The sequence below is a fragment of the Pseudomonas fluvialis genome, assembly GCF_002234375.1.
In the GTDB taxonomy this organism is placed as follows: Bacteria; Pseudomonadota; Gammaproteobacteria; order Pseudomonadales; family Pseudomonadaceae; genus Aquipseudomonas; species Aquipseudomonas fluvialis.
On sequence record NZ_NMQV01000024.1, the window covers coordinates 1 to 112,349 of the forward strand.

Below are 112,349 nucleotides of genomic sequence, written 5' to 3' on the forward strand. Positions count from 1 at the left end.
CTCAAGAGTTGAGGCCTCCACGAAACCCGGGGCGATTCACTTTCTCGGAATTTTCCGAGAAAGAATCAGGTAGCCATGGGGCAGTGACTAGTTTTAACAGCGCTTGGATATCCCCTATTGGCCGGAAACCACCAGATACGACGGACCGCTTTGGGTCGCTTACTGCCGGTCACGGCAGGCGGAAGCCGGCCAATAGAGTTCATCTGTCGATTTTGAAACCAATAGCAATTTATGCCCTTACGCTGGCGTCAACCATAGTCGGGAGCCGGGGTAGCTCGATGTGAAAACCTGTGAGGCCCTCTACCGAAGTACACCAGATGCGGCCTTTGTGGGCCTCGATGATCGAGCGGGTGATGGCCAGGCCCAGGCCGGCATTGCTCGGGCTGCCCTCGCGTCGAGCGGGGTCGACCCGGTAAAAGCGATCGAAGAGCTTCGCCAGGTGCTCCGGGGCAATTGTGCCGCCCGGGTTCTCGATGCTGAGGTTGGCGGTGTCGGCTGTCTGGTGGATTCGTAGCGCAATCGTCTGTCCTGGCGGCGTATAGCGCAGGGCATTGGACAGCAGGTTGGAAATTGCGCGGTAGAGCATCAGCCGGTCGCCCTGCGCTCGGCCCGTTCCCGTTACGGCGATTCGGATGTCGCGCTCTTCGGCCAGCAGGCGGTAGTAATCGGCCAGCTTGACGGCAACGTCCGCCAGTTCGATGTCGGTTCGCTCCGGGACGATCAGGCCGTTATCGGCCTTGGCCAGGAACAGCATGTCGTCGATCATCCGGGACATGCGCTTCAGGTCTTCCAGGTTGGCGTAGAGGTTCTCCTCGTAGGCCTCGGTATCGCGCTTTTGACTGAGCACCACCTCGGTGTGGGTCATCAGGTTGCTGAGCGGAGTGCGCAGCTCGTGGGCGATGTCGGCGGAGAAATTGGAAAGCCGGACGAAGGAATCTTCCAGCCGGGCCAGCATCGCGTTGAAGGATAGAACCAGTTGCTGCAGCTCCTGCGGTACCGGTCCCAGGGGAATGCGCTCCTGCAGAGAGCGGGCAGACATCGCGGTGGCTACCTGGGTGACCTGGCGCAGGGGGCCAAGGCCACTGCGTGCCACTGCCCAGCCCAGCGCGGCGCTGACCAGGGCGCTGAGGGTCAGGCCGATCCAGAACCAGCGCTGCAGGTTGTCGAGAAAGTGTGCGTGACTGGTGACGTCGAGGGCGAGTATCGCGGTGAGCGGCTGGGGCTGCCCCGTGACCTGGATTTTTGCGGTCACGCCCTGATATGTGTGCTCACCGTCTTGCCAGTCCCACATCCCGGCTTCGGCTCGCTTGGCAATGTCGGGAATCTTGACGGCTGCGGGCGCGGAAAACAGCACGGTGCCATCGCCGGAGAGGATGGTCGCCAGCAGATCCTGATGAGCGCCCAGCAGGGCCCGCAGTTGCGGTAATTCGGCGGCCAGGTTCGCGCCCTTGGCATTGTCGAGGATGTAGCGGGTGGATTCGAGTTTCTCGCTCAGTGCCTGCTGATCGAGCATCTTGAAGTGGTGCTGGCTGAGCATGTTGAAGCCCAGCCCCGCTGCGGCCAGGACGGCAATCACCACGGACATGAACATCAGACTCATGCGCGCGGTCAGCGACAGGTGACTGAACCTCACTCCGGCGCATCCATCATGTAGCCCATGCCACGGGCGGTATGGATCAGCTTGAGCTCGAAATCGTCGTCGATCTTGGCGCGCAGCCGGCGCACGGCAACCTCGATGACGTTGGTATCGCTGTCGAAGTTCATGTCCCAGACCTGGGAGGCGATCAACGACTTGGGGAGCACTTCGCCGCGTCGGCGTAGTAACAACTCCAACAATGAAAACTCCTTAGCTGTCAGGTCAATTCTTTTACCACCGCGGACAGCGCGTCGCTTCATCAGGTCGACTTCCAGGTTGGCTATCTTCATTGTGGTCTGTGACGTAGATGCAACACCCCGGCGCAACAGCGTTCTGACCCTGGCTAGCAGCTCTGAGAAAGCAAATGGCTTGATTAGATAGTCGTCCGCGCCAAGCTCCAGGCCCTTGACGCGATCCTCCACGCCGTCGCGAGCGGTCAGGAACAATACGGGAACATCCTTGCCTGCGGCGCGCACTCTGCGCAGCACCTCCCAGCCGTCCAGCCCCGGCATCATTACATCCAGTATTAGCAGGTCATAAGAGTCATTCAGCGCATGCTGAAGAGCATCTGTGCCTGTCATAACTCGGTCGACGTTAAAACCAGCCTCGGTGAGGCCTTGCTGCAGGTACGTGCCGGTTTTGGGCTCGTCTTCAGCAATCAGTAGTTTCATGCGCGAACACTCCTAGGGTCATGGGCCTTGAAGTTTGCAGGCAGTAAGTGGTGGTAACCAGAAGCTTACGAAAATGTAATTCTGGCTTCAGCTCGCTGACAGGGTGGCTTGTCTAAGGTGCAAGCATGAGCACTAGGTTGTGCTCTCGGCCCTCGACAGACCAAAAGCAGAGGTGCCGGCCATAGTTTGCACTGATGGAGACTGTCCCATGAAATCGCTGAAACCTTTGCTTCTGGTTGGTTCGCTACTGCTGTCTTCTATGGCTTGGGCCGAAGGGGGCAGCGACCGTGTATTCGAGCGCATCCAGCAGATGCGCGACAAAGCAGAAGTCGTGCTGAACCAGGCGGAGAAGGCCCCGGTCGGCGAGCGGCATGTGCACATGAAGGCGCATATGAACATGCTCGAAGACATCATGAGCCAGCTGCACAACGAGCATCCCGCGCCGAACATGTCTGCCGAAGAGCATCTGGCCTGGATGGAAAAGCATGACAAGTTGGTAGACGACGTGCTGGGTCAAATGATTCGAGAGCACAAGTTGATGATGGCCGATAAGGAATGCCATCAGTAAAGATTTCCCCCATCTTCCAGGTCTTTCGTGATTGCTCCTTTGGCCTAGCGGCGCCTTTATGGCGCCGTGTTTTTTCCCAGCTGACGCGATTGTAGTTTTGGGGTCAGCGGCCTGGCAGCAAGCGGGGAATAGCATGAGATTTCCAACACCCATCGCGAGGTCTCATCATGAAGCGCATACCCCTTAAGCTGTTGATCGGCACTCTGTTCATCAGCACCACTTTTCCGGCATTTGCCGAGGCCGGCGGCAGTAGCAATGGCATTGGGCAGCAGGCCCAGGCGACGCCGGCGACTCGTACCATCCTGATAAAGATGGACGACCTCAACTACAGCCAGAAAACGATCGATGTGAAACCGGGTGAAACCGTGCGCTTCGTTCTGAAGAACGAGGGCGCGTTGATGCATGAGTTCAACATCGGGCAGGCAGCTTCCCAGCTGGAACACCAGCGCAAGATGGCGTCCTTGTTCAAGGACGGCACATTGACCCCGACCGGCATGGCCGAACGCATTGTCTGGCATGAGCGTTATGGCACTGGTGATGCCAACCCGCCTGGGTATCCGGAAGTCATCAAAGCCAAGCATGACGATCCGAACGCGGTTCTCGTCGAGCCCGGCACAACCAAAGAGTTCGTGTGGACCTTCCCTCAGGCGGGCAGTTTGAGCTTCGCCTGTACATTGCCCGGACATTACCAGGCGGGAATGGTCGGTGAGTTTGCTCTGCGTTAGTCCGGCACCGGTGCTACCCGTTGGCCGTGGGCTGGGTAGCACCGATCTGACGAACCTTACTGAGATGTATTTTTCACGTCAGCGTACTGCCAGCTGCGCCTCCTTAGTATCGGGACTCATCCCTTCACAGCACCTCAGAGGCAAACCATGCAACTCAGACCCGCTTTCATAATCGCCACCCTTGGTTTGCTGCTCAATGCTGCCAATGTGCAGGCCAGTCCGAGCCACAAGAGCGACAGCATCGGCCAGCCGGGAGACAGTCAGGCCGTAGATCGCACCATCGAAGTGCGGATGGGGGATATCTTCTTCAAGCCCAAAGCAATGGAGATCAAAGCAGGCGAGACGATTCGCTTCGTCCTGAAAAACGACGGCGCACTGCTACACGAATTCAATCTTGGCAAAGCGGCATCCCATGCCGCACACCAGAAAGAAATGGCCGCGATGTTTCAGAACGGCACTCTGCCTCCAGCCGGTGCACATGACATGAGCAATATGGGCCATGCCATGGGTGGCATGAAAATGGCCGGCATGGAGCACGATGCCTCCAACAGTGTTCTTGTCGGACCTGGTGCTCGCGAAGAGTTGATCTGGACCTTCTCCGCTGCCACCGAACTGGAGTTCGCCTGCAATATTCCAAGACATTATCAGTCAGGAATGGTCGGTAAGGTAATCGTCCGTTGACGTCTACCGATACTCGTCAACTCCGCCCAGTCTGGGACACCTATGCTGATCCAGGCGCCATTGAAACGAGGCTATTGTCATGGACCATACCCATCACACCAGAACCACTGAGTCACCTTTTTGGAAGAGCAAGATTGGCATTGCGCTGATCATGCTGGCCGTAATCGGCATCTTCTATGTGGCACGCGAGCATTACGGTCATATCTCGCAGGCCCTGCCATACCTCATCCTGCTGTTATGCCCGCTTATGCACCTGTTTGGCCACAATCATGGCGGGCAATCCCACGCCAGCGGTGCCGCGGTTTCCAAGGACGAAGATAGGAAATAAATCGCATGCGAAACTCTTCATGCCACGATCACGGACACGCCCACAACTCGGACGATCAAACGGAAAGGCAACGCGACCCTGTGTGTGGCATGGAGGTGAAACCTGATAGCCCATACCGCGAGAGCGTTGAAGGGAAGACCTACCGCTTCTGCAGTGCCAAATGCCTGCAGAAGTTTCAAGTTGATCCCCTCTCGTACATGGGCCACTCGTCTCACGCAGCACATCCGCATGCGAGTCAGCCTCCGATATCGGCATCAGCAGGCGCCGAATACACCTGTCCGATGCATCCTGAAATTCGCCAGCCAATCCCAGGCAACTGCCCGATTTGTGGCATGACGCTGGAGCCGGTCATCCCGGAGCTGGAAGAGGAAGAGAACCCTGAGCTGAAGGACTTTTCCCGACGGTTCTGGTGGACTCTACCGCTGACAGTGATCGTCACCCTGCTGGCGATGGCTGGCCACTCCCTGCAGCTGATGCACGGCACGCAGCAGAACTGGGTCGAGCTGGCGCTGGCCACCCCGGTGACGCTATGGGGCGGCTGGGTGTTCTTTACCCGTGGCATCGACTCGATACTCCGCCGCAGCCCGAACATGTGGACGCTGATCGGTCTGGGCACCGCCGCCGCCTACTTCTACAGCGTGGCCGCCACTCTGGTGCCGCAGTGGTTCCCGGCGGCCTTCCTCCAGGACGGGCGCATCGGCGTCTATTTCGAGGCGGCCGCGGTGATCATCTCGCTCACCCTGCTGGGGCAGATGCTCGAACTCAAGGCCCGCTCGCAGACCTCGGCGGCGATCAAGTCGCTGCTGGGGCTGGCACCGAAGACGGCGCGGCGCATCGGGGCCGATGGCCGCGAGGAGGACATCCCGCTGACCCATGTCCACCAGGGCGATCATCTGCGGGTCCGCCCGGGCGAGAAGGTGCCGGTGGACGGCACGGTGCTGGAGGGGGAGAGTGCGGTCGACGAGTCGATGCTCACCGGCGAGCCGGTGCCGGTCACCAAGCGGGTCGGCGATGCGCTGATCGGCGCCACCCTGAACACCCACGGCAGCCTGGTGATGCAGGCGCAGAAGGTCGGCGCCGAAACCATGCTGTCGCAGATCGTGCAGATGGTGGCCCGGGCCCAGCGCTCCAAGGCGCCGATGCAGCGCATGGCCGATGCCGTGGCGGGGTATTTCGTGGTCGGGGTGATCCTGGTCGCGGTGCTGACCTTCCTCGGCTGGGGGCTGTTCGGGCCGGAGTCAGGCTGGGTGTTCGGCCTGATCAACGCGGTGGCGGTGCTGATCATCGCCTGTCCCTGCGCCCTGGGCCTGGCCACGCCGATGTCGGTGATGGTCGCGACGGGCAAGGCCGCCGGCAGCGGCGTGCTGTTCCGCGATGCCGGCGCCATCGAGAACCTGTGCAAGATCGACACCCTGATCGTCGACAAGACCGGCACCCTGACCGAAGGGCGCCCGGTATTCCACAGCGCGGAAGGCACCGGCGCCTTCGACTCCGGCGAGGTACTGCGCCTCGCCGCGAGCCTCGACCAGGGCAGTGAGCATCCGCTGGCGCATGCCATCGTCGATCACGCCCGCAGCAAAGGGCTCGTCCTGGCCAAGCCGGAGACCTTCGAATCGGGCTCCGGAATCGGGGTCCGCGGGCGCGTCGAGGGGCGCTCGCTGCAGCTGGGTAACACGGCGCTGATGGATGAGGCGGGCGTCGACATCGACCCGCTGCGCAATCGTGCCGAACAACTGCGCCTGGAGGGCATCAGCATCATCTACCTGGCGGTCGACGGCCGCCTGGCGGGCCTGCTGGCTGTTTCCGACCCGATCAAACCCACCTCCCAGCAGGCGGTCTCCAGACTGCAAGGCGAGGATGTGAAAGTCATCATGGCCACCGGCGATGGCCTGACCACGGCCAGGGCGGTCGCCCGGCAGCTGGGCATCGAGGAGGTGCACGGCGAGGTCAAGCCGCAGGACAAGGAGCAACTGGCCGCCGCCCTGCAGGGCCAGGGCCGGCGTGTCGCCATGGCCGGTGATGGGATCAACGATGCACCGGCCCTGGCCAGGGCCGACGTGGGCATCGCCATGGGCACAGGCACCGACGTGGCCATGAACAGCGCCCAGGTGACTCTGGTCAAGGGCGACCTCATGGGCATCCTGCGCGCGCGCACCCTGTCGCTGGCCACGGTGCGCAACATGCGCCAGAACCTGGTCTTTGCCTTCCTCTACAACGCCATGGGCATCCCGCTGGCGGCCGGCTTGCTGTACCCGTTGACGGGTCATCTGCTGTCACCGCTGGTCGCTGCCCTGGCGATGAGCGTCAGTTCGGCGTCGGTGGTCTTCAATGCGCTGCGCCTGCGGCAGACCCGGATCGACTAGTCGGGCAACGGCCCGGCGCTGATCTGCATTTATTCCTCACAGGCTGCTTGACCTTGCCAATGTGTCAAGGTTGAAGCTGAAGGTACGGCAACGGGTGCCGTTCCTGAGATGAGGTGATTTATGGTCGTTTTGCAGGTGACTGGAATGAGCTGTGGCGGCTGCGTGAGCAAGATCACGAGGGCGATCCAAGCCCTGGATCAGCAGGCACGGATCGAGGCAGACCTGGCCACTGGCAGGGTGGTGGTCGAGACTAGCGAAAACGCGGCAAGCCTGCGTGAGCTGGTGCAGCGGTTGGGCTTTGGCGCCGAGATTGGCGCATAGGCAAGACTGCGATCTTGGCGAGGCCGGTGGCCATCACGCCCCGGCCTTGAGACGCACCAGCAGCCCATCACTGACCCACTGGCGCAACCAGACGGCTGCCTGCAGCGGCGCCTGTTCGCCATGATGGGGGAGCAGCGCCGCGCAGAGCCCGGAGAAGGACTCGCCGCCTACGAACGAGCGCAGGGCCGTCGCTTCGTCTGGCTCCAGGCTGCGATAGCGGCAGAGCAGATCATGCCGCCATACCAGGCAACTGCAGGCGTCGGGCAGGCGGATGAGTTCCGGGAGCGGTTCGCCGTCCTTGGCAGCCTTCCATAGCGCCAGCGTGTTGTACTGCAGCTGCAGCCAGTTGACCGAGGGTGCCAGCGACGACCGGAGAGAGACCCAGTCTTCGGCCGGGAGGCAGGCCATGTCTGCTGCCGAGAGCACCTCGGCATCCGCGGCATCGAACGCCAGGGTAAAGGCCCACTCCAGCGTGGCGAGCTCGCGCAGCGGCGACAGCTGCGGCTCCGCGACATAGCCGGCGATGAACTCGGGGAGCTTCTCGCCCAGCCAACGCAGGCTGAAGTGTCGCGGCGGCCAGGCGGCGAGATAGGCCAGCGCCAGTTGCTCGAAGGACTCCGTGCCCAGCCATTGCTGCAGCGCCGGGAAGTCCTCGCGCAGCACCGCCAGCAGGCGTGCGCGGTAGGCGTTGTGATAGATCCGCAGGCCGTCGGCGGCGCCCAGTGCGGCGCTGCCCTGCAGCTGCTCCAGCAGTTCGGCCGGGGGGCGATCGGATGCGCCGGCCAGATAGGCCTGCAGGGCTTGCTGCAGTGCACTCAGCTGCATGGTTCGGCGCTCAGGGCCTGATCGGCAAGTGTGCGGGCCTGCTCCAATTCGGCCAGCAGCTCGTCGAGGGGCGGGAAATGATCGTCGCGTTCAATCAAGGTGGCGGTCGGCCCGAGATGGGACAGGGCCTTGCCGTAAAGCGCCCAGACCGGATCGGCGATGGGCGCATCGTGGGTGTCGATAAGGTACTGGCCGTAGTCGCTGTGCCCCGCCAGGTGAATCTGGCGGATGCGTTCGCGCGGCAGCTCCAGGATGAACTGCCAGGGATCGAAGCCCTGGTTGCGCGAGCTGACATAGACATTGTTCACATCGAGCAGCAGCTCGCAGCCGGTCATCTGGCTCAGTCGCGCGAGGAACTGCGATTCGCTCATGCAGGAGCTTTTCCACTGCAGGTAGGCGGAGACGTTCTCCAGCACCAGGGGGCGCTCCAGGATGTCCTGCACCACATGCACCCGCTCGGCGACATGCCGCAGGCTTTCCTCGGTGAAGGGCAGGGGCAGCAGGTCATGCAGCTGATGGGCACTGTCCCGACTCCAGCACAGGTGGTCGGAGACCCACTGAGGCCTGACCCGGTCGGCCAGCTTACGCAGCCGGCGCAGGTAATCGAGATCCAGGGCATGGGCGCCGCCGATCGACAGCGAAACCCCGTGCATGACCAAGGGATAGTGTTCCTTGATCGCGTCGAGAAAGTAGAGGGCCTTACCGCCGTCCACCAAGTAGTTCTCGGAGATGACCTCGAACCAGTCGACCGCTGGGCGCTGCTCCAGGATCTGCTGGTAATACTCGCTGCGTAGGCCAAGGCCGAAACCCAGCGTAGTGCGCATGCTCATTCACTGCTCCAGCATGGGGAGTGGCGGGCACTCCCCGGGGCGGCATCACTCGCTGGTCTTGCCACCGGCTTCGTCGCACTGGGCTTGGGTCATCAGTTTGAAGCCCTGGCCCTTGCACTCGCCCTGGCCTTTGCAGGAGTTCTTGGCGGTCATGCAGTCGTTCTGGCCCTTGCAGCCATTGACGCCGAAACACTTCACTTCTCCCGTTTGGGCATCTTGCATCGCCTGTGCCGGCAGGGTGTTGAAGAGGCTGGCTGCCATAAGGGCCAGGGCGGCACCGGTGACGGTGCTGGATTTTGTCGACATGGTGATGATCTCTCTTGGTCATATCGGGGCAGGCCGTGCGTGGCCCGTTCAGGGGAAGCATAGGCATAGCTGCCGAGCCTGCCTTTCCAGGCGACCCGCAAGGCATCGGAAAGGCATAGACAGACACTACCGAGCGGGCGGGATGCTCGACAAGCAGGAAATGGCTACCTGACAGAACTGTAATTTCCGGCTCAGGCTTCTGACAGGGCGCCCTGGCTAAGGTGACGACGAACCCGATGCTCGGCCTCGGTTGCAAGAGGCTTACCCAACCCAAGAGGAACTCTAGATGAAAACGCTCAAAGTACTGTTCGCTGTGACCGCTCTCAGTGTTTCCGGCCTGGCCATGGCCGAGGGCGGTGCGGATCGGACGTTTGCGCGCATGGAGCAGGCCCGCCAGGCATCCATGGAAACCTATCAGGTCGCTCAGCAGCAAAAGGACGAGGCACCGGTCGCCAGTGAGCACGACAAGCAGCCTGGGCATGCCAACTGCTGAGCCAAGCTGACAGAAATGTAATCACCCTGAGGGGTGAGATATGGCAGTTTCATACTGCTCGTCGCCACAGTGTCCTGCGCACTGGCGAGCGAGCAAGTATCGAGGGGAAACCCGCTGCAACTGATGTCGAAAAAAATCCGACGCCGGTCCTGATAGTTCCGGCTCACCTGACTGGACGCAATGGCATGCAAAGCAAAACCACAAGACGAACCTTCGTCAAAGGCCTGGCCGCCACCGGTATTCTGGGCGGACTGGACATGTGGCGCACGCCGGTCTGGGCCGTGACCAGCCCCGGCCAGCCCAACGTGCTGAGTGGCACGGATTTCGATCTGTTTATCGGGGAAACCCCGGTAAACATCACGGGGGCGGCGCGTACCGCCATGACCATCAATGGCTCGCTGCCCGGACCGATCTTGCGCTGGCGGGAGGGCGACACGGTCACCCTGCGCGTGCGCAACCGGCTCAGGGAGGATACCTCCATCCATTGGCACGGCATGATCCTGCCCGCCAACATGGACGGCGTGCCCGGCCTGAGCTTCCATGGCATCGCTCCCGACGGGATGTACGAGTACCGCTTCAAGGTCAACCAGAACGGTACCTACTGGTACCACAGCCACTCCGGCCTGCAGGAGCAGGTGGGGGTCTACGGCGCCCTGGTGATCGACGCGAAAGAGCCTGAGCCGTTCAGCTACGACCGCGACTACGTGGTGTTGCTGAGCGACTGGACCGATGAGAACCCCGCTCGTGTCCTGGCCAAGCTGAAGAAGCAGTCGGACTACTACAACCAGCACAAGCGCACCGTCGGCGACTTCATCGATGACGTGAGCGAGATGGGCTGGTCGGCCGCGGTCGCCGATCGCAAGATGTGGGCCGAGATGAAGATGAGCCCCACCGACCTCGCCGACGTCAGTGCCTACACCTATACCTACCTGATGAACGGCCAGGCGCCGGACGGCAACTGGACCGGCCTCTTCAAGCCGGGCGAGAAGCTCCGCCTGCGCTTCATCAATGCCTCGGCCATGACCTACTTCGACGTGCGCATCCCGGGCCTGAAGATGACGGTAGTGGCGGCCGACGGGCAGTACGTCAAACCGGTCAGCGTCGACGAGTTCCGTATCGCCGTGGCCGAAACTTACGATGTCATAGTCGAGCCCGAGAGCGAGCAGGCCTACACCCTCTTCGCGCAATCCATGGACCGTACCGGCTATGCCCGCGGCACCCTGGCGGTGCGCGAGGGCCTGAGCGCGCCGGTACCGTCGCCTGACCCGCGTCCGCTGATCTCTATGGCGGACATGGGCATGGATCACGGCAGCATGGGTGGCATGGATCATGGCGCCACGCAGGGCGGTATGGACCATAGCCAGATGAGCGGCATGGACCATGGCAGCATGGCCGGTATGGATCACAGCCAGATGGCCGGCATGGATCATTCCGCAATGGCCGGCATGGGCGGCGCGATGCAGTCGCACCCGGCCTCCGAGACCGACAATCCGCTGGTCGACATGCAGACCATGACGCCGGTGCCCAAGCTGAGCGACCCGGGCATCGGCCTGCGCGACAACGGGCGGCGGGTCCTGACCTACGCGGATTTGCGCAGCACCTTCCCCGACCCCGATGGCCGCGAACCGGGGCGCACCATCGAACTGCACCTCACCGGGCACATGGAGAAGTTCTCCTGGTCGTTCGACGGCATCAAGTTCTCCGATGCCGAACCGCTGCGCCTCAAGTATGGCGAGCGGCTGCGTATCACCCTGGTCAACGACACCATGATGACCCACCCCATCCATCTGCATGGCATGTGGAGCGACCTGGAAGACGAAAACGGCAACTTCCTGGTGCGCAAGCACACCATCGACATGCCGCCGGGCTCGAAGCGCAGCTACCGCGTGACGGCCGATGCCCTGGGTCGCTGGGCCTACCACTGCCACCTGCTGCTGCACATGGAAATGGGCATGCTCCGTGAAGTGCGGGTGGACGAGTAAAGGAGATAACCGATGAACAATTTACCCAAGCGCCGCGCCCTGCTCGCGCTGGCCGTGTCGCTGGGCGCCCTGGGCAGCGGCGCCGCCCTGGCGGCGGAAATGGATCATGCGGCCATGGGCCACGGCAGCATGCCGATGGATCACAGCCAGATGAACCATGGCGCTGCCCAGGCACCGATGAAGGGCATGGACCACAGCCAAATGAACCACGGCGCCATGGATCATTCCCAGATGAACCATGGTCCTGCTCAGGCCCCGATGAAGGACATGGACCACGGCCAGATGAACCATGGCGCCATGCCGGGGCAGATGAAAGGGATGGATCATGGAGGCATGGATCACTCCCAGATGAACCATGGTTCTGCCGAGGCGCCGCGAACCACCAGCCGTACGCCCATTCCGGTGCTGACCGACGCCGACCGTCAGGCGGCGTTTCCGCCGTTACCCGGCCATTCGGTGCATGACAGTGGCCTGAACAGCTTCTTCCTGCTCGATCAGCTCGAATACCAGGATGCCGATGAGGGCAGCACCCTGGCCTGGGCAGCCTCCGGCTGGGTGGGTGGCGACATCGACCGGCTCTGGTTCCGTTCAGAAGGTGAACGCACCAACGGCGTCACCGAGGATGCTGAGCTGCAGCTACTGTATGGGCACTCGATCGGACCCTGGTGGGATGTTGTCGCTGGTGTCCGCCAGGACTTCAAGCCCGAATCACCGCAGACCTGGGCGGCCTTCGGCGTGCAGGGCATGGCGCTCTATGCCTTCGAGACCGAGGCCACCGCCTTCGTCGGCGAGAACGGCCAGACCGCGGCTCGCCTGGAGGGTGAGTACGACATTCTGCTGACCAACCGGCTGATTCTGCAGCCCACCGCCGAAGTGAATTTCTATGGCAAGAACGACCCCGAGCGGGGCGTCGGTTCGGGGCTGGCCAACACCGAGCTGGGCTTGCGCCTGCGCTACGAAATCGTCCGTCAGTTCGCGCCCTATATCGGCGTGTCCTGGAACCGTGTCTATGGCAACACCTCAGATATGGCGCGTGACGAAGGTGGAGACAAGGAAGAGGCGCGTCTGGTCGCCGGTGTTCGGATGTGGTTTTGAGAGCCTGATATGAAAAGAACAATTGTGACCCTGGTGGCGGCAGGAGCGGTCGGTAGCGTTGCGCTACTGGCTGGGGCCTATTCCGGCCTGGTCAACGTCGGCGCCGACGATCCCCATTTCCCGGCCGTGCACGCCTTCCTCACGATGGCGCGTGATCGCTCCATAGAAGTCCGCTCGCGGAACATCGAGGTGCCCAAACTGGACGACGAGGCGCTGATCCGTGCGGGTGCCGGCAACTACAACGCTATGTGCATCGGTTGTCATCTGGCGCCGGGCGTGGCCAAGACTGAGCTGAGCCAGGCGCTCTATCCGGCGCCCCCCAATCTGTCCGAGGTCGGTATCGATGGCAGTCCGGCCGCCACCTTCTGGGTCATCAAGCACGGCATCAAGGCCAGTGGCATGCCGGCCTGGGGCACCAGCATGGGTGACGAGTACATCTGGGGCATGGTCGCCTTCATCAACCAGATGCCCGGGATGGACGCCGCGCAATACCAGGCCCTGGTGGCATCCAGCAGCGGTCACCAGCATGGCGGTGGCGAAAGCCGGATGCACAACCATGAAGGGCAGCATGGCGACAACAAGCCGGGCCATCATGACGGTGCAGCTGCAGGCGAGGGTCACCATGGTTCTGGGGCTGCAGAAGCAGCACCTGGACACCATGATGCGGCTGCAGATCACCATGGTGGTGCGGCCTCCGGCACCGATCCTCACGCAGAGAATGCTTCCACTGAGGATACGGGCGGCTCCGGTGCTCATCATGCGGAGCAACCCCCGAAAACCGCCCCCAAGACCCACACTCACAGTGATGGCAAGGAGCACGTACATGAAGGTTAAAAGCAAAGCCGTGCGCCTGGCGGCCCTGACCGCCTTGTTCAGCATCACTGCCGTACAGGCCGCCGAGTCCATGACTATCGATGTGCACCGGGATGCCAATTGCGGCTGCTGCAAGAAGTGGATCTCGCATCTGGAAGCGAACGGCTTCACGGTTGTCGACCACGTTGAAAGCGACATGGCCTCGGTGAAGCAGAAGCTGGGAGTCGCTCCTCGACTGGCGTCGTGCCATACCGCGGTGATTGACGGCAAGTTCGTCGAAGGTCATGTGCCGGCCGCTCAGGTAGTCGAGCTCTCCAAGCGCAATGACTTGGTCGGTATCGCCGTTCCCGGGATGCCGGCGGGCTCTCCAGGAATGGAGGTCGGTAGCGTGCAGCATGCCTACCAAGTCATCGGTCTGACCAATGCGGGCACTGACCAGATCGTTGCTGAGTATCCCGGTCAGTAGTACTCCGCGAGGCCAGTCACCGGATAGCCGGGAGCCTTTATCCCGGCGCGGTAGAGGGTGAGTCGGTTGCTGGAGCTATGATTTCTAAAGAAAGCCATGGCGCATGGCTAAGGGAGAAGACGATGTCACGTAATGCACTGATCGGAATCTGCATGGTTGCGGTGTCTCTCGGCGCCATCGCCCAAGATGATGCTGAGGACCACTCGGCCCACCATCCGGCCGATGCGCCAGCACCGCTGTTTCCTCTGCCTTACTCAGGTTCTTATCCATGGGCTGCCTCGCTATCACCGGGTTCAAGAGATTTCGCTTTCATCCAGGCAATCACTCTTCCGATGATGATGCTGGCCACTGCGGCTAGAGCAAACGGCATCACTCTGGTAATCAGCACAAGAGCAAGCGCGCCGGCAGTGCCGCCACCAGCGACAGCTCCAAGCACAGGGGCTCTGCGATACGCAGCGATGAGGCAACAAATGCAGTCAACCAAGAGCAGCAGCGCGCCGAGGTATAGCACTTCGAGTTCGGTTTTGATCACGACTTGCTGGCCTGTTGGCGATACTTGTAGAGGGTGCTTCGGCTGATCTTCAGCGCCTTGCAGATCTCGTCGGGCGTACGATTCTGATCACCTGCCAGGGCTTGTATCGCGGCAATCGTTTCTGGCGGCACACCAGGCCGCCCGCCTTGCCGCCCTCTGGCACGTGCCGCTTCGAGGCCGGCAAAGGTGCGTTCTCGAATCAGGTTTCTCTCGAACTCCGCCATCGCAGCGAAAACATGGAAAACCAGGCGGCCGGCAGCGCTGGTGGTGTCGATCTGTTCCTTCAGGCTTTCAAGGCCCACGCCAGTGGATTCGAGGTTGGCAGTGAGGCGCAGCAACTCGGACATCGAGCGGCCGAGGCGGTCAAGCCGCCAGACAACCAGAACATCGCCAGGTCTTGCAAATGCCAGCGCTTCATCAAGACCGGGGCGCGATGCTTTGGCACCACTCATCTTGTCGCTGAAGATCCGCTCGCAACCGGCAGCGGTCAGCGCGTCATGCTGAAGATCGAGCTGCTGATCATCCCGTGATACTCGCGCGTACCCAATCTTCATTGTCCGAATTCTCGTCAGCATGGAATGTTTACGTATTTTGATTTAAAGACGAGTTTAAATCAATCGTAAGCGCTGACTATTGGGCGTCGGGAGAGGTAGCTGTACGTGTCCGTAAAACAACCGTTTTGGAGATTGAGCCTTGAGTGTGGTTGCCCTGCGCGCTTCGTAACCATAAGCACCAGAGAGCTACCCAGAGGTGCCAGTAAGTCTAGGCAGCACCGGCCGATAGCGATTGACCTCAATAGTCCGCTTCCGGCCAAAAGCGGCCATTGATCATCAGCAAAATCAGGGGCTATTCACTTCTCTTAGAAATGACTTTCTGGTTACCAATTGATATTGGCTTAATGGTTGGTGATTCACCCTATGCACGCTGAACAGCGCCATCGATAATCAGTCTTGTAACTTTGCCGAGTGGGGTGTCGACATGCGCTGGCTTGTTGGTTTGCTAATGCTTGGAGTGTGCAGCGCGGCTTCTGCTCAAGATGCGGATGAGGCGGCGCTGTTGGCTGCCGTCAATAGCTACCGCAGTGAGCCTCGCCTGTGTGCGCAGCAGGTGTTTGAGGCGTTGCCGCCGTTGTTCGCTGAGCAGCGTTTGCGTTTGGGGTTGCAGCCTGCAGGGGACTTGCAGGCGGAAGTGGCAGCCAAAGGCTATCCAATGGCCAGTGTGCAGGCGATCAGCCTCTCCGGGCCGCGCGATGTGCAGGGCGCCATGCAGGCACTGCGTGACAGTTTTTGCTCGCTGCTACTTAGTCCGGAGTTTGTCGATTTTGCTTTGAGTCGTGAGGGGCGGGAGTGGCGTATTGTCTTGGCTCGCCCTCTATTGGCTAGCCGGTTGGATGCACCTCGTGTTGAAGGGGAGGCACTGTTGGTGCTGCTCAATAGCGCACGCAGCCAGGCACGCCAGTGTGGCGGGCAAGCGTTTGCCGCCGCCCCAGCGCTGCGCTGGAGTGCCGTGCTGGCAGGGGTGGCTGAGGGACATAGCCGGGCTATGGCCAATCGCAACTTCTTTGCGCATCGTGGTGAGGATGGCAGTATTCCCGGCGATCGCGTGGAGTTGGCTGGTTACAGTGCCAGTCTGGTGGGTGAAAACCTGGCGGCTGCCCTGGATAGCCCGCAGCGCGTGCTGCAAGCCTGGCTGGACAGCCCGGCACATTGCGCCAACCTGATGAATGCGCGTTTCCGCGAGGCTGGCATTGCCTATGCGGTCGATCCGAAAAGCGCGGCGGGTATCTATTGGACCGCGCTCTTTGCTGCGCCCTAGTGCTGTGTAGAGCGGGCGCTTACTGGCTGGCAGCCGGCCAAGTGGGGCCGGCAGACCAGAGTCGGTAGCGGATCTCGACATCCTGCGGGGCAAAGATGACCAGCGGTAGCTTGCTGTTGTAGCGCAGCATCACTGGTTCGCCAGCGACCTGTACGAACGCTTCTTGTGGTTCCTGCTCGGGGCAGGCCATCAGCGTGCTGATGCCTGGGCCTACGTTCTGCAGCACATAGTAGTCATAGCCCCAGCCCTGTACCGTCTGCTGCTGCCACTGGCCGCTCAAACGCTGCTGATTACAGTCAATCTGTAGGGTTTTGCCGGCGATCAGCTCCACTTGGTAATCGCTTTCGGTGTCTTTGGCAGGTAGATCAATGACATGGCGTTGTAGCCCGGGGAGTGTGCTCGGATAGACGCTAAGCGTTTCGGCTGTCGTTGCGCAGGCGCTCAGTGGCAGGCAGCACGCCATAATGAGTAGAGGCAGTGGTCGATTGAGCATGGCGTATCCTTGGTCAGCGAGCTGACACGGCGTATCCGTTGAGGTGAACGAGTCGTGTCATGTGACCGGGCAAAGCCCCGCGGGGTTCCCTAATCAGTGCATGGTGGGGGGATTGCCGGGGTGTTCAGCCATGTTCAGGGCTTGGCGAGTCAGTTGGTCGAGCAGGCGGTTACGTTGCCGCTCAGCTTGTCGCATGGCCTGGCTGCCATGTTGTTTTAGCAGGTAGGTATGAATCTGCCGTACTTCACGCGACTGGAAGATGGGCTGCAAGTCTTGTACGGCCACCCAGCCATCGGCGGCCTGTGCCTGACTGTTCATCAATACTTGAGGCCCGCGCGCGCCCAGTACCTGAAAGCCTAGCTGGCGGAACATGGCAACCTGGTTGGGTACGCAGGCCAGCGCAAGATGGGGATGGAGCAGGCGTAACTGCTTCAGCAAGGCGCGTCCGATGCCCTGGCGACGTTGTGCGCTGTTGACGGCCAGGTAAAGCAGGGTGGCCGCCTGGGGATCGCCGATGCAGGGTAGATACAGCGCAAAGCCCAGCACGTGCAGAGGATCCTCGTCTGCCAGGGCGAGCAGCAGACGAGCGCTGGCGTTGGCATCGCTACCCATGTCTTGCAGGTATAGGTGTACTTCGTACCCCAGAACGTACTGGTACAGTGCATAAAGCGGGTTGCTGGGTTGCAACGGGAGTGGGCTGAGGTCGCTGAAATAGTCCACGACCATCTGCAGCAACTGGCTCTTCAGCGACTCCGCAGGCGGCGTATTAAGGTGCAGTAAGGTGAACATCGGGACGGGTCGTTTCGGCTAAGGCGGGTGAGGGTAGTTTAATCGTTCGCGATACAGGGCTGCGCAGTACACATCACGCCGACTAAAATGCCTCGATCACAGTCTGTACCTAGAGGAGTTCTATGCATGCCAACCTATGACTATCGCTGTGAGGCCAATGGCCAGGTCTATGAAGTACGGCATGGCATGACGTTGCAGCCGCGTACCTGGGGCGAGTTGCGGAGTGCGGGTGGCTTGCCGGCTGATCCGGCGATTGCCGATGAGACGCCGGTAACCCGTCTATTGAGTGCGGCGGGTGTGGTCAACAGCCGGGTGCTGAAAAATCCCGAAGCACCTGCCTGTGCCCGCAACGGCTGCGCGGGCAATTGCCGTTAGGCGCAATGCGCTTCCGACAGGGGGAAGCGCATTGCCGGTGCAGGTCTGATCAGTCCCAGCTCAGCGCGCCCCCGGTCTGATACTCGATCACGCGGGTCTCGAAGAAGTTCTTCTCTTTCTTTAGATCCATGATTTCGCTCATCCACGGGAAGGGATTGGTGGTGCCCGGGTACTCTTCCTTCAGGCCAATCTGGGTCAGGCGGCGGTTGGCAATGAATTTGAGGTAGTCCTCCATCATCGCGGCGTTCATGCCCAACACGCCGCGCGGCATGGTGTCGCGTGCGTATTCGATTTCCAGCTGGGTGCCCTGCAGGATCATCTGCGTCGCTTCGTCCTTCATGGCGGCATCCCACAGGTGCGGGTTCTCGATCTTGATCTGGTTGATCATGTCGATGCCGAAATTCAGGTGCATGGATTCATCACGCAGGATGTACTGGAACTGTTCGGCGGTGCCGGTCATCTTGTTGCGGCGGCCCATCGAGAGGATCTGGGTGAAGCCGCAGTAGAAGAAGATGCCTTCCAGTACGCAGTAGTAGGCGATCAGGTTCTTGAGAAACTGTCGATCGGTTTCTGGGGTGCCCGTCTGGAAGGTGGGGTCGGAGATCGAGCGGGTGTACTTGAGGCCCCAGCTGGCCTTTTTCGCGACGCTGGGGATCTCGTGGTACATGTTGAAAATCTCGCCCTCGTCCATGCCCAGCGATTCGATGCAGTACTGGTAGGCGTGGGTGTGGATCGCTTCCTCGAAGGCCTGACGGAGGATGTACTGGCGGCATTCGGGGTTGGTGATCAGGCGGTAGACGGCCAGCACCAGGTTGTTCGCGACCAGGCTGTCGGCGGTGGAGAAGAAGCCAAGGTTACGTTTGACGATGCGCCGCTCATCTTCGGAGAGGCCGTCGGCACTTTTCCACAGGGCGATGTCGGCGGTCATGTTGACCTCCTGCGGCATCCAGTGGTTAGCGCAACCGTCCAGGTATTTTTGCCAGGCCCAATCGTATTTGAAGGGCACCAGCTGGTTGAGGTCGGCGCGACAGTTGATCATGCGTTTTTCGTCGACGCGTACGCGCGCACCGGCGCCTTCCAGGTCATCCAGGCCTTCCTGGATATCCAGTTCATTGAGCGCAGCTTTGGCGCGAGCCACGGCGGCTGAGTCATCGGCACTGACGGCACGGGCCTGGCTGACGCTGGCATCGCTGTGGCTGTCTGGCGTATTGACCGGCAGGGCGGCTTGCAAGGGGGCGGCCTGGTCTTCGGGTTTGGTGAATTCGTCCCAGCTCAGCATGTGAGTAGCTCCTTGTGGGGACCGGCGGGCCGGTCGGCTGTTGGTTGCTGTTGCGTGGCTGCACAACAGCGCAATGTGTTGGGGCCTGCGTTATCTCCGCGGACAACGCAGGCTGCCGCTTGCCTCACTGGCAGGCTTCGCAGTCCGGGTTGTCAATGCTGCAGGCCTTGGGCACCGGTGCCGGCCCGGCGGCCTGTAGCGATGCTTCGCCACCGCTGGATACGGCATTGAGCGCGCCGGTGGTAATGGTCGATTTCTCGGTACTGGTCGCCGCCAGGGCGCGGAGGTAGTAGGTGGTCTTCAGGCCTCGGTACCAGGCCATGCGATAGGTGACGTCGAGCTTCTTGCCTGATGCACCGGCGATATACAGGTTCAGCGACTGTGCCTGGTCGAGCCACTTCTGGCGGCGGCTGGCGGCGTCGACTATCCAGCGCGGTTCGACTTCGAAGGCGGTGGCGTAGCGTTCCTTGAGATCCTGAGGAATGCGCTCGATCTGCTGCAGGGAGCCGTCGAAGTACTTGAGGTCGTTAACCATGACCGCATCCCAGAGGCCGCGTGCCTTGAGATCACGTACCAGGTAGGGGTTGATCACGGTGAACTCGCCAGAGAGGTTCGACTTCACATAGAGGTTCTGATAGGTCGGCTCGATCGACTGCGAGACGCCGACGATGTTGGAGATGGTCGCGGTCGGCGCGATGGCCATGATGTTGGAGTTGCGGATACCTTTCTTCACACGCTCGCGCAACGGTGCCCAGTCCAGCGACTCGGAGAGGTCGACCTCGATGTACTTCTGGCCGCGTTGCTCGATGAGGATCTGCTGCGAGTCCAGCGGCAGGATGCCCTGGCTCCACAAGGAACCCTCGAAGGTTGCATAGCTGCCGCGCTCCTCGGCCAGCTCGCAGGAGGCCTGGATGGCGAAGTAGCTGATGGCTTCCATCGAGCGGTCGGCGAACTCCACGGCAGCCTGCGAGCCGTAGGCCAGCTGCTGCAGGTACAGGGCATCCTGGAAGCCCATCAGGCCGAGGCCGACCGGACGGTGCTTGAGGTTGGAGTTGCGTGCCTGGGGTACCGAGTAATAGTTGATGTCGATGACGTTATCCAGCATGCGCACGGCAGTGCTGACGGTGCGGCGCAGTTTCTCCAGGTCGAGCTTGCCGTCGACGATGTGCTGCGGCAGGTTCACCGAGCCCAGGTTGCATACGGCGATCTCGTCGGGCGAGGTGTTCAGGGTGATCTCGGTGCACAGGTTGGAGCTGTGCACCACGCCCACATGTTGTTGCGGGCTGCGCAGGTTGCACGGGTCCTTGAAGGTGATCCACGGGTGGCCAGTCTCGAACAGCATCGAGAGCATCTTGCGCCACAGGTCCTTGGCGGCGATGGTCTTGTGCAGCTTGAGCTTGCCGTAGCCGGCCATGGCTTCGTAGTACTCGTAGCGCTCTTCGAAGGCCTTGCCGGTCAGGTCGTGCAAATCGGGCACATCGGAGGGGCTGAACAGGGTCCAGGGGCCGTCGTCGAACACGCGCTTCATGAACAGGTCGGGAATCCAGTTGGCGGTGTTCATGTCGTGGGTACGACGACGGTCGTCACCGGTGTTCTTGCGCAGTTCGAGGAATTCTTCGATATCCAGGTGCCAGGTCTCCAGGTAGGCGCAGACCGCGCCCTTGCGCTTGCCGCCCTGGTTGACCGCCACCGCGGTGTCGTTGACCACCTTGAGGAAGGGCACCACGCCCTGGCTCTTGCCGTTGGTGCCCTTGATGTAGGCGCCCAGGGCGCGCACCGGGGTCCAGTCGTTGCCCAGGCCGCCGGCGAATTTGCTCAGCAGGGCGTTGTCGCGCAGGGCGCTGTAGATGCCGCCCAGGTCGTCCGGCACGGTGGTCAGGTAGCAGCTGGAGAGCTGCGGACGCAGGGTGCCGGCGTTGAACAGGGTGGGCGTGGAGGCCATGTAGTCGAACGAGGAGAGCAGGTTGTAGAACTCGATGGCGCGCTCTTCCTTCTGCGGCTCCTCGATAGCCAGGCCCATGGCGACGCGCATGAAGAAGATCTGCGGCAGCTCGAAGCGCACGTCATCCTTGTGCAGGAAGTAACGGTCGTAAAGGGTCTGCAGGCCAAGGTAGGCAAACTGCTGATCACGCTGGTGGTCGAGTGCCTTGGCCAGTCGCTGCAGATCGAAGCTGGCCAGGCGTGGATCGAGCAGTTCCAGCTCCACCCCCTTGGAGACGTAGGCTGGCAGGGCTTCTGCGTAGCGGCTGGCCATTTCCTGATGGGTGGCGCTGCCGGCAATGCCGAGGAAGCTCAGTGCTTCGCCGCGCAGGGTATCGAGCAGCAGGCGCGCCGTGACATAGCTGTAGTTGGGCTCACGCTCGACCAGGGTTCGTGCGGTCATGACCAGAGCGGTATTGACGTCTTTCTCGGCGACACCGTCGTAGAGGTTCTTCAGGCTCTCACGCTCAATCAGCCCGGCATCCACTTCGCTGAGGCCTTCGCAGGCTTCGCTGATGATGGTGTGCAGGCGGCCCAGATCCAGGGGGCTCTGGCTGCCATCGGGATGGCTGACCCGAATGCTTGGGTGTGCCTGGCTGATGTTGGCCTGGCGGCTCTTGCGGGCCTGTGCATGGGCTTCACGGTACAGAACGTAGTCGCGGGCAACCTTGTGCTCGCCGGCGCGCATCAGGGCCAGTTCTACCTGGTCCTGGATATCTTCGATATGCAGGGTGCCCCCGGAGGGCAGGCGACGCCGGAAGGTGGCGGTGACCTGTGCGGTCAGGCGTGCCACGGTGTCGTGGATACGCGAAGAGGCGGCGGCAGTACCGCCTTCCACGGCGAGGAATGCCTTGCTGATGGCCACGCTGATCTTGTCGTCGGTGTATGGCACCACGCTGCCATTGCGCTTGATCACGCGCAGTTGGCCGGGTGCATTGACGCGCAGCTCGTCGCTGGCGGGCAGGTCGGCAAAGGGGGCCGCGGCGCTGCCGGAAGGCTGCTGGTTGTCAGTGTGCATGGGGTTCTCCATGGGCAAGGTGAGAGCAATGGGCAAAGGGCCGCTTGCCGACGCAGGACATGCCTGGTGCGGTGAATCAGGACGAAAGGGGGAGGCGTTGCCTGAGCCTTCCGTGGCCTGCGCATGGCCCGGCAAGCCATGCGGTGCATGTCTGCAAGGTGCCTGACAGGTGCGGATGCGTGCACTGTCGTCAAGCGACTTGCTGAGTGCTGAACACAATATCTAGTGAGTTTTGCTTTGCGAGGCACAAGATAGTGTTGGCACGGCAATGATGCAAGTCATGAACTGATAAAAATATCTGTGGATAAGGTGTGGATTTGTTGTGCGTGGCGTGGGGATGGATGGCGCGAGCGCAGGGCTGCTGCGGCGTGTAGCAAGGGCCGCAAGGATGGCGAAAAAACTCCTGTGCAGGCGCCGCACCTGTCGTTGTGTGGCGTTGTTACAATGGCGCATTCCGCTCCTGGAGGAAGCAAGGCATGACCCATGCAGTACAGGCCGGTCGTATCCTGATTGTCGAGGATGACCTGCGCCTCGCCGAGTTGACCCGCGATTACCTGCAGGGTAATGGCCTGGACGTGGCCATCGAGGGCGATGGCGCGCGCGCGGTGCAGCGCATTCTTGCGGAACAGCCTGACCTGGTGGTGCTGGATCTCATGCTGCCTGGCGAGGATGGCCTGAGCATCTGCCGCAAGCTGCGCCCGGCCTATACGGGGGCGATTCTCATGCTGACCGCGCGAACCGATGACCTTGACCAGGTGCTGGGCCTGGAGCTGGGCGCCGATGACTATGTGTGCAAGCCGGTACGCCCGCGCGTGCTGCTGGCGCGCATTCGTGCCCTGTTGCGGCGTAGCGAGCAGCAGGGCGCCAGTCTCGACGTGTCTGGCGAGCCGCAGCGCCGCCTGCAGTTCGGTGCGCTGCAGATCGACCAAGGCATGCGGGAGGCTTGGCTGGCCGGGCAGAGTATCGAGCTGACCAGTGCCGAGTTCGATCTGCTCTGGCTGCTGGCGGCCAATGCCGGGCGCATCCTGTCGCGCGAGGAAATCTTCAACGCCCTGCGCGGTATCGAGTACGACGGCCAGGATCGCTCCATCGATGTGCGTATCTCGCGCATCCGCCCGAAGATCGGCGATGACCCCATGCATCCGCGGCTGATCAAGACCGTGCGCAGCAAGGGCTATCTGTTCGTGGCCGAGGCGCAATGAACTCGATCTTCCTGCGTGTCTACGGGGGGCTGCTGGCGGTACTGGTGCTGGTTGCGCTGCTGGGCTTTGCCACCTTGCAGCTGGTCAACCAGGTGCGCGTCGACAATTACCGGGAAAACCTCGCCAACGGCACCTTTCGCCTGATGGCCGACAACCTGCGTGAGCTGACCCCGGTGGAGCGGCGGCGTGCCCTGGCGCTTTGGTCGCGTCTGTTGGGTGTGCCCCTGCAATTGGAACGTATCGATCGGCTGACCCTCGATAACAGCCAGCGTAAGCAACTGCAGCGAGGGCGCGTGCTGGTCGAGCCCACCGGCGCGCATGGTGTGTTGATCCACAGCCTGTTGCCGACTGATGAGCGCCTGGTGCTGAGTGCCGATGTGCAGCAAATCAGCGAACAGCTGGCACGGGCCACCCTGTATCTGCTGATCGATGAATTGCGCCGGCATCCTGCCGAGGAGCAGCCGCAACGCCTGCGCCAGTTGCATGATGACAAGGGCTTTGGCTACGAGCTGCGCCTGGTCGAGTTGGCCGACCTGGATGTAGATGATGATCAGCGCCGGCGCATCGATGAAGGTGACACGGTGATGACCCTCAACAAGGGCGCCGATGGCATGCGCGTGCTGGCGGGTATCGTCGAGACGCCCTGGGTATTGGAAGCCGGGCCGATCTATCAGATGAATCCCTATCCCACCCATCTGTTGTTGCTGATTGGTGCGATTGGCCTGACCCTGATCGGGGTGATCACCTACCTGCTGGTGCGCCAGCTGGAGCGTCGTCTGCAGGGCCTGGCGGCGGCAGCCGCGCAGATTGCCAGTGGCCGCCTGGAGGCGCGGGTTGCTGCGGATGACAGCGATGCGGTGGGTCGCCTGGCCGGTGCCTTCAACGACATGGCCGAGCAGCTACAGCGCCTGCTGTCCATCCAGCGCGAGCTGGTGCGTGCGGTTTCCCATGAGCTACGTACACCTGTAGCGCGCTTGCGTTTCGGCCTGGAGATGATTGCCGACGCCAGCAATGATCAACAGCGACGCAGCTATCTGGATGGCATGGACGGTGATATTCAGGAGCTGGACAAGCTGGTTGACGAGATGCTGGTCTATGCGCGCCTGGAGCAGGGTACCCCGGCGTTGCATTTCAGTCGTTTGAACCTTCGCGAGCTGATCGAACAGGTGCTTGATGAGTTGGCACCACTGCGTGCCAGTGTCCACTTGCAGCTCGGCACCTGTGGCGACGCCCCCGAGCAGGGTGCCTGGGTCGAGGCGGAGCCGCGTTATCTGCGCCGCGCCCTGCAGAATCTGGTCAGCAATGCCATGCGCCATGCGGAAACCTGCGTGCAGGTGAGCTATCAGATTGGCCCACGGCGCTGCCGTATCGATGTGGAGGATGACGGTCCGGGTGTGCCGGAAAGCGACTGGCAGCGCCTGTTCACCCCGTTCATTCGCCTGGATGACAGCCGCACGCGGGCCTCCGGTGGCCACGGCCTGGGCCTGTCGATTGTCCGGCGGATTATCTATTGGCACGCTGGGCGCGCCCTGGTGGGCGCCAGCCAGGGGTTGGGCGGAGCGCGTTTCAGCCTGATCTGGCCACGTTGCCAGGCGGCTGAACAGACGCCGGACTGACCACCAGGGTGACCAGGCTGTCTTCCAGCGCCCAGTAATAACCTTGCAGCTCCCGCCCGTGCAGCCAGTCGTCGTGCAGGTCGCGCAGCAGGCGCAGGCGCAATTGACCATCAGCTGCCGCCACTAGCTCGGCGTCCTGAAAGAAGAACGACACGCCGCACAGCGGGTGCAGGGCCTTGTACAGACTTTCCTTGGCGGAAAAACTCAATGTGATCTGCCTGGCGCGGTGTTCGGGGTGTGCGGGCAGACGGCTGATTTCCGCCGGGGTAAGCAGTTGGCGCAGCAGGCGCTCGCTGCGCTGTGTCGATAGGCAGCGCTCCACATCAAGACCAATGGCTTGCCAGTGTGTTTGCCGGGCCGCCACGGCCAGTGCCCAGCCCTGGCCATGGCTGATGCTGGCAATCCTGCCGGTTGGCCAGGCGGGAGCGCCGCTGGCCTGTTGCGGGGCATCCCAGCCCGGGCAGCCCAGTGCGGCGAGTGCCGCGCGTGCGCAACAGCGTCCCGCCAGGTATTCCGCCTGGCGCTTGCTGGACGCCTGCGCCAGGCGCGTGGGTAGGTGGATTGCGCAGTCGGCGAAGTCCTGCAGTGGCAGGACCGGCGGATAGCGGCAGGCCTGCAGCGCCAGGCTGCCCAGTTCGGTCGGCAGGTGCCAGGGCAGAGGGCAGGGCAGGCAATGGGAAGGATAGGGCAGAGACATCGGTGGATTGTCACCTGTCGAGCGCGTATCGGCCAGTGCGTGGCTACTTACATTTCTTTGCAATCGGTCAACAAAGCGCAACGGACATACCCGGGTGGGTTTGCCATGCTGGATGGGCGTTTTTAGCAAACGCAGGTGAGGTTGAAGCGGCTGCGGCCGCTTTGCATTGCGGGAATCCAACGATGGATTCCCGTTTTTTTTGGCCTATTCGAGGGGCAGCAGCAGGCTGGCCAGCAATCCGCCTTGTGCATGGTTGCTCAGCACCAGGCTGCCGCCCAGGCGTTCCGCTGCTCGCCGGGCGATGGCCAGGCCCAGTCCGTGGCCCGTACTGCTTTGTCCAGGGGCGCGGAAGAACGGCTCGCCGAGACGTGCCAGGTGCTCTGCGGCCACTCCGGGACCATGGTCGCGGATATCCAGGCGACAGCAGTTACCCTGGCGCAGCAGGTGGATTTCCACCGGCTGCTGGGGTGGGTTGAAGCGCAGTGCATTGCGCAGCAGGTTGTCGATGGCTCGTTCGAGCATGTCCGGCCAACCCTGTACCTGCAGTGCCTGCAAATGCAGCTCAAGGTGTTGCTCGGGCCACTGCAGGCGGGCGTCATCGGCCAGCTTGTGCAGCAGGGCCGGCAGGTCGACGGCCTGCTTGCCGCCAGGCTCGGCATCCAGGCGGGCCAGGGTAAGAATCTCGCTGATCAGTGCTTCCAGGCGATTGCACTCCTGGTCGAGGCGCGGCCACAACGCGCGGCGCTGTGCTTCGTCGGCTCGCTCGGCAAGGGCCAGGGCAATCTTCAGGCGGGCCAGGGGTGAGCGCAGCTCATGGGATACATCGCGCAGCAGTTGGCGCTGGCTGGCGATCAGGCCCTGCAGGCGCTGGCCCATCTGGTTGAAGTCCTCGGCGAGCAAGCCGAACTCGTCACGCCGGGTCGCCAGCCGGGCCAGGCTTTGTTGCTGATAGGCGGTGCGCCCGAGGTCATGCACGGCGCCCCGCAAGCTCTGCAGCGGGCGGGTGATGGACAGGGTCAGGCGCAGGCTAAGCAGCGTCAGGACCAACAACGCCGCCAACAGCGCACCCAGCGGCAGAAGCAGGCTGCCGCGTTGCCATTCGTGCAGGCTGGAATGGGGAATCCGATAGATGAACAGGTAAGCGCTGCCAGTAGGGCTTTCGTATTGTTCGGTGAGGCGCCGCCAGGGGAGGCGGTGTGGCTTGGCACGTGCCTCGAAGGCGGCCGCGCGGGAAAACAGCGTGCCTTCGCTGAGCGGCTGGCCCTCTTCGTTGAGTACCTGGACGTCCAGTTGCTGGTGACGTTTGCGTTGTTCCAGCAGGCGCCTGGCCGCTGGGAAGTCACCCGCTTCGTAATAGGCTACCCAGCGCTCCGGGAGCTGTTTGAGTGCCGGATGGGTGGCGAGGATCAGCGCATCCTGATTCAGGGCGCGGCCGAGCAGCACGGAAAAACCGGCAACCAGAACGATTGCCAGCCAGAAACTGGCGAAAATGCGCCAGAACATGCTGCCCATGGATTACCTCGCGAAATACATGCTGCGCCCGGCGGGTGCCGGGCGCAGTCAGGGTTACTCAGCCTGGTTCTTTTGCGCTTTCCAGGCTTCGAACTCGGCACGCTCGGCGCGACGGGCTTCCATGGCCTTGAGGTGCTCGTCGAACTGGGCCTGCTGCTCAGGCTTGAGCTGGTCGCGGATGGCCTTGTGGTGCGCATCGCGCTTGGCCTGGAGTTCATCCTGCATGGCCTGCTTGTCGGCGGCCGGCAGTTTGTCGAGGTAGCGCTGGTGGATTTGCGCGGCGCTGCCCATCTGTTCGCGCATCAGTTGGTTGATCTGCTGGCGCTGCTCCTTGCTCAGGTCGAGCGCCTTGAACAGGCTGTGCGGGCCGGTGTGTTTCATGCCTTTGTGCATGCCCATTTCACACTGGCCGGCACGCCCCGGTTCGCCCATCGGCATGGCCTGTACGGCCAGCGGCAGGCTCAGGGCGAAAAGCGCGGCAATCATGGATTTTTTCATCGGGATATCTCCTTGAGTGGGCCGGCTGCTTGGCTGTGCCGGATGCCTGCAGTGTACGGCTGGCCGTGTGTGGTGGCGGTCAGGGCAAGGTAAAAGCTGTGTAAAGGACCGGTTCAGGGGGCGTAGTAGTAGCCGCGCCCACGCAGGCCGATGATGCGTGGCTGGCCGTTGGCATGCTGGCCCAGTTTGCGACGCAGGTTGCTGACGTGCATGTCCAGGCTGCGGTCGTAAAGGGTCAGGGGGCGACCCAGGGCGGCCTGGGCGAGGGTTTGCTTGTCCACCGGCTCGCCGGGCTGGCGCAGCAGGGTTTCCAGGATACGCCCCTCGGAGAGCGTCAGCGGGATCTCCTCACCGCGGATGCACGCCACGCCGCGCCCCGGGCTGTAGTCCAGATCATTCAGGCTGATCTGGCTGGGGCTGGCCGGCGCACCGCTACGCCGCAATACCGCACGCAGGCGGGCAGTCAGCTCGCGGGGGTCGCAAGGCTTGGCCAGGTAGTCGTCGGCCCCCAGTTCCAGGCCGAGAATGCGGTCGAGTGGCTCGCCGCGTGCCGAGAGCATCAGCACGGGTAGCTCAGGGTAGTGGCTGCGCAGTTGCTTGAGCAGCTCTAGACCACTGCCGTCAGGCAGCATGACATCGAGGATTACCGCTTCCGGGCTGTGCAGGGCGAGGTTTTCGCGGGCCTGCTGGCCATCATGGCAAGCGCGCACCTGGAAACCTTCCTGAGTGAGCCAGTGACTGAGCAGTTCACAAAGCTCGATGTCGTCATCGATCAGTAATACGTCATGCATGACAGTCAGTTCAGCCAGTGTTTGCTGCGTGAACGACTCAGCAGCAGGCGATTGAGCAACAGGGTCAGCAGTACCAGCGCGGCGCCCAGGGCAAACCAGCGTTGCTGCTCGTTGAGTAGTGCGGCGGGTTGTTGGCTTTGCAGGGTTTGCAGCTTGAGCTTGAGACGTTGGTTGTCCTGGCGCAGGCGTTGCAGTTGTACCTGTGCAGCATCCAGCTCATTGCGGGCTAGCTGCAGGGCTTTTTGCAGTTCGTCATGCTCGGCCTGGCCCACTTGCAGTTGCTGGCGAACGGCGACCAGCTGCTCTTGAAGCTGCGATTCAGCCAGGCTGCTCTGAGCCACCGTGGCAGGTAGGCTGAGTGGCTCGGCCTGTAGCTCAGGGGCGATCAACGACAGGCACAACAGCAGAGAACGAACTGGCGACATGGCAGCTCCGGGCGACTGGATAGTTGGCAGGCCTGGGCTTAGCCCTGGCTGGGGAAGACCTGTTTAAAAGGTTTTACCTGAACGGCGGCGTACACCCCGGCAGCCTGGTAGGGGTCGGCAGCTGCCCAGGCCTGGGCCTGCTCCAGCGAATCGAATTCGGCCACCACCAGGCTGCCGGTGAAACCGGCCTGGCCAGGGTCGTTGCTGTCGATGGCCGGGTGCGGCCCGGCGAGTACCAGCCGCCCCTGATCCTGCAGTGCCTGCAGGCGCTGCAGGTGGGCCGGGCGGGCTTCCAGGCGTTTGGCGAGGCTGGCAGGGTGGTCGGTGGCAATGATCGCGTACAACATGAGAGGGTCCTGAATAAAGGGGCTGGGGCGATAGTAAAAGCCAGGAACAGGCAATTGGCGCAGCCAGCGACTATTTGTCACGGCATAATAGTTGAAAGCGCCGTGCAAACGGCAATAGCCCGCAAGCCCGGAAATACCATGCCAATCGACATCGACCTGCACTGCCACAGTACCGCATCCGATGGTGCCCTGAGCCCGACTGCGCTGGTGCAGCATGCTCACGCACGGGGTGTGCGGGTGTTGGCGCTGACCGATCACGACACCTTGGAAGGGCTGCTTGAGGCCCGTCAGGCCGCCGCAGCGCTGGGCATGCAGCTGGTCAATGGGGTCGAGCTGTCCTGTACTTGGGGCGGGGCGACCATTCATGTGCTGGGCTACGACTTTGCCGAAGCGGCGCCGGCTCTGCAGCAGGCCCTTGGCGATGTGCATCGCGGGCGCTGGGCGCGGGCCGAGGAGATCGGCGAGCGCCTGGCGCAGAAGGGCATGCCGGGTGCCTTTGCCGGTGCGCGCGCGTTGCAGCAGGCGCTGGGGGATAGCGACAATGCTCCGGCACGCCCGCATTTTGCCGATTTTCTGGTACAGGCCGGGTATGTGCGTGACCGGGCCGAGGCGTTTCGCAAGTGGTTGGGGGCTGGCAAGCTGGGGGACGTCAAACAGCACTGGCCCAGTCTGCAACAGGCGGTTGCCTGTCTGCGCGCCGCCGGCGCCTGGGTGAGCTTGGCGCATCCAATGCACTACGAGATGACCCGCAGCAAGCGACGACGTCTGGTCAGCGAGTTCATCGCTGCCGGCGGCCAGGGCCTGGAAGTCAGCAATGGCCTGCAGCCTGCTGAACAGGTGGGTAGCCTGGCCATCCTGGCCCGTGAGTTCGGTTTGCTGGCCAGTGCCGGGAGCGACTTCCACGCGCAAACAGCCTGGTCAGAGCCCGGCTGGTATCGACCGTTGCCGGATGATTTGCCGCTGCTCAGCGATCGCTTCGCCTCGTTGCGGCAGGTCGCCTGACCCCCACAAGGCGCTGGGTCTGCCAGTGGCGGGCTGTGTACACTGTCAGGCATGGTGGTGCCTGCGGCGCCATGCGCCGGCACAAGGAGCATTACAGTGAGTCAGTTTTTCCAGATCCATGCGGAGAACCCCCAGCCACGCCTGGTCAAGCAGGCAGCGGAAATCATTCGTCAGGGCGGTGTGGTGATCTACCCGACCGACTCCTCCTACGCGCTGGGTTGCCAGATGGGCGACAAGGCCGCGTTGGAACGCATTCGCCGGCTACGCCAGCTGGATGACAAGCACAACTTCACCCTGGTATGCAGCGACCTTTCCCAGTTGGGGCTGTTTGCCAAAGTCGATACGGCGGCTTTCCGCCTGCTCAAGGCGCACACTCCCGGCCCCTATACCTTCATCCTGGCCGCCACGCGTGAAGTGCCGCGCATGTTGCTGCATGCCAAGCGGCGCACCATTGGCCTGCGCGTACCGGCCCATCCGATTGCGCTGGCGCTGGCCGAGGAGCTGGGCGAGCCGCTGATGAGCGTGAGCCTGGTGATGCCGGGAGATAGCTTGCCGCTGTCCGACCCTTACGAAATGCGTGACCGCCTGGAAAAGCAGGTTGACCTGATCATCGACGGTGGCTACGGCGGCCTGGAGGCGTCCACGGTGATCAACCTGGCGGATGGCCAGCCCGAAGTGCTGCGTGTGGGCTGTGGTGACCCGTCGCCCTTTGAGGAACTGCCGTGAGCGCACCGGAGCAGCTGGCCCTGGTGTACGGTCAGGCGGTGACCGAGTTACCGCAGGATCTGTATATCCCGCCGGATGCCCTGGAGGTGTTTCTCGAGGCTTTCGAGGGGCCGCTGGATCTGTTGCTGTACCTGATCCGCAAACAGAACATCGACATTCTCGATATCCCGGTGGCCGAGATCACCCATCAGTACATGAGCTATGTCGAGCTGATGAAAAGCGTACGCCTGGAGCTGGCCGCCGAATATCTGCTGATGGCGGCCATGCTGGCGGAGATCAAGTCGCGCATGTTGCTGCCACGTTCTGCCGAGGTCGAGGATGAGGAAGATGACCCGCGGGCCGAGCTGATCCGTCGCCTGCAGGAGTACGAACGCTTCAAGGCCGCTGCCGAAGGGCTTGATGAGCTACCGCGAGTGGGCCGCGAACTGCAGGTGCCACGTCTGGACGCGCCAGAGGCGCGCGCCCGCAAGCTGCTGCCGGAGGTGGCGCTGGAAGACGTGCTGCTGGCCATGGCCGAGGTGCTGCGACGTGCCGATATGTTCGAGAGCCACCAGATCACCCGGGAAACCCTGTCTACCCGCGAGCGTATGAGCGAGGTGCTGGAGCGCTTGCGTGGCGGCGCCTTCCTGCCCTTTGTTGCCCTGTTCAGCCCGGAAGAAGGGCGCCTGGGTGTGGTGGTGACCTTCATGGCCGTGCTGGAACTGGTCAAGGAAGCCTTGCTTGAACTGGTGCAGAATGAACCTTTTGCGCCCATCCATGTGCGCGCCCGCAGTCACTGATTTCCTCTACAGGTCCGAGTTTGCATGAACCCCGCCGATCCCAAACACCTGGCGCCCGTTCTCGAAGCCTTGTTGCTGGCCAGTGGCAAGCCGCTGTCGCTGGAGCGGCTGGCTGAACTCTTCGAGGAGCACGAGCGGCCCACCCCGGCCCAGCTCAAGAAGGCACTGGCCCTGCTGGATAAACGCTGTGCGGAGAGCGCCATGCAGCTGCGTGAAGTGGCCAGCGGCTATCGACTGCAGGTGCGTGCGGAGTATGCCAACTGGGTAGGCCGGCTCTGGGAAGAGCGTCCGCAGCGGTATTCGCGGGCGCTGCTGGAAACCCTTGCGCTGATTGCCTACCGGCAGCCCATTACGCGTGGTGAGATCGAGGACGTGCGCGGCGTGGCAGTCAATAGCCAGATCATCAAGACCCTGCTGGAACGTGAGTGGGTGCGTGTCGTCGGACATCGTGACGTGCCCGGCCGACCGGCCATGTTCGCCACCACGCGGGCTTTTCTGGATCACTTCAACCTGAAGAACCTTGATGAGTTGCCACCCCTGGCCGTGCTGCGTGACCTGGTCGGTGAGCCAGCAGTGCAAGACGAGGATGAGGTGCCGGCAGCCTTGCAGGCCCTGGCCGATGCCAGCCTGGATGAGGAAGCGCCGCAGCCCGCTGCGGCTCCTGTCGAGGAAACCAGTTTTCGCAGCCTGCTGGTCGAACTGGATCAGATGGAGCAGGGGCTCAAGACTGACTTCGACGATCTGCGTGACAGTCTTGAAGAACAGCCTGACCCTGTCTGAAGGCCGTCGGTCCCGGCAACGTGCGTTACGCCGGGCAAGTGCGTATGATGCGCCACCGCGTCGTGCAGCCTGCCGGCGCGGCGGATGACGCTTTGATACACCGGGAGGTGCCCAGCATGAACGAATCCAACGAAACAACCGTCAGCCCGGCGGGTGAAAAACTGCAAAAGGTCCTCGCCCGCATGGGTCTTGGTTCGCGTCGCGATATCGAGGCCTGGATCAGCGCCGGACGGGTCAAGGTGGATGGCCAGTTGGCCAGCCTGGGCCAGCGGGTTACCCGCCATAGCGCGATCAGTGTCGATGGTCGTCTGCTCAAGCGCGATGAAGGCAGCGAAGAAAGCCGCCGCGTGCTGATCTATAACAAGCCGGAAGGCGAAGTCTGCACCCGTGACGATCCGGAAGGTCGCCCTACGGTATTCGATCGCCTGCCGCGCCTGCGCCACGGCCGCTGGATCAACATCGGTCGCCTGGACATCAACACCACGGGCCTGCTGCTGTTCACCACCGATGGTGAGCTGGCCAACCGGCTGATGCACCCATCCTACGAGATGGACCGCGAATACGCCGTGCGCGTGCGTGGTGAAGTCGACGAGGAAATGCTCGAACGTCTGAAAACCGGGGTCATGCTCGAAGACGGTCCGGCGCGCTTCAGCGACATTCAGCAGGCACCGGGTGGTGAAGGCTTCAATCGCTGGTTCCATTGCGTGGTCATGGAAGGGCGCAACCGCGAGGTACGCCGCCTTTGGGAGTCCCAGGGACTGGTGGTCAGCCGACTCAAGCGTGTGCGTTTCGGGCCGGTGTTCCTGACTTCGGAATTGAGTGTTGGCCGTTGGCGTGAAATGAGTCAGCGTGAAGTGGACGTGCTCAGTGCTGAAGTCGGCCTGACTCCGGTAGCGCTGCCGGAACTCAAGGAAAAGCAGCGTGAGAAGCTGGTACGCCAGCAGCGCAAGCTGATCAAGCCGGTGGACAAGCGCGCCAAGTCACGTGCCGATTTCGACGACAACAAGCGTCCGGCGCGCAGTCCTGCAGCCTCCAAGCCGCAGGCCGGGCGCCCGGCACGCCAGGAAGCTGACAAACCCACGCGTGTCCGTACGCCGCGTCCGCCGCTGGATAGCGAGCCGGCAACCGCTCAGCGTCCGGCCGGTCGTCGTGCTCCGGCAGCCCAGGACGGTCAACGCCCTGGGTTTGGCCGCAAGCGCTAACAGGCCCGGCTCACTGCGCCTGCTCTGAGCGAAGGCTCATTGCAGGCGCAGGTTGGGCATCTGCGCGAACTGCTGCATTTGTCGTATGTAGAAAGCGATGCTGCGTTCGGCATCGACCCGGGTGTAGAACGGACCTTCGAGGGTGCCTTCGCGGGTAGCGAAAAAATACTCGCCATTCACCGAGCAAAGCCGGTCACTGCGATAGTGGGCGCTGGGCGTGGAGTCTAGTGCGCGCTTGCCGTACATCTGCCAATCCTCCTGACGGGTTTTCGACAGTTTCAGAATAATCCGTCGAATAAGCGCCGCACGTACAGCCGACCAAAGGTCAGCCAGTACAGTTGTCTCGGACAAAGTGCTGAAACTGTCTCTGTGGTCAGTCTCACGCAACCTCTAGAATGCCGCTTTGCAAGCGTCGATCCAGGTCCTGCCTGCGCTTGCCTGACAAGGCGAATACCTCATGCATACATCCTCCGGTCGCTGGCTCTATGGTCTGTTGCTGTCGCTATTGACCGCGTTGCTGTGGGGCATCCTGCCGATCAAGTTGAAAACCGTACTGCAGGTCATGGACCCGGTCACCGTGACCTGGTATCGCCTGCTGGTAGCGGGGTTGTTACTGCTGGCCTGGTTGGCGGCGCGGCGCCAGCTGCCGGCCTTCAGCCGTTTGGGGCGTAACGGTCGCTGGCTGGTGGTATTGGCCATAGCCGGGTTGACCAGCAACTACGTGCTCTATCTGGTTGGCTTGAACATGCTCAGTCCCGGCACTACGCAGCTGGTCATCCAGGTGGCCCCCATCCTGCTGTTGCTGGGCAGTTTGTGGGTGTTCAAGGAAAGCTTCAGTCTCCTGCAGGGGGTGGGCTTGCTGGTGTTGTTGCTGGGCTTTGCACTGTTCTTCAACCAGCGTCTGGATGACTTGTTCGGCGGCCTGGGGCAGTACAGCCTGGGTGTGCTCACGGTGCTGCTGGCGGCTTTGCTGTGGGCGTTCTATGGACTGGCCCAGAAACAGTTGCTGACCCGTTGGAATTCCGTGCAGATCATGATGGTCATCTACCTGGCCTGCGCCGCGCTGCTTACGCCCTGGGCGCATCCCTGGCAGGCGTTGCAGCTCAGCCCGCTGCAGGGCTGGTTGTTGCTGGCTTGCTGCCTGAATACCCTGGTGGCCTATGGCGCTTTTGCCGAAGCACTGGCGCACTGGGAGGCGTCACGGGTCAGCGCCGCGCTGGCGGTGACGCCATTGGTGACCTTCGCTGCGGTGGCCGCTGCCGCTGCGCTGTGGCCGGAGCGAGTGCCGGCAGAAGATGCCAACCTGTTGGCCTACCTGGGCGCCTTGCTGGTGGTGCTGGGGTCGGCGGCTACCGCACTGGCACCGAGCCTGGTGCGTAGCTATCGCGGGCGACGGCAACGCCGCCAGGCGCTCTCGGCGACTTGAGCCGGGGCGGTGATGGGCGCAGAATGCAGGGCCTTTATCGCCCAGCGGAACGCCTGATGAAACCCTTTGCTACCTGTTTTGTTGCCTTGGGCCTGACCCTTTGCAGCGCCCTGGCGCAGGCCGATGTTGCGCAGCATGCCGCCGATGCCGAACGCTTTCTCAAGCTGGCGCGTGCCGATCGACTGACCCTGCCGGTGTACGCCCAGGTGCAGCAAATGTTCGCCCAGCGCTTTGCCGAGGCTGGCGCGCCGGCTGAGCAGCAGGCACTTCTGGAGCGCTACCAGGCCCAGGCCAATGCCGAGCTGGACCGGGTAATCGGCTGGGAGCAGCTCAAGGGTGAGCTGATCGCTGTGTATACCGATACTTTCAGCGAGGAGGAGTTGCGCCAGCTGCTGGCCTTCTACCAATCGCCAGTAGGCCAGAAAGTGCTGCAGAACATGCCGCAACTGACGGCCGAGTCGGCGCGCCTGACCCAGCAGCGCCTGGAAGCGGCGGTTCCCAAGGTCAATCAGCTGCTGAGTGAGCTTGGCAGCGAACTGGATAAGCGGAAGAAACCCTGATGATGAACAAGCAAGCCCAGATCGAAGCGCAACTCAGCGCGCAGCTCCAGCCAGAATGGCTACAGGTGCTGGATGAGAGCCACATGCACAGCCGTGGCCGCGAGACCCATTACAAAGTCATCATGGTCAGCCCCCGATTTGCTGGTTTGAGCAAGGTGCGTCGTCACCAGTTGGTGTACGCGGCGCTCGGTGAGCTGATGGGGCAGATCCATGCCCTGGCGATTCATCCCTACACCGCCGAGGAATGGCAGGCCGAAGGCCAACAGGCGCCTTTGTCGCCCAAATGCAGCGGTGGCAGTAAGCACGCCTGACGGGGCCCTGCACCTTCTTCTTGCTGATCCGTGGGGATGACTGCCCGATGTCGGATGCTCGCCTTATCTACGTAATGGACCCGTTGTGCTCCTGGTGCTGGGGCTTTGCCCCGGTACTTGGGGCGCTGGTTGAACAGGCCGCCACCCTTGGCGTGGGGGTGGAGTTGCGGGTCGGTGGCCTGCGGCGTGAGCAAGCCAGCCTGACCCCGGCCCAGCGGGTGCGCATTCTCGGCTACTGGCAAGCAGTAAATGCTGCCAGCGGGCAGCTCTTCGACTTCCAGCGAGGCCTGCCGCCCGGTTTCGTCTACGACACCGAGCCGGCCTGTCGTGCCCTGCTCACTGCGAGACGGCTCGATGAGCGGCGAGTCTGGGCCTTGTTGCAGGCAATTCAACAGGCTTTCTACCAGCAGGGCGAGGATCTGACCCAGACACGCGTGCTGCTGGCGCTGGCCGAGCAGGTCGGTTTCTCGCGGCGGGCCTTTGCCGAACATTTCGACAGCCCGGCACTGCACCAGGCGACCGAGGCGGATTTCGCCTGGGTGCGTGACCTGGGCATCAGTGGCTTTCCGACCTTGCTGGGTGCCGGTGCCTCCGGCTATGCCCTGCTGACCAATGGCTACCAGCCGCTTGAACAATTGCAGCCGCTGTTGCAGCGCTGGCTGGCACATGGTGCCGTGCATGCCTGAGCAGATCGACTGGCAACAGATCCGCCAGCTGGCGCTGCGCCACCGCAAGGCCTTGTGGCTGGCCAACCTGACCGCCGTGCTGGCCACCCTGTGCAGCGTGCCGATTCCTTTGCTGTTGCCGCTGCTGGTCGATGAGGTCCTGCTGGGGGAGGGGGATGCCGCGCTGCGCCTGATGGATCACCTGCTGCCGGATGCCTGGCAGCAGGCTGCCGGCTATATCGGCTTGATGCTCCTGCTGACCTTGCTGATGCGCAGCATGGCCTTGCTGCTCAATGTATTGCAGGCGCGCCTGTTTGCCCGACTGTCCAAGGATGTGGTGTATCGTCTGCGCCTGCGCCTGATCGAGCGGCTCAAGCGGATTTCCCTGGGCGAATATGAAAACCTCGGTGGCGGCACCGTGAGTGCTCACCTGGTCACCGACCTGGACACCCTGGACAAGTTTGTCGGCGAGACGCTCAGTCGCTTCCTGGTGGCGGTGCTGACCTTGCTGGGTACCTCGCTGATCCTACTGTGGATGCATTGGCAGCTGGCGGTACTGATCCTGTTGTTCAACCCGCTGGTGATCTACGCCACGGTGCAACTGGGCAAGCGGGTCAAGCATCTGAAGAAGCTGGAAAACGACAGCACCGCGCGCTTCACCCAGGCCTTGACCGAGACGCTGGAGGCTATTCAGGAAATCCGTGCGGGGAACCGCCAGGGCTTTTTCCTCGGTCGCCTAGGCCAGCGCGCCCGTGAGGTACGCGACCGGGCCGTGGCCTCGCAATGGAAAAGCGATGCCTCGGGGCGTGCCAGCGGCCTGTTGTTTCAATTCGGTATTGACCTGTTCCGCGCCGCCGCCATGCTGACCGTGCTGTTGTCCGACCTGTCGATCGGACAGATGCTCGCGGTATTCAGCTACCTGTGGTTCATGATCGGTCCTGTCGAACAACTGCTGGGCTTGCAGTACGCCTATTACGGTGCGGGTGCTGCGCTGCAGCGCATCAACGAGCTGTTGGCGCGGGCCGACGAACCGGCCTATGTGGGGCGCCATGATCCCTTCGCCGGTCAGCAGAGCGTGTCCATTGAAGTCAGCGGGCTGCGCTTTGCCTACCGCGACGAGCCCGTGCTGGATGGTTTGAGCCTGCACATTGCGGCCGGCGAGAAGGTGGCCCTGGTGGGCGCTTCAGGCGGCGGTAAAAGTACCCTGGTGCAGCTGTTGCTGGGGCTTTATCAGGCGCAGGACGGGCGGATCGCTTACGGTGGCGTGGCTATCGAGGAGATTGGCCTGGAGCAGGTGCGTGATGCCGTGGCCGTGGTGCTCCAGCATCCGGCACTGTTCAACGACACGGTGCGGGCCAACCTGTGCATGGGGCGCGAACGCTCCGATCAACAATGCTGGCAGGCCCTGCAGATTGCCCAGTTGCGTGAGACCATTGCCGCCTTGCCGGATGGCCTGGACAGCATCGTGGGACGGGCCGGCGTGCGGCTTTCTGGCGGGCAACGCCAGCGCCTGGCGATTGCCCGCATGGTGTTGGCCGATCCCAAGGTGGTGATTCTCGACGAGGCCACATCAGCACTGGATGCCGCTACCGAGTATGCCCTGCACCAGGCACTCGACAGCTTCCTGGCTGGTCGCACCACACTGATCATTGCCCATCGGCTGTCGGCGGTTAAACAGGCTGACCGGGTCCTGGTGTTCGATGGCGGGCGGATTGCCGAACAGGGTGAGCACCAGGCCCTGATCGCCGAAGGCGGACTGTATGCCAAGCTGTATGGCCACCTGCAGCATTAACAGCCCGTTGTACATCGACTGAGCTTTGCAACGATTTCGGCTAATTCAGCCACAGGCCGAGGTTTGGCAGTACCAGTAGCATCAGTACCACGGTCAGTATCAGGCTGGCCTGGCGCCATTTGGCGTCGCTAGGCTTTGCAGGGTGTTTGAACATGACGGCGTGCCTTGTTGTTCTTGTGAGTGGAGGCGCACACAGCTCGTCGAGCACCGTCCCGGTAGATCCCGGGCAGCACCGGGAGTCCTTGTTCTGTTCACCCTAGATGGCTTGCTGTGAACGGGTTAGAACGCTTTGCCACAAGACATTGCCGGCTTGTAATGGCTGGCTATTCCGCTGAGCTCTAGGCGTCGCTGTAGTAGGCACGGCAGAGCCTTTGGCCGGTTTTTTAGGCTATGTCCAGGCCGGTTGACCATTCGTCTGAGCCGAGCGGTCAATCGGCCTGAGCATTTCGGTCATTGAGTGGGCTTGCCGTGCGCGTAAGGTAGGGAACCACGCAACCGCCTGCCGGTGTGCTCCAAGAACAACGTCAAGACGAGAGAACGCCATGACCGAAGCTTATATTTTCGATGCCGTGCGCACGCCGCGCGGCAAGGGCAAGAAGGACGGCGCGCTGTACAGCGTCAAGCCGGTCGATCTGCTGGCCGGACTGCTCAAGGCCCTGGAGAAGCGCAACGCGCTGGATACCAGCCAGGTCGACGATATCGTTCTCGGCTGCGTGACCCCGGTGGGCGACCAGGGTGCCGATATCGCCAAGACCGCCGCGCTGGTGGCTGACTGGGATGAAACCGTGTCGGGCGTGCAGCTCAACCGTTTCTGCGCCTCGGGTCTGGAGGCAGTGAACCTCGGCGCCATGAAGGTGCGTTCGGGCTTCGAGGACCTGGTGGTGGTCGGCGGCGTGGAATCCATGTCGCGCATCCCCATGGGCTCCGATGGTGGCGCCTGGGCGATGGACCCGGCGACCAACATGCACACCAATTTCGTGCCACAGGGCGTGGGCGCGGATCTGATCGCCACCCTCGAAGGCTTCTCGCGCCAAGACGTCGACGGCTTTGCCCTGCGCTCGCAGCAGAAGGCCGCCCGCGCCAGCGCCGATGGTTCCTTCCAGAAATCCCTGGTGCCGGTGCTGGATCAGAACGGCATCGTCATCCTCGACCGCGACGAATTTATCCGTGGTGACAGCACGCTGGAGGGCTTGGGCAAGCTCAAGCCCAGCTTCGAGATGATGGGGCAGATGGGCTTCGACGCCACGGCCCTGCGCAAGTACTCCCACGTTGAGTGCATCAACCACGTGCACACGCCGGGCAACAGCTCGGGCATCGTCGATGGTGCGGCGCTGATGCTGATCGGCTCCGAAGCCAAGGGCAAGGAGCTGGGTCTGAAACCCCGTGCGCGCATCGTCGCCACCGCCGTCACCAGTACCGACCCGACCATCATGCTCACCGGCCCGGCGCCGGCCACGCGCAAGGCGCTGGCCAAGGCCGGGCTGTCGGTGGAAGACATTGACCTGTTCGAGGTCAACGAAGCGTTTGCCTCCGTCGTCATGAAGTTCATGAAGGACATGGGCGTGAGTGAGGACAAGGTCAACGTCAACGGCGGCTCCATCGCCATGGGCCACCCGCTGGGCGCCACCGGTTGCGCCATCCTCGGCACCCTGCTCGACGAGCTGGAGAAGCGCGAGCTGCGCTACGGCCTGGCCACGCTGTGTGTCGGCGGCGGTATGGGCATCGCGACGATCATTGAAAGAGTTTGAGGCGGAGAGAAGAAAAATGACTGACGCCATCCGTTACGAAAAGGGCCAGGACAATATCGTCGTCCTGACCATGGACATGCCAGGCCAGAGCGCCAACACCATGAACGCGGTGTACCGCGAGGCCATGGGCAAGATTGTCGAGCGCCTGGAAGCCGAGAAGGATTCCATCGCCGGGGTCATCCTCACCTCCGCCAAGAAGACCTTCTTCGCCGGCGGCGACCTGAACGAGCTGATCAAGGTCACCAAGGCCGATGCCAAGCCGTTCTACGAGATGATCCTCAACATCAAGGGCCAGCTGCGCCGCCTGGAAACCCTGGGCAAGCCGGTGGTGGCCGCGATCAATGGCGCGGCCCTCGGCGGCGGCTGGGAAATCGCCCTGGCCTGCCACCACCGCATCGCTCTGAACGATGCGAGCATCCAGATCGGCCTGCCAGAAGTGACCCTCGGTCTGCTGCCGGGCGGTGGCGGCGTGGTGCGCATGGTGCGCCTCCTCGGTCTGGAGAAGGCCCTGCCGTACCTGGCCGAAGGCAAGAAGGTACGCCCGGACGCCGCGCTCAAGGCCGGCCTGATCCATGATCTGGCCGATAACGCCGACGAGATGCTGACCAAGGCCCGCGCCTGGATTGCCGCGAACCCCGCTGCCGTGCAGCCGTGGGACGTGAAGGGCTACAAGATTCCCGGCGGCACCCCGAGCACCCCGGCTGTGGCACAGATGCTGGCCATCGCCCCGAGCGTGCTGCGCGACAAGACCAAGGGCTGCTTTCCGGCGCCGGAGAAGATCATGTGCGCCGCCGTGGAAGGCGCGCAGGTGGACTTCGACACCGCGCAGCTGATCGAAGCGCGCTACTTCACCGAGCTGACCACCGGCCAGGTCGCCAAGAACATGATTGGCACCTTCTGGTTCCAGTTGAACGACATCAACGCCGGTAGTTCGCGCCCGCAGGGTTATCCCAAGTACCAGACCAAGAAGGTCGGCGTGCTCGGTGCCGGCATGATGGGCGCCGGTATCGCCTATGTGTCGGCCGCGGCCGGCATCGAGGTGGTGCTCAAGGACGTGTCCGTCGAAGCGGCGGAGAAGGGCAAGAGCTACTCGGCCAAGCTGCTGGATAAAAAGGTCAGCAAGGGCCATATGACGGCGGAGAAGCGCGACGCCTTCCTGGCCCGCATCAAGGCGACCGACAGCGAAGCCGACTTCGAGGGTTGCGACCTGATCATCGAAGCGGTGTTCGAGGACCGTAACCTCAAGGCCAAGGTCACTGCCGCCGCCGAGCGCGCCGCGCTGGCCGATGCCGTGATTGCTTCCAATACCTCGACCCTGCCAATCACCGGTCTGGCGACTGCCGTGGCCAAGCCAGAGAAATTCATCGGTCTGCACTTCTTCAGCCCGGTCGACAAGATGCCGCTGGTGGAAATCATCAAGGGCGAGAAGACCAGCGATGAGACCCTGGCGCGCGGCTTCGACTACGTGCTGCAGATCAAGAAGACCCCGATCGTCGTCAACGACAGCCGCGGCTTCTTCACCTCCCGCGTGTTCGGCACCTTCACCAACGAAGGTATCGCCATGCTCGGCGAGGGCGTGAGCGCGGCGATGATCGAAAACGAAGCGCGCAAGGCCGGCATGCCGGTGGGCCCGCTGGCGATCAGCGACGAAGTGTCGATGAGCCTGATGGATCACATTCGCAGGCAGACCGTGGCTGACCTCGCCGCCGAAGGCAAGGCCATCCCCGAGCACCCGGCCTTCGCCGTGATCGACCTGATGCTGCAGGAGTACAAGCGTCCGGGCAAAGCCGCCGGCGGTGGCTTCTACGACTACCCGGCCGGTGGCAAGAAGCACCTGTGGCCGGAGCTCAAGGCGCGCTTCGAGAAAGCCGATGCGCAGATCTCCCAGGAGGACGTGCGTGACCGCATCCTGTTTATCCAGGCGATTGAAACGGTGAGATGCGTCGAAGAGGGCGTTTTGCTGTCGACCGCCGATGCCAATATCGGCTCGATCTTCGGCATCGGCTTTGCCGCGTGGACCGGTGGGGCGCTGCAGTTCATCAACCAGTATGGGGTGAAGGACTTCGTCGCCCGCGCCCAGTACCTGGCCGAGCAGTACGGCGAGCGCTTCCTGCCGCCTGCTCTGTTACTCGACAAAGCGGCGCGCAACGAGCTGTTCTGATCCGGGGAGCCGCCGACCTTGCCGGTCGGCGGTTACCGGTCGTGGTCTTCCTGCTGCAGGCAGCGTAATTCATCCCGCCATGGCTTGGGCAGTTCATGCCAGGCCAGCAACTGGCATTGCTGGCTGTCCGGGTCATAGAGAATGGCTGCCTCGGCCTTTGCCAACGCCTGGCGTACCCGTGCCACGCGTACCGGCAAGGGCGTTTCGTCACCGTGATCGGTGCCGTCACGGGTGACAAAATCCTCAATCAGGCGCGTCAGGGTGTCGTCAGCCAGTTGGTGATGGGGAATCAGCATGGTGTGGCTCGCTGCAAGGCCGGCGCGGGCATCAGGTGTACTTGGTAAAGATGGCCCGTACCTGTGCCAGGGTTGCTGTGCTGTCCAGTTCAGGGTTGAGCACGGCTTCCTCAAGCAGGCAGGCAAGCATCTGCTGATAAGCCTTGTCCAGCGCCTTGCGGGAGGCGGCGAACTGTTGTGCGATGGCCTCGCAGTTGTCACCGCGGCGGATCATCGCCTGAATGCCACGAATCTGCCCTTCGATGCGCGCCAGGCGTTTGAGCATGGCGTCCTGATGGGCGGCGGCAATATTGTCGGTCATGGGGTGTTCTCCACGGTTCGGCGCAGGCTGAAGGCGCCACGCAATTCACCCGCCTGGAAGCCGCGGGCCTGGTCGTCGGGGTAACGCTGGTCGATCAGGGTGGCTAGTTCTGCCTTGATTTCGCTGCCGTGGCAGGCCAGGCAGGGTTCACCGGTCGGGATGGCTTTCATGAAGCGAAACTCGCCATCCAGGGTAGTGCTTGCGGTCATTTGGCTGAGGTCTTCGCCCGCCGCTGCCCGTTGCTGGAAGTCCAGCAGGGTTTGTAACTCCCAGGCGTCAGGGCGATTCGCCGGATTACGCACGCGCAGCGCTGTGCGAGCGACCTGCCAGCCCTGCTGGCTGTGCTCTGCGGCGATGCGTGGCGCCAGGGTCTGGCATGCCTGCACGGCCTGTGCCGGACCACCCTGTTCTACGGCCTGTTTGACGGTGGCTAGCAGTTGCTGTTGAAACGCCGGGATCAACTGCGCGGCCTGCTGCGCAAGGTGGCTATCGTCAGTGGTGGGCTGGGCCAGCGTCAGGCTGGGCAGGGCGGCAAGCAATAGGGCTAAACGCATCGGCTTATCTCCGTCTCAGGATACTGCCGTGAGTATGTTTGCATTGCTACTTCCTGGCAATCGGCAATGGCCAGGCGCGGCATCACGACTGTCCCCTGATCAGTTTGCGCAGCATGAAACGGTTGGGGTGACAGGCTTCGGCGACGGCGCGTGGCACGGGCAGCGGTTCCTGGTTGATCCAGCCCGCCAATAGTTCGCCAGCCATGGGGGCACTGAGCAGTCCTCGCGAACCATGAGCAGTGCTCAGGTACAACCCCTCCAGCCAGGGGCAGGGTGCATCCGGTTGCAGACGTGCATCACGTGCCAGTGCTTGGTAAGTCTGCTTGAAGCTATCGCTAGCAGCCAGCGGGCCGACCAGTGGCAGGTAATCGGGACTGGTGCAGCGGAATCCGGCGCGGCCGTCCAGGTGGCGGACGTCCAGCTCATCCAGGCAAAGGCGTTCGGCCAGGTCAGGCGAGGTTTCCTGCAGCTGGCGCAGGTTGTCTTGATGTTCTTCTGGGCTCAGGGCCAGGTTTTCGCTGTGGAACCTGAAGCTGGCGCCCAGGGTGTGCACGTCTCCCATGGGCGGAGCCACATAGCCTTCAGCGCAGACCACCGTACGCAGAGCACGACTGGCCGGGGTGACGGGGACGCAGGTTACCTGGCCGCGAATTCGTTTGAGTGGCAGCTCGGCCTCGGGTAGCAGACGGTCGGCTTCGGCTGAGCTGGCCAGTACCAGTACCGGTGCGCTGGCCAGGACGTCGTTGCCTTGCCAGGCTTGCCACTGGCCATCGACGCGTTGCAGTCGACTGACTTCGCAGCCCAGGCGGACACGGATATTCGGGTGTTCAGCCAGTTGCCGGCACAGGCTGGGGGGATTGGCCCAGCCGGCTTGCGGATAGAACAGCCCACCCCAGGGCAGGGCCACGCCGGCCAGCGTCTCGGCTTCTGTCTGGCTGACCGGGTGCAGCAGGTCAGCAGGAAAAGCCTTGGCCAATTGCGCCTGGCGCTCGCGCTCCTTGTCGTCGTAGGCCAGTTGCAGCAACCCGCAGGCTGACCAAGTGGTGCCCTCGGGAAGCTGCTGAAGCAGCCGACGGCTGTAGCCGAAGGCGCTGAGAATGTAGCGGGAGAGCGGCGTGTGATGCGCCGACAGCTTCATGTACAACATGCCCTGCGGGTTGCCGGAGGTTTCTCCGGCGAGCTGGTCGCGGCGTTCCAGTATCGTTACTTGCCAGCCGCGCCGGGCCAGGCTGGCTGCTGCCGAACAACCCGCCAAACCGGCACCGATGACCAGCGCCTGACGCTGCTCGCCAGACTGCGGTGGCCGTGCATACCAGGGCGCATGGGGATTTTGTGCCGGCCCACGGTAGTGGCCCGCGAGCATTTCGCGCTTGTGTCCGAAGCCCTTGACGCGGGCCACCGAGAAGCCGGCTTCCTGCAGTCCGCGCCGCACGAAGCCAGCGCTGGTGAAGGTGGCCAGTGTCGCGTCAGGTGCCGACAGACGGGCCAGTTCGGCGAACAGTTCGGCGCTCCACATTTGCGGATTCTTGGCTGGAGCAAAGCCGTCGAGGAACCAGGCATCCACCTGGGCATCCAGTTCGCGCAGGCTGTCCAGCGCATCGCCCAGCAGCAGGGTCAGGATGACTCGGCCCTTGGCTAGATGCAGGCGCTGGAAGCCGGGGTGAATGGCAATGTAATGGTTGAGCAGCTCGCTGCTGTAGTCAGCCAGTTCCGGCCAGAGCGCCAGGGCGCGACGCAAGTCATCCCGGCGCAGCGGGTATTTTTCCGTGCTGATGAAATGCAGTTGGCAGCCGTTAGGTGCATGCTGTTCGAACAATTGCCAGGCACACAGCAGATTCAGCCCGGTACCGAAACCGGTTTCGCCGATGATCAGATGACTGCCGGGACTGAGTTGGGCAAAGCGCTCTGCCAGTTGGTTGTGTTGCAGGAATACATGGCGGGTTTCTTCCAGGCCGCTGGCTCGGGAGAAGTACACATCATCGAATTCGCTGGATAACGGCTGGCCTTGTTCATCCCAGTCGAGTCTGGCGCACTGAAAATCTGACATCACTGACCTATGAAACAGCAGGCGTCGCGAAACTGGACGCCAATTGAAAGAGTGGCAAGGATGCCCATGCTGCCGATAAATCGCCACCGTGACATTGACCACAGGCAAGTTGCCTGACGAGCAGTTGCAGTGCCAAGCCAGGCGAAACGTGTAGAATGCCGTCTGTCTCGTGCCCTGTGCACGACTGTGTCTCTTTGTTCGGCCGTGCGGCTGTGGGTGAGGTGATCGGTGATCCGTCTGATGGTGGTAGACGACCATGACCTGGTGCGCAGAGGCATCACCCAGCTGCTCAAGGAGGTCGATGGCCTGCAGGTGATTGCCGAGGCCCGCTCGGGGGAGGAGGCGCTGCAGCTGGCGCGCACCCACAAGCCGGATGTGGTGCTGATGGATGTGCGCATGCCGGGTATCGGCGGCCTGGAAGCGACCCGCAAGATGGCGGTCAGCCTGCCGCAGTGCCGGGTCATTGCGGTGACCGTCTGTGAAGAGGATCCGTTTCCCTCACGCCTGTTGCAGGCAGGCGCCAGTGGCTACCTGACCAAGGGCGCCTCGCAGGAAGAAATGGTTAGCGCTATTCGCCAGGTATTTGCCGGGCGTACCTATCTGACACCCAGCGTGGCTCAGGATCTGGCGATCAAGGCCTTGCGTCCGCAGGCGGGTAGCTCACCGTTCGAGACACTCTCCGAGCGAGAAATGCAGATTGCCCTCATGGTGGTCAATTGCCACAAGGTGCAGGACATTTCCGACAAGTTGTGCCTCTCGCCGAAGACGGTCAATACCTACCGCTATCGCATCTACGAGAAACTGGGTGTCACCAGTGATGTGGAACTGACCCTGCTGGCGGTGCGCCACGGCATGGTCGATACCGCGGGCTGATCCATGAGCGATACGTTTGATGCGGCGGCCTTCCTGGCAACCTGCAGCAGCCATCCGGGTGTTTACCGGATGTTCGACACGGCTGGTAGCCTGTTGTACGTCGGCAAGGCCAAGAACCTGCGTAAACGCCTGTCCAGCTACTTTCGCAAGAGTGGCCTGGCTCCCAAAACAGCCGCGCTGGTGGCGCGCATTGCCCAAGTGGAAACCACCATTACCGGCAATGAGACCGAGGCTTTGCTGCTTGAGCAGACCCTGATCAAGGAATGGCGCCCGCCTTACAACATCCTGCTGCGCGACGATAAGTCCTACCCCTATGTGTTGCTCAGTGACGATGCCTTTCCGCGCCTTTCATTGCACCGTGGCAGCAAACGTAGCAAAGGGCGTTACTTCGGGCCTTATCCCAGTGGTCTGGCCATTCGCGAGAGCCTTAATCTGCTGCAGAAGGCGTTCCAGGTCCGCCAGTGCGAGGACAGTTACTACCGTAATCGCAGCCGTCCCTGCCTGCAGTACCAGATCAAGCGCTGCAAGGCACCTTGCGTCGGCCTGGTTGACGAGGCCGAATATGCTGAAGATGTGCGCCGCTCGGTGATGTTCCTCGAAGGGCGTAGCAATGTACTGAGTGCCGAACTGGCTGCAGCCATGGAACAGGCCGCGCAGGATCTGCAGTTTGAGCGGGCTGCCGAACTGCGTGACCAGATAGCCTTGCTGCGCCGTGTACAGGATCAGCAACACATGGAGGGTGGTCAGGGCAATGTCGACGTGGTGGCGGCACTGGTGAGTCCTGGTGGTGCCTGCGTGCACCTGATCAGCGTGCGTGGCGGGCGGGTGCTGGGCAGCAAGAACTTCTTTCCCCAGGTGGCCATCGAAGAAGAGGGCGCCGAGGTGCTGCTGGCCTTTCTCGGTCAGTATTACTTGGGTGGCAGTGAGCGAGAGCTGCCCGATGCCTTGATTGTCAATCACGACCACGATGACTTGGCACTGCTGCAGGCTGCGCTGGCCGAGGTGCGCGGGCGAGCCGTGGACATTGCCTGGCGGGTACGTGGTACGCGCGCGCGCTGGCAGCAGCTTGCCGTGACCAACGCGGAGCAAGCCCTGCTGGCGCGCCTGGCCAATCGGCAGCATTTGGCGGCACGCTTCGACGCGCTGGGTGAGGCCTTGCAGCTGGATGAGGCGCCGCAGCGCCTGGAGTGCTTCGACATCAGTCACTCCAGTGGTGAGGCTACCGTGGCATCCTGTGTGGTGATGGGGCCGGAAGGGCCATTGAAGAGTGATTACCGTCGTTACAACATCGAGGGCGTGGCGCCAGGCGATGACTATGCCGCCATGCGCCAGGCCTTGCAGCGCCGCTTTGCCCGGCTTGCCGAAGGAGAAGGTAAACGACCCGATATCCTGTTGGTGGATGGTGGCAAGGGGCAGTTGAACATGGCACGCGAGGTACTGCAGGAACTAGGCTTGCATGACCTGTTGCTGCTGGGCGTGGCCAAGGGCACCACGCGCAAGCCAGGCCTCGAGGTGCTGTACCGCGACACGGCCGATCAGGCCTTTACCTTGCCGGCTGACTCGCCGGCTCTGCATCTGATCCAGCAGGTGCGTGATGAAGCGCACCGCTTTGCCATTACCGGCCATCGTGCCCGGCGTGGCAAGGCTCGTCGTACCTCACGTTTGGAGGATGTGGCGGGGGTTGGCCCGACACGTCGGCGCGAGCTGCTCAAACACTTTGGTGGTCTGCAGGAGCTGGGGCGAGCCAGCGTCGAGGAAATTGCCAAAACGCCCGGGATCAGTAAAAAGCTGGCCGAGCAGATTTATGCCGTCCTGCACTCCGAGTAGAATGCCTGCACCTACAGAAGGCCTACCGTTTTGATCAATATCCCCAACCTGCTCACCGTACTGCGCGTTTTGCTGATCCCGGTGTTCATCCTGCTGTTCTACCTGCCGTTCAGCTGGAGCTACCTGGCAGCCAGTGCGGTGTTCTCCCTTGCGGCGATCACCGACTGGCTGGATGGTTATCTGGCACGTCGCTGGCAACAGAGCACGCCGTTTGGCGCATTTCTTGATCCGGTGGCTGACAAGCTGATGGTAGCGGTTGCGCTGGTATTGTTGGTCGAGGCGCATGCCAATCTTTGGCTGAGCCTGCCGGCCGCCATCATTATTGGCCGGGAAATCGTCATCTCGGCCTTGCGCGAGTGGATGGCCGAGCTTGGGGCACGTGCCCAGGTCGCTGTTTCCAGCCTGGGGAAATGGAAAACCACGGCACAAATGGTGGCGCTGGTTATTCTGTTGGCCAATCCGCCGCAGTTTACCCTGTGGGTTGGCCTGGGCTATGCCTTGCTGCTGGTTGCCGCAGGGTTGACCATCTGGTCCATGGTGCAATACCTGCGCGCTGCCTGGCCGCACCTGAGTGCACCTGGAGCGGGTAAATAAAGTTTTTTGAATCAAAGGCTTGACGGGCTTTCTTGAATGGTTAGAATGGCGCCCGTCAGATGCTGACAGCAAGCGGGAATAGCTCAGTTGGTAGAGCACGACCTTGCCAAGGTCGGGGTCGCGAGTTCGAGTCTCGTTTCCCGCTCCAGTTTATACGGGCCGTTTAAGCGGCCCGTTTGTTTCAAGGCTGAGTAGCAGAGTGGTTATGCACCGGATTGCAAATCCGTGAACGCCGGTTCGATTCCGACCTCAGCCTCCAAACATTAAAGCCCGGTAAATCAATGATTTCCGGGCTTTTTTGTTGGGGATGCAGGTGCCCTTGGCGCTTGTTAGGCCGGCCGATGGGCTATATAGTCCACCCCCAGCGCATGCTCCAGGCATGCGTAGCGCTACCGCCCGAATGGCGAAATCGGTAGACGCAGGAGACTTAAAATCTCTCGCCAGTAATGGCGTGCCGGTTCGAGTCCGGCTTCGGGCACCACTTTCGCCGGTAGGCGCGCGTTTTTGCCTGCCGGTCTGCTTCCGGTGGCTGGTTAACCCGCTTGCCGGTCTAACAGCCCTCCTGCCGGGAGTCCCGTATGTCCCAGATGTCGATCGAATCCTTTGATGACCTTCTCTTGCTGGCCCGCCAGCAGCCTGATCCGCAGCGTCTGCTGTTCGTGTTTACTCAGCCGGAGCTACCGGAAGGGCATACCGCCGAGCAGGCGGAGCGCTTTGCGGCGGGTGCGGGTGGCCATCTGGCCCCGGTAGTCTGTGTGGATAAGACGCCCGAGGAGTTGAGCAGCTTCGCCGCCCTGGTTGAGGAGTCACAACAGGCTGCCCAGGACTGGGTGGTGATGTTTGTTGCCGCGCTGTCTGGTCAGGCTGGCGTGGGGCCGGGAGAGGAGCAGGTCGAGCAGTCGTTGCGTTATATGGTTGAGGGGATTCGTACTGGGCGAGTCGCCAGCTTCCTTGCTTTTGATCGGCAGGGCAGTTTGTTGCAGTTGAGCAATGGCTGATCAGCTGGCCAGGTTGAGGCGGTTGCGACCGTTGCGCTTGGCCTGATACAGCGCCTGATCGGCTCGCTGTTGCAGTCCGTCAACGGACTCGCCGGCTTGTAGCGTGGCGCAGCCCAGGCTGATGGACATCTGCAGGGCCTGCCCCTGGAACACCACTTGCAGATTGTGTACGGCCTGGCGCAGGCGTTCTCCGACCATCGCCGCGACCTCGCTGCTGGTGTTCGACAGCAGCACCAGAAATTCTTCGCCACCATAGCGAAATACCATATCGATGTTGCGCAGGCTGGCCTTCAGCACGCCAGCTACTTCGCGCAAGGCCTCGTCGCCCACGCTGTGACCGTAGTTGTCATTGATGCGCTTGAAGTGGTCGATATCCACCATCAGTACTGACAGCGGCTGGCTGCTGCGCTTGGCTATGTCCACTTCGCGCTGCAGGGCCTGATTCATGGCGATGCGGTTGCCGGTCTGGGTCAGTGGGTCGCGCAGGGCGCTGAGCACGGCTTCCCGATACAGCAGGGCATTGCGCAGCGGGAACAGCAGGCAGCTGAGCAGGGTTTCCAGTTGTGCCAGTTCACCTTCATCAAAACGCAGGGCACGCCGGAAGGTGATGTCGCCCAGGTACTGGCCGTCATGGCTGAGGCGATAGGCTGCCGAATGTGGCGCACGCTGGCCCAGCTCAATACGCAAGTCATCATTGCTGTGTTGATAGCAGAGTGCGTCCAAGGGCACCAGGCGCTGCACCTCCTGGAAGAACAGGCCCAGGATGCGCTCGGCTTCCAGGCTGGTCTGCAGTTGCAGGTTCAGTTGCCGACGCAGTTCGCCCAGGCTCACCGGTTTGGGAGAGGGGCGACGCTTGCCGGCAAAGCCCAGGCGTTGGAGCTTGGCGGCATCGAAGTCGATGGTGTTGCTACGGGTGGGCGTCGGCATGGTCGCTAATCTCTAACGCGTAATGCGATGGTGAGGTTGTTTAAGCGATTTCCATGCCAATTATATTATTCGTTTTAAATCAATAAGATACGTTTGCTGTTGGCGATTTTCTCGAATGCCGCGCCGGCAGTCTGGCGCTTGTTGGCGGCAATCCATTGCCGCATTTCGCACCGGTGACGGAAAGCCGTCACCAAGGTTGCTTATTGCGCGTTGAGAGCCTGGCCGTTGATGCCCTGGCTATCCGGCCCCATGAGGTATAGGTACAGCGGCATGATGTCTTCCGCCGCGGGGTTGCTGGCCGGGTTTTCGCCGGGATAGGCCAAGGCGCGCATGTCGGTACGGGTAGCGCCTGGGTTGATGCTGTTGGCGCGCACCGGGCTGATTCCCTCGACCTCGTCAGCCAGTACCTGCATCAAGCCTTCGCAGGCAAACTTGGAGACGGCATAAGCCCCCCAATAGGCGCGTCCCTGACGACCGACACTGCTTGAGGTGAAGACGACCGAGGCGTCTGCGGAGAGCTTAAGCAGCGGCAGCAGGGTGCTGGTGAGCATGAAGGCGGCGTTGACGTTGATCTGCATGACGCGCATGAAGTGATCGCCAGACAGCTGTTCGATCGGCGTGCGCGGCCCCAGTACCGCGGCATTGTGCAGCAGGCCGTCGAGGCGGCCGAAGGCGCCTTCGATGGTTGCGGCCAGTTCGTCATACTGGTGAGGCAGGGCGGTTTCCAGGTTGAAGGGAATCACCACGGGCTGGGCATGCCCAGCCGCTTCGATCTGGTCATACACCTGGTTGAGATTTTCTTCGTTCTTGCCCAGCAGTAGCACGGTAGCACCGTGTGCCGCATAACTCTTGGCGGCGGCGGCACCAATGCCGCGCCCGGCGCCGGTGACCAGAATTACTCGACCTTTGAGCAGATCGGGGCGGGCTTGATAGTCGAACATGGAAGAGCTCCTTCGCTGAGCGTCCAGCTTCAGGCAGCAAGGCTGCAAGTCTGTGCCCGGCATGCCGAGAAAAAGTCGGGGGTACGGTTCAATGGGGTGCGCTGCTCAGCAGCCGCACAGTGCGTTGTCCAGCACGCTGCGTAGTTCGCCGGGATGGTTGACGATCACGTCCGCGCCCCAGTGGCTAGGGTGGTCCTCGGGATGGATGTAGCCCCAGGTCACTGCCGCTGTCCGGCAGCCGGCAGCGCGGCCGGCAGCAATGTCGCGCTCGTCATCGCCTACGAACAGCACTTCGCCCGGTTGCAGGGCCATCTGCTGGCAGGCCAGCAGCAGCATGTCGGGTGCCGGTTTGCTCTGTGCGACATGTTCGGGGCAGAGCAGCACGGCGCTGCGTGTGTGCAGCTGCAGCTGTTGCATGATCGGCTCGGCGTAGCGTAGCGGTTTGTTGGTGGCTACGCCCCAGCGCAGATGGGCACGCTCGATATCACTGAGCAGTTCACTGATGCCTGGATAGGGCCGGGTCAGCACCGCGCAGTGGGCCTGGTAGCGTTGCAGGAACTCCTCGCGCAGGGCCTCGAAAGCGGCAGTGCCGGGCGCTTCGGCAAAGGCGGCGGCAACCATGGCCCGTGCGCCGCCTGACACGACATCACGGACAGCCTGGGCCGTGATGGGCTGCAGGTCGCGGGCACTGCGCATGGCCTGAATCACGGCAATGAAGTCCGGCGCGCTGTCGAGCAGCGTGCCGTCCATATCGAAGAGCACTGCACGCAGACGCATCAGGCCTCCTTCAGGGTCTGGATCATGTAGTTGACTTCGACATCCGCCTCCAGCTTGTAGCGGCGGGTCAGCGGGTTGTAGGTCAGGCCGATGATGTCGCGGACTTCCAGGTCGGCTGCGCGGCACCAGGCGCCCAGTTCAGAGGGGCGAATGAACTTCTTGAATTCGTGAGTGCCGCGCGGCAGCAGGCGCAGTACGTACTCTGCGCCGATGATGGCAAACAGGTAGGCCTTGGGGTTGCGGTTGATGGTCGAGAAGAACACCTGGCCACCTGGCTTGACCAGGCGCTGGCAGGCGCGGATTACCGAGGCGGGGTCCGGGACGTGTTCGAGCATTTCCAGGCAGGTGACCACATCGAACTGCTCGGGCATTTCTTCGGCCAGTGCCTCGGCAGTGATCTGCCGGTAATCGACGTTGACCCCGGACTCCAGTTGATGCAAACGCGCTACCGCCAGGGGGGCTTCGCCCATGTCAATGCCGGTAACGGTGGCACCACGCTGCGCCATGGCTTCGCTGAGGATGCCGCCGCCGCAACCGACGTCTAGCACGCGCTTGCCGGCCAGAGGGATGCGCTGATCGATCCAGTTGACCCGCAGGGGATTGATGTCATGGAGCGGCTTGAATTCGCTGTGGCGGTCCCACCAGCGGTGGGCAAGAGCTTCGAACTTGGCGATTTCAGCGTGATCGACGTTGCTCATCTGGGGTCCTCAGGCAGTCGCTGTCGGGCTGCCGGCAATGCGCCCGGCCCATTGCTGGGCCTGGCTGATCAGTTGTTCTTCGTCCTGGCGTAGCAGGCGTCCATTGTCCAGCAGTTGCTTGCCGGCAACCCATAGGTGGCGGGTGCACTGGCGGTTGGCTGCATAGATCAGTTGTGAAACCGGATCATACAGAGGTTGGCAGCCGAGCCCCGAGAGGTCGAAGCTGACCAGGTCGGCCAGTTTGCCGATTTCCAGTGAGCCGATTTGTGTGTCCAGGCCCAGTGCGCGGGCGCCATTGAGCGTAGCCATACGCAATGCGCGATGGGCGTCCAGGGCCTGCGCCGAACCGGCGACGGCCTTGGCCAGCAAGGCGGCAGTACGGGTTTCGCCGAGCAGGTCGAGGTCGTTGTTGCTGGCGGCGCCGTCCGTGCCGATCGCTACATTGACCCCGGCTTGCCATAGGCGTTCCACCGGGCAGAAGCCGCTGGCCAACTTGAGGTTGGACTCCGGGCAGTGGATGACGCTGGCATTGCTTTCCACCAGCATGGCCAGGTCGCTTTCGTCGATCTGGGTCATGTGCACGGCTTGCAGGCGTGGTCCCAACAGGCCCAGGCGCTGCAGGCGAGCCAGCGGGCGTTGGCCGTGGCTGGCCAGGCTTTGCTCGATTTCCCCGGCGGTTTCGTGGATGTGCATGTGGATACCGGCATCCACTTCCTCGGCCAGCATGGCGATGTTGGCCAGCTTGTCGTCACTCACCGTATAGGGCGCATGCGGGCCGAAGGCCACGCTCAGGCGTGGATGCTGGCGTAGGTCATCGAACAGTTGCAGGCCATGGCGTAACGCGTCCTGGGCATCCAGTGCGCCGGGCACTGGGAAGTCGAGCAGAGGAATGCTGATCTGTGCGCGCACGCCGCAGGCATGCACCACTTCGCTGGCAACCTGCGGGTAGAAATACATGTCGGCAAAGCAGCTGATGCCGGCCTTGACCTGCTCGGCGATCGCCAGAGCGGTGCCGCAGCGCACGAATGCCTCATCCACCCAACGGCTTTCCGCAGGCCAGATATGCTCCTGCAGCCAGCTCATCAGTGGCAGGTCATCGGCCAGGCCGCGCAGCAAGGTCATGGCGGCGTGTCCGTGGGCATTGACCAGTCCGGGGCAAAGCAGCTGCCCGGGCAGTTCACGTACCTCGCGGGCCTCCAGGCGTAGCGCCTGCTCGCGTGGGGCAATGAGGGCGATGCGTCCGTCACGAATGCCCAGCGCATGTTCACGCAGTACCACGCCAGCCGGTTCCACCGGTACCAGCCAGGTGGGCAGCAACAGCAGGTCGAGCGGGGCAGGCTGGTTGGGCATCGCAGGGCTTCCGGCGGATTGGGTCGCGCAGTATAACCGAGGCATGCGTTTCGTGGCCTGGCTGCGGCAATGCCGCATTGGGTGCGTATACTGCGCGACCTTTATGTAGAGGGAGAGTGTTATGCGCGAGCAGTTGCTGGCGGCGGAACAGATCCAGGCCATCCACTGGCGCGATGACGCCTTGTACCTGCTTGATCAGCGTCTGCTACCGCAGCAGCAGGTCTGGCTGGCGTTCGACAGTGCGGCCGGGGTGGCGCGGGCGATTGCCGAGATGATTGTGCGCGGCGCTCCGGCCATCGGTATCGCTGCCGCCTATGCCGTGGTGCTGGCTGCCCGGCAGCGCCGGGATCAGGCGCTGCCCGCGCAATTGGCCGGGCTTGAGGCCGATTGCCGCCTGTTGGCAGCCGCACGTCCTACGGCAGTCAACCTTAGCTGGGCGCTGAACTGCATGCGTGAGCGCTGGCTGCGTCTGCGCCCCGGTGAAGACCTGCTACAGGTTCTGGAAGCAGAAGCGCGAGGCATTCATGCCAGTGACCGCGAAGCCAATCTGACCATGGCGCAGTACGGCATGGAACAGATTCGTCGTCACCAGGCCAGTCGGCAATGCCTGCTCACCCACTGCAATGCCGGTGCCCTGGCGACGGGAGGCTTTGGCACTGCGCTGGGGGTAATCCGCGCCGCGCATCTGGCCGGCCTGGTGGAGCGGGTGTATGCCGATGAAACCCGCCCCTGGCTGCAGGGCGCCCGCTTGACCGCCTGGGAGCTGGCCGAGGATGGTGTGCCGGTCTACCTGAATGCCGACGTGGCAGCGGCGCATCTGATGAAGAGCGGGGAAATCACCTGGGTGATTGTGGGTGCTGACCGGATAGCCGCCAATGGTGATGTAGCCAACAAGATCGGTACCTATCAGCTGGCCATCAATGCCATGCATCATGGCTTGCGCTTCATGGTGGTGGCTCCCAGTTCGACCATCGACATGAGCCTGGCGCATGGCGACGACATTCCCATCGAGGAGCGTGATGGTCGCGAATTGCTGGAGCTGGGCGGGCAGCGCGTGGCTGCCGAGGTGCCTGCGGTCAATCCGGTGTTCGATGTCACTCCCGCCGACCTGATTGACGTGATCGTCACTGAAAAAGGTGTGGTCGAACGCCCCACGGAAGAGAAAATGGCCCAGTTGATGAGTCGCAAGCGCTTGCATTGAGTGGCTTGGCCGGCTGCTGCCAGCTGCTGCGCTTGTCGGCAGCCTTGTGGCGCCGTGCTGTGGTACTATCGGCGGCTTATCGCAGGACCCCGCTTATAACAAGGAACCTGGCTACCTATGGGCGAACTGGCCAAAGAAATCCTCCCGGTCAATATCGAAGACGAGCTGAAACAGTCCTACCTCGACTACGCCATGAGCGTGATCGTCGGGCGTGCGCTGCCGGATGCGCGTGATGGCTTGAAGCCGGTGCACCGCCGCGTGCTGTATGCCATGAGCGAACTGGGCAACGACTGGAACAAGCCCTACAAGAAGTCCGCCCGTGTGGTCGGTGACGTGATCGGTAAATACCACCCGCACGGTGACATTGCTGTCTACGACACCATCGTGCGCATGGCCCAGCCTTTCTCGCTGCGCTATATGCTGGTCGATGGCCAGGGTAACTTCGGTTCGGTGGACGGCGACAATGCCGCGGCCATGCGCTACACCGAGGTGCGCATGGCCAAGCTAGCCCATGAGCTGCTGGCCGACCTGGACAAGGAAACCGTCGACTGGGTGCCCAACTATGATGGCACCGAGCAGATTCCTGCGGTCATGCCGACCAAGATCCCCAACCTGCTGGTCAACGGCTCGTCGGGCATCGCCGTGGGCATGGCCACCAACATCCCGCCGCACAACCTGAGCGAGGTGATCGACGGCTGCCTGGCGTTGATCGACAACCCCGAGCTGACCGTCGACGAGCTTATGCACTACATCCCCGGTCCGGATTTCCCCACCGCGGGCATCATCAACGGCCGCGCAGGCATCATCGAGGCCTACCGCACCGGTCGTGGGCGCATCTACATGCGTGCCCGCGCTACCGTCGAGGAGATGGAGAAGGGCGGTAACCGCCAGCAAATCATCGTTACCGAGCTGCCCTACCAGCTGAACAAGGCGCGGCTGATCGAGAAGATCGCCGAGCTGGTCAAAGAGAAGAAGATCGAAGGCATCACCGAGCTGCGCGACGAGTCCGACAAGGACGGCATGCGCGTGGTCATCGAGTTGCGTCGTGGTGAAGTCGGCGAGGTGGTGCTGAACAACCTCTACGCGCAGACCCAGATGCAGAGCGTATTCGGTATCAACGTGGTGGCCCTGGTCGACGGCCAGCCGCGCACGCTGAACCTCAAGGACATGCTCGAGGTGTTCGTTCGTCACCGTCGCGAAGTGGTGACCCGTCGCACCGTCTACGAACTGCGCAAGGCGCGCGAGCGTGGCCACATCCTCGAAGGCCAGGCGGTCGCCCTGTCCAACATCGACCCAGTCATTGAGCTGATCAAGGCTTCGCCGACGCCGGCCGAGGCCAAGGAGCGCCTGATCGCCACGGCCTGGGAATCCTCTGCCGTGGAAGCCATGGTGCAGCGTGCTGGTGCCGATTCCTGCCGCCCGGAAGACCTGGATCCGCAGTATGGTCTACGCGAGGGCAAGTACTACCTTTCGCCTGAGCAGGCCCAGGCCATTCTTGAGCTGCGCCTGCACCGCCTGACAGGCCTGGAGCACGAGAAGCTGCTGGCCGAGTACCAGGAAATCCTCACCCAGATCGGCGAGCTGATTCGTATCCTGACCAGTGCCGAGCGCTTGATGGAAGTGATCCGTGAGGAGTTGGAGAAGGTCAAGGCCGAGTTCGGCGATGCCCGCCGTACCGAGATTCGTGCCAGCCAGGAAGACCTGACCATTGCCGACCTCATTCCCGAGGAAGAGCGTGTGGTGACCATCTCCCATGGTGGCTATGCCAAGAGCCAGCCGCTGGCCGCCTACCAGGCCCAGCGTCGCGGCGGCAAGGGCAAGTCGGCCACCGGGGTGAAGGACGAGGATTACATCGAGCACCTGCTGGTCGCCAACAGCCATGCCACCCTGCTGCTGTTCTCCAGCAAGGGCAAGGTCTACTGGCTGCGCACCTTCGAGATCCCCGAGGCTTCGCGTACTGCGCGTGGTCGCCCGCTGGTCAACCTGCTGCCGCTGGACGAAGGGGAGCGTATCACCGCGATGCTGCAGGTCGACCTGGAGGCCTTGCGCCAGCAGGCCGCCGAACAGGGCGAGGAGCTGGACGACAGCGATGGCGCAGTGATCGAGGGCGAGCTGGTCGAGCCTGAAGTAGCCGACATTGCCGAAGAGCTCGATGGTGAAGTGGCTGATGATGAACAGGATGAGCCGACCGGCGCCTACATCTTCATGGCCACCGCCTTCGGTACCGTGAAAAAGACCCCCCTGGTGCAGTTCAGCAAACCGCGCTCCAGCGGCCTGATCGCCCTGAAGCTGGAAGAGGGCGACACGTTGATCGCTGCTGCGATCACCGACGGTGCCAAGCAAGTCATGCTGTTCTCCGATGCCGGCAAGGTGATCCGCTTCAAGGAAAAACACGTCCGCACCATGAGTCGTATCGCTCGCGGCGTACGAGGCATGCGCCTGGCTGAAGGGCAGCGGCTGATTTCCATGCTGATCCCCGAGCCGGGGGCGCAGATTCTGACCGCGTCTGCGCGTGGCTATGGCAAACGTACGGCCATGGAAGAGTTCCCACGGCGTGGTCGTGGTGGCCAGGGGGTGATCGCCATGGTCATCAACGAGCGTAACGGGCAGCTGGTGGGCGCCATCCAGGTGCAGGACGGTGAGGAGATCATGCTGATTTCCGATCAGGGCACCCTGGTGCGTACCCGTGTCGACGAGCTGCGCGTAATGGGTCGCAACACCCAGGGCGTGATTCTCATCAAACTGGCCAGCGATGAAACGCTGGTTGGCCTGGAGCGCGTGCAGGAGCCCTCTGGCGTGGATGAGGACGAGCTGCTGGATGGCGAAGGCGATGATGATGCCGAGAGCAGTGTCGCCGAGGAATAACCGATAACCCCGTATGACGCACCGCCGCCTGGCCGGCGGTTGCGCTGAGCCGAGAGAACCACACGTGAAGCGAGCCCACAATTTCTGCGCCGGCCCAGCCGCGCTGCCTACCGCTGTACTGCAACGTGCCCAGGCCGAGATGCTTGACTGGCAGGGTAAGGGATTGTCGGTGATGGAAATGAGCCATCGCAGCGACGAGTATGTAGCCATTGCCGAGAAGGCCGAGCAGGATCTGCGCGACCTGCTGTGCATCCCCAACGACTACAAGGTGCTGTTCCTGCAGGGCGGGGCGAGCCAGCAGTTTGCCGAGATTCCGCTCAACCTGCTGCCCGAAGACGGCGTGGCCGACTATATCGAGACCGGTATCTGGTCGAAAAAGGCTATCGAAGAGGCGCAGCGCTACGGGCGAGTGAATGTCGCCGCGAGTGCCAAGGGCTATGACTACTTCGCCATTCCCGGACAGAACGAGTGGCAGCTGTCTAAAGACGCGGCCTACGTGCACTACGCCAGCAACGAGACCATTGGCGGCCTGCAGTTCGACTGGATTCCCGAGGTGGGCGACACCCCGCTGGTGGTCGACATGTCCTCGGACATCCTCTCCCGCGAGATCGACGTCTCCAAGTTCGGCCTGATCTACGCCGGCGCGCAGAAGAACATCGGCCCCAGCGGCCTGGTCGTCGCGATCATCCGTGAAGACCTGCTGGGTCGCGCCCGCAGCGTCTGCCCGACCATGCTCAACTACAAGGTCGCCGCCGACAACGGCTCCATGTACAACACCCCGGCGACCTATTCCTGGTATCTCTCCGGCCTGGTCTTCGAGTGGCTGAAGGAGCAGGGTGGCGTTGCTGCGATGGAGAAGCGCAACAAGGCGAAGAAGGACCTGCTGTACAAGGCCATCGATGCCAGCGACTTCTACACCAACCCGATCCAGCCGAGCGCCCGCTCGTGGATGAACGTACCGTTCCGCCTGGCCGATGAGAAGCTCGACAAGGCCTTCCTGGCCGGCGCCGAAGCGCGCGGCCTGCTCAACCTGAAAGGGCACCGCTCGGTAGGTGGTATGCGCGCCTCGATCTACAACGCGACCGGCCTGGATGCCGTCGAGGCGCTGGTGGCCTACATGGCCGAGTTCGAGAAGGAGCATGCCTGATGAGCGACGTTGATCAGCTCAAGGCGCTGCGGGTGCGTATCGACAGCCTCGACGAGAAGATCCTCGAGCTGATCAGTGAGCGCGCGCGCTGTGCCCAGGATGTGGCGCGGGTCAAGACGCAGGCGCTCAAGGAAGGCGAAAAGCCGGTGTTCTATCGTCCCGAGCGGGAAGCCTGGGTGCTCAAGCACATCATGGAACTGAACAAGGGGCCGCTGGACAACGAGGAAATGGCGCGTCTGTTCCGCGAGATCATGTCCTCCTGCCTGGCCCTGGAGCAGCCGCTGAAGATCGCCTACCTCGGCCCCGAGGGGACGTTCAGTCAGGCCGCAGCGCTCAAGCATTTCGGTCATGCGGTGGTCAGCCAGCCGATGGCAGCCATCGACGAAGTGTTCCGCGAAGTGGCCGCCGGGGCGGTCAATTTCGGTGTGGTGCCGGTGGAAAACTCCACCGAGGGCGCCATCAACCACACCCTGGACAGCTTCCTCGAGCATGACCTGGTGATTTGTGGCGAGGTGGAACTGCGCATCCACCATCACCTGCTGGTCGGCGATACCACCAAGACCGACAAGATCACCCGTATCTATTCCCACGCACAGTCCCTGGCTCAGTGCCGCAAGTGGCTCGACGCGCATTATCCGAATGTCGAGCGGGTTGCCGTGGCCAGCAACGCCGATGCCGCCAAGCGCGTGAAGAGCGAATGGAACAGTGCGGCGATTGCCGGTGATATGGCTGCCGAGCTCTACGGTCTGAGCAAGTTGCAGGAGAAGATCGAAGATCGTCCGGACAACTCCACACGGTTTCTGATCATCGGCAACCAGGAAGTGCCACCAACCGGTGATGACAAGACGTCGATCATCGTTTCCATGAGCAACAAGCCGGGGGCTTTGCATGAGCTGCTGGTGCCGTTCCACAACAATGGCATCGACCTGACGCGCATCGAAACCCGCCCGTCACGCAGTGGCAAATGGACCTATGTGTTCTTCATCGACTTCGTCGGCCATCACCGTGATCCGCTGATTCGCGACGTGCTGGAGAAAATTGGCGAGGAAGCCGTGGCGCTCAAGGTACTGGGCTCTTATCCGAAAGCCGTTCTGTAAGCGCGGCCTAAAGGCTGAAGGCTAGACGACAAAAGCGGTACGGATGTGCCGATGAACTAGGGCGGGCTAGAGCGCTGATCGCTCAGCCTATAGCCCCCTGCGACTGGTGAAGCCAGTTGGAGCTGAAAATGAGTTGCGATTTCCTCGCCCTGGCTGTGCCGGGGGTGCAAAAACTCTCCCCCTATGTGCCTGGCAAGCCGGTGGATGAACTGGCCCGTGAGCTAAATCTCGACCCGGCCGGTATCGTCAAGCTGGCCAGTAACGAGAACCCACTGGGCCCCAGCCCCAAAGTGCTGGCCGCGGTGCAGGCCAGCTTGGCAGAGCTGACGCGCTACCCCGATGGCAGTGGGTTCGTGCTCAAGCAGGCGCTGGCTGAGCGTTGCCGGGTACGCCCGGAACAGGTCACGCTGGGCAACGGCTCCAATGATGTACTGGAGCTGGTAGCGCGTGCCTGGTTGGCGCCAGGGCGCAATGCGGTATTCAGTCAGTACGCCTTTGCCGTCTATCCGATTGCCACGCAGGCTGCCGGTGCCGAAGCACGCTGCGTGCCGGCGCGTGACTATGGTCATGATCTGCCGGCCATGCTGGCGGCGATCGATGGCAATACCCGGGTGGTGTTCCTGGCCAATCCTAACAACCCGACCGGGACCTGGTTCTCGGCCGAGGCTTTGGAGGCATTCCTCGCCGCGGTGCCTGAGCACGTGCTGGTGGTGCTGGATGAGGCCTATATCGAATACGCCAGTGCCAGCGACCTGCCCGATGGCCTGGATTACCTGGCGCGCTATGCCAACCTCATCGTTTCCCGCACTTTCTCCAAGGCCTACGGCCTGGCTGCCTTACGGGTCGGTTACGCGCTTTCTTCAGCGCAGGTGGCCGAAGTGCTCAACCGCGTACGCCAGCCGTTCAATGTCAACAGCCTGGCATTGGATGTGGCCTGCGCGGCCCTTGCTGATGAGCAGTACCTGGCTGCCAGTCGTGCACTCAACGATGCCGGCATGCAACAACTGGAAGCGGGTTTTAGCGCACTTGGCCTGCGCTGGATAAGCTCGCGGGGTAATTTCATTACCCTCGATCTGGGCCGCGATGCGGCACCGATCAACCAGGCGCTGTTGCACAAGGGCGTGATCGTCAGGCCGTTGGCTGGTTATGGGTTGGCGAATTTCCTGCGTATTTCCATCGGCACCCAGGCCGAGAATGCGCGCTTCCTGCAGGCGCTGGGCGAGGTGCTGCAGGGTGTCTGATTCGCGTGCAATGCTTTCCTCGCGGCAATCCGGCCCGCCGCTGTTTGGCCGTCTGGTGGTGATCGGCCTGGGACTCATTGGTGGTTCCTTCGCCAAGGGGCTACGTGAGCGTGGGCTGTTCTTCGAAGTGGTGGGTGTCGACCTGGATGCACAGTCCTGCCAGCTGGCCGTGCAGCAGGGCGTGGTCGACCGCTGCGAAAGCGACCTGGCCAAGGCCTGTCAGGGGGCGGACGTAATTCAGCTGGCTGTGCCTATCCTGGCGATGGAGAAACTGCTCGGACAACTAGCGCAGCTGGACCTCGGTGATGCGGTGCTGACCGATGTGGGCAGTGCCAAGGGCAGCGTGGTGCGTGCCGCGCGTCGTGTGCTGGAGGGGCGCCTGGCGCGCCTGGTGCCGGGACATCCGATTGCCGGTTCCGAACAGAGTGGGGTGGAGGCGGCCAAGGCCGATCTGTTTCGTCGCCACAAAGTGATCCTGACCCCGCTGGCGGAGACGGATGCTGCGGCGTTGGCGCGCATCGACCTGCTGTGGCGCGAGCTGGGTGCCGATGTCGAACACATGGATATCGAGCACCATGACCAGGTACTGGCAGCCACCAGTCATCTGCCGCACATGCTGGCCTTTACCCTGGTTGATTCGCTGGCCAAGCGCAGCGAAAACCTGGAGATCTTCCGCTATGCCGCGGGAGGCTTCCGAGACTTTACCCGTATTGCCGGCAGTGATCCGGTGATGTGGCACGACATCTTCATTGCCAACCGTGATGCCGTACTGCGCACCCTGGACGCTTTCCGTGATGACCTGGATGCTCTGCGCGAAGCCGTTGCCGAGGGTGATGGTCATCACCTGCTCGGGGTGTTTACCCGTGCCCGGGTAGCCCGTGAACATTTCAGTAAAATCCTGGCCCGTCGGGCCTATGTGGACGCCATGCATAACAATGATCTGATCTTTCTTGCCCAGCCGGGTGGTAGCGTCAAGGGCCGTATCCGGGTTCCTGGCGACAAGTCCATCTCGCACCGTTCGATCATGCTCGGCTCGCTTGCCGAGGGGACTACCGAAGTCGAGGGTTTCCTCGAGGGTGAAGATGCCCTGGCTACCCTGCAGGCCTTTCGTGACATGGGGGTGGTTATCGAGGGGCCGCACCATGGTCGGGTAACCATTCACGGCGTCGGCCTGCACGGTTTGCAAGCGCCACCTGGGCCGCTCTATCTGGGTAACTCGGGTACGTCGATGCGCCTGCTGGCCGGTTTGCTGGCCGCGCAGCCTTTTGATAGCACACTGACGGGGGATGCGTCGTTGTCCAAGCGCCCGATGAATCGTGTGGCTAAACCGCTGCGTGCCATGGGTGCAGTGATCGAGACCGGGCCGGAAGGTCGCCCGCCATTGACCATTCGTGGCGGCCAGCGTCTGACCGGCATGGACTACGAAATGCCCATGGCCAGTGCCCAGGTGAAATCCTGCCTGCTGCTGGCGGGCCTGTATGCCGCCGACAGCACCTCGGTCAGCGAGCCTGCACCAACCCGCGATCATACCGAGCGGATGCTGCGTGGTTTCGGCTATCCGGTGTCTGTCGAGGGCAACACGGCGCGCGTGGCTTCCGGTCACAAGTTGACGGCTTGCCATATCGAAGTGCCGGCGGATATTTCCTCGGCGGCGTTCTTCCTGGTTGCCGCCAGTATTGCCGAAGATGCGGATGTGCTGCTGGAGCATGTCGGTATCAACCCGACACGCACCGGGGTGATCGATATCCTCAAGTTGATGGGTGCCGATATCAGCCTGGAAAACCTGCGCGAAGTCGGCGGCGAGCCGGTGGCGGATATTCGCGTGCGTTCCGCGCAACTCAAGGGTATCGATATTCCTGAGGATCTGGTGCCGCTGGCCATCGACGAGTTCCCCGTGCTGTTCATTGCCGCCGCTTACGCCGAGGGTCGTACCGTGCTGCGCGGTGCAGAGGAGCTGCGCGTCAAGGAGTCTGACCGCATTCAGGTCATGGCCGATGGTCTGCAGGCCCTAGGGGCGCAGGTCCAGCCGACACCGGATGGCATCATCATCGATGGCGGGCGACTGGCGGGTGGTGAGGTCTGGGCGCATGGCGACCACCGTATCGCCATGTCTTTCAGTGTGGCTGCGTTGCGCGCCGATGGCGTGATCCGCATCCATGATTGCGCGAATGTCGCCACCTCTTTTCCCAACTTCCTGGTGCTGTGTCAGCAGGTGGGTATGCGCGTGGCGCAAGAGGGTAAGGCATGACGGCCCAGGTTATTGCCATCGACGGGCCGAGCGGCTCGGGCAAAGGCACGCTGGCTGGTCTGCTGGCGGCGCGTCTGGGTTGGCGGTTGCTGGACTCCGGCGCCCTCTATCGGCTGCTGGCCTATGCCGCCGGCAAGCATGGAATTGCCCTGGACAATGAAGCGGCGCTGGCGATGCTGGCGGCCAATCTCGATGTGCAGTTCGTTGCCGGCGGGATCATTCTGGAAGGGGAAAGCGTTACCGAGCGCATTCGCAATGAGCAGGTCGGCGCCGGGGCGTCGCAAGTGGCTGCCCTGCCGGCTGTGCGGGATGCCTTGCTGCAGCGCCAACGGGCATTTCGAGAGGCGCCTGGCCTGGTGGCCGACGGGCGTGATATGGGCACGGTGGTGTTTCCCGATGCGCCGCTGAAGATTTTTCTTACCGCCAGCGCGGAAGAGCGGGCGCGTCGCCGTTACCTGCAGTTGAAAGCCAAGGGTGAAGATGTTAGCCTGCCGAGTCTGCTAGAAGAGATTCAGGCGCGGGATGACCGGGACATGAATCGTGCGGTTGCTCCGCTCAAGCCGGCAGTCGATGCAATTCAGCTGGACTCGACGGAAATGTCCATCGAGGAAGTGCTGGAACGAATTCTCCAGGAAGCCGCCCAGCGCGACTTACTGGATTGAAAGACCACAGGCGTGGTCGCAAACGTTGTGCCAGGAGTCCAGTCATCGTCCTGCATGGCGTTTTTACGTGAACGAACCCACATTGTCTGGAATGTGGTTTGGGCAGATAGCCTGCCCTTGATCAACAGGAATCAACATGAGCGAAAGCTTTGCAGAACTTTTTGAAGAAAGCCTGAAAACCCTCGACATGCAGCCGGGCGCCATCATCACCGGCATCGTGGTCGACATCGATGGTGACTGGGTCACCGTCCATGCCGGTCTGAAGTCCGAGGGCGTCATCCCGGTCGAGCAGTTCTATAACGAACAGGGCGAGCTGACCATCAAGGTAGGTGACGAGGTCCACGTTGCACTGGACGCGGTTGAAGATGGCTTCGGTGAAACCAAGCTGTCCCGCGAAAAAGCCAAGCGCGCGGAATCCTGGATTGTTCTGGAAGCGGCCTTCGCTGCTGAAGAAGTGGTCAAGGGCGTCATCAACGGCAAGGTCAAGGGTGGCTTCACCGTTGACGTCAATGGCATCCGTGCCTTCCTGCCGGGTTCGCTGGTTGATGTTCGTCCGGTGCGTGATACCACTCACCTGGAAGGCAAAGAGCTGGAGTTCAAGGTCATCAAGCTCGACCAGAAGCGCAACAACGTTGTCGTTTCCCGTCGCAGCGTGCTGGAAGCCGAGAACAGCGCCGAGCGCGAAGCCCTGCTGGAAAACCTGCAGGAAGGCCAGCAAGTCAAAGGTATCGTCAAGAACCTCACCGACTACGGTGCGTTCGTTGACCTGGGTGGCGTCGATGGTCTGCTGCACATCACCGACATGGCCTGGAAGCGTATCAAGCATCCGTCGGAAATCGTCAACGTTGGCGACGAGATCGATGTCAAGGTGCTGAAGTTCGATCGCGAGCGCAACCGCGTATCGCTGGGTCTGAAGCAACTGGGCGAAGATCCGTGGGTTGCCATCAAGGCCCGTTATCCGGAAGGGACCCGCGTTACCGCTCGCGTCACCAACCTCACCGATTACGGCTGCTTCGCCGAGCTGGAAGAGGGTGTCGAAGGCCTGGTGCACGTATCCGAGATGGATTGGACCAACAAGAACATTCACCCGTCGAAAGTCGTTCAGGTTGGCGACGAAGTGGAAGTTCAGGTTCTCGACATCGACGAAGAGCGTCGTCGTATCTCTCTGGGTATCAAGCAGTGCAAGTCCAATCCTTGGGAAGACTTCTCTGGCCAGTTCAACAAGGGCGACAAGATCTCCGGCACCATCAAGTCGATCACCGATTTCGGTATCTTCATCGGCTTGGACGGCGGCATCGATGGTCTGGTTCACCTGTCCGACATCTCCTGGAACGAAGCCGGCGAAGAAGCCGTGCGTCGCTTCAAGAAAGGCGACGAGCTGGAAACCGTCATCCTGTCTGTTGACCCGGAGCGTGAGCGTATCTCCCTGGGCATCAAGCAGCTGGAAGATGATCCGTTCAGCAACTACGTTTCCCTCAACGACAAGGGCAGCATTGTCCGCGGCGTAGTCAAGGAAGTAGATGCCAAGGGTGCCATCATCACCCTGGCTGACGAGATCGAAGGCGTGCTCAAAGCTTCTGAAATCAGCCGTGATCGCGTTGAAGACGCGCGCAACGTGCTGAAGGAAGGCGACGAAGTTGAAGCCAAGATCATCAGCGTTGATCGCAAGTCCCGCGTTATCAGCCTGTCCGTCAAGTCCAAAGACGTCGAAGACGAGAAGGACGCGATGAAAGAGCTGCGTAACAAGCAGGAAGCTGAGAGCACTGGTCCGACCACCATTGGTGATCTGATCCGTGCCCAGATGGGCAACCAGAACTAAGTTCTGTGTTTCCAGCAAAAGGGCGACTTCGGTCGCCCTTTTGCATTTCAGTGCAGGCTGAACGCTGTCAGCCCTGCCTTTCAAATTGCTCGAGGCTGTCGCGGGCAATCTGTCGTCCCAGCTGGATCAGCTCCGGGGCTTTGTAGAACTCAAAGAAACGGCAAACGCGTTTGGGTACGTTGATCAGCAGGTCTGGTGGATAACCGGCAATCTTGTACTGCGCCAGCGAGCTTTGCATGACCTCAAAGCTCTGATTGACCAGCTCCAGCAGGGAAGCCGGCCCGTTGATCTCGGAAACCTGCGAGCCACTGGCCGAGCGTGCGGCGCGCGGGGTGGCTGGCTCGTCAGGCAGTTCCAGTTCGCTACTGCGGCGCAGGAAGGGTAAGCGTTCACCCAGGCTGCCCATCAGCTGATCCAGGCGTTGTTTGAGGGCTGCAGGTCGTTCGATTTGCGGCAGGCTGTAGTGCCGGTGATTATCGCCGTTGAGGTTCACCGCAATGATCAGATCGCAATGGCTGGAGACCACCGGAATGATCGGCAGTGGATTGAGCAGACCACCATCGACCAACATGCGAGAGCCTTGCACGACGGGGCTGAACAGGCTGGGAATGGCTGCCGAAGCGCGCATGGCCTGATGCAGGCAGCCTTCCTGGAACCAGATTTCCTGCTGATTGCTCAGGTCGGTGGCTACCGCCGTGAAGGGAATGGGCAGTTCCTCAATGCTGATTTCACCGAGGATGTCGCGAATCTTGCCGAAGATCTTTTCACCGCGAATGGCGCCAAGGCGAAAGCTCACATCAAGCAGGCGCAGGACGTCCAGATAATCAAGGCTTTCGCACCACCGGCGGTACTCGTCGAGTTTTCCGGCCGCATAGATGCCGCCGACTACTGCGCCCATTGAGCAGCCGGCGATGCAGTCAATCTGATAGCCGCGGGCCAGCAGTTCTTCGATGACGCCGATGTGCGCATAGCCACGGGCGCCACCCGAACCCAGTACCAGGGCAACACGTTGGCTCATGGGGTTTCCTTGTGGATAGATGAAAGCTGCCAGCGGCGCAGCAGGTATTTTTCCAGTTCGCTGAGCAGGCAGATCAAGACGGCTACGGGCAGGCAGTACAGCCAGCCTTGCCAGCCGATGCTTTGCGTGGCGAACAGCTGCTGCAGCCAGGCTAGCTCGATGAAGGCCAGTTGCAGGACAAGCAGTATGCCAACCATTGTCCAGGCCATGGGGTTGTCGCGCCAGGCGAAGTTGGCCACACCATGCAGGCGTCGCGTACTGAACAGATAGCCCATTTCACCCAGCACCAGAGCATTGACTGCCAGGCTGCGGCTGGCCTCCAGGCTCCAGCCCAATTGCTGGCTGTAGAGGAACAGCCCGAGGCATGCGCCGGTCAGCAAGAGCGAAACGAAAACAATGCGCCATAGCAGCAGGCCGGAGAGTAAAGGCTGACGAGGGTCGCGTGGCGGACGCTGCATAAGCCCGGCTTCTGCCGGCTCAAAGGCCAGGGCCAGGGCGAGGGTTACGGCGGTGACCATGTTTACCCAGAGAATTTGTAAGGGAGTGATGGGCAGTTGTAGCCCTAGCAGGATGGCGCTAAGCATGACCATGGCCTGCCCGCCATTGGTCGGCAGAATGAACAGAATGGACTTCTTCAGGTTGTCATACACGGCACGGCCCTGAGCAACGGCACGCTCCAGGGTGGCGAAGTTGTCATCGGCGAGGACCATCTGTGCCGCTGACTTGGCCGCTTCGGTACCCTTTATGCCCATGGCGATACCAATGTCGGCTCGTTTGAGGGCGGGTGCGTCATTGACGCCATCGCCAGTCATGGCCACCCGTGCGCCACAGGCTTGCAGGCGCTGTACCAGGCGGAGCTTGTGCTCGGGAGTGGTGCGGGCAAATACAGCTGTTTCGTCCAGGCAGGCATCCAAGGCCGGATCGTCGAGCTCATCAAGTTGCGCCCCGGTCAGTGCGCGCGTACCGACCAGGCCCAGACGTGCCGCGATGGCTGTAGCCGTGGCGACATGGTCGCCAGTGATCATCTTCACCGCGATGCCGGCGCTGTGGCAGGCGGCAATGGCGCGTATAGCCTCCTCGCGGGGCGGGTCCTGCAGGCCAACCAGTCCGAGCAGGATGAACTGCGCCTCGATGTCGGCATAGTCGAGTTGCTGCTTATCAGCCGGCATCCTGCGCATACCGATGCCGAGCATGCGCAGGCCCATGCTGGCACCCTGATGCAGGCAGTCTTGCCAGTAGTTATGGTCGATAGGGCGCGCCTGGGCGTCCTGCCATTGTTGGTCAGCTACTTCCAGCAGGCGTTCCGGCGCGCCGATCCAGTACAGGTAGCCATTGCCGTGATGGTCGTGATGCAAGCTGGCGGTGCAACGGCGTTCGCTGCTGAAAGGCAGGCTGTCCACGCGCGGCTGTTCGGCATGCTCGGCGCTACTGTCCAGGCCCAACTTGCCGGCCAGGGTGAGCAGCGCGGCCTCGGTAGGATCGCCGCTGATCTGCCAGGTGTCCTGGTCGCGGTACAAAGTGCCATGGTTGGCCAGCAACCCGGCGCGTGCCAGTTGCAGCACCTCAGCGGGGATTTGTGCCAGCGTTTCGCCGCAAGCGTTGCACAGCGCACCGTAGGGGGCATAGCCAATGCCCTCGACCTGATAGTGCGCGGTGGCACAGAACAGGTGTTGTACGGTCATTTCGTTGCGAGTGAGGGTGCCGGTCTTGTCCGAGCAGATCACGGTCACGGCACCAAGGCTCTCCACGGCAGGCAGCCGACAGATGATCGCCCGCTCGCGGGCCATGCGCTGTACGCCCAGAGCCAGGATAATGGTCAATACGGCGGGCAGTCCTTCGGGAATCGCCGCCACTGCGAGGCTCACGCTGGCCATGAGCAGTTCCGCGCTACTGTAGTCGCGCAGTAGAAATCCGAAGGCCAGGGTAGCCGCCGCCAATACGAGAATGACCAGGCTGAGCTGCCGGGCAAAACGTGCCATGTCGCGTAGTAGCGGCGTTTGAAGTACCTCAACCTGTTGCAGCAGGTGGCTGATGCGCCCGAGTTCGGTAGCCTGTCCGGTGGCGACCACGACCCCGTAACCACTCCCCGCGCTGACCAGGCAGCCGGAGTAGGCCATGCTTTGCCGGTCGGCCAGTACGGCGCTGCTGCTCACTGGCTCGCTTTGCTTGTCAGCGGGAAGCGATTCGCCGGTCAAGGCCGCTTCTTCGATGCGCAGGTCGCGGCAGTTGAGCAGGCGCAGGTCGGCCGGTACGCGATCGCCTTCTTCGAGCAGGACGATGTCACCGGGTACCAGTTGTTCGGCGGGCAGCTCTTGCAAGCCGTGTTCACGGCGTACCCGGCAGTGCAGGCTGAGCAGGCCGGCAATGGCGCGCATGGCCTGCTCGGCGCGGCCTTCCTGAATGAAACCGACCAGTGCATTGATCAGGACTACGCCGAGGATCACCAGGCTGTCCAGCCAGTGGCCGAGCAGCAGCGTCAGGCCGGCACAACCTAGCAGGACATAGATCAGGGTGTTCTGCATCTGGCGCAGAAAACGGCGCCAGGCCGGTGGCGGAGGAGCCGACGGCAGACTGTTGGGGCCATACTGCTGAACGCGTTGCCGCACCTGTTCGGCCGTCAGCCCGTTGGACTGGCTGTCCAGCTGCTGCAGACAACTTGCACCGTCCAGAGCATGCCAGGCTGGGGTGTCATGATGCGTTTGCATAAGGCCTCCTGCATGAATGATGCGTTTCATCCTGGATGACAGACTGCCTGCCGCACCGGGCATAAATCAATAAACAGCCGTGCAGGGCGAGCGCATCTGGTAAGTAAACATGTCACGGAGCTACCGCCGTCGGCTGCAGCGACTTAGCATGTGCCTATCAGGACGAGGAGACTGTTCATGCACGATACGCTGCAAGCCTGTCAGCAGGCGATCAATCAGGTATTGCTGGGCAAGCAGACCCAGGTTCGCCTGGCGTTGGCCTGTCTGCTGGCACGTGGTCATCTGCTCCTTGAGGACCTGCCCGGCATGGGCAAAACGACCCTCAGCCAGGCGCTGGCACGGGTGCTTGGGCTGAGTTATCAACGCATCCAGTTCACCTCCGACCTGTTGCCGGGGGACATCCTGGGTACTTCGGTATTTGATCGCCAGAGCAGTGCCTTTGTCTTTCATCCCGGGCCGATCTTTGCCGAGCTGGTATTGGCTGACGAGATCAACCGAGCCACACCGAAAAGCCAGAGCGCCTTGCTGGAAGCCATGGAAGAAGGGCAGGTCAGTATCGAGGGGCAGACCCGCCCGTTACCCGATCCTTTTTTCGTCATCGCCACGCAGAACCCGGTGACCCAGAGTGGCACATTCGCCTTGCCCGAATCGCAGCTCGATCGTTTTCTCATGCGCCTGTCACTTGGCTATCCGTCGCTGGCGGCAGAAAAGGCGCTGCTGCTCGGCGAGCAGCGACGCGCCTTGTTGCCGCGCCTGGAGCCGTTGCTTGACCATGCCCGTCTGGCCCAGTTGCAGGCACTGGTACCACAGATTCGCGCCAGCGATGCACTGGTCGATTACGTGCTGCGCCTGGCCCAGGCTACCCGCAGTCACACGCAGTTCGCCTGGGGGCTGTCGCCGCGTGGCAGCCTGGCATTACTGAATGCAGCCAAGGCCTGGGCACTGCTGGAACAGCGTGATTATGTGATTCCCGAGGATGTACAGGCGGTATTGCCCGCGGTAGCCGGACACCGTCTGCGCGAGGCCAGTGATGGCAGTGGGCAGAGCGGCCATGGGTTGGTGCAATGGCTGCTGCGTGAAGTGCCGGTGCTTTGATGTACCACAGTGGATGGCTACAGCGCGGCTGGCTGGATCGGCGCATACCGGCGGCGCGCCAGCTGGAGCTAAACCAGCGACGGATTTTCATCCTGCCAAGTGCTGCCGGGGTGACCTTCGCGGTCACCTTGCTGGTCATGCTGCTGGCGGCGATCAATTACCAGAACAGCATGGCCTATGCGCTGACCTTTCTGCTCGGCGCACTGTTTGTCGTAGCGATCCTGCATACCTACCGCAACCTGGCGGGCCTGCAGCTGAGTGCCAGCAATAACAGCGCAGTTTTCTCAGGCGAACAGGCCGCTTTTACTGTGCAGTTGCATAGCCCGCAGCGCGCCAGGCTGGCTATTGCGCTGGGCTGGTCGGCGGATGCCCTGGAATGCCTGGACGTGCCTGGCGATGGCCAGGCGGAGTGTCGCCTGAGCCTGCCGGCGAGCCGGCGCGGCTGGCTGCTGGCACCGCGTCTGCGCGTGGAAAGTCGCTATCCGCTGGGCCTGTTGGTGGCCTGGAGTTGGCTGGATCTGCAGCAGCGTGTGCTGGTCTATCCGGCTCCGCTGAGCTGTACGCTACCACCGCTGGCAGCGGGGCAGCAGGCCGAGGAGCTGGACGGACGACGTGCCCGTGCTGAGGGTGTTGATGACTTCGCTGGTTTGCGCGCCTACCAGCCAGGCGATGCCTTGCAGCGCCTGGACTGGAAGGCCTATTCGCGTGGCCAGGGCCTGCAGGTTCGACAGTTTCAGGCCTTGGCCGGGCATGACTGGTGTCTTGACCTAGCGGTTATGCAGGGTGATCTGGAAAGCCGTCTGAGTCAGTTGTGCCATTGGGTGCTGCAGCTCAGTGCCCAGCAGCAGCCCTTTGCGCTGCGCCTGGGGGGACTGGAGATTACGACGGGCAGTGGCGCCCAACATCGCGAACAGTGTCTGCAGGCACTGGCTTTGTATGGGAAGGCCGCATGAGCAATAGCCCGATGCTCACGCGCCATGCGCTGACCTGGCTGCTGCTGGCACAAGCTTTGGCGATCATTCCGCACCTACTACATGTGCCGCTGTGGATCCTCGCACTCTGGCTGTTCTGTCTAGGCTGGCGTATCCAGATTGTCCGCATGCGCCTGCCAGCACCCAAGACGGCGGCCAAGCTCTTGCTGTTGCTGTTGGCGGGGAGCGCGGTGTACCTGTCGCGGGGTAGTCTGGTTGGTCTGGAAGCCGGTGTGGTGCTGCTGGTCGCCGCATTCATTCTCAAACTGGTGGAAATGCACAGCCGGCGGGATGGCCTGGTGCTGATCTTCCTCGGCTTCTTCGTGGTGCTGACCTATTACCTGTTCGATAGCAGCCTGCTGGCGGCGTTATACAGCCTGTTGCCGGTCAGCGCACTGCTGACCGCGTTGATCGCCTTGCAGCGTCCTGCTGGTACGCTGGGTACCCGGCATAGTTTACGCACGGCCAGTAGCCTGTTGCTGCAGGCACTACCGCTGATGCTGCTGATGTTCCTGCTGTTTCCGCGCATCGCACCGCTGTGGAGCCTGCCGGTGGCCAAGGAGCGCGGCGTCACCGGGTTGGCAGAGAGCATGAGCCCTTATGACATGGTTGAGCTCAGTCGCTCCAGCGAACTGGCCTTCCGTGTCACGTTCGAGGGGCCCTTGCCGCCCCGTGAGCAGCTTTATTGGCGTGGCCTGACCCTGGAGCACTTCGACGGTCGGCGCTGGTCACGGCGCGACAGTGCTTTTTCCGGGCAGGTGGCGCCGAGCTGGCAGCCGCAGGGCGAATCCTTGAGTTACAGCGTGATCATGCAGCCCACGGGCCAGCCTTGGCTGTTCAGCCTGGATACACCGCAACACGCCATCCCTCGGGTGGACATGCAGCAAGGGTTCTATCTGCAGCGACGGCGACCCGTCGATCAGTTATTCAGCTATCAATTGACTTCCTGGCCCGAGGCCGTTCGCGAAGCCGAAGCCGCACCAAGCAATCTGCGTGCCTCACTACGCCTGCCTGCCCAGGGTAATCCGCGTGCGCGGGCCTGGGGCAACGAGTTGCGAGCACGCTTCGCTGACGACGAACAGCTGGTGGCGTATCTGCTGGAGGAGTTCAATCGCCAGCCATTCGTTTACACCCTGCGACCTCCCAGCTATGGCGAGGAGGCCGTCGACGAATTCCTTTTCGATCAGCGCCGAGGTTTTTGTGCCCACTATGCCGGTGCCATGACGCTGGTGCTGCGCGCCGCGGGTATTCCGGCGCGGGTGGTGGCAGGCTATCAGGGTGGCGAATTCAATCCGCAGGGCAGTTATCTGCAGGTACGCCAGTTCGATGCCCATGCCTGGGTGGAATACTGGCGTCCGGGGCAGGGCTGGCGCAGCGTCGACCCCACCTATCAGGTGGCGCCGCAGCGTATCGAGATGAGCCTGCAGGATGCGGTCGCCGAGGAGGGCAGTTTCCTGGAAGGCGAGCTGCTCTCGCCGTTGCGTTATCGCGACCGGCCCTGGCTCAATCAGCTGCGCCTGCACTGGGAAAGTATCAACCATGGCTGGCAGCGCTGGGTGCTGGGATACCAGGAAGAGCAGCAACTGGCTTTCCTGCAGCGCTGGTTGGGACAACTGGATGGCTGGCGACTAGCGAGCTGGTTGGCGGGCCTGGCTGTGCTGGTCATGGGTGTGCTGACCCTGTGGCTGTTCAAACCCTGGCAGCAACGAGGCACGCCCGCGCAACGCCTGTTGCTGTGTTATGAACGATTGCTGGCTCAGCATGGATTGCCCCGCCAGCCGGGCGAGGGCATCCGCGCCTATGCCCGTCGCGCGGCGCGTAAGCTGCCGGAGCAGGCCACGGCTATCGAGGCGTTCAGTCGCTACTACGAGCAGTTGCAGTATGCCGAGCGGGGTGATCTGTCCGCACTGCGGCAGGCCTATGTGCAGCTGCGCCGGCGTATGCGGCGATGGCCCTGGTCACGCTAGCGGGGCAGGGCAGCGCTGTCTGGCCCGTCGGCGGAACTGCATGCTTTGAATTTGTCTGGCAGGTCACTAGTATCGCCGTTCCAGCAGTCAGGCGAGGAGCCGGTATGAACTTCCAGGAACTACTTGACGCCCAGCGCACTGGGCAGCTCGCCGGGCTGCCGGAGGACTGGGGGCAAGGGCGTACGCTGTTTGGCGGCATGATGGCCGCGCTACTGCTGGATGCCATGCGTCAGCAGGTGCCGGTGGAGCGCTGTCTGCGTGCCTTGTCGATCAGCTTCATTGCTCCGGCAGCGCTGGGGCAGGGTGTGCAGATCGACGTCGAACTGCTGCGCGAGGGGCGCGCCGTCAGCCAGTTGCTGGCGCGGGCCAGCCAGGATGGACAGGTGGTAGCGCTGATGCAGGGCAGTTTTGGGGCCTCACGCCTTTCGCAGGTACAGGTTGCTGGGCTACCAGCGCCGTCTTTCAAAACGGCTGAAGTCTGCCAGCGCATGCCCTGGTTGCCTGGCATCACGCCTAATTTCACCCAGCATTTCGACATGCGCTGGGCGGTGGGTGGCCTGCCTTTCAGCGGCAATCTTTCACGGGAAATGGGCGGTTGGGTCAGTTTTGCTGACGTGCAACTGGCCGATCAACGTCTGGATGAGTGCCATCTGCTGGGGCTGGTGGATGCCTGGCCGCCGGCCTTGCTGCCACACTTGAAGGCACCGGCTGCCGGCAGTTCGCTAACCTGGACCATCGAGTTCATGCAGCCCTTGCAGGTCTGTGCAGCAAATAGCCGTTTTGCCTACCTGGCAACCATCGAGCACGCCGCCGATGGCTATGGCCATGTAGCGGCGGGTTTGTGGGACAGTCAGGGCCGGCAAGTGGCCATCAGTCGACAGACGGTGACGGTGTTTGCCTGAATGATTGGCCAGGCTGCCTGAGCAGTCTGGCCATATCTCATAACTTGAGCTGTTGAATGGCTTTTGCCAAGTCGCTGGCCAGGCCAGCCAGTTGGTCGCTGATGGCTGCGGAGTCGAGGGTTTGACCAACGGTTTGTTCGGTGACATCGCGAATACCGATCACTGAGCGAGTCATTTCCTCGGCAACCTGGCTTTGTTGTTCGGCGGCCACGGCAATCTGTGTGTTGCTCTCCCGCATCTGCGCAACCGCTTCGGCGATGGCCGTGAGCGCCTGGCTGGCTTCCTCGGCCTGTTGTACGCAGCCATCGGCCTTGTAAGAGCTTTCCTGCATGAATTCCACGGCATCACGGGTGCCGCTTTGCAGGGCATTGATCATCTGGGTGATTTCGTCAGTCGAGTCCTGTACGCGTTTGGCCAGGTTGCGGACTTCGTCGGCTACTACGGCAAAGCCCCGGCCCATTTCCCCGGCGCGCGCGGCTTCGATGGCTGCATTCAAGGCCAGCAGATTGGTTTGCTCGGCGATGCCATGAATCACGCTGACTACGCTGCTGATGCGCTGGCTGTCTTCGGCCAGCTTGCCGATCATCTCTGCGGTTTGCTGTACGCCGTTCGAGAGTTCGGCAATCGATTTGCTGACCCGTCCAACGACCTGGCGGCCTGCGCCAGCTAATTGGTCGGCCTGCTGCGAGCGGTCGCGGGTATCGGCGGCATGCTGGGCGATATGGTGCACGGTGGTGGACATTTCGTTGATGGCCGTGGCGGCCTGATCGGTTTCACTCTGCTGTCCCAGCATGCCTTGGCGAACCTGCGCCATGCTGCTGGCCAGGCGTGTCGTGCCCTGATCCAGATCGCGTGCTGCGCTGGCTACAGTGCCCACCACACGCTGGTAGCAGGTCTGCATGGCATTGAAGGCCGACGCCATCTGGCCTACCTCATCACGGCCGCGCATGGGCGCGCGCGCCGATAGGTCACCGGTCTGTTCGACGTGCAGCATGACATCCTTGAGCTTGTGCAGGCTCTTCAGGATGAACTGGATGAGCATCTGCGAGGCGCCCAGCAGCATCAGCATGAGGATCAGCACGGCGCCTGCATAGGCGAAGAAGCGATCACAAAACACTTGCCAGAGGCTACTGCTGTAGGCAGGTACCGCGTAACGCAGGCCTTCGTTGCCTGAGGTCACCACCACGCCACTGAGCATTGGCTCATCAAACAACGGGTTGTGGGCAATGGCCACCCAGCCGCGTGCGTTGGCGGATAGGCTGTGGCTCAGGCGTGGTGGTGTTTCACCTTCCTTCCAGCTGAACCATGCCCCGCTAGGTGGCGTTTGCCCGGCGGGCCAGGCGGCCAGCAACACGGCTTGCTGTTCAGCGGCCTGTCTGGCTTGTTGCTGGCGGGCATCCTGTTCCAGGTGCATGGCAAACAGCACCAGCAGCAGAGTGATGAAGAAGACGACGGCATTGACCGCCCAGAACTTGTAGCGCAGGGAAAGATCGCGAATCCAGTCGCTCATGGGATGCTCTTCTTATGTTGTGCCGGCAGTCGGTCTGCAACCGCTCTGCCCGCCGCCAGAGTTGAGTGGTCAGTCATATTTAACGGCCTGCCAGGCAGCTTCTTGAGGCTCGGGCAGGGTAAAAAAATCACGCGCAACCCGGCTGGTTGTACTGGCTAGCTGGGCAACCGATACACCTCGCAAGCCAGCCAGGGTGGTGAGGGTTTCAACCAGGTAGGCGGGTTCGTTACGTTGTGGCCTGGGCTTGAGATGCAGCGAACGGGGCACCAGGTAGGGGGCATCGCTTTCCACCATCAGGCGTTGTTCGGGAATATCTGCAACCAGCCCCTGCAGCTCAAGCCCCCGTCGTTCATCGCACAGCCAGCCGGTAATGCCGATATGCAGGTCCATGTCCAGGTAGCCATACAGACTCTGGCGATCACCGGTAAAACAATGGACAACCGCCGCCCTCAGCTGGTCACGGTAGTCACGCAGTATAGCCAGCAGGCGTACCGAGGCATCACGCTCATGCAGGAAAACCGGTAGGCCCAGGTTGGCGGCCAGCTCCAGTTGGGCACAGAGTGCTGCTTCCTGCTGGGGACGGGGAGCGAGGTCGCGATAGAAATCCAGGCCGCATTCGCCCACAGCCCGCACGCGAGGCTGGCTGAGTTGCTCGGCCAGCTGTGCGGCCTGGGAAGGCTGCCATTGCGCGCTGTAGTGCGGATGAATCCCGGCGGTGCAGAACAGCCGGCTGGCTGTGTCATCCAGCTCCAGGCACAGTGCATGTGCCTGTTCGTTGTCTGCAAGGCTGGTGCCCGTCAGTACCAGCTGTTCGACACCTGCTGCCTGGGCACGCTGCAGAAGCGCCTGGCGATCACCGGCAAAGCTGGGATGGGTCAGGTTGACCCCGATATCGACCAGTTGCATGCAGCCTCCTGAAGAAATGGCTGGCAGCATAACAAAAGTTGGCGCCTAAAAATTGTCGCAGAGCAATCTGCCATCATGAGCCGGAGGCTTGTTCGCGGCTACGGCGTTGTTCTTCGAGCAATTGCTGCGCGCCGCTCAGGCGCAGGCGCTCCTGTTCACTGAAGCGCTCTGCCGCCAGTTGCTCAATGGCTTCGGCACGCGCCTGTTCGCTCAGCCCCTGGTTGTCGAGGAGTGCCTGTTTGTCCTGGAGATACTGCTCTAGGCGGCTTTGCCATTCTTGGCGTTGCTGATCGAGTGCTTCTAGCCGTGCGGTGGCTTCGGCGCCGACCAGCTGTTGGCGAAGCTCGCGCAGTTGCCGACTATCACCGCCGGACTCTAGCAACAACTGGGTCTGCGTACGCAGCTCGCTGTGCAATTGTGGCAGCAGTCCTTCCTGCACGCTTTCCGGCAGCCCGGCGCGCAGTTCATCGATGGCCGCTGCGCGTTGCGCGGGACTCAGGCTGCTGTCGCGCTGAATGGCCATGCGTTGCAGGGTGAAATGATTGAGTCCTTCCTCGTTCTGGAAGAACGCCTGATGCCACTGTGGATCGAAGAGCCGTGCACGCAGGGCCTGTACCGCGCGCTCGCGTTGCAGCATGGCTTGCAGGTCAGGCAGTTGCGGCCAGTTGCCTTCCAGCTCAACCAGTTGCTGCTTGTACTGCAGGTACTGTTCAAGCACAGCCAGCGCCTGGCTGCGGGCAGGCTCATCGAGGCTGTCACGAATATAGTCACGCAAGCGTTGCAGCGTCACGGGCAGGCTGTCTTCACCCATGGCTGCCAGGAAATAGTCGAACAGCTGGCGAACGTCCTCGCCGGGTAGCAGGTTGCCGGCGGCATCCAGCGTGAACCCCCCGTCAATCTCCGTGCCACGGAACGACGCAGGCAATGCCTGGCGAGGTTTGGCTAGCGTCTGGCGCGGGCTATCGCTGGAGGGCTCGCTCAAGGCCAGCGCTGGCGTGGCGGTAGTCTGTGCAGACGAACTCGCAGGTGCTTCAGCCTGCGGCGTGGGGGAAGGCTGACGCCATTGCAGCCAGGTCAGTACCAGCACAAAGCTCAGCGGCGCCAACAGCAGGTATTTCTTCACGGGTGACTCCACAAACAACATGGCCAGCGGATGCGAACAGCCGCTGGCCATGGGGTTACAGATCGACTACTGACCTAGAGGCCGGCGTTCTTCAGGCGATTGGCCTGTTGCCGGTACACGGTGACCGGGCTGGTCTCGAACAGGCTGGTCAGGCCAATGAACTGGTTGACCTCGTCGAGGTGGTTCATCCGGTAGTTGTCACGGATGACCATGCCCAGGCGCGAGCTGCAACGGCCTACCAGGCCATCGTTTGCATCCTTGAAGGTCAGCGAGCTGACGCCCATTAACAGATCGCTTGGGTCGAGCACGTTGGTCAGCGGGCTGGTGCCACTCCACGAGTAGTAGCTCACGCCATTGACCTTGTAGGCCCCTTCGCCACAGGCGGTGGTCGGCAGGCCTTGCGGGAACTTGGCATTGAAGCGTGCCGCGCCTTCGCTGTTGAGCGACTCCAGGCTGCCCAGTGCATTCTGCGGGGTTGTGCTGGAGCTGCCGGAGAGGAAGTTGATCATCGCGCCGAGGCCATTGACGATCCCGGCCAGCAGGGTTTCACCCGCCGATCCCGGAGGTACCTGACGAATGAAATCGGCGGTATCGGAACCCTTGTGTGGTGCGCCGACGCTGGTAACAGAGGCGACCAGGTCCGGGCGAATGGCTGCCACATAGCGAATGGTCGGGCCGCCATGGCTGTGGCCGACCAGGTTGACCTTGCCCTTGCCGCTGATCGCGGCAATTTCCTCGACCTGGCGCAGCAGCTGTTCACCCCGGGCCTCGGAGGTATCCAGCTGGCTGACCTCGGTGATGTACACCTGGGCGCCGTCGCGACGCAGGGCCGACGGAATGCCATACCAGTAGTCGACACCCAGAATGCTGTCGAAACCCAGCATGCCGTGAGTCAGCACGATAGGGTACTTGGTTTTGGTGTAGCCACTGGAGCCAAACAGAAAGGCATGGCTCGGTGCGGAGGCCAACAGGCCGGCACCCAGGCAGAGGGCGAGCAGGGTCTTGTTCTTGTTCATCTGTGCTCTCGATTGAATAGGCAGAAAGGGCTTTCCCTGCGCCAGCTCGCGCACCGTCCTGGTGGCGTACGACTGCCAGCAAATAGCAGGAAACGTGCCATGGTTGGCAAAGGCTCTGCGACGGGCTGTACCTTCCGCAGATACAAGCCTTGAGGGGAGCTGGTGTTACCGATGGCAACCGCCGTATCGCGTGCGGTAGCAGAAGGCCGGATTTTTTGCTGAAAAGCAGCGGGCGCAGGGGTAAGATGGCTGCGCGCCGATTTAGTCAGCTACTTGCGGGGCGCCGCCGGCCCAGATTGCCGGTAACAAATTCCGCTAAAGCGCTGGCCCCGGTGTTGCCTCGCACCGCTGCCCAGCTGCAGCAACGAGGCGGAGTATCCAGCATGTCCCCACATCCCCGCATTTTGCGCCTGAGCGCGATCACCCAGGCTTGCCGTGCCGAGCTGCCACGCGTTCTCCTCAGCCCAGACCTGCAACTGGCCCAGCTGGCACAATGGAGTCGTGCCGTGTCGGCACCAAAGCTCGATAGCCTGGATAACTGGCAGCAACTGCTTGGCCAGCCGGATGATCACTATCACTTTGCCGCGGTACGCAGCACGGCGGCTCCAGGCGACTGGCTGGTGGAACTGTTGCGAGTGGCACGCCAGGGGGTGATCCTGCGGTGTGTCGATCAGTCCCGGTAGAAGACCTGGATCAGGTGATAGCCGAAGCTGCTTTTTACCGGGCCATGCACCTCGCGCAGAGCCTTTTTGAAGATCACCTGATCCACCGCACGGACCATTTGCCCAGGGCGAACTTCGCCCAGGTCGCCACCGCGCTTGCCGGACGGACATAATGAGTATTTGCGCGCCAGCATGTCGAAGGCTTCGCCAGCGGCGATGCGTTTTTTCAAGGCGGCTGCTTCAGCTTCCGTCTTGAGCAGGATGTGGCGTGCCATTGCCTTGGCCATGGAGGGACTCTCGTAATGGTCAAAAGGCTATTTTGCCTGCGCACGCGCGCATTTGCTCAGTCGCGTAGCGCAGGCAGATCACGGAACAACTCCAGCGCCTGTGGATTGGCCAGGGCGTCGGTATTTTTCACAGGTTGGCCGTGTACTACGTTGCGCACCGCCAGCTCGACAATCTTGCCGCTGATGGTGCGCGGGATGTCGGCGACCTGGACGATCTTCGCCGGCACATGGCGCGGCGTGGTGTTACTGCGGATCACCTGGCGGATCGCGGCCTGCAGCGCGTCATCCAGCACGACACCTTCGCGTAGACGGACGAACAGCACCACGCGCACGTCTCCGTCCCAGTCCTGGCCGATGGCGATGGACTCCAGCACCTGCGGCACCTTTTCCACCTGGCGGTAGATCTCGGCAGTGCCGATGCGCACGCCGCCGGGGTTGAGCACGGCGTCGGAGCGACCGTGGATGACCAGGCCGCCGTGTTTGGTGATCTCGGCATAGTCGCCATGGGCCCAGATGCCGGGGAAGCTGGCGAAGTAGGCCGCGTGGAATTTCTCGCCTGCCGCATCGTTCCAGAAGCCCACTGGCATCGACGGGAAGTGGCGGGCGCAGACCAACTCGCCTTTTTCGCCGGTCACCGGACGGCCTTCATCGCTCCATACCTGCACGTCCATGCCCAGGCCCTTGCACTGCAGCTCGCCGCGCCATACCGGCAACACCGGGTTGCCGAGGGCGAAGCAGGAGACGATGTCGGTGCCGCCGGAGATGGAGGACAGGCAGAGGTCGGCCTTGATGTCGCGGTAGACGTACTCGAAGCTCTCGTGGGCCAGCGGCGAGCCGGTTGAGAGGATGGCCTTCAGGTGGCTCAGCTTGTGCGTTTCGCGCGGTTTGGCGCCGGCTTTTTCCAGCGCCGCGATGAATTTGGCGCTGGTGCCGAAGAGGGAGATATTCTCGGCGTCGATCAGGTCGATCAGACGTTCGGTCGAGGGGTGGAAGGGCGAGCCGTCGAACAGCACCAGGCTGGCGCCCAGCGCCAACCCTGAGATCAGCCAGTTCCACATCATCCAGCCGCAGGTGGTGTAGTAGAACAGGGTGTCGTCGGCCGTCAGGTCGGTGTGCAGGCCCAGTTCCTTGACGTGTTGCAGCAGGGTGCCACCGACACCATGGACGATGCACTTGGGCACGCCCGTGGTGCCGCTGGAATAGAGGATGTACAGCGGCTGCTCGAAGGACACCGGGGTGAACTGCGGTTCACCACCGGCTTGGTAGAAGTCCTGCCACAGGCTGACGCGAGCGGCGCTGCGGAAGTCGCCTGCCCTGGCCGCCGGGTTGGAGTAGGGCACCACCACCAGTTGCTGCAGCGAGGGCAGGCGTTCGAGGATTTCGTTGAGTTTGCCGGTCAGGTTGAGGTTCTTGCCGGCGTAGCGATAGCCGGCGGCGGCGATCAGCACAGTGGGTTCGATCTGGCCGAAGCGGTCGATCACGCCCTGGGTGCCGAAGTCCGGTGAGCAGGACGACCAGGTGGCGCCTAGGCTGGCGGTGGCGAGCATGCCGACCACGGTCTGCCAGGTATTGGGCATAAAGGCGGCCACGCGGTCACCCACGCCAACACCGGCGGCCCTGAGGCTCTGCTGCAAACCGGCGACATGCGCGGCCAGTTCGGCGTAGGAGAGCTGCTCGCGCGAACCGTCCTCGCCAATGGCAATCAGCGCCGGATGCGCGTCGCGGCGGCGTAGCAGGTGCTCGGCGAAGTTCAGCGTGGCGCCGGGGAACCAGTGCGCGCTGGGCATGGCTGGGCCTTCGCGCAGAACCGCCTCGGGCTGCTGGGTAAAACGCACTTCGAAGAAATCGACGATGGCCTGCCAGAACGCCGCGCGCTGCTCGACGCTCCAGGCGTGCAGGGCGGGGTAGTCGGCCAGCTGGAGGGCGTGGCGTTGGTTGACGAAGCGGCGGAACGCATCCATGCGGCTGGCAGCAATGCGTTCGGCGGACGGAGCCCAGAGCGGGGTGTGCATGCTCAGACTCCCTGACAGCCGAGGCGGGCGCGGGCCACGCGTGAGCCGTTGGGCTTGCCGAGCACGTCGCAGATGCGCTGGCCGGCGGCGATCAGTTGCTCCATGTCGATGCCGGTGTGGATGCCCAGGCCATTAAGCAGGTAAAGCACGTCCTCGGTGGCAACGTTGCCGGTGGCGCCCTTGGCGTACGGGCAGCCGCCCAGACCTGCGACAGAACTGTCGAATACGGCGATGCCTTCCAGCAGGCTGGCGTAGATATTAGCCAGCGCCTGGCCGTAGGTGTCGTGGAAGTGCCCGGCGAGCTTCGCGCGCGGGATATCACGACCGACCACGTCGAACAGGCGGCGAGTCTGCCCGGCGGTGCCAGTGCCGATGGTGTCGCCCAGCGAGACTTCGTAGCAGCCCATGGCCAGCAGCTCGCGGGCTACCGGAGCGACCTGCTCGGGTGCGATTTCGCCCTCATAGGGGCAGCCAAGCACGCAGGAGACATAGCCGCGCACGCTTATGCCGTGGGCCTTGGCCGCGTCCATTACTGGGACGAAGCGCTCCAGACTCTCGGCGATGGAGCAGTTGATGTTGCGCTGGGAGAAAGCCTCGGAGGCCGCGGCGAACACTGCCACTTCCTTCACCCCAGCCTCGACGGCAGCCTCGAAGCCCTTGAGGTTGGGCGTCAGCGCGCCATACACCACGCCCGGCTTACGCTGGATGCCGGCGAACACCTCGGCGCTGCCGGCCATCTGTGGCACCCACTTGGGCGAGACGAAGCTGCCCACCTCGATGTAGCCCAGACCGGCGGCGCTTAGGTCGTTGGTCAGGCGTACTTTGTCGGCCACGCTGATCGGCTGTTTCTCATTCTGCAGGCCGTCGCGCGGGCCGACTTCAACCAGGCGGACATGTTGCGGCAGGTTCATTGTGTTCTCTCTCGCTTCGTAGGTGGCCCTCAGGCCTCTTCCAGCTCTACCAGGGCGGCGCCTTCGCCGACCATGTCGCCCTCGGCGCAGTACAGTGCCTTGACCGTGCCGGCATGCGGCGCGCGGATGCTGTGCTCCATCTTCATGGCCTCCAGCACCACCAGGGCGGTGCCGGCTGCCACGGCCTGGCCGGCTTCGACCAGCACGCGGACGATACTGCCGTTCATCGGGGCCGTCAGCCCGCCGTGCTGGGCGTGGCTGGCCTCGGCCTCGGCGATCAGGTCGGCACGGCGTACCTCATGCAGGCGCCCCTGCCATTCCAGATAGAGCGCATCGCCCTGGCGAATTGCCCGGTGCGCGCGGCGCAGGCCATCCTGCTCGGTCCACAGCTGCTCGCCCAGCAGGCGCGATTGCGCGGGGCCTCGCAGGTGCACGGTGTGGCACTGCTCGCCGCTGCGCAGGTGCACATCGGTTTCCGCGCTCAGGCCGGAGCGCCAACCGCTGCTGGTAGCCCAGGGCGAGTGATAGTCCTCATGGCTACGGCGCGGCGCCTCGCTGTGCAGCCAGGCCTCGCTGGCCAGTTGCCAGAACTCGGCGGGTAGCTCGATGGTGGCCGGCAGCAGCTGTTGCTGGTGGCGGGCGATAAAACCGGTGTCCAGCTCGGCAGCGGCGAAGGCCGGATGGGCCAGCACGCGGCGCAGGAACGGCAGGTTGCTGGCGAAACCACCCACGGCGGTCTCTTCCAGCATGGCCAGCAGGCGCTGGCGGGCCTGCTCGCGGTCCTCGCCCCAGGCGACCAGCTTGGCCAGCATCGGGTCGTAGAAGGGCGAGACGGTATCGCCCTCGGCCACGCCGCTATCCACCCGGCAGCCTTCACCGGCAGCCGGTTCGCGATACAGCTTGAGGTCGCCGGAGGCGGGCAGGAAGTCGTTATCGGTGTCCTCGGCGTACAGGCGCACTTCAATGGCGTGGCCATTGAGCGGCACCTGATCCTGGCTGATCGGCAGCGCTTCGCCACGGGCCACGCGAATCTGCCAGGCCACCAGGTCGAGGCCAGTGATTGCCTCGGTGACCGGGTGCTCCACCTGTAGTCTGGTGTTCATTTCCATAAAGAAGAACTGGCCGCGGGCATCCAGCAGGAACTCGACGGTGCCGGCGCCCACATAGCCGATGGCCTGGGCGGCCTTGACCGCCGCCTCGCCCATGGCGCGGCGCAGCTCGGGGCTCAGGCCCGGCGCCGGGGCTTCTTCGACCACCTTCTGGTGGCGGCGCTGGATCGAGCAGTCGCGCTCGTTGAGGTACAGGCAGTTGCCGTGGCTGTCGGCGAACACCTGGATCTCCACGTGGCGCGGCTGCAGCACGTATTTCTCCACCAGCATGCGCGAGTCGCCGAAGGCCGACTGGGCTTCGCGCTGGGCGGATTCCAGGGTTTCGGCCAATTCGCTCTCGCGCTCGACCACCTTCATGCCCTTGCCACCGCCACCGGCGGCGGCCTTGAGCAATACGGGGTAGCCGATGCGTTCGGCGGCTGCGCGGAAGGTTTCCACGTCCTGGGCTTCGCCGTGATATCCGGGCACCAGGGGCACGCCGGCATCTTCCATCAGCGCCTTGGCCGCGGACTTGCTGCCCATGGCGTCGATGGCGGAGGCGGGCGGACCTAGGAACACCAGTCCGGCGGCCTCGATGGCGCGGGCGAAGCCGGCGTTCTCGGAGAGGAAGCCGTAGCCCGGGTGGATGGCCTGGGCGCCGCTGGCCTTGGCCGCGGCGATGATCTTGTCGATCAGCAGGTAGCTGTCGGCCGGCTTGGCGCCGCCGAGGTTCACCGCCATGTCGGCCTCGCGCACATGCCGTGCATGGGTATCGATGGCGCTGTGCACGGCCACGGTCTGCAGGCCGAGGGCCTTGGCGGTGCGCATCACCCGGCAGGCGATTTCGCCGCGGTTGGCCACCAGCAGGGTGTCGATGTGCGTGTGGCTCATGCTTGCGGCTCCTGCCGGAGGTTTGAACGTTTATCCAGCGCTTTGCCGAGCAAGGTGTGCAGGGAGGAAATCATCATGCTTATTGCTCCTGCCAGGCGGGCGTGCGTTTTTCCAGGAAGGCGTTGAGCCCCTCCTGGCCTTCGGGGCTGACACGGATGCGCGCGATGGCGTTTTCGGTATAGCGGCGCAGGTTGGGCGTGAGCACACCACTGGCCACTTCGCGCAGCAGGTCCTTGCTGGCCTGCATGGCTTGCGGGCTGTTGAGCAACAGGTTGTCCACCCAGGCTTCGACCTGGGCATCCAGCTCGGCGGCCGGGTAGGCCTCCGCCAGCAAGCCCAGCTCGCGGGCGCGGTTGCCGGAGAAGCGTTCGGCGGTCAGCGCGTAGCGGCGTGCGGCGCGCTCGCCCAGGGCCTGGACCACGAAGGGGCTGATCACCGCCGGGGCCAGGCCGATGCGCACTTCGGACAGCGAGAACAGCGCGTCTTCCGCGCCAATGGCCATATCGCAGCAGCTCACCAGACCTACCGCACCGCCGAAGACCGCGCCCTGGACCACGGCCAGGGTCGGAATCTTCAGGGCGTTGAGGTTGTACATCAGCTCGGCCAGCTCGCGGGCATCATTCAGGTTGGCGTTGTAGTCGAGCTTGGCCGAGGCCTGCATCCAGGCCAGGTCGGCGCCGGCGGAGAAGTGCTTGCCGCGGCCGCGCAGCAGCAGGAAGCGCAAGGTCTTGTCGGCGGCGATCGCGTCGATGGCGAGGATCAGCTCGCGGATCATCTCGGCGTTGAAGGCGTTGTTCTTCTCGGCACGGTTTAGCCACAGGGTGGCGAAGCCCCGTGCGGAACGTTCAAGTTCAATAGTCTGAAATGGGGGGGTGTGCATATTCGATTTCCTGCAGACGAAGGCCTGCGGCCCTTGGCTTGAGGCTGGAGGGCTGGACGTCAAGCCTCCAGCCGCCCTCCAGCGCTGTTCTCGTTGTTCGTTACATTCTGAACACGCCGAACTGGGTCGGCTCGATGGGCGCATTGAGGCTGGCGGACAGCGCCAGGCCGAGCACGTCGCGGGTCTGCGCCGGGTCGATCACGCCGTCGTCCCACAGGCGGGCGCTGGAGTAGTAGGCGTGGGCCTGCTGTTCATACTGGGCAACGATGGGCTGCTTGATACGCGCTTCTTCTTCATCGCTGAACGGGTGACCAGCGCGGGCGGCCTGCTCGCGCTTGACCTGCACCAGCACGCCGGCAGCCTGTTCGGCACCCATTACGCCGATCCGCGCGTTGGGCCACATCCATAGGAAACGCGGCTCAAAGGCGCGGCCGCACATGCCGTAGTTACCGGCGCCGAAGCTGCCGCCGATGATCACGGTGAACTTCGGCACCTTGGCGCAGGCCACGGCGGTGACCAGCTTGGCGCCGTGCTTGGCGATGCCGCCTTCCTCGTACTTCTTGCCGACCATGAAACCGGTGATGTTCTGCAGGAACAGCAACGGGATGCCGCGCCGGCAGGCCAGTTCGATGAAGTGCGCGCCTTTCTGCGCCGCCTCCGCAAACAAAATGCCGTTGTTGGCGAGGATCGCCACCGGGTAGCCGTGGACGTGGGCGAAGCCGCAGATCAGGGTGGTGCCGAACAGCGCCTTGAATTCATCGAACTCGCTGCCATCGACCACCCGCGCAATCACCTCGCGCACATCGAAGGGCTGCTTGGCGTCCGCCGGGATCACCCCGTACAGTTCGTCCGCCGCGTGGAGCGGGGCGATGGGCGTGCGAGCCTGCAACTGACCGAGCTTGTGCCAGTTTAGGTTGGCGATGCAGCGGCGGGCGAGGGCCAGGGCGTGCTCGTCGTTTTCCGCGTAGTGGTCGGCCACGCCGCTGGTCTTGCAGTGCACATCGGCGCCGCCCAGTTCCTCGGCGGTCACCACCTCGCCAGTGGCGGCCTTCACCAGCGGCGGGCCGGCCAGGAAGATGGTGGCCTGGTTGCGCACCATGATGGTCTCGTCGCTCATCGCCGGCACATAGGCGCCGCCAGCGGTGCAGGAGCCCATGACCACGGCGATCTGCGGGATGCCCTGGGCGCTCATGTTGGCCTGGTTGAAGAAAATGCGGCCGAAGTGCTCGCGGTCGGGGAACACCTCTTCCTGGCGCGGCAGGTTGGCGCCGCCGGAGTCCACCAGGTAGATGCATGGCAGGCGGTTCTGCTGGGCGATGGTCTGGGCGCGCAGGTGCTTTTTCACGGTCAGCGGGTAGTAGCTGCCGCCTTTCACCGTGGCGTCGTTGGCGATGATCATGCACTCGACGCCTTCGACGCGGCCGATACCGGCGACCACGCCGGCGGCCGGTACGTCTTCGCCGTACACCTCGTGGGCGGCCAGCTGGCCGACTTCGAGGAAGGGCGAGCCGATGTCGAGCAGACGGTTGATGCGCTCGCGTGGCAGCAGCTTGCCGCGCGAAGTGTGACGTTCCTGGGCCTTGGCGCCGCCGCCTTCATGGATGCGGGCGAGCAGGGCGCGCAGGTCGTTGACCTGGGCGAGCATGGCTGCGCTATTGGCGGCAAACTCCGCCGAGCGGGTATTGATCTGGGTATGCAGGATGGTCATAAACCCCTCGAAACAGCGCTATAGGCTGGAGGCTGGACGAGGGCTGTGGCTGCTTTCCGTCGAGCCTTCAGCCTCGAGCCTCCAGCGGCTTTATTTGGTCTCGTTGAACAGCTCGCGGCCGATCAGCATGCGCCTGATTTCGCTGGTGCCGGCGCCGATCTCGTAGAGCTTGGCGTCACGCAGCAGGCGGCCGGCCGGGTATTCGTTGGTGTAGCCGTTACCGCCCAGCAGCTGGATGGTGTCGAGGGCCATCTTGGTGGCCATTTCTGCGGTGTAGAGGATCACCGCGGCGGCGTCCTTGCGCGATTCCTCGCCGCGGTCGCAGGCCTTGGCCACGGTGTACAGGTAGGACTTGGAGGCGTTCATGCCGGCGTACATGTCGGCCAGCTTGCCCTGCACCAGCTGGAACTCGCCGATGGACTGTTTGAACTGCTGGCGCTCGTGCACATACGGCAGCACCACATCCATACAGGCCGTCATGATCCCGGTGGGGCCGCCGGAGAGCACGGTGCGCTCGTAGTCGAGGCCGCTCATCAGCACCGCCACGCCACGGCCGACCCCGCCGAGAATGTTCTCTTCAGGTACTTCGCAGTCCTCGAATACCAGCTCGCAGGTGTTGGAACCGCGCATGCCCAGCTTGTCGAGCTTCTGGTGGCGGGAGAAACCCTTGAAGTCGCGTTCGACGATGAAGGCAGTGATGCCCTTGGAACCGGCGTTGAGGTCGGTCTTGGCGTAGATCACGTAGGTGTGGGCATCCGGGCCGTTGGTGATCCACATCTTGTTGCCATTGAGCACATAGCGGTCGCCGCGCTTCTCGGCGCGCAGCTTCATCGACACCACGTCGGAGCCGGCATTCGGCTCGCTCATGGCCAGCGCGCCGATGTGCTCGCCGGAGCACAGCTTGGGCAGGTATTTCTGCTTCTGCGCCTCGCTGCCGTTCTTGCGGATCTGGTTGACGCACAGGTTGGAGTGGGCGCCGTAGGACAGGCCGACCGAGGCCGAGGCGCGGCTGATCTCTTCCATGGCCACCACGTGGGCCAGATAGCCCATGTTGCTGCCACCGTATTCCTCTTCCACGGTCATGCCGAGCAGGCCCATGTCGCCGAACTTGCGCCACATGTCCATGGGGAACTCGTTGTCGCGGTCGATCTGCGCCGCACGTGGGGCCAGCTCGGCCTGGGCGAACTGGTGCACCGAGTCGCGCAGCATGTCGATGGTCTCGCCGAGGCCGAAGTTGAGGGTTGGGTAGCGCATGGTTCCACCTTTCATTGTATTTGTTAGCTTTGGTAGATAAGTGCTTGTCAGGCTTGAGTTTGTTCTAACGCGGCGATGCAGCGCTCCTCGGCCGTGTCGAGTTCCAGTTGCATCTGCTGGATGTCCAGTAGTTGCTGTTGCAGCTGGGCGCGCCGCTCGGCGATCTTCTCCATGAACGTATCCAGCTGCTTGCGGTTGCCGCCGGCCGGGTCGTACAGCTCGATCAGTTCCTTGCATTCGGCCAGGGAAAAGCCGATGCGTTTGCCACGCAGAATGAGCTTAAGCGCCACGCGGTCCTTGGCTGAGTAGATACGTTCCTGGCCGCGTCGCTCCGGAGCGAGCATGCCTTGCTCCTCATAGAAACGAATGGCCCGCGTGGTGATATCCAACTCACGGGCCAGGTCGGAGATGCTGTAGTAGATTTTCGACATATAAGCATTCATTGTATGGATTGACGTTAACGTAAGCGTAATTGACGTTAACGTCAATCTGCGGTGCCCTGATAACCAGCCGTGCGGGATGCTGCGCTTTTTGTTAAAGCCAGGATGGTCAAGCCTGCCAGCCTTGTTTAGTCTCTGCGTTTTCGACCGGGAAGGAGTGGACCATGAGGCGTCTTGCCTGGCTTGGCTTACTGCTCGCTCCGCTGTGCATGGCCGGTGAATCGCGGGTCTACCTGCTGGCCAATGTGGAGTTGGGCGGAACCACTTACGGACAAAGCGTGTTGCTCCACGAGGCAGACATCACGCGCCTGGAGGACTGTGAGTCCGTGCGCCTGCAGAGCCTGCGTGACAAGGACTGGGGGCGCTATCACCATGTCTTCCAGCGCCACAAGGCCAAGGGTTTCACGGTGCAGATCAGCTACCGCTGCGTGCTCAGCGAGCAGGCCTTCGAGGCTTGGCATGACCGTGATCGCTACGACCATACCTATTTGTTCCTTGTCGATGGCGAACAGCGCCTGCGCGTGGAGAAAACCGCCAATATGGCGCGCTGTACGACTACCCTGGCCAGCCTGCGTTTGCCGGCTGGTACACAGGCGCACTGCGCCAAGTCCAACCAGCGCCTGCTGGTTCCCTGACCCACCTGCCCAAGAGGTTCAAGCAATACCCGCCATGACCGAGCGCGCCCATCCCCTGCGTATCTGTATTTTGGAAACCGACGACCTGCGACCGGAGTTCGTCGAGCAATACCGAGGCTATGGCTGCATGTTCGAGCAGCTGTTTGCCCATCAGCCGATTCCGGCCCGCTTCGAGATTTTCAATGTGGTCGCCGGGCATTATCCCGACGAGCAGCAGCACTATGACGCCTATCTGGTTACCGGCAGCAAGGCCGATTCTTTCGGTAGCGATCCGTGGATTCAGGTGCTCAAGGACTATCTGCTGAAACGCTACGCGGCCGGCGACAAACTGCTTGGCATCTGCTTCGGCCATCAGTTGCTGGCCCTGCTCCTGGGGGGCAAGGCTGAGCGGGCCAGTCAGGGCTGGGGGCTGGGTAACCATGTCTATCAGCTGCATGAGCAAGCCGAGTGGATGCAGCCGGCCCTTCCGGAACTACACCTGCTGATCAGTCACCAGGACCAGGTGACCGAATTGCCGCCGCAGGCCACGCGCCTGGCCAGCAGCGACTTTTGTGCCAACGCCGCCTACCGGATTGGTGACCAGGTGCTGTGTTTCCAGGGCCACCCGGAGTTCGTCGCTGACTATTCCCGCGCGCTGATGGAGGTGCGCCAACAGCAGTTCGCCGAACCTGTGTACAGGCGTGCCCGGGAAAGTCTCGAGCGTGAGCATCACGGCAAGACGGTAGGCGAGTGGATGATGCGTTTCGTCGCCAACGCGCGGCGTAGCGCCTGAGATGAACAACGGGCGCCACACAGGCGCCCGTTGTTTAGTCAGCCCTTTGCCAACTGCAACTGGTTATCCAGGCGGGTAATGCAGGCCTGCATCTGCTCACGGCAGCGTTCGATCAGCGCGGGCAGGTCGTCCATGCTCAGTCCGCTGGTGGGAATGGCTGGCAAGGATTCAATACGAATGCGCCCGCCCAGCCAGCGGTTGAGGCTGAGTTTGCCGGCATAGGTACTGACGCATACCGGAATGATCGGCACCCCGGCGGCGATGGCCATCTGGAAGGCACCCTTCTTGAAGGGCAACAGGCCTTTGCCGAGGTTGCGCGTGCCTTCGCAGAACACCCAGATCGAGGTGTCCTGATGTTGCAGTGTTTCGGTGGTGGTGAGCATGGCCTGCTTGGCCTGACGGGCGTTGCCGCGATCGATCAGCACGTTGCCGGCCAGCCAGTAGAGCTGGCCGAAAAAAGGCACCCACTTGAGGCTTTTCTTGCCGATGCTCACGGTGCGTTTCGGGACCACCTTGCCCAGCACGTAGAGGTCGTAGTTGGACTGGTGGTTGGCGACGATCACACAGGAACGCTGATGATCGCGCAGCCCTTCGGTGGCGGTATCCACCTTGATATTCAGTAGGCGCAAGGCTGGCCAGGAATACAGGCGCGCGCACAGGCGGCTGTTGTCCGGGTTGAACGGACGGCACAGGCCGAGAATCAGGCCGAGCGTGCCGGCGATCAGAAAGTGTATGCCCATCATCGACATACGCAGGGTAAACAGCATGGATATTCGCCCAAATGGCAGGAAAAGGGCGCGCAGTGTACGGGTGTGCGCTGAGCACGGCAATTGATGCCGATCATGCCGGCCGTGCAGACCTGCGCCGCCGGTCAGGAACAGGTATGCTCCCGGCCGTATGCCAATAGCGTTTGGGAGTGAATTGCCATGGCCTTTGATTTCGACCTGTTTGTCATCGGTGCCGGTTCCGGCGGCGTGCGCGCAGCGCGCTTTGCTGCCGGTTTTGGCGCGCGCGTGGCGGTAGCCGAAAGCCGCTACCTGGGCGGCACCTGTGTCAATGTTGGCTGTGTGCCAAAAAAGCTCATGGTGTACAGCGCGCACCTGCACGAAGATCTCGGCCTGGCGGCGAGTTTCGGCTGGCAGGTCGAGCAGGCGCGTTTCGACTGGGCGACGCTGATCGGCAACAAGGATCGTGAAATCCAGCGTCTCAATGGCATCTACCGCAACCTGCTGGTGAACAGTGGCGTGCAGTTGCTCGAAGGGCACGCACGGCTGGTCGATGCCCACCATGTCGACGTGGCCGGCATACGCTACAGCGCCGAGCACATCCTGATTGCCGTGGGCGGCTGGCCGCAGCGCCCGGACATCCCGGGTATCGAACATGCCACCGACTCCAACCAGGTGTTCCATCTTTCGGAGCAGCCACGCCGCGTGCTGGTAGTCGGCGGCGGCTATATCGCCGTGGAGTTCGCCTCGATTTTCCATGGCCTGGGTAGCCAGACCAGCCTGCTGTATCGCGGTGATCTGTTCCTGCGCGGCTTCGATCAGGCGGTACGCCTGCACCTGCGGGATGAGCTGAGCCGCAAGGGCATCGACCTGCAATTCAACAGCGATATCCAGCGCATCGAACGGCAGGCCGACGGCTCGCTGCTGGCCAGCCTGGCCGATGGCCGACAAGTCAGCGCCGACTGCATCTTCTACGCCACCGGGCGGCGCCCGATGCTCGACAACCTGGGGTTGGAGCAGGTGGACGTGACGCTGGATGAGCGGGGCTTCATCCAGGTCAATGACCGCTACGAAACCAGTACCCCGTCGATCCTGGCGATTGGCGACGTGATCGGTCGTGTCCAGCTTACGCCCGTGGCATTGGCCGAAGGTATGGCAGTGGCACGCCGTCTGTTCCAGGCGCAGAGCTATCGCCCAGTGGATTACCAATTGATCCCCACCGCAGTATTCAGTCTGCCGAACATCGGCACGGTAGGTCTCAGTGAAGAACAGGCACGTGCCGCCGGCTATTCGGTAAAAGTCTTCGAAAGTCGCTTTCGCGCCATGAAACTGAGCCTCAGCGATTGCCAGGAGCGCACGCTGATGAAGCTGGTGGTGGATGCCGAGACTGACCGCGTGCTGGGCTGCCATATGGTTGGCGCCGAGGCCGGGGAGATGCTGCAGGGGATCGCCGTGGCGCTCAAGGCCGGGGCAACCAAGCAGGTGTTCGATGAAACCATCGGCATCCACCCGACGGCCGCCGAGGAGTTTGTTACCATGCGCACCCCGTTGTAAGGCCTGCCTGGCATGAGTATCGAACAACTTTTCTACCTGTCCGACCTGTTTGGCGTGGCGGTATTCGCCATTACCGGCGCTCTGATGGCCGGGCGCAAGTCCATGGACCTGTTTGGTGTGCTGGTCATTGCCATCATCACCGCGCTGGGCGGCGGTACGCTGCGCGACCTGATCCTCGACAATCACCCCGTCAGCTGGATTCGCAACGACCTGTATATCCTGGTGGCGTCGCTGTCGGCAGTGGGCACGGTGCTCTGGGTGCGTCTGACCCGGCCCATCCATGAGAGCGGTCTGCTGCTTGCCGACGCCTTCGGGCTGGCGGTGTTCACGGTGATCGGCACGGAAGTGGCCCTGCAGAATCAGGTGCCGAACAGCACCGCGGTGATCATGGGGGTGATGACCGGCGTGGCGGGCGGGGTGATGCGCGACGTGATCTGCAACGAGATTCCGCTGATCTTCAAGAAGGAAATCTATGCCACGGCCTGTATTGCCGGCTCGCTGACCTTCATCCTGTTGCGTGATCTGGGCACGCCGCACTGGCTGGATACCGGCATCGCCATGCTGGTGGTGCTGCTGACCCGCGTAGCGGCGCTGCGCTGGGGCCTGGCGCTGCCGCGTTTCCATCTGCTCGACCGGGATTGAGCATGCTGCTGCGTCTTGACCATCTGGTACTCACCGTCAGCGACCTGTCGCGTAGCCTGGCTTTCTACCAAGAGGTATTGGGCATGCGTCATGAGCTATTTGGCGAGGGACGCCATGCGTTGTGCTTTGGCCAGCAGAAGATCAACCTGCATCTGCACGGACATGAGTTCGAGCCCAAGGCTGCTGCTGTTCAGGTGGGCTCGGCCGATCTGTGTTTGATCACCGACTGGTCGCTGGCCACGTTGCAAGAACACCTGGCGGCTCTGCAAGTGCCGGTGGAGCAGGGGCCGGTATTGCGTACCGGCGCCCTGGGGCCTATCGAGTCGCTGTACCTCCGCGACCCTGACGGCAATTTGCTGGAAATCAGTCGCTACCTCTGAGCAGGCGAACGCTCAGTGGTGCGCGGCGCTGCTACCTTCCTGCACCTGAACTTCCACCTCGATGCTGCCAGCTTTCTCGAACTGCAGGGTCAGCGGGAAGCGGTCGCCGGCCTGCAGCGGCTGGTTGAGCTGGAAAAGCATCACGTGGTAGCCGCCCGGCGAGAACTCCACCTGCGCGCCGGCTGCCACGTCCACGGCGGGCACATGCACCATCTTCATCAGGCCGTTTTCATGCACATGGTTGTGCAGTTCGCTCTTGCCGGCGCGCGGCGTGCTGACGGCCACCAGACGATCCGCGCTGTTACCCCGGTTTTCCACCAGGAAGTAAGCGGCGCCCGCCGGAGCATTCGGCGGCATGGCGCGTGACCAGGGATGATCGATGTGCAGGTCGGCCAACTGATAGTCGTGTGCCTGCGCGAGGGGCAGGGCCAGCAGGGAGAGCAGGGGCAGGGCGTACTTGAGCATGATGACTCCGCAGGGTGGGGAAGCTGCCGGCTAGCATAAGCTGCACCGAGCGGACTGTCTTGTGCTGGATCAATGCCGGCGAGGCTGGTCGGCATCGCCGGGCTGTGCTTCACTGAGCACTCAATTCCTACCAGCGCACAAGGAGATTTCCATGTCCCAGGTTACCCTCAAAGGCACCCCGTTTGCCGTCCTCGGCCAGTTTCCCCAAGTAGGCGAGACCGCCAAGGATTTCCGTCTGGTCAACGGCGACCTGACGGATGTCGGCTTGCAGGACTTTGCCGGCCAGCGCAAGGTCCTGAATATCTTCCCCAGCGTGGATACGCCGACCTGTGCAACCTCCGTGCGTACCTTCAACGCTCAGGCCGCCAGCCTGGCCAATACCGTGGTGCTGTGCATTTCTGCCGATCTGCCGTTCGCCCAGAAGCGCTTTTGCGCCGCCGAGGGGCTGGATAAGGTAGTCAACCTGTCAACCCTGCGTGGTGCAGCCTTCCTCACGGATTATGGCGTGGCCCTGGCCAGCGGCCCACTGGCCGGTCTGGCTGCCCGTGCGGTGGTGGTGCTGGACGAAAACAACCGCGTGCTGCACGCCGAGCTGGTCAGCGAGATTGCCAATGAGCCGGACTATGCCGCGGCATTGGCAGCCCTGCAGTAAGTCTGGCTAGTCCAGCCAGGCCTGTGCCAGGGCGATCAGCAGCAGATAGCGCGCGCCCTTGGCCAGGCTGACCAGCAGCAGGAACACCACGAGTCGCTCGCGCAGCAGGCCGGCGACCAGAGTCAGCGGATCGCCCAGCACCGGCATCCAGCTGAGCAACAGGCTCCAGCGTCCATAGCGGCGGTACCAGGCCTGGGCCTGTTGCAGGCGCTGCTCGCTGGGTTGCCACCAGGCCTGGTTGACGCGTGGTTGCAGCAGCAACAGGCCCAGCCACCAGTTGACCAGCGAACCCAGCACGTTACCCAGCGTGGCAACCAGCCAAAGCAGCCAGGGCGTCTGCTGGCCGGCGTGCAGCAACGCCAGCAATACGGCTTCCGATTGCGCGGGAAACAGCGTGGCGGCGAGCAGCGCACTGAAGAACAGGCCCAGATAGGCCGACACGGATGTCACACACAGCACTCCGGGCGGATGATAGGGCGACGATCATAGACAGCCTGCAGAAACCGGGCGAGTGCTTATTGTCGATGCGTCTTGCTGAGGAAGCATTGGCATGACAGACAGTCCGGGGCGTTCAATAATACTAATTTAACATAATGCACATTATGCGAAATTACATAACGCATCAGCAGGAAGGTCAATGCCGCGATTCTGCGGCATCTATTCCACTATGCCAGGCTGTCAACGAACACCTAGCGTGCATCATCCGGCGTGTTCGACCAATCGCCGCCCAAGGCCACGGTAAGTTTTACGCTGCTGATCAACAAACTGCCTTGCAAGCCGATCAGCGTGCGCTCGGTTTGCAGTGCGGTGTTTTGCGCGCTGATTACGTTCAGGTAGTCGACGGTACCGGCGCGGTACTGGTTTTCTGCCAGGCGCAAGGCATCGCGGGCGGCGTCCAGGGCTTGTTGACGTAGCTGGATTTCACGCTGCAAGGCGTCCTGTAGCACCAACTGGTCTTCGACCTCGGCAATCGCCTGCAAGACCTGTTGCCGGTAATCCGCCACGGTCTGTTCGTACTGCGCACGCGCCTGTTCGACGCGTGAACGCAACAAGCCGCCGTCGAACAGGCTGAGCGCCAGCTGCGGGCCGAGTGACCAGGCCCGATTGGGTGCACTGATCCAGTCGCCCAGCTGGCTGCTGCGATAGCCGGCACTGGCACTGAGGCGAAAATCCGGGAAATACGCCGCTTCGGCCACACCGATTTGCGCGTTGGCGGCCATCACCCGGCGCTCCGCGGCTGCCACATCGGGGCGGCGTTCCAGTAAGGCCGAAGGCAGCTCGGCACGCAAGGCCGGCAGGCTGGGCAGTTCACGGCGCCCGCTGAGTTGCAGCTGGCCGGGTGTCTGGCCCAGCAAAACGGCGATGGCGTGGCGCAATTGGGCGATTTGCCCATCCAGCTCAACGGCCTGCGCCTGGGTGTTGCGCAGCTGGGTGATGGCCTGGCTGACATCCGCGCGACTGACCAGTCCTGCCTGGTAGCGGCTTTCGCTCATCTGCAAGGCCCGCTGGTAAGCCTTGGCCGTCTCTTCGAGCAGATCGCGCTGGCGCAGTTGGCTGCGCAGTTGCAGATAATTCTGCGCCAGTTCACTTTGCAGACTCAGGCGCAAGGCGGCCAGTTCTGCCGCGCTGGCCTGGGCGCTGCTGTCGGCGGCTTGCAGTTCGCGGCGCACCTTGCCCCACAGATCGACTTCCCAGCTGATCGCCAGGTTGGCGTCGTAGCTTTTGCTGTGCAGCGCCGCACTGCCCTGCCCTTGTCCGCTGCGTTGCATGCCGGCGCCCAGATCCAGGTTGGGGAGCAAGCCAGCCCGTGCGCCACCGGCCAGGGCTCGCGCCTGGCGGTATTGCGCTTCGGCACTGGCCAGACGCAGGTTGTCGGTTTCGAGCTGAGTGAGCAGGCGGTCCAGTTCGGCGTCGGCATAACCCTGCCACCAGCGGCCTGCGCCAGATGTATCGGCTGGCGTGGCGGTTTTCCAGCCGGGCATGGCCAGGTAATGCGCGGCCTGCGGCGTGGCCGGGCGCTGGTAGTCCGGGCCGATGGCACAGCCGGCCAGCAATACGCTGGTGAACAGAAACAGAGACGGCAATGCATTCATGACAAGCTTTCCACACGGGACAGGGAACGACCGCGCAAGCGCAGGCGCTCCAGGCTGAGATAGACCACCGGAGTGGTGAACAGGGTCAACAACTGGCTGAGCAGCAGCCCGCCAATCACCGCCAGGCCCAGCGGCTGGCGCATTTCCGCGCCTTCCATGCCGCCGACCAGCAGCGGCACGGCACCCAGCACCGCGGCCAGGGTGGTCATCAGGATCGGCCGCAGGCGTAACAGGCAGCTCTGGCGGATGGCCTGCAGTGGGTCGAGGCCCTGTTCGCGCTCCAGTTGCAGGGCCAGGTCGATCATCAGGATGGCGTTTTTCATGACGATGCCGATCAGCAGGAACAAACCGAGCAGCGAGATCAGGCTGAACTGCCCGCCACTCAGCTCGATGGCCAGCAAGGCACCCAGGCCGGCCGAGGGCAAGGTGGAGAGAATGGTCAGCGGGTGCAGGTAGCTTTCATAGAGGATGCCCAGCAGCAGGTAGACCAGCAGCAAGGCGCCCAGCAGCATCAGTGGCTGGCTTTGCTGGGCCTGCTGGAATTGCTGGCCGCTGCCGCCCAGGCTGCCCTGGATTTCCCCAGGCAGGCCGATGGCCGCCATGGCCCGGTCGATGGCGCGTACCGCCTGGTCGAGGCTCACGCCTTCGGCCAGGTCGAAGTTGATGTTTTCCACGGCAAACTGGCCGTCATGGGTGACCCGGTCGTCGGCCAGGCTGCGCTCGAAGCGGGAAAAAGCCGCCAGCGGCACACGCCGGCCATCGCTGGCGATCAGGTGGATCTGCTTGAGTACCTGCGGCGACTGCGCGTAACGCGGGTCGACCTCGAGCACCACCTTGTACTGGTTGAGGCTGGCATAGATGGTGGAAATCTGCCGCTGGCTGAAGGCGTTGTTGAGCAAGGCGCTGACTTCGTCCATCTGCAGGCCGAGGCGGCGGGCCGCCACCCGGTCGATGACCAGGCGTACCTGCTCCGCGCCGCTGCCGTCATTGGCGTCGATGGCGGTGAGTTCCGGCAGGCTGCGCAACGCCTCGGCCACACTGCGCCGCCACTGGCGCAACAGCTGCAAGTCGCTGGACAGCAGCTTGTACTCGTATTGCGAGCTGCTGCCCTGGCGGCCACCGAAGAACATCAGGTCCTGATCGGGCATCAGCATCAGCCGCCCGCCCGGCACCAGCGGCAGATTGCGGCGCAGCCGCGCCACCACCTGCTCCGCCGAGTCACGCTCAGCCATGGGTTTGAGCCGCACGATCATGAAGGCGTTGTTGCTGGCCCCGTCGCCGCCGATGAAGCCGGCGACGCTGTGCACCGCGGGATCTTCCAGCACGGCGCGGCGGAAGATTTCCATCTTCGGCTGCATGACCTGGAACGACAGCCCGTCGTCGCCGCGAATGAAGCCGGCCAGCTGGCCGGTGTCCTGCATGGGCAGCAAGGTCTTGGGCACCTGGATGTACAGCGCCACGCTCAGGCCGATGGCCAGTAACAGGCTGGCCAGCATCAGCGCCGGGCGCGCCAGAGCCCAGTCCAGGCCACGCTGGTAGCCGGCCAGTAGCCGCTGGTTGGCGCGCTGGCTGAATGCGACGAGGCCACTGCCCTGCTCCGCCGGCTCGGCCTTCAGCCAGCGGGCGCAGAGCATTGGGGTCAGCGTCAGCGATACCAGCAGGGAAATCAGGATGGCCACGGCCAGGGTGATGGAGAACTCGTGGAACAGCTGGCTGGCCAGTCCGCCCATGAACAGGATGGCGACAAAGATCACCACCAGCGACAGGTTCATCGCCAGCAGGGTGAAACCAACCTCGCGGGTGCCTTGCAGCGCAGCCGGCAACGGCGGCATGCCCTGGTCGATATGCCGGGCGATGTTTTCCAGCACCACGATGGCGTCGTCCACCACCAGCCCGGCGGCGATGATCAGCGCCATCAGCGTCAGGTTGTTCAGGGAAAAGCCGGCCAGATACATCACCGCAAAGGTGCCGACCAGGGAAACCGGCACGGCCAGCGCGGGAATCAATGCCCGGCGCGCGCGGCCGAGAAACAGCCAGACCAGGAGGATGACCAGGCCCACGGCGATCAGCAGGGTACGTTCGGCCTCGGCCAGGGTGGCGCGGATCACCGGCGAACGGTCCATGGCGACGTCCAGTTCGACACTGCTCGGCAACACCGCTCGCAACAGCGGCAACTGCGCCTTGATGTCATCGATGGTCTGGATGATGTTGGCGCCGGCCTGGCGGTTGATCACCAGCAGCACGGCTTCCTGATCATTGAAGAAACCACTGTTGTAGCGGTTCTCCACGCTGTCTTCGACTTGAGCCACATCGGCCAGGCGCAGGATGGCGCCATCGCGCTGGCGGATCACCAGATCGCGGTATTGCGCGGCGTGGCTCAACTGTTCGTTGGCCTGCACCTGCCAGTGGCGCTGGGCATCCTCCACCTGCCCCTTGGGCCGGCGCAGGTTGGCGCTGGCGATGGCGGCCCGCACTTCGTCCAGCGCCAGGCCGTAGTGTTCCAGTTGCTGCGGTTGCAACTGCACGCGCACTGCCGGCAGCGAACTGCCGCCGATCTGCACCTCGCCGACGCCCTGCACCTGCGCCAGGCGCTGGCCGAGCAGGCTGTCGGCCAGGTCGTAGAGCTGGCTCTTGCTCAACTGTGGCGAGGTCAGCGCAATCACCATGATCGGCGCCTGCGAAGGGTTGATCTTGCGATAGCTGGGCGGGCTGCGCATGCCACTGGGCAGGAGCTTCTGCGCGGCATTGATGGCGCCCTGCACTTCACGGGCGGCGGCGTTGATATCGCGGCCCAGCTCGAACTGCAGGATGATCCGCGTGCTGCCCTGGCCGCTGCGGCTGTTCATCGAACTGACCCCGGCGATGCTGCCCAGCGCGCGTTCCAGTGGTGCGGCCACGGTGGTGGCCATCACCTCCGGGCTGGCACCGGGCAGGCTGGCCTGCACAGTGATGGTCGGGAAGTCCATGTCCGGCAGCGGCGCCACCGGCAGCAGGCGGTAACTCAGCGCGCCGACCAGCAGCAAGGCCAGGCTGAGCAGCAGCGTCGCCACCGGACGCTGGATAAAGGGCGCGGACAGGTTCATCGCGGGCAGCGCCTCACTGGCCAGCCGGCGCGACGGCCTGGCCACGCAAGCGCTGGCTGAGGCGGTCGAAGAACAGATAGATGACCGGCGTGGTGAACAGGGTCAGCAACTGGCTGGCGATCAGCCCGCCGACCATCACCAGGCCCAGCGGCTGGCGCAGCTCGGCCCCGGAGCCGGAGGCCAGCATCAGCGGCACGGCACCGAACAGCGCGGCCAGGGTGGTCATCAGGATCGGCCGGAACCGCAGCAGCGCCGCCTGGTAAATGGCCTGCTCGGCGCTCATGCCTTGCTCGCGCTGCGCCTCCAGGGCGAAGTCGATCATCATGATGGCGTTCTTCTTGACGATGCCGATCAGCAGGATGATGCCGATGATGGCGATCAGCCCCAGTTCGCTGCCATCCAGCAGCAAGGCCAGCAAGGCGCCAACCGCCGCCGAGGGCAAGGTGGAGAGGATGGTGATCGGGTGGATATAGCTCTCGTAGAGCACGCCGAGCACGATGTACATGGTCAGCACCGCGGCGAGGATCAGCCACAGGGTGCTCGACAGCGAGGCCTGGAAGGCCTGTGCGGCCCCCTGCAGGCGGACTTCCACGCCTTCCGGCAGGCCGCTGGCCTGGCGGGCCTCCTCGAGCGCCTGCAAGGCATCGCTGAGAGCCAGACCGGGCGCCAGGTTGAAGGAGAAGGAAACCGCCGGGAACTGGCCGATGTGGTTGATCACCAGGGCTGCCGGGCGCTGTTCGAAACGCGCCAGGCTGGCCAGCGGCACAGGCACCCCGCCGCTGCCGGCGACATGCAACTGTTCTAGCGCCTGCGGGCCGGCCTGGCTGGCCTCGGCACTTTCCAGCACCACGCGGTACTGGCTGCTCTGGGTGAACACCGTGGAGATCTGCCGCTGGCCGAAGGCATCGTAGAGCGCATCGGTAATGCTGCTGACGCTCACGCCCAGCCGTGCGGCGGCATCCCGGTCGATTTCCACGTAGACCTGCAGGCCCTGCTCCTGCTGGTCGTTGCTGACGTCACGCAGGGCCGGCTGGGCCTGCAAGGCGGCCAGCAGGCGTGGCGCCCACTCGTGCAGCAGCGCGCTGTCCGGCGATTCCAGGCTGAACTGGTACTGGGTTCGGCTGACCTTGTCCTCGATGGACAGATCCTGCACCGGCTGCAGAAACAGCTCGATGCCCGGCACGCCAGCCAATGCCGGGCGCAGCCGTTCGATGACCTGCTGTGCGCTGACCTCGCGCTCGTCGTGCGGCTTCAGATTGATCAGCAGACGTCCGCTGTTGAGCGTGCTGTTGTCGCCATCCACACCGATATAGGCACTCAGGCTGGCCACTGCCGGGTCGGCGAGGATGACCTCGCTGAGGCGCTGCTGGCGTTCGCTCATGGCCTGGAAGGAAATCGACTGCGGCGCTTCGGAAATACCCTGCAGCAGGCCGGTGTCCTGCACCGGGAAAAAGCCCTTGGGCAGCGCCAGGTAGAGCAGCACGGTGAGCCCCAGGGTGGCCAGCGCCGTGGCCAGGGTCAGCCGCTGGTGGCCCAGTACCCACTGCAGGCCACGGGCATAGCCGGCGATCAGGCGACTCAGCCAGTCATCCTCCGCGTCGGCATGCTGCCGGCCGGTCTTGAGCAGGCGCGCGCACATCATCGGAGTAAGGCTGAGCGAGACCAGCAGGGAGATCAGGATGGCCACGGCCAGGGTAATGGCGAATTCGCGGAACAGCCGGCCCACCACGTCCTGCATGAACAGCAGTGGAATGAGTACGGCAATCAGCGAGAAAGTCAGCGAAATCAGCGTGAAACCAATCTGCCGGGCGCCCTTGAGCGCGGCATTCAACGGTGTTTCGCCCTGCTCCAGGTAGCGGGTGATGTTCTCCAGCATGACGATGGCGTCGTCGACCACGAAACCAGTGGCAATGGTCAGCGCCATGAGCGTCAGGTTATTCAGGGAAAATCCGGCCAGGTGCATCACCGCGAAGGTGGCCACCAGCGACAGCGGCACCACGATGGAGGGAATCAGCGTGGCAGACAGTCGGCGCAGGAACACGAAGGTCACCATCACCACCAGGGCGATGGCCAGCAACAGCTCGTGCTGCACATCGCGCACCGCGGCGCGGATGGTCTGCGTGCGATCCGTGAGCACCGTCACCTGCAGGCCGCCCGGCAGGCTGGCCTGTAGTTGCGGCAACAGCGCCTGCACGCGCTCGACCACCTCGATGACATTGGCTCCCGGCTGACGCTGGATATTCAGCAGCACGGCACGGTTCTGCTTGGCCCAGGCGGCCAGCCGCTGGTTTTCCGCCCCATCGATGATCTGCGCGACATCGCGCAGGCGCAGGGTGGCGCCGTCCTGGTAGCCGAGGATCAGTTCCGCGTAGTCCTGCGGGCTTTTCAGCTGGTCATTGGCATCCAGCATGGACACCTTGGTCGGCCCGTCGAAGTTGCCCTTGGGCTGGTTGACGTTGGCCGCGTTGACCAGTTGCCGCACGTCGCTGAGGGTCATGCCATAGCTAGCCAGGGCCTGTGGGTTGACGCGAATGCGCAGCGCCGGACGCTGCCCGCCGGCCAGGCTGACCAGACCTACCCCGCTGACCTGGGCGAGTTTCTGCGCCATGCGCGTATCCACCAAGTCATGCACGCGTGGCAGCGGCACATGCTCCGAGGTGATGGCCAGGGTCAGTACCGGGGTGTCGGCTGGGTTGACCTTGTTGTACAGCGGCGGGGTCGGCAGGTCGTTGGGCAGCAGGTTGCTGGCCGCATTGATCGCCGCCTGCACCTGTTGCTCGGCCACGTCCATGGACAACTCCAGAGCAAAGCGCAAGGTGATCACCGAGGCACCGCCGGAGCTGCTCGAGGACATCTGCGCGAGGCCGGGCATCTGGCCGAACTGACGCTCCAGCGGCACGGTGACCGCACTGCCCATGACCTGCGGACTGGCTCCGGGATACAGGGTCATCACGCGAATGGTCGGGTAATCAACCTGCGGCAGTGCTGAAACGGGGAGCAGCCGATAGGCGAGCAGCCCGGCCAGCAGCAGGGCCAGCATGCACAGGGTGGTGGCGACCGGACGGAGGATGAACGGACGGGAAATGTTCACCCGCGCGGCCCCCGCCCCGCGCCCTCGCCCTGCCCTGGCCGCGGCCCGGGTGCGGCTTCACTGGCCGGCTTGGACAGGCCCTCGACCACCTCTACCCTGGCGCCGTCCTTGAGGCGATCGGTGCCTTCCAGCACCACCTGCTCACCGACACTGAGCCCGGACAGAATCACGCTGTGCCGTTCGTCACTGGGGCCGACCTCGACTGCGCGCAGGCTGACCTGCTGGTCCTTGACCACGAAGACGAAGTTGCCCTGGTTGCCGAACTGCACGGCGGCGACCGGCAGCAGCAGGCTGTCCTTGAGGGTGCTCGCAAGTACCCGCACATTGACGAACTGGTTGGGCAGCAGGTGCTCATCCTGATTGGCGAACTGTGCCTTGAAGCGCAGGGTGCCGGTCGTGGCATCGATCTGGTTGTCCATGCTCAGCAGTTCGCCGCCGGCCAGACGCTGTTGCTCGCTGCGGTCCCAGGCCTCCACGGGCAGGCGCTGGCCAGCACGTACGGCCTCGATCAGTTGCGGCAAGAGGCTTTCGGCCAGGGTGAACTGCACGGCGATCGGCTGGGTCTGGGTGATGGTCAGCAACGGCGTGCTGTCATTGGCCGCGACCAGATTGCCAACATCCACCTGACGCAACCCGGCCCGGCCACTCAGCGGCGCGCTGATGCGGGTAAATTGCAGGTTCAGGCGGGCTTCGGCCAGGCTGGCCTGGCTGCTCTTGAGCTGACCACGGTATTGCTCGACCAGCGCGCGTTGGCTGTCCAGGGTCTGCCGGGCAATGCTGTCATCCTCGGCCAGTTGCTGATAACGGCGCAGCTCCTGTTCGGCATTGCGCAGTTGCGCCTGGGTTTGAGCCAGGGCGCCCTCAGCCTGCTGCACCGCCACTGCATAGGGGCGTGGATCGATCCGCGCCAAGAGCTGGCCCTGCTGCACCGTTTGACCTTCGTTGAAGCCGAGTTCCACCAGTTCGCCGGCCACCCGGCTGCGAACGCTCACCGTATTCAGCGCGCTGACCGTACCCAGCGCCTTGAGGTAGACGGCAAAGTCACCCTGGCTGACCGTGGCGACACGTACCGGAGTGACCCCGCCCCAGGCTCCTCTGCCCATGCCCGGGCCCATTCCGGGACCGCCAGCCGGTGCACCACTGCCCTTGCCCTGCCACCAGAAAAAGGCCCCGCCGAGCAAGATCAGCAGAACCAGCCAGGGCCAGTAACGACGCACGATGGACAGCGGGAATGCAGAGGAAGCAGGCATGATCGACCAGTGATAAATAAACGAGGCCAAACGATAAGCACTCTCGCGTGTCGCGCCTAGTCTCTTTACCCGTCATTTACCTTGGCTAAGCGCTTGTTGGCAAAGGCAAAGCACTGCGTATGCCGGGCGCTGGTGGTAGCATGCGCGCCCATGCAGATCAGTCATTTCCAAGCACAGCTGGCCAGCCTCGGCGCCAAGCCATGCCATATCGGACGTATCCAGCGGGCCTGGCTCAAAGGCCTGCCCCTGGACAGTGGTACGCGCCTGCAAAAGGCCGAGAACTTCCTGCCCCTCGCCGTGCGCCAGGGGTTGCCAGCCCTGTCGGAACAGCTCGATGGCCTGCTGCGCCTGCACAGCCGGCATCCTGCTGCCGATGGCTCCGAGCGCCTGCTGTTGGCCCTGGCCGACGGCCAGCTGGTCGAGAGCGTGTTGCTGCCGCGTGGCGGCCTGTGTGTGTCGACGCAGATAGGCTGTGCGGTAGGTTGCCGTTTCTGCATGACCGGCAAGAGTGGCCTGCTGCGTCAGTTGTCGAGCCTGGAACTGCTCGCCCAGCTGGCCCAGGCGCGGCGTCTGCGCGCGGTCAAGAAAGTGGTGTTCATGGGCATGGGCGAGCCGGCGCACAACCTGGATAACGTACTACAGGCCATCGACTTGATGGCCGGTGATGGTGGTATCGGCCACAAGAACCTGGTGTTCTCCACGGTGGGCGATCCACGGGTCTTCGAACGCCTCGGCCAGCGCGAGGTAAAGCCGGCGCTGGCCCTGTCGCTGCACAGCACCTGTCCGGTCAAGCGCCGCGAACTGCTGCCTAATGCCGCACCTCTCAGCCCGCAAGAACTGGTCGAGCTGGGCGAGGCCTACGCACGCCGGGTGGATTACCCGATCCAATACCAGTGGACCCTGCTCGCCGGAGTCAATGATGGCCAGGATGAACTGGATGGGCTGCTGCGCCTGCTCAAGGGCAAATTTGCCGTGCTTAACCTGATCCCCTACAACAGTCTGGAGGGCGACAGTTACCAGCGCCCCTCCGGGGAGCGCATCATCGAGATGGTGCGTTACCTGCACAGCCGCGGCGTGCTTACCAAGGTGCGCAATTCCGCCGGCCAGGATATCGACGGCGGCTGCGGCCAGTTGCGCGCCCGCGCCGAGCGGCGCATCAAGACCCGGCAGCTTGACTGATACCCTGCGACGGCCTGCCGCAGCGGGCTTGACGGCTTGCTGCCTGACGCCCAGCATGTACTCCCCTGAGTATTTAACTGCCTGGAGCACAGCATGAAGAACGCCCATGATCTGGTTGCCGAAGCCAAAGCGCTGATTCGTGAGGTCAGCCTGGAACAGGCTGATGCCGCCATTCGTGATGCCGCAGCATTGATCGACGTGCGCGAGCCCGAGGAATTCCAGGCCGGGCACTTGCCCGGGGCGATGAATATCCCGCGTGGCGTACTGGAGTTTCGCCTGAGTGCGATGCCGGAGCTTGAGGCCCGCGATCTGCCGCTGTTGATCTATTGCAAGACCAGTGGCCGCGCGGCGCTTGCCGCACGCAGTCTGCAGGAGATGGGCTATCTGCAGGTACAGTCGCTGGCCGGTGGCTTCGATGCCTGGCAGGCCGCTGGCAAGCCGTTGGTTGCGCCACAACTGCCCAGCTTCGAATAAATCCGGGCTGCGCGAAGCCTGCACAGCCGTTACCATGCGCGCTTTTGCAGCTCGCCACGCCTTGTGCCAATGCGAGCCGGGTGAGCAGCCATGATCGAGCGTGAACGTCTCCGGCAGATCTTCCGACTGGGCCTGCCGATCATGGGCGGCATGCTCAGCCAGAGCCTGCTCAACCTGATCGATGCGGCCATGGTCGGCCATCTCGGGCAAACCTCGCTGGCTGGGGTGGGCATCGGCAGCTACGCCAACTTTATCGCCGTGGCCCTGGTGATGGGCCTGGGTGCCTCGGTACAGGCGATGGTGGCGCGGCGCCGTGGCCAGGGACTGCAGGCGGAGCTGGCGGTGCCCTTGAATGCCGGCCTGCTGATCGCCCTGTTGCTGGCCCTGCCGATTACCCTGTTCGGCGTATTGCAGGCGCCGCGCATCATTGCCCTGCTGAACAACGACAGCGCTGTGCTGGCCGTGGCAGTCGAGTACTTCGAGTGGCGCGTCCTGGCGGTGCTGGCGGTCGGTCTGAACTTCGCGTTCCGTGGCTATTGGAACGGCAGCCACCGTTCCGGGGTGTACATGCGCACCCTGGTGATCATGCACCTGGCCAACGTGGTGATCAGCTACAGCCTGATTCACGGACTGTTCGGCCTACCAGTCATGGGCGCACCCGGTGCCGGTCTGGGTACCAGCATTGCCTTGTACCTGGGCGCGCTGCTGTATGGCTGGCAGACCTGGCAGGCCGGGCGCAGCCAGGGTTTTCTCCGTAAACCTCCAGCGCTTATTGAAGTGCAGGCCATGTTGCGCCTGGCCCTGCCCAACTCACTGCAGCAACTGTTCTTCGCCGCCGGCATCACCGCACTGTTCTGGATCATCGGCCAGGTGGGCACGGCGGAACTGGCGATTGCCCATGTGCTGATCAACCTGGCGCTGTTTCTCATCCTGCCGGGTATCGGCCTGGGCATGGCGGCCACCACCCTGGTCAGCCAGAGCCTCGGCCAGCAAAACCCCGAGGCCGCCTATCGCTGGGGCTGGGATGTGGCGCGGGTCACCGCGTTGTGCCTGGCACTGCTGGGGGCGCCGTTCTGGCTGCTGGCTGAGCCGATCCTCGGACTGTTCGTCAGCGACCCGCAACTGATCGAGCTGGGCGCCTGGCCGCTGCGCCTGACCGGCCTGGGCATGGCGCTGGACGCCGTGGCCCTGGTGCTGACCCAGGCGCTGCTGGGTGCCGGCGCCAGTCGCACGGTGATGCTGGTCAGCCTGGGCAATCAGTGGTTGTTCTTCCTGCCCCTGGCCTATCTGCTGGGCCCGGTACTGGGCTATGGACTGCTAGCCATCTGGAGCCTGCAAATCATCCAGCGTGGGCTGTCATCGACACTCTTTGCCCTGATCTGGCAGCGCCGCCAGTGGACGCAGATCCGCCTGTAGAAACAGTCGGCCAGGACGCAACAGAATTTGCGATGGGTTCATCCCGGCAAGGCTACGAAAGGTGTGGCAGAAGTGCGCCGAGTCACTGAAACCTGCCTGCAACGCGGCATCGGTCAGGCTGGCTCCACCTGCCACCAGGCAACTGGTGACGAACAGGCGATGCCATTGCCGGTAACGACGAACGGGAATACCCACCTGCTGACTAAACAACTGAGTGAGGCGTGACACGTTCAGCCCAACCGCCGCGGCCAGTTCGGCGATCTGCCGGTTACAGGCCACATCCTCCTGTATCAGCCTGACTACCCGCGCTATGCGCGGATCGCAGTGCACGGTTGCCGATTGTTGCTGCGGGTTGATCAGCCGCTCCAGCCAGGCAGACAGCTCATCCAGCGTGGCGGGCGATGCGGCCTGGCTTTGTTCATGCAGCCAGGCCAGCGCGACATCCTGCTCAGCCAGTGCACCTCGCACAGGGCCGCGCTGCCATTGCAGGCGGGGTGACAGGTGCTGCAGGTCATGGCCAAACACATCCAGATAGCAGAGCGCGATGCGCCCGCCACCCTCTATCACCACCTCTTCACCCACTGGCAGCAACAGGCTGCTGGCTCGCAGGCTATGGCTGCCGCAGCGTGCCAGCAAGGGCGCATCAAGGGCAAACAGCAAAACACTGGCGGCCAGCTGCAAGTGCACGGCGCCATCCAGTTCGCCGAGGTAGAAGGTGCGCTGTGGCCAGAGGTAAAGGAGGGTGTTGGCAGGCATGATCGGTCTCCGCGATCCAGCCGATATAGCCCATGGGCCGGCACCCTGGCGTTGTCTGGTTGGCGTTTTGCACGATTTCACCCGTATGGGTGAAATCGGCAGTTCTTACAAGTGGCCTGCCCCGGCCTGCTGTTCAGATAGCGTCCACTCCGCTGGCTGTGTGCGGAGCAATAACAACAAAAACGTCACACAGGACATCACCATGTCGAAAAAACTCGCTGTCACCCTGGCTGCCGCAGCCCTGGGTTGTTCTCTCACCGTGCAGGCCAACAGCGCCGCCACACGTCATCCGATGGTGCTGGTGCCGGGCATCTTTGCCTTCGATACGATTGCCGGCATCGACTACTGGTACAAGATTCCCAGCACCCTCAGCCAACAGGGTGGCAAGGTCTATGTGCCGCGCATCAACGCTTTCGATAGCTCGGTAAAACGTGGCGAAGCGTTGATTGCCCAGCTCGAGGAAATCCGCGCCGCTTCAGCAGGCAAGGTGCAGAAGTTCAACCTTGTCGGGCACAGCCAGGGCGGCGTCACGGCGCGCTATGTGCTCAATACCCGTCCCGATCTGGTGGCCTCGGTAACCACTCTGAATACCCCGCACAAGGGCTCGCCGCTGGCCGACGTGGCCACCGGCATCGCCCCGGCGGGCACGCTGCAGGGGGTTACCTTCGAGGTGTTTGCCAATACCGTGGGTAACCTGGTCAACCTGATGTCGAACAACCGCAGAAGCCAGGCGGATGTGCGAGCGATGCTTGCCGAGTTCAATCGCCAGGGAGCGGCCGCCAATAACCAGCGCTATCCACTGGGTGTGCCCAGTACCGCCTGTGGCGAGGGGCCGGCCAAGGTGCGCGTCAATGGGCATGATGTCCATCTGTTCTCCTGGAGCGGAACCTCGCCGCTGACCCATGTGCTGGACATTTCCGACCCTTTGTTTGCCATCACCTCGCTGGCTATCAGTGAGCCCAACGATGGTGTGACTGGGCGCTGCTCCAGCCATTTCGGCAAGGTTCTCAAGGACAACTACCGGATGAATCACCTGGATGTGAACAATCATGTACTGGGCCTGGTCTCGCTGTTCGAGAGCAACCCCAAGACGTTGATGCTCAACCATGCCAACCGGCTGAAGAACCTCGGTCTGTAACTGTCTGCGACGCTGGCCCGCGGTCAGCGTCGCACGAGGCCTGCCTCCATGCGTCAACCCTACTATTACCTGCTTCTGCCGCTGGCTGCCTGCAGCGGCTTTGCCCTGCTCTGGGCCGTTTTACCGGCGCCGCAGCACCGCATGATCGAGCACCGCGCGACAGAGATGCCCGCTACCGAACTGCGTCAGATCAACCAGCGTATCCAGGCAGACGCCCGTCTGCAGCAAAGTGTGCCGCCTGCCCTGCCCGCCGGCCTGGCGGGTGCCAGTCATGGCGTACAACTGGTCACTGATGCTCAAGGGCACTTACACGTCGACGAAGGCTTGCTGCGGCTGTTCGAGTTCTATTTGCTGGCCCTGCAGGACGAGTCGGTCGCTCAGGTCCTGGCACGTATCCACCATGAACTGACCAGCCAGTTGCAACAGCCAGCCTTGAACCAGGCGCGTGAACTGTTGCAGCGCTACATCGATTATCGACTGGCCCTGCAGACCTTGCCGGCGCTGGCAGAGACGGCTGATCTGCCTGCCTTGCAGGCGCGTGCAGAGGCTTTGCAAGGGCTGCGCGAGCGCTATTTTAGCCAGTCCGAGGTGCAGGCGTTATTTGCTCGTGATCAGGCCGAAGAACAACATGTGCTGCGTCACCTGCAGGCCCAGGCAGTTGGCGCCAGCCCGGCTGAGCTGGCGGCGCTGGATGAGCAGTTGCCCGACGACCTGCGTGAAGCCCGCCGTCAGGCGACACTGCCGGGCGAGCTATATGCCCAGGTCAGCGATTTGCGCAGCCAGGGTGCGAGTGATGAACAGGTTTACCAGTTGCGTGCCCAGGCGCTAGGCACGGAGGCTGCGGATGAGCTGGCCAAATTGGATGCACAGCGTGCGCACTGGCAAACCCGCCTGCGCGACTTCACTCGGGAACGCTTGCAGTTGGACCAGGCCGGGTTGGCGGAAGAAGATCGCCAGGCCGAGTATCAGGCCTTGCTGAGTCGTCACTTTGCCGAGCACGAGCGGGTCCGCGTGCAGGCATTGAGTGAAGCGGGCTTGTTGCCGGGCGAGTAATTAGCGCAACAACGCGTCGATGCTGAAACGGTAGGCGCGCAGACGTGGGTTGGCTTGCCGGCTGTAGCGACGGAAATCGATCCCCTGCCCCGGCTGGCTCAGCCGCTGCTCCAGGCGCAGGCTTTGTGCCGCACTCACCTGACGGAACAGCTTGGCAACCTGGTCCTTGCCGCCATAGTCGGCAAAATCAAGCCCTTTGGCATGGTCATGCAGCATGACCAGCGCCCAGGCGCCGAGCGTGAAGTGTCCCGTCACCAGCACTTCTATGTCGCCGGCCCGGTAGGCCTGGAACAAGGCAGTGGAATTGTTCAGGCCGGTTAGGTGCAGGTCACGCCCAGGCTGACGCCCCAGTTCGCGCGCGGCTTGCAGAACGCCGAAAGCCATCTCGTCGTTGGCCGACCAGACATGGCTCACCTGCGGGTAGCGCTGTAGCAGGCTGAGGGCCTGTTCATAGGCGCGTTGCCGATTCCATTCGCCATACACCAGTTGGCGCAGCTGTACCTTGGGGTGAGTCTGCAAAACCGCTTGCAGGCCTGCTTCGCGCAGGGTCGCCGAAGG

105 protein-coding genes and 3 tRNA genes (1 of these 108 running past the window's edge) are annotated in these 112,349 nt (G+C 62.8%); 58 read left to right on the plus strand and 50 right to left on the minus strand.

What is annotated here, in order from left to right; all coding sequences use genetic code 11:
- Positions 1 to 229: 229 nt before the first annotated feature.
- Positions 230 to 1,633: a heavy metal sensor histidine kinase gene (locus CFY91_RS12770; protein ID WP_093986762.1), complete on the minus strand. Its 1,404-nt coding sequence runs from the start codon at positions 1,631 to 1,633 to the stop codon at positions 230 to 232.
- The gene (locus tag CFY91_RS12775) at positions 1,630 to 2,307 is read right to left on the minus strand and encodes a heavy metal response regulator transcription factor (protein WP_093986763.1); all 678 of its coding nucleotides are present in this window, start codon (positions 2,305 to 2,307) and stop codon (positions 1,630 to 1,632) included. Before CFY91_RS12775 ends, CFY91_RS12770 begins: the two co-directional genes overlap by 4 nt.
- Before the next feature lie 208 nt (positions 2,308 to 2,515).
- Here CFY91_RS12775 and CFY91_RS12780 point away from each other — a divergent pair, with 208 nt between their 5' ends.
- The 6 genes from CFY91_RS12780 to CFY91_RS12805 all read left to right on the plus strand — a co-directional run bounded on the left by CFY91_RS12780 (position 2,516) and on the right by CFY91_RS12805 (position 7,293).
- A complete protein-coding gene (locus CFY91_RS12780; RefSeq protein ID WP_009686140.1) occupies positions 2,516 to 2,875 on the plus strand; it encodes a co-regulatory protein PtrA N-terminal domain-containing protein in 360 nt (119 codons plus the stop codon).
- A gap of 167 nt (positions 2,876 to 3,042) precedes the next feature.
- The gene (locus CFY91_RS12785) at positions 3,043 to 3,600 is read left to right on the plus strand and encodes a cupredoxin domain-containing protein (protein WP_093986764.1); all 558 of its coding nucleotides are present in this window, start codon (positions 3,043 to 3,045) and stop codon (positions 3,598 to 3,600) included.
- A gap of 147 nt (positions 3,601 to 3,747) precedes the next feature.
- The gene (locus CFY91_RS12790) at positions 3,748 to 4,281 is read left to right on the plus strand and encodes a cupredoxin domain-containing protein (RefSeq protein WP_093986765.1); all 534 of its coding nucleotides are present in this window, start codon (positions 3,748 to 3,750) and stop codon (positions 4,279 to 4,281) included.
- A gap of 79 nt (positions 4,282 to 4,360) precedes the next feature.
- A complete protein-coding gene (locus tag CFY91_RS12795; RefSeq protein WP_093986766.1) occupies positions 4,361 to 4,609 on the plus strand; it encodes a DUF2933 domain-containing protein in 249 nt (82 codons plus the stop codon).
- Positions 4,610 to 4,614: 5 nt separating this feature from the next.
- Entirely contained in the window at positions 4,615 to 6,972 is a 2,358-nt protein-coding gene (locus CFY91_RS12800; RefSeq protein ID WP_093986767.1) for a heavy metal translocating P-type ATPase, read from the plus strand.
- Positions 6,973 to 7,092: 120 nt separating this feature from the next.
- The gene (locus tag CFY91_RS12805; RefSeq protein ID WP_093986768.1) at positions 7,093 to 7,293 is read left to right on the plus strand and encodes a heavy-metal-associated domain-containing protein; all 201 of its coding nucleotides are present in this window, start codon (positions 7,093 to 7,095) and stop codon (positions 7,291 to 7,293) included.
- Between the two features lie 33 nt (positions 7,294 to 7,326).
- On the opposite strand, the gene CFY91_RS12810 is transcribed toward CFY91_RS12805, so the two are convergent.
- Genes CFY91_RS12810 through bufA2 form a run of 3 tightly spaced genes read right to left on the minus strand, consistent with a single transcriptional unit; the run spans position 7,327 to position 9,254 of the window.
- A complete protein-coding gene (locus CFY91_RS12810; RefSeq protein WP_093986769.1) occupies positions 7,327 to 8,118 on the minus strand; it encodes an HvfC/BufC N-terminal domain-containing protein in 792 nt (263 codons plus the stop codon).
- A complete protein-coding gene (gene bufB / locus CFY91_RS12815) occupies positions 8,109 to 8,948 on the minus strand; it encodes an MNIO family bufferin maturase (RefSeq protein WP_093986770.1) in 840 nt (279 codons plus the stop codon). Before bufB ends, CFY91_RS12810 begins: the two co-directional genes overlap by 10 nt.
- Before the next feature lie 45 nt (positions 8,949 to 8,993).
- Entirely contained in the window at positions 8,994 to 9,254 is a 261-nt protein-coding gene (gene bufA2 / locus CFY91_RS12820) for a BufA2 family periplasmic bufferin-type metallophore (protein ID WP_093986771.1), read from the minus strand.
- A 286-nt stretch (positions 9,255 to 9,540) separates the two neighbouring features.
- On the opposite strand from bufA2, the gene CFY91_RS12825 reads away from it, so the two are divergent.
- The 5 genes from CFY91_RS12825 to CFY91_RS12845 all read left to right on the plus strand — a co-directional run bounded on the left by CFY91_RS12825 (position 9,541) and on the right by CFY91_RS12845 (position 14,103).
- The gene (locus tag CFY91_RS12825; RefSeq protein ID WP_093986772.1) at positions 9,541 to 9,747 is read left to right on the plus strand and encodes a co-regulatory protein PtrA N-terminal domain-containing protein; all 207 of its coding nucleotides are present in this window, start codon (positions 9,541 to 9,543) and stop codon (positions 9,745 to 9,747) included.
- Between the two features lie 185 nt (positions 9,748 to 9,932).
- Entirely contained in the window at positions 9,933 to 11,729 is a 1,797-nt protein-coding gene (locus CFY91_RS12830; RefSeq protein ID WP_093986773.1) for a copper resistance system multicopper oxidase, read from the plus strand.
- A 12-nt stretch (positions 11,730 to 11,741) separates the two neighbouring features.
- Entirely contained in the window at positions 11,742 to 12,824 is a 1,083-nt protein-coding gene (locus tag CFY91_RS12835) for a copper resistance protein B (protein ID WP_093986774.1), read from the plus strand.
- A gap of 9 nt (positions 12,825 to 12,833) precedes the next feature.
- Positions 12,834 to 13,658: a c-type cytochrome gene (locus CFY91_RS12840; protein WP_093986775.1), complete on the plus strand. Its 825-nt coding sequence runs from the start codon at positions 12,834 to 12,836 to the stop codon at positions 13,656 to 13,658.
- Positions 13,648 to 14,103 (plus strand): DUF411 domain-containing protein, encoded by a 456-nt coding sequence (locus CFY91_RS12845; protein ID WP_093986776.1) that lies wholly within the window; start codon positions 13,648 to 13,650, stop codon positions 14,101 to 14,103. Before CFY91_RS12840 ends, CFY91_RS12845 begins: the two co-directional genes overlap by 11 nt.
- Positions 14,104 to 14,365: 262 nt before the next feature.
- Here CFY91_RS12845 and CFY91_RS12850 read toward each other — a convergent pair whose 3' ends face one another.
- Both CFY91_RS12850 and CFY91_RS12855 read right to left on the minus strand, forming a co-directional pair.
- Positions 14,366 to 14,635 (minus strand): hypothetical protein, encoded by a 270-nt coding sequence (locus CFY91_RS12850; protein WP_093986777.1) that lies wholly within the window; start codon positions 14,633 to 14,635, stop codon positions 14,366 to 14,368.
- Positions 14,632 to 15,189, minus strand: coding sequence for a recombinase family protein (locus CFY91_RS12855; RefSeq protein WP_093986778.1), 558 nt, complete (start codon positions 15,187 to 15,189; stop codon positions 14,632 to 14,634). The genes CFY91_RS12850 and CFY91_RS12855 overlap by 4 nt, the downstream gene beginning before the upstream one ends.
- A 424-nt stretch (positions 15,190 to 15,613) precedes the next feature.
- On the opposite strand from CFY91_RS12855, the gene CFY91_RS12860 reads away from it, so the two are divergent.
- Positions 15,614 to 16,450, plus strand: coding sequence for a CAP domain-containing protein (locus CFY91_RS12860; RefSeq protein ID WP_093986779.1), 837 nt, complete (start codon positions 15,614 to 15,616; stop codon positions 16,448 to 16,450).
- Positions 16,451 to 16,469: 19 nt separating this feature from the next.
- Here CFY91_RS12860 and eco read toward each other — a convergent pair whose 3' ends face one another.
- Together eco and CFY91_RS12870 are read right to left on the minus strand one after the other, a co-directional pair.
- Positions 16,470 to 16,943 carry a serine protease inhibitor ecotin gene (eco, locus tag CFY91_RS12865; RefSeq protein ID WP_093986780.1) on the minus strand — a complete coding sequence of 158 codons (474 nt, stop codon included), beginning with the start codon at positions 16,941 to 16,943 and terminating at the stop codon, positions 16,470 to 16,472.
- A gap of 93 nt (positions 16,944 to 17,036) precedes the next feature.
- The gene (locus tag CFY91_RS12870; protein ID WP_093986781.1) at positions 17,037 to 17,732 is read right to left on the minus strand and encodes a GNAT family N-acetyltransferase; all 696 of its coding nucleotides are present in this window, start codon (positions 17,730 to 17,732) and stop codon (positions 17,037 to 17,039) included.
- A 126-nt stretch (positions 17,733 to 17,858) separates the two neighbouring features.
- Between CFY91_RS12870 and CFY91_RS12875 the strand changes: the two genes are divergently transcribed.
- The gene (locus CFY91_RS12875) at positions 17,859 to 18,107 is read left to right on the plus strand and encodes an FmdB family zinc ribbon protein (RefSeq protein WP_093986782.1); all 249 of its coding nucleotides are present in this window, start codon (positions 17,859 to 17,861) and stop codon (positions 18,105 to 18,107) included.
- Positions 18,108 to 18,156: 49 nt separating this feature from the next.
- On the opposite strand, the gene CFY91_RS12880 is transcribed toward CFY91_RS12875, so the two are convergent.
- Together CFY91_RS12880 and CFY91_RS12885 are read right to left on the minus strand one after the other, a co-directional pair.
- Entirely contained in the window at positions 18,157 to 19,386 is a 1,230-nt protein-coding gene (locus CFY91_RS12880; RefSeq protein WP_093986783.1) for a ribonucleotide-diphosphate reductase subunit beta, read from the minus strand.
- Positions 19,387 to 19,510: 124 nt separating this feature from the next.
- On the minus strand, positions 19,511 to 22,384 hold the full coding sequence (locus CFY91_RS12885; protein ID WP_093986784.1) for a ribonucleoside-diphosphate reductase subunit alpha: 2,874 nt from the start codon (positions 22,382 to 22,384) through the stop codon (positions 19,511 to 19,513).
- A 476-nt stretch (positions 22,385 to 22,860) separates the two neighbouring features.
- Here CFY91_RS12885 and CFY91_RS12890 point away from each other — a divergent pair, with 476 nt between their 5' ends.
- Positions 22,861 to 23,586 (plus strand): winged helix-turn-helix domain-containing protein, encoded by a 726-nt coding sequence (locus CFY91_RS12890; RefSeq protein WP_093986785.1) that lies wholly within the window; start codon positions 22,861 to 22,863, stop codon positions 23,584 to 23,586.
- Positions 23,583 to 25,202, plus strand: coding sequence for an ATP-binding protein (locus CFY91_RS12895; protein WP_093986786.1), 1,620 nt, complete (start codon positions 23,583 to 23,585; stop codon positions 25,200 to 25,202). The genes CFY91_RS12890 and CFY91_RS12895 overlap by 4 nt, the downstream gene beginning before the upstream one ends.
- Here CFY91_RS12895 and CFY91_RS12900 read toward each other — a convergent pair.
- From CFY91_RS12900 to CFY91_RS12925, 6 genes are all read right to left on the minus strand, one after another.
- On the minus strand, positions 25,153 to 25,899 hold the full coding sequence (locus CFY91_RS12900; protein WP_093986787.1) for a 4'-phosphopantetheinyl transferase family protein: 747 nt from the start codon (positions 25,897 to 25,899) through the stop codon (positions 25,153 to 25,155). The two genes, CFY91_RS12895 and CFY91_RS12900, sit on opposite strands and share 50 nt — an antisense overlap.
- A 204-nt stretch (positions 25,900 to 26,103) precedes the next feature.
- The gene (locus CFY91_RS12905; RefSeq protein WP_093986788.1) at positions 26,104 to 27,411 is read right to left on the minus strand and encodes a sensor histidine kinase; all 1,308 of its coding nucleotides are present in this window, start codon (positions 27,409 to 27,411) and stop codon (positions 26,104 to 26,106) included.
- Positions 27,412 to 27,465: 54 nt separating this feature from the next.
- Positions 27,466 to 27,909 (minus strand): Spy/CpxP family protein refolding chaperone, encoded by a 444-nt coding sequence (locus tag CFY91_RS12910; protein WP_093986789.1) that lies wholly within the window; start codon positions 27,907 to 27,909, stop codon positions 27,466 to 27,468.
- A 113-nt stretch (positions 27,910 to 28,022) separates the two neighbouring features.
- Complete coding sequence (locus CFY91_RS12915; RefSeq protein ID WP_093986790.1) at positions 28,023 to 28,700, minus strand: response regulator transcription factor; 678 nt, start codon at positions 28,698 to 28,700, stop codon at positions 28,023 to 28,025.
- A 5-nt stretch (positions 28,701 to 28,705) separates the two neighbouring features.
- A complete protein-coding gene (locus tag CFY91_RS12920) occupies positions 28,706 to 29,125 on the minus strand; it encodes a hypothetical protein (RefSeq protein WP_093986791.1) in 420 nt (139 codons plus the stop codon).
- A gap of 38 nt (positions 29,126 to 29,163) precedes the next feature.
- Positions 29,164 to 29,472, minus strand: a complete 309-nt coding sequence (locus CFY91_RS12925) for a YciI family protein (protein WP_093986792.1) — start codon at positions 29,470 to 29,472, stop codon at positions 29,164 to 29,166.
- 144 nt (positions 29,473 to 29,616) lie between these two features.
- Here CFY91_RS12925 and CFY91_RS12930 point away from each other — a divergent pair, with 144 nt between their 5' ends.
- The 5 genes from CFY91_RS12930 (at position 29,617) to rluB (ending at position 33,961) form a co-directional block, all read left to right on the plus strand.
- Entirely contained in the window at positions 29,617 to 30,474 is an 858-nt protein-coding gene (locus CFY91_RS12930; protein ID WP_093986926.1) for a PHP domain-containing protein, read from the plus strand.
- 96 nt (positions 30,475 to 30,570) lie between these two features.
- Complete coding sequence (locus CFY91_RS12935) at positions 30,571 to 31,200, plus strand: L-threonylcarbamoyladenylate synthase (RefSeq protein WP_093986793.1); 630 nt, start codon at positions 30,571 to 30,573, stop codon at positions 31,198 to 31,200.
- Between the two features lie 80 nt (positions 31,201 to 31,280).
- Positions 31,281 to 31,979, plus strand: a complete 699-nt coding sequence (locus CFY91_RS12940; RefSeq protein WP_165765329.1) for a segregation and condensation protein A — start codon at positions 31,281 to 31,283, stop codon at positions 31,977 to 31,979.
- Between the two features lie 24 nt (positions 31,980 to 32,003).
- Positions 32,004 to 32,759, plus strand: coding sequence for an SMC-Scp complex subunit ScpB (gene scpB, locus CFY91_RS12945; protein ID WP_093986795.1), 756 nt, complete (start codon positions 32,004 to 32,006; stop codon positions 32,757 to 32,759).
- 116 nt (positions 32,760 to 32,875) lie between these two features.
- On the plus strand, positions 32,876 to 33,961 hold the full coding sequence (gene rluB / locus CFY91_RS12950) for a 23S rRNA pseudouridine(2605) synthase RluB (RefSeq protein WP_093986927.1): 1,086 nt from the start codon (positions 32,876 to 32,878) through the stop codon (positions 33,959 to 33,961).
- Positions 33,962 to 33,997: 36 nt separating this feature from the next.
- On the opposite strand, the gene CFY91_RS12955 is transcribed toward rluB, so the two are convergent.
- Complete coding sequence (locus CFY91_RS12955) at positions 33,998 to 34,207, minus strand: DUF6316 family protein (RefSeq protein WP_093986796.1); 210 nt, start codon at positions 34,205 to 34,207, stop codon at positions 33,998 to 34,000.
- 211 nt (positions 34,208 to 34,418) lie between these two features.
- On the opposite strand from CFY91_RS12955, the gene CFY91_RS12960 reads away from it, so the two are divergent.
- The 7 genes from CFY91_RS12960 (at position 34,419) to CFY91_RS12990 (ending at position 42,624) form a co-directional block, all read left to right on the plus strand.
- Entirely contained in the window at positions 34,419 to 35,387 is a 969-nt protein-coding gene (locus CFY91_RS12960) for a DMT family transporter (protein WP_093986797.1), read from the plus strand.
- A 56-nt stretch (positions 35,388 to 35,443) separates the two neighbouring features.
- Positions 35,444 to 35,947 carry a DUF2059 domain-containing protein gene (locus tag CFY91_RS12965; protein ID WP_093986928.1) on the plus strand — a complete coding sequence of 168 codons (504 nt, stop codon included), beginning with the start codon at positions 35,444 to 35,446 and terminating at the stop codon, positions 35,945 to 35,947.
- 2 nt (positions 35,948 to 35,949) lie between these two features.
- Positions 35,950 to 36,258 (plus strand): BolA family protein, encoded by a 309-nt coding sequence (locus tag CFY91_RS12970; protein WP_093986929.1) that lies wholly within the window; start codon positions 35,950 to 35,952, stop codon positions 36,256 to 36,258.
- Positions 36,259 to 36,305: 47 nt separating this feature from the next.
- Positions 36,306 to 36,944 carry a DsbA family protein gene (locus CFY91_RS12975; RefSeq protein WP_093986798.1) on the plus strand — a complete coding sequence of 213 codons (639 nt, stop codon included), beginning with the start codon at positions 36,306 to 36,308 and terminating at the stop codon, positions 36,942 to 36,944.
- Complete coding sequence (locus tag CFY91_RS12980) at positions 36,937 to 38,715, plus strand: ABC transporter ATP-binding protein (RefSeq protein WP_093986799.1); 1,779 nt, start codon at positions 36,937 to 36,939, stop codon at positions 38,713 to 38,715. The genes CFY91_RS12975 and CFY91_RS12980 overlap by 8 nt, the downstream gene beginning before the upstream one ends.
- 542 nt (positions 38,716 to 39,257) lie before the next feature.
- Entirely contained in the window at positions 39,258 to 40,463 is a 1,206-nt protein-coding gene (locus CFY91_RS12985) for an acetyl-CoA C-acetyltransferase (protein WP_093986800.1), read from the plus strand.
- Between the two features lie 16 nt (positions 40,464 to 40,479).
- Positions 40,480 to 42,624 (plus strand): 3-hydroxyacyl-CoA dehydrogenase NAD-binding domain-containing protein, encoded by a 2,145-nt coding sequence (locus CFY91_RS12990; protein ID WP_093986801.1) that lies wholly within the window; start codon positions 40,480 to 40,482, stop codon positions 42,622 to 42,624.
- Between the two features lie 32 nt (positions 42,625 to 42,656).
- Here CFY91_RS12990 and CFY91_RS12995 read toward each other — a convergent pair whose 3' ends face one another.
- The 4 genes from CFY91_RS12995 to mnmC form a co-directional block, all read right to left on the minus strand.
- A complete protein-coding gene (locus tag CFY91_RS12995; RefSeq protein WP_093986802.1) occupies positions 42,657 to 42,920 on the minus strand; it encodes a YheU family protein in 264 nt (87 codons plus the stop codon).
- Between the two features lie 31 nt (positions 42,921 to 42,951).
- Complete coding sequence (locus CFY91_RS13000; RefSeq protein ID WP_093986803.1) at positions 42,952 to 43,221, minus strand: metal-sensing transcriptional repressor; 270 nt, start codon at positions 43,219 to 43,221, stop codon at positions 42,952 to 42,954.
- Positions 43,218 to 43,775 (minus strand): Tll0287-like domain-containing protein, encoded by a 558-nt coding sequence (locus CFY91_RS13005; RefSeq protein ID WP_093986804.1) that lies wholly within the window; start codon positions 43,773 to 43,775, stop codon positions 43,218 to 43,220. The genes CFY91_RS13000 and CFY91_RS13005 overlap by 4 nt, the downstream gene beginning before the upstream one ends.
- Positions 43,776 to 43,857: 82 nt before the next feature.
- Complete coding sequence (gene mnmC / locus CFY91_RS13010) at positions 43,858 to 45,822, minus strand: bifunctional tRNA (5-methylaminomethyl-2-thiouridine)(34)-methyltransferase MnmC2/FAD-dependent 5-carboxymethylaminomethyl-2-thiouridine(34) oxidoreductase MnmC1 (protein ID WP_093986805.1); 1,965 nt, start codon at positions 45,820 to 45,822, stop codon at positions 43,858 to 43,860.
- Between the two features lie 228 nt (positions 45,823 to 46,050).
- Between mnmC and uvrY the strand changes: the two genes are divergently transcribed.
- The 7 genes from uvrY (at position 46,051) to CFY91_RS13045 (ending at position 50,114) form a co-directional block, all read left to right on the plus strand.
- On the plus strand, positions 46,051 to 46,695 hold the full coding sequence (gene uvrY / locus CFY91_RS13015; RefSeq protein WP_093986806.1) for a UvrY/SirA/GacA family response regulator transcription factor: 645 nt from the start codon (positions 46,051 to 46,053) through the stop codon (positions 46,693 to 46,695).
- 3 nt (positions 46,696 to 46,698) lie between these two features.
- Complete coding sequence (gene uvrC, locus CFY91_RS13020) at positions 46,699 to 48,522, plus strand: excinuclease ABC subunit UvrC (RefSeq protein ID WP_093986807.1); 1,824 nt, start codon at positions 46,699 to 46,701, stop codon at positions 48,520 to 48,522.
- A gap of 33 nt (positions 48,523 to 48,555) precedes the next feature.
- Positions 48,556 to 49,116, plus strand: coding sequence for a CDP-diacylglycerol--glycerol-3-phosphate 3-phosphatidyltransferase (gene pgsA, locus CFY91_RS13025; RefSeq protein WP_093986930.1), 561 nt, complete (start codon positions 48,556 to 48,558; stop codon positions 49,114 to 49,116).
- A 72-nt stretch (positions 49,117 to 49,188) separates the two neighbouring features.
- Positions 49,189 to 49,264 (plus strand) — tRNA-Gly (locus CFY91_RS13030).
- A gap of 37 nt (positions 49,265 to 49,301) precedes the next feature.
- Positions 49,302 to 49,375 (plus strand) — tRNA-Cys (locus CFY91_RS13035).
- 135 nt (positions 49,376 to 49,510) lie between these two features.
- Positions 49,511 to 49,597 (plus strand) — tRNA-Leu (locus CFY91_RS13040).
- Positions 49,598 to 49,694: 97 nt separating this feature from the next.
- On the plus strand, positions 49,695 to 50,114 hold the full coding sequence (locus tag CFY91_RS13045; RefSeq protein ID WP_308809870.1) for a ribonucleotide reductase subunit alpha: 420 nt from the start codon (positions 49,695 to 49,697) through the stop codon (positions 50,112 to 50,114).
- Here CFY91_RS13045 and CFY91_RS13050 read toward each other — a convergent pair whose 3' ends face one another.
- The 5 genes from CFY91_RS13050 to CFY91_RS13070 form a co-directional block, all read right to left on the minus strand.
- Positions 50,115 to 51,041, minus strand: coding sequence for a GGDEF domain-containing protein (locus CFY91_RS13050; RefSeq protein ID WP_093986808.1), 927 nt, complete (start codon positions 51,039 to 51,041; stop codon positions 50,115 to 50,117).
- 200 nt (positions 51,042 to 51,241) lie between these two features.
- On the minus strand, positions 51,242 to 51,982 hold the full coding sequence (locus tag CFY91_RS13055; RefSeq protein WP_093986809.1) for a YciK family oxidoreductase: 741 nt from the start codon (positions 51,980 to 51,982) through the stop codon (positions 51,242 to 51,244).
- A gap of 105 nt (positions 51,983 to 52,087) precedes the next feature.
- Positions 52,088 to 52,759, minus strand: a complete 672-nt coding sequence (gene mupP, locus CFY91_RS13060) for an N-acetylmuramic acid 6-phosphate phosphatase MupP (protein WP_093986810.1) — start codon at positions 52,757 to 52,759, stop codon at positions 52,088 to 52,090.
- On the minus strand, positions 52,759 to 53,457 hold the full coding sequence (ubiG, locus tag CFY91_RS13065) for a bifunctional 2-polyprenyl-6-hydroxyphenol methylase/3-demethylubiquinol 3-O-methyltransferase UbiG (protein ID WP_093986811.1): 699 nt from the start codon (positions 53,455 to 53,457) through the stop codon (positions 52,759 to 52,761). Before ubiG ends, mupP begins: the two co-directional genes overlap by 1 nt.
- Before the next feature lie 9 nt (positions 53,458 to 53,466).
- A complete protein-coding gene (locus CFY91_RS13070) occupies positions 53,467 to 54,807 on the minus strand; it encodes a TRZ/ATZ family hydrolase (RefSeq protein ID WP_093986812.1) in 1,341 nt (446 codons plus the stop codon).
- A 121-nt stretch (positions 54,808 to 54,928) separates the two neighbouring features.
- Here CFY91_RS13070 and mtnA point away from each other — a divergent pair, with 121 nt between their 5' ends.
- The 8 genes from mtnA to rpsA all read left to right on the plus strand — a co-directional run bounded on the left by mtnA (position 54,929) and on the right by rpsA (position 67,087).
- Positions 54,929 to 56,008 (plus strand): S-methyl-5-thioribose-1-phosphate isomerase, encoded by a 1,080-nt coding sequence (gene mtnA / locus CFY91_RS13075; RefSeq protein WP_093986813.1) that lies wholly within the window; start codon positions 54,929 to 54,931, stop codon positions 56,006 to 56,008.
- Positions 56,009 to 56,125: 117 nt separating this feature from the next.
- Complete coding sequence (gene gyrA / locus CFY91_RS13080; protein ID WP_093986814.1) at positions 56,126 to 58,873, plus strand: DNA gyrase subunit A; 2,748 nt, start codon at positions 56,126 to 56,128, stop codon at positions 58,871 to 58,873.
- 64 nt (positions 58,874 to 58,937) lie between these two features.
- Complete coding sequence (gene serC / locus CFY91_RS13085; protein ID WP_229727163.1) at positions 58,938 to 60,020, plus strand: 3-phosphoserine/phosphohydroxythreonine transaminase; 1,083 nt, start codon at positions 58,938 to 58,940, stop codon at positions 60,018 to 60,020.
- Complete coding sequence (gene pheA, locus CFY91_RS13090) at positions 60,020 to 61,117, plus strand: prephenate dehydratase (RefSeq protein ID WP_093986816.1); 1,098 nt, start codon at positions 60,020 to 60,022, stop codon at positions 61,115 to 61,117. The genes serC and pheA overlap by 1 nt, the downstream gene beginning before the upstream one ends.
- Before the next feature lie 128 nt (positions 61,118 to 61,245).
- Positions 61,246 to 62,358, plus strand: a complete 1,113-nt coding sequence (gene hisC, locus CFY91_RS13095; protein WP_093986817.1) for a histidinol-phosphate transaminase — start codon at positions 61,246 to 61,248, stop codon at positions 62,356 to 62,358.
- Between the two features lie 10 nt (positions 62,359 to 62,368).
- A complete protein-coding gene (locus CFY91_RS13100) occupies positions 62,369 to 64,606 on the plus strand; it encodes a bifunctional prephenate dehydrogenase/3-phosphoshikimate 1-carboxyvinyltransferase (protein ID WP_093986818.1) in 2,238 nt (745 codons plus the stop codon).
- Positions 64,603 to 65,268: a (d)CMP kinase gene (cmk, locus tag CFY91_RS13105; protein ID WP_093986819.1), complete on the plus strand. Its 666-nt coding sequence runs from the start codon at positions 64,603 to 64,605 to the stop codon at positions 65,266 to 65,268. The genes CFY91_RS13100 and cmk overlap by 4 nt, the downstream gene beginning before the upstream one ends.
- A 136-nt stretch (positions 65,269 to 65,404) precedes the next feature.
- Positions 65,405 to 67,087: a 30S ribosomal protein S1 gene (rpsA, locus tag CFY91_RS13110; protein ID WP_093986820.1), complete on the plus strand. Its 1,683-nt coding sequence runs from the start codon at positions 65,405 to 65,407 to the stop codon at positions 67,085 to 67,087.
- A gap of 67 nt (positions 67,088 to 67,154) precedes the next feature.
- On the opposite strand, the gene CFY91_RS13115 is transcribed toward rpsA, so the two are convergent.
- Both CFY91_RS13115 and CFY91_RS13120 read right to left on the minus strand, forming a co-directional pair.
- Positions 67,155 to 68,105: a patatin-like phospholipase family protein gene (locus CFY91_RS13115; RefSeq protein ID WP_093986821.1), complete on the minus strand. Its 951-nt coding sequence runs from the start codon at positions 68,103 to 68,105 to the stop codon at positions 67,155 to 67,157.
- A complete protein-coding gene (locus tag CFY91_RS13120) occupies positions 68,102 to 70,810 on the minus strand; it encodes an HAD-IC family P-type ATPase (protein ID WP_093986822.1) in 2,709 nt (902 codons plus the stop codon). The genes CFY91_RS13115 and CFY91_RS13120 overlap by 4 nt, the downstream gene beginning before the upstream one ends.
- A 177-nt stretch (positions 70,811 to 70,987) precedes the next feature.
- Between CFY91_RS13120 and CFY91_RS13125 the strand changes: the two genes are divergently transcribed.
- The 4 genes from CFY91_RS13125 to CFY91_RS13140 all read left to right on the plus strand — a co-directional run bounded on the left by CFY91_RS13125 (position 70,988) and on the right by CFY91_RS13140 (position 75,745).
- Positions 70,988 to 71,905, plus strand: a complete 918-nt coding sequence (locus CFY91_RS13125; protein ID WP_093986823.1) for an AAA family ATPase — start codon at positions 70,988 to 70,990, stop codon at positions 71,903 to 71,905.
- Positions 71,905 to 72,858 (plus strand): DUF58 domain-containing protein, encoded by a 954-nt coding sequence (locus tag CFY91_RS13130; RefSeq protein ID WP_093986824.1) that lies wholly within the window; start codon positions 71,905 to 71,907, stop codon positions 72,856 to 72,858. Before CFY91_RS13125 ends, CFY91_RS13130 begins: the two co-directional genes overlap by 1 nt.
- The gene (locus tag CFY91_RS13135; protein WP_093986825.1) at positions 72,855 to 74,843 is read left to right on the plus strand and encodes a transglutaminase TgpA family protein; all 1,989 of its coding nucleotides are present in this window, start codon (positions 72,855 to 72,857) and stop codon (positions 74,841 to 74,843) included. The genes CFY91_RS13130 and CFY91_RS13135 overlap by 4 nt, the downstream gene beginning before the upstream one ends.
- A gap of 104 nt (positions 74,844 to 74,947) precedes the next feature.
- Positions 74,948 to 75,745: an acyl-CoA thioesterase gene (locus CFY91_RS13140; protein WP_093986826.1), complete on the plus strand. Its 798-nt coding sequence runs from the start codon at positions 74,948 to 74,950 to the stop codon at positions 75,743 to 75,745.
- 37 nt (positions 75,746 to 75,782) lie between these two features.
- Here the strand turns inward: CFY91_RS13140 and CFY91_RS13145 are convergent, their stop codons facing one another.
- From CFY91_RS13145 to CFY91_RS13160, 4 genes are all read right to left on the minus strand, one after another.
- On the minus strand, positions 75,783 to 77,255 hold the full coding sequence (locus tag CFY91_RS13145) for a methyl-accepting chemotaxis protein (RefSeq protein WP_093986827.1): 1,473 nt from the start codon (positions 77,253 to 77,255) through the stop codon (positions 75,783 to 75,785).
- Positions 77,256 to 77,324: 69 nt separating this feature from the next.
- Positions 77,325 to 78,161 carry a TatD family hydrolase gene (locus CFY91_RS13150; protein WP_093986828.1) on the minus strand — a complete coding sequence of 279 codons (837 nt, stop codon included), beginning with the start codon at positions 78,159 to 78,161 and terminating at the stop codon, positions 77,325 to 77,327.
- A gap of 73 nt (positions 78,162 to 78,234) precedes the next feature.
- The gene (locus tag CFY91_RS13155; protein WP_093986932.1) at positions 78,235 to 79,284 is read right to left on the minus strand and encodes a lipase secretion chaperone; all 1,050 of its coding nucleotides are present in this window, start codon (positions 79,282 to 79,284) and stop codon (positions 78,235 to 78,237) included.
- Between the two features lie 74 nt (positions 79,285 to 79,358).
- The gene (locus CFY91_RS13160) at positions 79,359 to 80,300 is read right to left on the minus strand and encodes a triacylglycerol lipase (RefSeq protein ID WP_093986829.1); all 942 of its coding nucleotides are present in this window, start codon (positions 80,298 to 80,300) and stop codon (positions 79,359 to 79,361) included.
- Positions 80,301 to 80,683: 383 nt separating this feature from the next.
- Between CFY91_RS13160 and CFY91_RS13165 the strand changes: the two genes are divergently transcribed.
- Entirely contained in the window at positions 80,684 to 80,983 is a 300-nt protein-coding gene (locus tag CFY91_RS13165; protein WP_093986830.1) for a hypothetical protein, read from the plus strand.
- Here CFY91_RS13165 and CFY91_RS13170 read toward each other — a convergent pair.
- The 8 genes from CFY91_RS13170 to CFY91_RS13205 all read right to left on the minus strand — a co-directional run bounded on the left by CFY91_RS13170 (position 80,971) and on the right by CFY91_RS13205 (position 90,424).
- Positions 80,971 to 81,249, minus strand: a complete 279-nt coding sequence (locus tag CFY91_RS13170) for a peptidylprolyl isomerase (protein WP_093986831.1) — start codon at positions 81,247 to 81,249, stop codon at positions 80,971 to 80,973. The two genes, CFY91_RS13165 and CFY91_RS13170, sit on opposite strands and share 13 nt — an antisense overlap.
- Positions 81,250 to 81,305: 56 nt before the next feature.
- Positions 81,306 to 83,261, minus strand: a complete 1,956-nt coding sequence (locus CFY91_RS13175; RefSeq protein ID WP_093986832.1) for an acetoacetate--CoA ligase — start codon at positions 83,259 to 83,261, stop codon at positions 81,306 to 81,308.
- Positions 83,262 to 83,263: 2 nt separating this feature from the next.
- Positions 83,264 to 84,172 carry a hydroxymethylglutaryl-CoA lyase gene (locus tag CFY91_RS13180; protein WP_093986833.1) on the minus strand — a complete coding sequence of 303 codons (909 nt, stop codon included), beginning with the start codon at positions 84,170 to 84,172 and terminating at the stop codon, positions 83,264 to 83,266.
- A gap of 29 nt (positions 84,173 to 84,201) precedes the next feature.
- On the minus strand, positions 84,202 to 86,151 hold the full coding sequence (locus CFY91_RS13185; protein WP_093986834.1) for an acetyl-CoA carboxylase biotin carboxylase subunit: 1,950 nt from the start codon (positions 86,149 to 86,151) through the stop codon (positions 84,202 to 84,204).
- A gap of 79 nt (positions 86,152 to 86,230) precedes the next feature.
- Entirely contained in the window at positions 86,231 to 87,031 is an 801-nt protein-coding gene (locus CFY91_RS13190; RefSeq protein ID WP_093986835.1) for a gamma-carboxygeranoyl-CoA hydratase, read from the minus strand.
- A 100-nt stretch (positions 87,032 to 87,131) separates the two neighbouring features.
- A complete protein-coding gene (locus tag CFY91_RS13195) occupies positions 87,132 to 88,739 on the minus strand; it encodes a carboxyl transferase domain-containing protein (RefSeq protein ID WP_093986836.1) in 1,608 nt (535 codons plus the stop codon).
- A gap of 90 nt (positions 88,740 to 88,829) precedes the next feature.
- Positions 88,830 to 89,993 carry an isovaleryl-CoA dehydrogenase gene (locus CFY91_RS13200; protein ID WP_093986837.1) on the minus strand — a complete coding sequence of 388 codons (1,164 nt, stop codon included), beginning with the start codon at positions 89,991 to 89,993 and terminating at the stop codon, positions 88,830 to 88,832.
- A gap of 47 nt (positions 89,994 to 90,040) precedes the next feature.
- Complete coding sequence (locus tag CFY91_RS13205; RefSeq protein WP_093986838.1) at positions 90,041 to 90,424, minus strand: MerR family transcriptional regulator; 384 nt, start codon at positions 90,422 to 90,424, stop codon at positions 90,041 to 90,043.
- A gap of 173 nt (positions 90,425 to 90,597) precedes the next feature.
- Between CFY91_RS13205 and CFY91_RS13210 the strand changes: the two genes are divergently transcribed.
- Together CFY91_RS13210 and CFY91_RS13215 are read left to right on the plus strand one after the other, a co-directional pair.
- Positions 90,598 to 91,068, plus strand: a complete 471-nt coding sequence (locus CFY91_RS13210; protein WP_093986839.1) for a hypothetical protein — start codon at positions 90,598 to 90,600, stop codon at positions 91,066 to 91,068.
- 34 nt (positions 91,069 to 91,102) lie between these two features.
- Positions 91,103 to 91,840, plus strand: coding sequence for an amidotransferase (locus CFY91_RS13215; RefSeq protein WP_093986840.1), 738 nt, complete (start codon positions 91,103 to 91,105; stop codon positions 91,838 to 91,840).
- 38 nt (positions 91,841 to 91,878) lie between these two features.
- On the opposite strand, the gene CFY91_RS13220 is transcribed toward CFY91_RS13215, so the two are convergent.
- A complete protein-coding gene (locus CFY91_RS13220) occupies positions 91,879 to 92,607 on the minus strand; it encodes a 1-acylglycerol-3-phosphate O-acyltransferase (protein ID WP_093986841.1) in 729 nt (242 codons plus the stop codon).
- A gap of 159 nt (positions 92,608 to 92,766) precedes the next feature.
- Between CFY91_RS13220 and gorA the strand changes: the two genes are divergently transcribed.
- From gorA to CFY91_RS13235, 3 genes are read left to right on the plus strand one after another with little or no spacing between them, the layout of a single operon-like run.
- Positions 92,767 to 94,119: a glutathione-disulfide reductase gene (gene gorA, locus CFY91_RS13225; RefSeq protein ID WP_093986842.1), complete on the plus strand. Its 1,353-nt coding sequence runs from the start codon at positions 92,767 to 92,769 to the stop codon at positions 94,117 to 94,119.
- An 18-nt stretch (positions 94,120 to 94,137) separates the two neighbouring features.
- Positions 94,138 to 94,761, plus strand: coding sequence for a trimeric intracellular cation channel family protein (locus CFY91_RS13230; RefSeq protein ID WP_093986933.1), 624 nt, complete (start codon positions 94,138 to 94,140; stop codon positions 94,759 to 94,761).
- Positions 94,762 to 94,763: 2 nt separating this feature from the next.
- The gene (locus CFY91_RS13235; RefSeq protein WP_093986843.1) at positions 94,764 to 95,141 is read left to right on the plus strand and encodes a VOC family protein; all 378 of its coding nucleotides are present in this window, start codon (positions 94,764 to 94,766) and stop codon (positions 95,139 to 95,141) included.
- 12 nt (positions 95,142 to 95,153) lie between these two features.
- Here CFY91_RS13235 and CFY91_RS13240 read toward each other — a convergent pair whose 3' ends face one another.
- Positions 95,154 to 95,606: a copper chaperone PCu(A)C gene (locus tag CFY91_RS13240; RefSeq protein ID WP_093986844.1), complete on the minus strand. Its 453-nt coding sequence runs from the start codon at positions 95,604 to 95,606 to the stop codon at positions 95,154 to 95,156.
- A 151-nt stretch (positions 95,607 to 95,757) separates the two neighbouring features.
- Here CFY91_RS13240 and tpx point away from each other — a divergent pair, with 151 nt between their 5' ends.
- Positions 95,758 to 96,258 (plus strand): thiol peroxidase, encoded by a 501-nt coding sequence (tpx, locus tag CFY91_RS13245; RefSeq protein WP_093986845.1) that lies wholly within the window; start codon positions 95,758 to 95,760, stop codon positions 96,256 to 96,258.
- 6 nt (positions 96,259 to 96,264) lie between these two features.
- On the opposite strand, the gene CFY91_RS13250 is transcribed toward tpx, so the two are convergent.
- From CFY91_RS13250 to CFY91_RS13270, 5 genes are all read right to left on the minus strand, one after another.
- A complete protein-coding gene (locus CFY91_RS13250) occupies positions 96,265 to 96,708 on the minus strand; it encodes a YqaA family protein (RefSeq protein ID WP_093986846.1) in 444 nt (147 codons plus the stop codon).
- Between the two features lie 239 nt (positions 96,709 to 96,947).
- Positions 96,948 to 98,351, minus strand: a complete 1,404-nt coding sequence (locus CFY91_RS13255) for an efflux transporter outer membrane subunit (protein WP_093986847.1) — start codon at positions 98,349 to 98,351, stop codon at positions 96,948 to 96,950.
- Positions 98,348 to 101,434, minus strand: a complete 3,087-nt coding sequence (locus CFY91_RS13260; RefSeq protein WP_093986934.1) for an efflux RND transporter permease subunit — start codon at positions 101,432 to 101,434, stop codon at positions 98,348 to 98,350. Before CFY91_RS13260 ends, CFY91_RS13255 begins: the two co-directional genes overlap by 4 nt.
- Positions 101,435 to 101,447: 13 nt before the next feature.
- Positions 101,448 to 104,525, minus strand: coding sequence for an MdtB/MuxB family multidrug efflux RND transporter permease subunit (locus CFY91_RS13265; protein WP_093986848.1), 3,078 nt, complete (start codon positions 104,523 to 104,525; stop codon positions 101,448 to 101,450).
- Positions 104,522 to 105,775: an MdtA/MuxA family multidrug efflux RND transporter periplasmic adaptor subunit gene (locus CFY91_RS13270; protein ID WP_093986935.1), complete on the minus strand. Its 1,254-nt coding sequence runs from the start codon at positions 105,773 to 105,775 to the stop codon at positions 104,522 to 104,524. The genes CFY91_RS13265 and CFY91_RS13270 overlap by 4 nt, the downstream gene beginning before the upstream one ends.
- A gap of 150 nt (positions 105,776 to 105,925) precedes the next feature.
- On the opposite strand from CFY91_RS13270, the gene CFY91_RS13275 reads away from it, so the two are divergent.
- The 3 genes from CFY91_RS13275 (at position 105,926) to CFY91_RS13285 (ending at position 108,844) form a co-directional block, all read left to right on the plus strand.
- A complete protein-coding gene (locus tag CFY91_RS13275; RefSeq protein WP_093986849.1) occupies positions 105,926 to 106,954 on the plus strand; it encodes an RNA methyltransferase in 1,029 nt (342 codons plus the stop codon).
- Positions 106,955 to 107,047: 93 nt separating this feature from the next.
- Positions 107,048 to 107,428: a rhodanese-like domain-containing protein gene (locus tag CFY91_RS13280; protein WP_093986850.1), complete on the plus strand. Its 381-nt coding sequence runs from the start codon at positions 107,048 to 107,050 to the stop codon at positions 107,426 to 107,428.
- A gap of 90 nt (positions 107,429 to 107,518) precedes the next feature.
- On the plus strand, positions 107,519 to 108,844 hold the full coding sequence (locus CFY91_RS13285; protein ID WP_093986851.1) for an MATE family efflux transporter: 1,326 nt from the start codon (positions 107,519 to 107,521) through the stop codon (positions 108,842 to 108,844).
- Here CFY91_RS13285 and CFY91_RS13290 read toward each other — a convergent pair.
- Entirely contained in the window at positions 108,785 to 109,600 is an 816-nt protein-coding gene (locus tag CFY91_RS13290) for a helix-turn-helix transcriptional regulator (protein ID WP_093986852.1), read from the minus strand. The genes CFY91_RS13285 and CFY91_RS13290 overlap by 60 nt on opposite strands.
- 202 nt (positions 109,601 to 109,802) lie before the next feature.
- Here CFY91_RS13290 and CFY91_RS13295 point away from each other — a divergent pair, with 202 nt between their 5' ends.
- Positions 109,803 to 110,738 carry a lipase family alpha/beta hydrolase gene (locus CFY91_RS13295; RefSeq protein WP_093986936.1) on the plus strand — a complete coding sequence of 312 codons (936 nt, stop codon included), beginning with the start codon at positions 109,803 to 109,805 and terminating at the stop codon, positions 110,736 to 110,738.
- Between the two features lie 48 nt (positions 110,739 to 110,786).
- Positions 110,787 to 111,791: a lipase secretion chaperone gene (locus CFY91_RS13300; RefSeq protein ID WP_093986853.1), complete on the plus strand. Its 1,005-nt coding sequence runs from the start codon at positions 110,787 to 110,789 to the stop codon at positions 111,789 to 111,791.
- On the opposite strand, the gene CFY91_RS13305 is transcribed toward CFY91_RS13300, so the two are convergent.
- Positions 111,792 to 112,349, minus strand: partial view of an ABC transporter substrate-binding protein gene (locus CFY91_RS13305; protein ID WP_229727162.1) — the 3' portion only. 516 nt of this gene lie beyond the right edge of the window; 558 of the gene's 1,074 nt are visible here — the last part of the coding sequence; its start codon lies beyond the right edge, outside the window — the gene reads right to left on this strand; the stop codon is at positions 111,792 to 111,794.

Coding starts and splice junctions, on each gene's coding strand:
- CFY91_RS13175 (WP_093986832.1), bottom strand. CDS start 83,261: ATGCACACCCCGCTCTGGGCTCCGTCCGCCGAACGCATTGCTGCCAGC.
- scpB (WP_093986795.1), top strand. CDS start 32,004: ATGAACCCCGCCGATCCCAAACACCTGGCGCCCGTTCTCGAAGCCTTG.
- CFY91_RS13190 (WP_093986835.1), bottom strand. CDS start 87,031: ATGCACACCCCCCCATTTCAGACTATTGAACTTGAACGTTCCGCACGG.
- CFY91_RS12855 (WP_093986778.1), bottom strand. CDS start 15,189: ATGAAGATTGGGTACGCGCGAGTATCACGGGATGATCAGCAGCTCGAT.
- CFY91_RS13275 (WP_093986849.1), top strand. CDS start 105,926: ATGCAGATCAGTCATTTCCAAGCACAGCTGGCCAGCCTCGGCGCCAAG.
- CFY91_RS12910 (WP_093986789.1), bottom strand. CDS start 27,909: ATGAAAAAATCCATGATTGCCGCGCTTTTCGCCCTGAGCCTGCCGCTG.
- CFY91_RS12830 (WP_093986773.1), top strand. CDS start 9,933: ATGCAAAGCAAAACCACAAGACGAACCTTCGTCAAAGGCCTGGCCGCC.
- CFY91_RS12955 (WP_093986796.1), bottom strand. CDS start 34,207: ATGTACGGCAAGCGCGCACTAGACTCCACGCCCAGCGCCCACTATCGC.
- CFY91_RS12780 (WP_009686140.1), top strand. CDS start 2,516: ATGAAATCGCTGAAACCTTTGCTTCTGGTTGGTTCGCTACTGCTGTCT.
- CFY91_RS12875 (WP_093986782.1), top strand. CDS start 17,859: ATGCCAACCTATGACTATCGCTGTGAGGCCAATGGCCAGGTCTATGAA.
- CFY91_RS13130 (WP_093986824.1), top strand. CDS start 71,905: ATGTACCACAGTGGATGGCTACAGCGCGGCTGGCTGGATCGGCGCATA.
- CFY91_RS13170 (WP_093986831.1), bottom strand. CDS start 81,249: ATGGCCAAGGCAATGGCACGCCACATCCTGCTCAAGACGGAAGCTGAA.
- CFY91_RS13125 (WP_093986823.1), top strand. CDS start 70,988: ATGCACGATACGCTGCAAGCCTGTCAGCAGGCGATCAATCAGGTATTG.
- CFY91_RS12885 (WP_093986784.1), bottom strand. CDS start 22,384: ATGCACACTGACAACCAGCAGCCTTCCGGCAGCGCCGCGGCCCCCTTT.
- CFY91_RS12785 (WP_093986764.1), top strand. CDS start 3,043: ATGAAGCGCATACCCCTTAAGCTGTTGATCGGCACTCTGTTCATCAGC.
- rluB (WP_093986927.1), top strand. CDS start 32,876: ATGAACGAATCCAACGAAACAACCGTCAGCCCGGCGGGTGAAAAACTG.
- CFY91_RS13260 (WP_093986934.1), bottom strand. CDS start 101,434: ATGAACCTGTCCGCGCCCTTTATCCAGCGTCCGGTGGCGACGCTGCTG.
- mupP (WP_093986810.1), bottom strand. CDS start 52,759: ATGCGTCTGCGTGCAGTGCTCTTCGATATGGACGGCACGCTGCTCGAC.
- bufA2 (WP_093986771.1), bottom strand. CDS start 9,254: ATGTCGACAAAATCCAGCACCGTCACCGGTGCCGCCCTGGCCCTTATG.
- CFY91_RS13300 (WP_093986853.1), top strand. CDS start 110,787: ATGCGTCAACCCTACTATTACCTGCTTCTGCCGCTGGCTGCCTGCAGC.
- CFY91_RS13255 (WP_093986847.1), bottom strand. CDS start 98,351: ATGAATGCATTGCCGTCTCTGTTTCTGTTCACCAGCGTATTGCTGGCC.
- CFY91_RS13000 (WP_093986803.1), bottom strand. CDS start 43,221: ATGACCGACAATATTGCCGCCGCCCATCAGGACGCCATGCTCAAACGC.
- CFY91_RS12975 (WP_093986798.1), top strand. CDS start 36,306: ATGTCGGATGCTCGCCTTATCTACGTAATGGACCCGTTGTGCTCCTGG.
- CFY91_RS13215 (WP_093986840.1), top strand. CDS start 91,103: ATGACCGAGCGCGCCCATCCCCTGCGTATCTGTATTTTGGAAACCGAC.
- CFY91_RS12895 (WP_093986786.1), top strand. CDS start 23,583: ATGAACTCGATCTTCCTGCGTGTCTACGGGGGGCTGCTGGCGGTACTG.
- CFY91_RS12825 (WP_093986772.1), top strand. CDS start 9,541: ATGAAAACGCTCAAAGTACTGTTCGCTGTGACCGCTCTCAGTGTTTCC.
- tpx (WP_093986845.1), top strand. CDS start 95,758: ATGTCCCAGGTTACCCTCAAAGGCACCCCGTTTGCCGTCCTCGGCCAG.
- CFY91_RS13290 (WP_093986852.1), bottom strand. CDS start 109,600: ATGCCTGCCAACACCCTCCTTTACCTCTGGCCACAGCGCACCTTCTAC.
- CFY91_RS12890 (WP_093986785.1), top strand. CDS start 22,861: ATGACCCATGCAGTACAGGCCGGTCGTATCCTGATTGTCGAGGATGAC.
- CFY91_RS13115 (WP_093986821.1), bottom strand. CDS start 68,105: ATGAGCCAACGTGTTGCCCTGGTACTGGGTTCGGGTGGCGCCCGTGGC.
- CFY91_RS13180 (WP_093986833.1), bottom strand. CDS start 84,172: ATGAACCTGCCGCAACATGTCCGCCTGGTTGAAGTCGGCCCGCGCGAC.
- bufB (WP_093986770.1), bottom strand. CDS start 8,948: ATGAGCATGCGCACTACGCTGGGTTTCGGCCTTGGCCTACGCAGCGAG.
- CFY91_RS13280 (WP_093986850.1), top strand. CDS start 107,048: ATGAAGAACGCCCATGATCTGGTTGCCGAAGCCAAAGCGCTGATTCGT.
- CFY91_RS12995 (WP_093986802.1), bottom strand. CDS start 42,920: ATGCTGATTCCCCATCACCAACTGGCTGACGACACCCTGACGCGCCTG.
- CFY91_RS13070 (WP_093986812.1), bottom strand. CDS start 54,807: ATGCCCAACCAGCCTGCCCCGCTCGACCTGCTGTTGCTGCCCACCTGG.
- CFY91_RS13285 (WP_093986851.1), top strand. CDS start 107,519: ATGATCGAGCGTGAACGTCTCCGGCAGATCTTCCGACTGGGCCTGCCG.
- CFY91_RS13165 (WP_093986830.1), top strand. CDS start 80,684: ATGTCCCCACATCCCCGCATTTTGCGCCTGAGCGCGATCACCCAGGCT.
- CFY91_RS13135 (WP_093986825.1), top strand. CDS start 72,855: ATGAGCAATAGCCCGATGCTCACGCGCCATGCGCTGACCTGGCTGCTG.
- gyrA (WP_093986814.1), top strand. CDS start 56,126: ATGGGCGAACTGGCCAAAGAAATCCTCCCGGTCAATATCGAAGACGAG.
- CFY91_RS12900 (WP_093986787.1), bottom strand. CDS start 25,899: ATGTCTCTGCCCTATCCTTCCCATTGCCTGCCCTGCCCTCTGCCCTGG.
- CFY91_RS13295 (WP_093986936.1), top strand. CDS start 109,803: ATGTCGAAAAAACTCGCTGTCACCCTGGCTGCCGCAGCCCTGGGTTGT.
- CFY91_RS12960 (WP_093986797.1), top strand. CDS start 34,419: ATGCATACATCCTCCGGTCGCTGGCTCTATGGTCTGTTGCTGTCGCTA.
- CFY91_RS13120 (WP_093986822.1), bottom strand. CDS start 70,810: ATGCAAACGCATCATGACACCCCAGCCTGGCATGCTCTGGACGGTGCA.
- mnmC (WP_093986805.1), bottom strand. CDS start 45,822: ATGTCAGATTTTCAGTGCGCCAGACTCGACTGGGATGAACAAGGCCAG.
- CFY91_RS13050 (WP_093986808.1), bottom strand. CDS start 51,041: ATGCCGACGCCCACCCGTAGCAACACCATCGACTTCGATGCCGCCAAG.
- CFY91_RS12965 (WP_093986928.1), top strand. CDS start 35,444: ATGAAACCCTTTGCTACCTGTTTTGTTGCCTTGGGCCTGACCCTTTGC.
- cmk (WP_093986819.1), top strand. CDS start 64,603: ATGACGGCCCAGGTTATTGCCATCGACGGGCCGAGCGGCTCGGGCAAA.
- gorA (WP_093986842.1), top strand. CDS start 92,767: ATGGCCTTTGATTTCGACCTGTTTGTCATCGGTGCCGGTTCCGGCGGC.
- CFY91_RS13100 (WP_093986818.1), top strand. CDS start 62,369: ATGCTTTCCTCGCGGCAATCCGGCCCGCCGCTGTTTGGCCGTCTGGTG.
- CFY91_RS12800 (WP_093986767.1), top strand. CDS start 4,615: ATGCGAAACTCTTCATGCCACGATCACGGACACGCCCACAACTCGGAC.
- CFY91_RS12860 (WP_093986779.1), top strand. CDS start 15,614: ATGCGCTGGCTTGTTGGTTTGCTAATGCTTGGAGTGTGCAGCGCGGCT.
- CFY91_RS13240 (WP_093986844.1), bottom strand. CDS start 95,606: ATGCTCAAGTACGCCCTGCCCCTGCTCTCCCTGCTGGCCCTGCCCCTC.
- CFY91_RS12990 (WP_093986801.1), top strand. CDS start 40,480: ATGACTGACGCCATCCGTTACGAAAAGGGCCAGGACAATATCGTCGTC.
- CFY91_RS12775 (WP_093986763.1), bottom strand. CDS start 2,307: ATGAAACTACTGATTGCTGAAGACGAGCCCAAAACCGGCACGTACCTG.
- CFY91_RS12840 (WP_093986775.1), top strand. CDS start 12,834: ATGAAAAGAACAATTGTGACCCTGGTGGCGGCAGGAGCGGTCGGTAGC.
- CFY91_RS13140 (WP_093986826.1), top strand. CDS start 74,948: ATGAACTTCCAGGAACTACTTGACGCCCAGCGCACTGGGCAGCTCGCC.
- CFY91_RS13235 (WP_093986843.1), top strand. CDS start 94,764: ATGCTGCTGCGTCTTGACCATCTGGTACTCACCGTCAGCGACCTGTCG.
- CFY91_RS12905 (WP_093986788.1), bottom strand. CDS start 27,411: ATGGGCAGCATGTTCTGGCGCATTTTCGCCAGTTTCTGGCTGGCAATC.
- CFY91_RS13220 (WP_093986841.1), bottom strand. CDS start 92,607: ATGCTGTTTACCCTGCGTATGTCGATGATGGGCATACACTTTCTGATC.
- CFY91_RS13210 (WP_093986839.1), top strand. CDS start 90,598: ATGAGGCGTCTTGCCTGGCTTGGCTTACTGCTCGCTCCGCTGTGCATG.
- rpsA (WP_093986820.1), top strand. CDS start 65,405: ATGAGCGAAAGCTTTGCAGAACTTTTTGAAGAAAGCCTGAAAACCCTC.
- CFY91_RS13145 (WP_093986827.1), bottom strand. CDS start 77,255: ATGAGCGACTGGATTCGCGATCTTTCCCTGCGCTACAAGTTCTGGGCG.
- eco (WP_093986780.1), bottom strand. CDS start 16,943: ATGCTCAATCGACCACTGCCTCTACTCATTATGGCGTGCTGCCTGCCA.
- CFY91_RS13205 (WP_093986838.1), bottom strand. CDS start 90,424: ATGTCGAAAATCTACTACAGCATCTCCGACCTGGCCCGTGAGTTGGAT.
- ubiG (WP_093986811.1), bottom strand. CDS start 53,457: ATGAGCAACGTCGATCACGCTGAAATCGCCAAGTTCGAAGCTCTTGCC.
- CFY91_RS12880 (WP_093986783.1), bottom strand. CDS start 19,386: ATGCTGAGCTGGGACGAATTCACCAAACCCGAAGACCAGGCCGCCCCC.
- CFY91_RS12985 (WP_093986800.1), top strand. CDS start 39,258: ATGACCGAAGCTTATATTTTCGATGCCGTGCGCACGCCGCGCGGCAAG.
- CFY91_RS12790 (WP_093986765.1), top strand. CDS start 3,748: ATGCAACTCAGACCCGCTTTCATAATCGCCACCCTTGGTTTGCTGCTC.
- CFY91_RS13200 (WP_093986837.1), bottom strand. CDS start 89,993: ATGCGCTACCCAACCCTCAACTTCGGCCTCGGCGAGACCATCGACATG.
- CFY91_RS12925 (WP_093986792.1), bottom strand. CDS start 29,472: ATGTTGTACGCGATCATTGCCACCGACCACCCTGCCAGCCTCGCCAAA.
- CFY91_RS13160 (WP_093986829.1), bottom strand. CDS start 80,300: ATGAACAAGAACAAGACCCTGCTCGCCCTCTGCCTGGGTGCCGGCCTG.
- mtnA (WP_093986813.1), top strand. CDS start 54,929: ATGCGCGAGCAGTTGCTGGCGGCGGAACAGATCCAGGCCATCCACTGG.
- CFY91_RS12810 (WP_093986769.1), bottom strand. CDS start 8,118: ATGCAGCTGAGTGCACTGCAGCAAGCCCTGCAGGCCTATCTGGCCGGC.
- CFY91_RS13055 (WP_093986809.1), bottom strand. CDS start 51,982: ATGTTCGACTATCAAGCCCGCCCCGATCTGCTCAAAGGTCGAGTAATT.
- CFY91_RS13150 (WP_093986828.1), bottom strand. CDS start 78,161: ATGCAACTGGTCGATATCGGGGTCAACCTGACCCATCCCAGCTTTGCC.
- CFY91_RS13185 (WP_093986834.1), bottom strand. CDS start 86,151: ATGAGCCACACGCACATCGACACCCTGCTGGTGGCCAACCGCGGCGAA.
- uvrC (WP_093986807.1), top strand. CDS start 46,699: ATGAGCGATACGTTTGATGCGGCGGCCTTCCTGGCAACCTGCAGCAGC.
- CFY91_RS12970 (WP_093986929.1), top strand. CDS start 35,950: ATGAACAAGCAAGCCCAGATCGAAGCGCAACTCAGCGCGCAGCTCCAG.
- CFY91_RS12845 (WP_093986776.1), top strand. CDS start 13,648: ATGAAGGTTAAAAGCAAAGCCGTGCGCCTGGCGGCCCTGACCGCCTTG.
- hisC (WP_093986817.1), top strand. CDS start 61,246: ATGAGTTGCGATTTCCTCGCCCTGGCTGTGCCGGGGGTGCAAAAACTC.
- CFY91_RS12920 (WP_093986791.1), bottom strand. CDS start 29,125: ATGTCGCCAGTTCGTTCTCTGCTGTTGTGCCTGTCGTTGATCGCCCCT.
- CFY91_RS12980 (WP_093986799.1), top strand. CDS start 36,937: ATGCCTGAGCAGATCGACTGGCAACAGATCCGCCAGCTGGCGCTGCGC.
- CFY91_RS13005 (WP_093986804.1), bottom strand. CDS start 43,775: ATGCGTTTAGCCCTATTGCTTGCCGCCCTGCCCAGCCTGACGCTGGCC.
- CFY91_RS13195 (WP_093986836.1), bottom strand. CDS start 88,739: ATGACCATCCTGCATACCCAGATCAATACCCGCTCGGCGGAGTTTGCC.
- CFY91_RS12805 (WP_093986768.1), top strand. CDS start 7,093: ATGGTCGTTTTGCAGGTGACTGGAATGAGCTGTGGCGGCTGCGTGAGC.
- CFY91_RS13045 (WP_308809870.1), top strand. CDS start 49,695: ATGTCCCAGATGTCGATCGAATCCTTTGATGACCTTCTCTTGCTGGCC.
- CFY91_RS12795 (WP_093986766.1), top strand. CDS start 4,361: ATGGACCATACCCATCACACCAGAACCACTGAGTCACCTTTTTGGAAG.
- pheA (WP_093986816.1), top strand. CDS start 60,020: ATGAGCGACGTTGATCAGCTCAAGGCGCTGCGGGTGCGTATCGACAGC.
- CFY91_RS12870 (WP_093986781.1), bottom strand. CDS start 17,732: ATGTTCACCTTACTGCACCTTAATACGCCGCCTGCGGAGTCGCTGAAG.
- CFY91_RS12835 (WP_093986774.1), top strand. CDS start 11,742: ATGAACAATTTACCCAAGCGCCGCGCCCTGCTCGCGCTGGCCGTGTCG.
- CFY91_RS13270 (WP_093986935.1), bottom strand. CDS start 105,775: ATGCCTGCTTCCTCTGCATTCCCGCTGTCCATCGTGCGTCGTTACTGG.
- CFY91_RS12915 (WP_093986790.1), bottom strand. CDS start 28,700: ATGCATGACGTATTACTGATCGATGACGACATCGAGCTTTGTGAACTG.